Below are 88,852 nucleotides of genomic sequence, written 5' to 3'. Positions count from 1 at the left end.
GGGAGCTGCCCGCCGGCGCGGCCGAGGTGCCGCTGCCGCTCGACGCGCTGGCGCCGGGCGTGTACACCTGCACCCTGCTGGTGGCGGGCCGCGTCGTCGGGACCGGCCAGCGCCTGCTGGTAATGCCCTGAGCGGGTGGCCAGCAGGTTGCCGGCGCCCACTGCCGGAAAGCCCAGCAGCCGCTTGACCGAGCCCCAGTCACCCGACGCCGACGCGGCGGGCGTCCGGCCGGAGGCGTCCCCCGCCGCGTCGGCGTCGGCGGCTCGGCGGCCCTTGCGCGGCGGCCGCCAAATGGCTAAGTTGCTCCGCTGCTCTACGCTTGTCTACCGCCTATTGTCCGTTGTTCCCATTCCTACTTTTTTTCTTTCCTCCCATGTACGAAGCTCCGTACGAAAATCACTTTCTGAACCTGCGCCTCGCCCGGCCGGTGTTTTTGGCCTTCGCCCGCTACACCCACGCGGCCCTGCTCCAGACCGATAACGCCGCCTTGGCAGCCCTGGCGGCCCCCTTCGGGACCCAGCTCACCGCCTTGGAAAGCAGCCTGACGGCGCGCGGCGCCCACGACGGCACCCACCAGCGCCAAGCCCGCGGCGCCAGCGAAGTCACGGCCAGCATCCACGAGTGGCTGCGCGACACCCACGACGTGCACCTCAAGCCCCGGTACCGCAAACAGCCCGCCGTGCTCCTGGACCTGCTGCCCCAGGGCCTGACGGGCCTCACCGGGGCTACCGCCGCCGAGCTGCCGCCCCGCCTCGACGTGCTGCTGGGCAAGCTGGAAGGCCTGGGCCCCGCGCTGCCCGCCGATGTGGCCGCCCAGGGCCGCACCCTGCTGCGCGAGCTGCTGGCCGCCCGCCAGCAGCAGGCCGCCACCAAAAAAGCCGTGGCCGACACCATCGGCGAGCTGGGCACCGACTGGCGTACGGCCTGCGCCAGCCTCTGGCAGGTGCACTGCACGGCCCTGGCCCAGTTCCACGCCGCCCCCCACCTCGCCCGCGCCTTTTTCGATTACGCCGCTCTGCCCAATCACAACGCCAAGCGCGCCGCCCGCCGCGCCGCGTCGGCGCCCGCGACCTGAGCCGGCGCGCCGGCGCGGACGGCGAGGTTTCGCCGGGCATTCGGCGCGGCCCGCAACCGGTTGCCTCTTCTTATTGAACGTTCGGAATGGCATCCCAACCGGTTGCACGCACATACCGAATATTCAATTGAACGTCACAAGCAGCTGCGGCTGCTTTCCGAACGCCTCTCGGAGCGCTGCCACCGGTTGCGACTACCCTTCGAGCGTTCGGACGGGCATTGCTACCTGTTCCGGAGGCTTCCCGAGCGCCCGGCGGGGCCCTGCCACTGGCGGCACCCGCGTTCGGCCTGCTCCTTTCAGCCGGCGCTGGGGCCCGGCTGCCTCACTTACGCCCGACCGGCCGACCGGCCGCGCCAACGTGAGCAGGCCCGCCCTCCGGAACCGGAAGGCGGGCCTGCTGTCGTCTACAGGGGGCAGGCGGGCTGGACGGCTCGGGGCCGCTGCCTCTCCCGGCCGGGTCCCATGCCCCGGGTATCGTTCCACGATAGGGGTGCTAAGGCTTTGGCGTCGTCGTACCACCTCGTACGCGCCGGCCGCGCCGCCGGGGCTTGACCCTGAGATGCAGGAGGTAGTTAGGGCTGCAGCGTGAACGTGCGCGTGACCGTGTTGAACGGCCCCGGCACCACCGTGCCGTTGCCGTCGACCAGCTCCAGCTTGATGGTGTTTTCGCCCATGGGCAGGCCTTCCATCATGTAGGGCGCCCACTGATCCAGCAGGAACTCGGTGCCGTTGACGGTGGCGCGCACCTTGTTGCCCTCCGGCGCCAGGGAGGTGTTCACCAGGTAGAAGTCCAGCATCACGCTCTTCGCGTCGTTGCCGGTGTACACATCCTTGGGCCGGCTGTAGAACAGGTGCGGCGCCTTCAGGTCGAGGGCCAGGGGCTGGGCGGCGGGCTTGCCCACCGTTACCACGCGCAGGTCGTAGGCGGTGCGGTGCTTCAGGCTCTCGTGGTATGAGCGCGAGAGGAACGAGAGCACCACGTGCTGCCCGTCGGGCAGGTCCTTGGTAAATTCGGTGGTGTAGTGCGCCGTGTAGGGCTGGTTGTCCACGATGTTGTGGATGTGCTGGCCCTTGGCCGAGTTGGCCATGTGCTCGGCGTGCGCCCCGCCCGTCATCTTGGTGAGCTGAAAGTTGGTCAGGTCGTAGTCGAAGGCCACGGCGCCGCTGGGCACGGTGGAGCCGTCGGGGGGCGTTTTCAGGCGCAGGGCGGCGGAGGCAAACTTGGGCGAGTCGGTAAACGGGGTGAGGCGGATGCCGTTCTTCTCCTGGGTGGCGGCCGGGCTGCCGCCGGGCGTGGTGGTCACGGTTTCGGCCGTGGTGGCGGCCGTGTCGGCCTGTTGCTTGGCGGTGTCGCAGGCGGCCAGGCTCAGCGCGGCGAGGCCGAGCAGGCAAAAGGAGTGCTTCATGGAGTGGTGGAGGTGGTTTGGAACGCGGTGGAGGCGTGTCCGCGGGCCCGCAGCGGGCCGTTGGCGGCCAACCCGGCAATCGGAATTTGAGTATCTTGCGGGAGTACGCAAGGTTTTCCCAAAAGTATAATTCCCCATTCGCTATGAGCGAAAAATTGTTGGACGAAATCCCCTCGCTGGACCTGGCGGATTTCCGTTCCGGTGACCCGGAGCGCAAGGCGAAATTTGTGCAGCAGCTCGGCGAGGCCTACCAGAACATCGGCTTCATTGCCCTGAAAAACCACGGCCTGAACGACGAGCAGACCCAGAAGCTGTACGCCGATGTGCAAGCCTTCTTCAGCCTCCCCGACGAGGTGAAGCAGCAGTACGAAAACCCGGAGCTGGCCGGCCAGCGCGGCTACATCAGCAAGGGCAAGGAGCACGCCAAGGGCCGCAACACCGGCGACCTGAAGGAGTTCTTCCACGTCGGCCAGGAAGTGGACGACGAGAACGACCCGATCAAGAGCGAGTACCCGGACAACATCTTCCCCCGGGAGATTCCCTCGTTCCGCGCCACGGCCCTGCAGACCTACAAGACGCTGGAAGCCGCCGGCAAGGACGTGCTGCGCGCCATTGCCCTGTACCTGAAGCTGCCGGAGAACTACTTCGACGACAAGGTGCGCAACGGCAACAGCATCCTGCGCCCCATCCACTACTACCCCATCGAAAACCCCGACGCGGTGCCGGCCGACGCCGTGCGCGCCGCCGAGCACGGCGACATCAACCTCATCACGCTGCTGATGGGCGCCTCCGCCGACGGCCTGCAGGTGCTGCGCCGCGACGGGCACTGGATTCCCATCACGGCCCTGCCCGACCAGATTGTGGTGAACGTGGGCGACATGCTCCAGCGCCTCACCAACGGCGTGCTCAAGAGCACCATTCACCGCGTGGTGAACCCGCCCCGCGAGAAAATGAACTCCTCGCGCTACAGCATCCCCTTCTTCATGCACCCGCGCTCCGAAATGAGCCTGGCGGCCCTGGAGAACTGCGTGACGGCCGACAACCCCAAGCAGCAGCCCGACATTACGGCCGGCGAATTCCTCAACGAGCGCCTCATCGAGCTCGGCCTGAAGAAGAAGTCGACGATGTAATAAACCGCGCCGGCGGGCTCCGTTCCTCCGGCCGTGGATGATTGCCCCACGTGGTGCTGCGACTCGCAAAGTCGTGGCACCATTGTTTTTTTACGCCGGCACCAGTGGGCTACGGCTCCGGTAGCCACGCGTGCCGGCGCTGTGGTTCTGCCCCAGCGGCTAAATAAATGCGCTGCTGGCAGCACGGCTTTGAGAAGCAGCCCCTCGCCCGCGCAGTTGGCCGTTCGGACCGGATTGTGCTTCTTTACCTTTGCCACCCAGCATCCCGTCCCGCCCGTGCAGCCGTCCGACCCCGCCGAAGTAAAGCTGGCGCCGCCGCCTCGGCGTCTGCGCACCAAGCGCGTACGCGGCATTATCTTTCTGAAAGATGTTGCCGTGCTCGGCCTCACGTCCTTTGGCGGGCCGCAGGCACACACGGCCATGATGCTGCGGCTACTGGTGGATAAGCGCCGGTACCTCACCTCCGCCGAACTGCTGGAACTGATGGCCCTGTGCCAGGTGCTGCCGGGTCCCGGCTCCACCCAAACCATTACCGCCATCGGCTTCCGCCTGGGCGGCCCCAACCTCGCGTACCTCACGCTGCTGGCCTGGATGCTGCCCTCGGTGCTGCTGATGACGGCCGCCGCGCTCAGCCTGAGCTACCTCGACAAGGACTTGGTCGTGCGGTTGGTGCGCTTCGTGCAGCCCGTGGCCGTAGGCTTCGTAGCATACTCGGCCTTCAAGATTGCCGAAAAGGTCATTCACACCAAGACGTCGGTGGCCCTGCTGGTCATTGCGGCCCTGGTGGCGTACTTTTTCCAGCTGCCCTGGGTGCTGCCCCTGCTGCTCATCGGCGGCGGGCTGATTACCACCTTTCGCTACCGCAAAATGCCACAGGTACACGAGAAGGAACCGCTGCGGGTGGAATGGGCCAACTTCGTGCTCTGGGCGGGCGTGTTCGTGGTGGCCGCTGTGCTGGGCCATTACACCCGCGCGCTGCCGGTGCGCCTGTTCGAGAACTTCTACCGCAACGGCTCCTTGGTGTTCGGCGGCGGCCAGGTACTGGCGCCGTTGCTCTACGCGGAGTTCGTGGAGTTCAAGGAGTACCTGACCGGCCCCGAGTTTCTTTCCGGCTACGGCCTGACGCAGGCGCTGCCGGGGCCCAACTTCTCCATTGCCGCCTACATCGGGGCCCTGGCCATGCGGGAGTACGGCACCACCGGGCAGCTCGTCGGGGCGCTGGTGGGCGCGGTGGGCATCTTCATGCCCGGCACCCTGCTCATCTTCTTCCTGATCCGCTTCTGGGACCAGCTCAAGCAGTACCGCGTGGTCAAGGCGTCGTTGGAAGGCATCAACGCCGTGTCGGCCGGGCTGGTGGTGGCGGCTACGTTTTTGCTGTACCACCCCCTGCCCGATGGCCCGGTGTGGCACATGCCCGGCCGCTACGGCGTCGATCTGCCCCTAAACCCGCTTATCGTTGGCGCCACTTTCCTGGTGCTGCTCTGGGACCGGCTGCCTTCGTACGTGCTGGTCCTGGGTGCCTTGCTGCTCGGCGCCTTGCTGCCGTGAAGAACTAAGGAGGAAGGACGAATGAGGAAAGAAGACCGGATGATCTGGTACTGTGCAGTACCATAGGCAGGCAGTAGTTCGCAGACCTAAAAGCAGAAGGACGAACAAGCGGCTGCCTGTTCGTCCTTCTTCCTTATTCCTTCGAACCGCTAGCCTTCCAGCAGCTGCTGCTCGGGCAGGCGTAGCAGGTAGTCGCCGTAGCCGCTCTTGCGCAGGGGCTCGGCAATCTTGCGCAGCTGCTCGGCATCGATGAAGCCCTGGCGGTAGGCCACTTCCTCAATAGAGCCGACCTTCAGACCCTGGCGCTGCTCGATGACGCGCACGAATTCGCCGGCCTGCATCAGGCTCTCGAACGTGCCGGTATCCAGCCAGGCGGTGCCGCGGCCCAGGATGCCCACTTTCAGCTTGCCGCGGCGCAGGTACTCCTGGTTTACGTCGGTAATCTCGTACTCGCCGCGGGCCGAAGGCTTCAGGTCGCGGGCAATCTGCACCACTTCGTTGTCGTAGAAGTAGAGGCCGGGCACGGCGTAGTTGCTCTTCGGCTGCTTGGGCTTCTCCTCGATGCTCAGGGCCTGGCGGTTGTCGTCGAACTCCACCACGCCGTAACGTTCGGGGTCGTGCACGTGGTAAGCGTACACCACGCCGCCGTCGGGGTTGTTGTTGCTCTTGAGCAGCTCCTCCATGCCGGCACCGTAGAAGATGTTGTCGCCGAGCACCAGGGCCACCTTGTCCTGGCCGATGAAGTCAGCGCCGAGCACGAAGGCCTGGGCCAGGCCGTTGGGCACTTCCTGCACCACGTACTGAAAGTCGCAGCCGAGGTCTTTGCCATCCCCCAGCAGCTTCTTGAACTGGGCCTGGTCGTGGGGCGTGGTGATAATCAGGATTTCACGGATGCCCGCCATCATCAGAATCGACAGCGGATAGTAAATCATCGGCTTGTCGTACACCGGCATGAGCTGCTTGCTGACGGCCAGCGTGAGCGGGTGCAGACGGGTGCCGGAACCGCCGGCGAGGATGATGCCTTTCATTGGTTGGTAGTGGGTAGTGGGTAGTAGGTATTTGGACAGATATGCCCCCAGACCGACCTACCGCAAGGTTTTCATGAAGGTGAAAATCATTTTCTGAACGGACGTCGCACGCTGCACCACAGCGGCACGTAGCTCTGTTGAGCCGAAAGCCAAACGCTCGGCAATTACGGCTTGCGTGATTAGCTCAGAACAGGAGCCACTGGCAAACCCGAGGAATTGAATAAACTCGCCATTAGTGGCTCGTCCAGCGCCTTCCCCGATGTTCGAGCCTACCGAAACGGCGGCCCGATTCATCTGGCTTACCAAGTTGAACTTCTCTTCCGATGGAAACGTGTGAGTAAGCTGGTAGACCTCGACGGCCAGTTCAATGGAGTCCTGCCATACGCGCAGCTTACGATAGTCGTGCATTGGTGCTTCGTCCTAATACCAACTACCTAATTCCTAATACCAATAAACGCTTGGTTGGCCTTAAACCACTCCAGCGTCTTCTTCAGCCCCTCGCGGATGCGCACCTGCGGGTCGTAGCCGAGCAGGTTTTTGGCCTTCGAGATGTCAGCCAGTGAGTCGCGGATGTCGCCGGCGCGGTTCGGGCCGTACTCAGGCGTGATGTCGACACCAGCTTCCTCCTTGAGGATGTTGAACAGGTCGTTGAGCGAGGTGCGGTCGGCCACGGCGATGTTGTACACCTGGTTCACAGCCTCGGGGTTCTGCACCAGGGCGGCGCGGATGTTGGCCTGCACGCAGTTTTCCACGAAGGTGAAGTCGCGCGTCTGGCCCCCGTCGCCGTTGATGCGCGGGGCCTTACCCTGCAGCACCGCGTCGATGAACAGCGGAATGACGGCGGCGTAGGCCCCGTTCGGGTCCTGGCGCGGGCCGAAGATGTTGAAGTAGCGCAGCCCGATGATTTCCATGCCGTACGTCTTGCCAAACACGTCGGCGTACAGCTCGTTGGCGTACTTGGTAACGGCGTAGGGCGAGAGGGGCTTGCCGATGCGGTCCTCGATTTTGGGCAGGTGGGGCGAGTCGCCGTAGGTCGACGACGACGCGGCGTACACGAAGCGCTTCACGCCGGCGTCCTTGGCGGCCACCAGCATGTTCACGAAGCCGCCCACGTTCACGTCGTTCGAGGTAATCGGGTCGTTGATGGAGCGCGGCACCGAGCCCAGCGCGGCCTGGTGCAGCACCACGTCCACGCCCTCGCAGGCCTTGCGGCAGGCTTCCGGGTCGCGGATGTCGCCGTCCAGGATTTCCAGCGCTGGGTGGCCTTCGAACAGCCGCAGGTTTTTGCGGAAGCCGTTGGAGTAGTTGTCGAAGGTGCGCACTTTCTTCACCCCGTACTTCAGCAGGTACTCCACGATGTTGGAGCCAATGAAGCCGGCGCCGCCGGTCACGAGGAAAGTGAGGTTATCGAGCGGCTGCTCGTGAAAGGGGGATTCGTACATGTGAGCGAATGAAGAATGACAAATGAAGAGGGAAGAATAGGGCTGGACGAGAACTAGTGCGGCTCGTCCTTCCTCATTCTTCCCTCTTCATTAACCTTACCGCGCCGCGTATTGCTGGCGGTAGTAGTCCTGGTACTGGCCGCTGGTCACGTGGTCCAGCCACTCCTGGTTTTCCAGGTACCAGTCGACGGTCTGGCGCAGGCCCTGCTCGAAGGTCACGGAGGGCTTCCAGCCCAGCTCGTTCATGATTTTCGAGGAGTCGATGGCGTAGCGCAGGTCGTGGCCGGCGCGGTCGGTGACGAACTTGATGAGCTGGCGCGAGGTGCCTTGCGGCTTGCCGGTCTTCTCGTCCATCACGTCGCAGAGCAAGTGAATCAGGTCGATGTTCTTCCACTCGTTCACGCCGCCGATGTTGTAGGTTTCGCCCACCCGGCCGCGGTGAAACACCGCGTCGATGGCCGTGGCGTGGTCTTTCACGAACAGCCAGTCGCGCACGTTTTCGCCCTTGCCGTACACCGGAATGGCCTCGCCCTGCTGAATGCGGTGCAGGGCCAGCGGGATAAGCTTCTCGGGGAAGTGGTTGGGGCCGTAGTTGTTGGAGCAGTTCGACAGCTTCACCGGCAGGTGGTAGGTGTGGTGCCAGGCCCGCACGAAGTGGTCCGACGACGCCTTCGACGCCGAGTACGGCGAGCGGGGGTCGTAGGGCGTGCTTTCGGTGAACATCTCGGTGCCCATTTCCAGCGAGCCGTACACCTCGTCGGTCGACACGTGGTAGAACACCTTGCCCTCGTAGCCCAGCGGCTGCCACAGGTTGCGGGCCGCGTTGAGCAGGTGCACCGTGCCGAGCACGTTGGTTTTCACGAAAGCCAGCGGGTCGGTGATGCTGCGGTCCACGTGCGACTCGGCCGCGAGGTGAATCACCGCGTCGGGCTCCTCGGTGGCGAACAGTTGGTCGACGAAGGCCTGATCGGTCAGGTCGCCCTTCACGAAGCGGTAGTTCGGCTGGTTTTCGATGTCGCGCAGGTTCTCCAGGTTGCCCGCGTAGGTCAGCGCGTCGAGGTTCAGAATCTGGTACTCAGGGTACTTCGTCACGAACAGGCGCACCACGTGCGACCCGATAAAACCAGCGCCGCCGGTAATGAGGATTTTCATTTTTTGAATGGTTAAATTGTTAAACGGGTAAATGGCCGGACGTTCTGACACCAGAGAACAGGCAACCATTTAGCCATTTAGCCATTTGACAATTGCCCAAGGTTCTGCTGCCAGCGCCAAGCCGTGGCCAGCGCCTCTTCCAGGCCCACTTCGGTGCGGAAGCCCAGCTCCTGCTCGGCCTTGGTGGCGTCGGCGTAGATGGCGGGCACGTCGCCGGCGCGGCGCGGACCGGTGCGGTACTTCAGCGGCTGGCCCGTCACTTTTTCGAAGGTGTTGACGACTTCCAGTACGGTGTTGCCGTGGCCGGTGCCCACATTGAAGGTTTCCACGGCCTCGCTCGACTTGCCATCGAGCTGGCGCTGCACGGCTACCACGTGCGCGCGGGCCAGGTCGCCCACGTAGATGTAGTCGCGGATGCAGGAGCCGTCCGGCGTGTCGTAGTCGACGCCGTACACGGTCAGCTCCTCGCGCCAGCCGGCCGCGGTCTGCGTCACAAAGGGCACCAGGTTGTTGGGAATGCCCAGCGGCAGCTCCCCGATCCGGCCCGAGGGGTGGGCCCCGATGGGGTTGAAGTAGCGCAGCAGGATGCTTTTGACCTCGTTGCCGGGGGCCAGCGCCAGGTCGCGCAAGATGTCTTCGCACATCTGCTTGGTGCGGCCGTAGGGAGAGTTGGCGGGCTTGGTAGGCGTCTGCTCGGTGACAGGCAGCTGGTCGGGCACGCCGTACACGGTGCACGACGAGGAGAAAACCAGGTTCCGAACCTTGAATTCCTGCATCAGCTCCAGCAGCACCAGCAGCGAGCCGACGTTGTTTTGAAAGTACTGCAGCGGCTTCTGCACCGATTCGCCCACGGCCTTGAACGCGGCGAAGTGAATCACGCCGGCAATGTCGCCCTCCGCCTCAAACACCTGCCGGAACGCGGCTTTGTCGTTGCAGTCGGTATGGTGGCACTTCACATCGGCCCCTAGGATGTCGCGCAACCCTTCCAGCACCGACTCCTTGGAGTTGGAGAAGTTATCGACGATAACCGGCTGAAAGCCCGCTTCCTGCAGGGCCACCACCGTATGCGAGCCGATGTAGCCCGCCCCACCCGTAACGAGAATCTTGTTCATAGGTCAAATGGCTAAATGATTGAATGGTTAAATGGCTGGCCGTGCAACGAGCTGTCCGAACGACCAGCCTAACCATTCAACCACTTGACAATTCAGGTTACAGGCTCCAGTAGTGCAGCGCGTCGCCGCTGATTTTCTCGCGGAACAGGCCCTTGATGTCGACCAGCACGGCCTGCTCGGCGGTGATGGACTTGAAGTAGGCCTCGTCCTTCTCGGTGTACGGCTTGTGGCTCACGGCCACAATCACGGCGTCGTAGTCCGAACCGACTTGCTCCTGCGGGGTCAGGCGGAAGCCGTACTCGTGGTGCAGCTCGTCGGAGTCGGCGTGCGGGTCCACAATGTCGATGTTCACGGAGAAATTGCGCAGCTCGTTGATGACGTCGGCCACCTTGGAGTTGCGGATGTCTTCCACGTTTTCCTTGAACGTGGCGCCCATCACCAGCACCTTGCTCTTGGCCACGTCCTTGCCCTGCTTGATCATCATCTGCACGGTTTTGCGCGCGATGTAGGCGCCCATGCCGTCGTTGGTGGTCCGGCCCGAGAGGATAACCTTCGCGTCGTAGCCCAGCTCCTTGGCCTTGTAGGTCAGGTAGTACGGGTCGACGCCGATGCAGTGGCCGCCCACCAGGCCGGGCGAGAACTTCAGGAAGTTCCACTTCGTGCCGGCGGCTTCCAGCACCTCGTAGGTGTTGATGCTCATGCGGTCGAAAATCATCGACAGCTCGTTCATCAGGGCGATGTTCACGTCGCGCTGCGTGTTTTCGATGATCTTGGCGGCCTCGGCCACCTTAATCGACGAGGCGCGGTGCACGCCGGCCGTCACCACCAGCTCGTAGGTTTTGGCAATGACGTCGAGCGACTCGGCGTCGCAGCCGGCTACCACCTTCACGATGGTGGCCAGGGTGTGCTCCTTGTCGCCGGGGTTGATGCGCTCGGGGGAGTAGCCCACCTTGAAGTCGTTGGGGAACTTCAGCCCCGACTCGCGCTCCAGAATCGGAATGCAGTCTTCCTCGGTGCAGCCCGGGTACACGGTCGATTCGTACACCACGTAGTCGCCCTTCTTGAGCACCTTGCCCACCGTGGTCGAAGCGCCGATCAGCGGCTTCAGGTCGGGCATGGCGTGCTCGTCGATGGGCGTGGGCACGGCCACCACGAAGAAGCGGGCCTCGCGCAGCACGTCGAGCGAGTCGGTGAACGTGATGTCGCAGCCTTCAAAGGCTTCGGCTTCCAGCTCCCCGCTGGGGTCCACGTGGTTGCGCATCATCTCCACGCGCTGGGCGTTGATGTCAAAGCCGATGACGCTGATTTTGCGGGCAAATTCGAGGGCGATGGGCAGGCCCACGTAGCCGAGGCCGATGACGGCCAGCTTGGCTTCTTTGTTCAGTAACTGCTCGTACACAGGTCGTTGGTTACGCGTTGGGGTCGGGAGTAATACAAGTAAGGGTGCCGTTGCGGCCGAGGCTGTACACCTCGCCGCTTTCGGGGCAGCTGGCGTAGCCCTGCGCATCGAACTGCAGCGCATGGCCGAGGCGGCTCATCCAGCCACGGCGCCGGGCGGGGTTGCCGTACACGAGGGCGAAGGCGGGCACGTCCTTGGTGACCACGGCGCCCGCGCCCACGAAGGCGTAGTCGCCCAGCGTCACGCCGCAGACGATGGTGGCATTGGCCCCGATGGTGACGCCGCGGCCCAGCCGGGTCGGCTGGTACTCGTGGCGGCGCGACACGGCGGCGCGCGGGTTCAGCACGTTGGTAAACACTACGGAGGGGCCCAAAAACACATCGTCGGCGCATTCTACGCCGGTGTAGAGGCTCACGTTGTTCTGCACCTTCACGTTGTGGCCCAGGCGTACGCCGTCGGCCACAAATACGTTCTGGCCCAGCGTGCAGGCGTCGCCCAGCTCGGCGCCGCTGCTCACGTGGCAGAAATGCCAGATGCGCGTCCCGGCACCAATGCGGCAACCCTCGTCAAGGACGGCGGTGGGGTGCGCAAAGTACGCGGGGACTTTTGTGGGCATGAGGCAGAGGCTTGGGCTGATCTTTTCGGCGGGCAAAGGTAGGCCTTTTCACTTAGACGTCATTCGCTTGCACCGCCGCCTTGCGGCCGGGCCACGTGGCGCGCACCATGCGCGGGCGGCCGCTCAGGTCGGGCCGGGCCTGGGCAGCGGAGTAGCCGCGCGCGGTGAGCAGGGCCTGGGTTTCGGCGGGCAGCGCCTCGTTGATTTCGAAGTAGATGGCGCCGCCCGGCGCCAGCAGCTCGGTGCCCAACTCGGCCAGGCGGCGGTAGAACACCAGCGGGTCGTCGTCGGACACGAACAGGGCCGTGTGCGGCTCGTAGTCGAGCACGTTGGGGCGCATCAGGGCCTGCTCGGAGGCGCGCACGTAGGGCGGGTTGCTCACCAGCACGTCCAGGGTGCCGGGCCCGATACCGGGCGGCGCCGCGCGCAGGATGTCGGCCTGCAGCCACTGCACCTGCGGGGCGTGGCGTAGCCCGTTCTGCCGGGCCACGGCCAGCGCCTCGGCCGATACGTCCAATCCCCACACCTGGCTGGCGGGCAGCACCTGGGCCAGCGCCAGCGGAATGCAGCCCGAGCCGGTGCCTACATCGAGCACGCGCAGCCCGCGGCGCCCGGCCTGCTCCTGCGCAATCAGCTGCACCAGTTCCTCGGTTTCGGGGCGCGGGATGAGCGTGGCGGGCGTCACCAGCAGCTCCATGTCGAGAAAAGGAGCCACGCCCAGCACGTACTGCACCGGCTCGTGGCGCAGCAGACGCGGCAGCAGCGCGGCGGCCTGCGTCTGGGCGGCTTCGGGCACCGGCTCGGCCCCGCGCATGCGGCGCTGCAGCGGGCTGAGCTGCAGCAGGTGCTCCACCACCACGCCGGCCACGCTGGCGGCTTCGGGGACGGCGTACACGGCTTGCAGGCCGAGGGTGAGCTGGTCGGTGAGCTGGCGGATGGTCATGCGCCGGCAAAGGTACGCGCTGCCCGGAGCTGCTCGGCAGGCCCCTCCCCTACATAATGATGGGGTCATACCGGCTCCGGCGCTATCCGGGAACGATGCCGGGCATCCGCGGGGCCTCTCTATATTTGATCTATGCCCGAACCTGCCGATTTCACCGCCCACGACCACTTGCTGATGCGCCGCGCCCTCGACTTGGCGGTACTCGGCGCCCACACTGCCCGGCCCAATCCCATGGTAGGCTGCGTGGTGGCCGATGCCGAGGGCCGCGTGGTGGCCGAAGGCTGGCACGAGCAGTACGGCGGCCCCCACGCCGAAGTCAACGCGCTGGCGGCCGTGCCCGCGGGCGTGGATCTGGCCCAGTGCCGGGTGTACGTCACGCTGGAGCCCTGCTCGCACTTCGGCAAGACGCCGCCCTGCGCCGACCTGCTCATTGCGCGCGGCGTGCGCGACGTGGTGGTGTGCAACGACGACCCGAACCCGCTGGTGGCCGGCCGCGGCTACGCCAAGCTGCGCGAGGCCGGCATCCGGGTGCGTACCGGACTGCTGGCCGCCGAGGGCCGGCAGCTCAACCGCCGCTTTTTTACCGTGCAGGAGCGCAACCGGCCTTACCTGATTCTGAAGTGGGCCGAGTCGCGCGACGGATTTGTGGCCGGCGCGGGCGGGCAGCCGGTACCCATCAGCGGGCCGGCGGCCAAGATGCTGGTGCACCGCTGGCGCACCGAGGAACAAGCCATTATGGTGGGCACCCGCACGGCCCTGAACGACAACCCGCAGCTGAACGTGCGCGAGTGGCCCGGCCCGAACCCGCTGCGCCTGGTCATTGACCGCGGCCTGACGCTGCCCGCTACCCACCACCTGCTCGACGGCACGCAGCCCACGGTGGTGTACACCAACGGGCAGCACGACGACGCGGACAACCTGAGCTTCGTCTCGATTCCGGCGCAGACGGACATGCTGCCCGCCATCCTCGACGACCTGAACGCCCGCCGGGTGCAGTCGGTGCTGGTGGAGGGCGGGCCGGCGCTGCACACGCTGCTGCTGCAGGCCGGGCTCTGGGACGAAATCCGGGTGCTGCGCAGCCGCACCGTGCGCATCGGGGCGGGCGGTGTGGTGGCCCCGCCGCTGAGCCTCACCGGCCTGCGCGAGCACCGCGTCATTGGCAACGACGAGCTGTTCGTATTCTGTTAGGCGACGAGGCCCTGAAAAGGTTAGGTTTGACGGCTCGGCGCTGTTTATCCCGGTCCGGCGCACCTTCTCGCCTAATTTTGTTGTTCTCTGCTCAACACTCCACTCTCTCTGCATTTCTCCCAATGGCCGAAGACCTGCTCATTGACCGCACGCTTTCCAAAGCCCAGCAATACCAGACCCTGCTTCCCCAAATTGAGGCCCTGACCACCGGCGAAGACGACCAGGTGGCCAACCTGGCCAACGCTATGGCCGCGTTGAAGGAAGCCTTCGGCTTTTTCTGGGTGGGCGTGTACGTGGTGAAACACGACGAGCTGGTGCTCGGCCCGTTCCAAGGGCCGGTGGCGTGCACCCGCATCCGCCGCGGCAAGGGCGTGTGCGGCAGCGCTTGGGCCGAAGCGCGTACCTTGCTCGTGCCCGATGTGGAGCAGTTTCCCGGCCACATTGCCTGCAGCTCGCTCTCGAAGTCGGAAATCGTAGTGCCCATCGTGCGGGAAGGCCGCGTGGTGGCGGTGCTCGATGTCGACAGCGACCAGCTCAACGACTTCGACGAAACCGACCAGCAGTACCTGGAAGAGCTGTGCAGCCGCATGGCGCAGTGGTTTTAAGAACCGTTCCGACCGCCTGCCACAGGCGTCCTCCGGTTTTTCGGATTTTGCATCCCCAATCAATGGCAGCCCGGGCCGCTGGGCCGTTTAAGTCAGTAGCAACCTCTCTCACGCGATGAACAAACCCCTCTACCGCCTCGGCGACTGGCGCCGCAACGTGCTGCTGGTAGCCGCCGCTGCCAGCCTGGGCCTGGGCGTGCTGCCCGCCTGCTCCTCCGACAATGGCCGCCAGGACCAGGCCGCCGCCACCGGCGACTGGAGCGGCGACTCCTACAGCCAGGGCGTCATCACCGAAATGACGGAAGTACAGCCCGGCCAGTGGAAAATCACCGCCGAGCGCCCGGCCGGCAAGGAGGAAGTAGCCGCCATCCTGCGCCACTTCGATGGCAAGGTGGATACCCTGCAGGGTCAGGCTCTGCAGCAGCAAATGCAGAACTACAGCCGGCAGAACCCCGAAAACCGCGTGGGCGGCACCAGCATGATGGACGTGCTCATGTGGAGCGGCATCGGCTACATGGCCGGGCGCTTCCTGACGCCCAACCCCGGCTACTACGCCAACCCCGGCCTGCTGCAGCAAAACAACGGCTGGCGCTCCAACATTGCCCGCGAGCGGCAAAACGAAGGCCGGGGCTTCTTCGGCCGGGGCTTCAGCGGCAACCGCAGCTCCCGCAACGCCGGTATCCAGGAAAGTCCCTCTTACTCCCGCAGTACATCGTCCTCGCGCAGCACCTACCGCAGCAGCGCGCCCAGCGGCCGCAGCAGCGGTTTTGGCAGCCGCAGCAGCTCGCGCAGCGGGTTTGGGGGCTGATTGATTAGCGAAGAGGGAAGAATGAGGAGAAAAGCTTGATCGTATCAACTGCTAGGTCACCTTTCCCCGTTCCTTCTTCATTCCTCCTTATTCCTTCCCCGTTACCAGACATGATTCGCCTGCTGCCCCTCACCGGGGATATTGAACCGGCCATCCACCGCCTCGGTTGGGACTGGGCCGTGGAAGACGCCTGCGCCGCCTACCTGGCCCGCGAAGCCGTGGAGCTGACCGAAGCCGAAGCCGAGGAGCTGCTGCAAGCGGCCGACTCGCTCTACGAAATGCTGGTGCAGGCCGTCCCCGAGCCCATTACCGACGATTTCCTGCAGCAGCTGGGCATCCCCGCGAACCTGTGGCAGGCCGTGCGCCACTCCTGGAACGACGAGCGGCACTGGCACCTTTACGGCCGCTTCGACCTGGCCGCCACGCCCGAGGGCCCCAAGCTGGTGGAGTTCAACGCCGATACCGCCACCAGCATCCCGGAAACGGCCGTGGTGCAGTGGGCCAGCCTGATGGCCGCCGGCCGCCCCGAGGACCAGCAGCAGGCCAACGGCCTATTCGAAGGACTGGAATTGCAGCTGCGCGAGTGGCAGCAGCTCAACCCCGACCTCGACCCGAGCCTGCTGCTGGTGCACCTGCCCGGCAGCGCGGAAGACGAAACCAACTGCACGGTGCTGGCGGAAGCGGCCCGCGCCGCCGGCTTCACCAGCGTGCACGTCTGCCCTGTCGATGCCATGCAGGTGTCGGTGGATGGGCAAGACCGCGGAGCCTGGGCCGAGGTGCGCTCGGGGCAGTGGCAGCGTTTCGGCTTCGTGTTCAAGCTGGTACCCTGGGAGCTGCTGGCCGAGGAGGAGCCCGAGCTGACGGAAGACCTGACCCAGCTTTTGCTCAGCCGCGACGTGATTATCGCCAACCCCGCCTACAGCCTGCTGTTCCAGAGCAAGGCCATGCTGGCGCGGCTCTGGGAAGTATTTCCGCACCACCCGCTGCTGGTAGAGGCCCGCATGCAAGACCTAACGGGTCACTTCGTACGCAAGCCCATCTTCGGCCGCGAAGGCCAGAACTTGACCGAAATCGAGCACGGGCAGCAAAAGCACGCCGAAGAAGGCGACTTCGTCGAGCAGCCGCAGGTGCGCCAGCAGTGGCTGGAGTTTCCGCAGGACGCGCAGGGCCGCCGCTACCAAGCCGGTGTGTTTTGGGCCGGCGAAGCCAGCGCCATCAGCTTCCGCCGGGCCGAGGGCATTATCACGAACCTATCGGAGTTCGTGCCGCACATCATCACGGGGTAAACGGATCTGGTAAACGATTGAACGCAGTGGTGCCACGGCTTTGAGCCGTGGCACCACTGCGTTCAATCACCTAGCAAGTCAGTGCTTAAAATAGAGTCGGCGCGGGCGTTTTGAGCTGGGCAATGACGGTCTGTCCACCCTTCACCTTTTCCCCGATCTGCACTTTCACGTCGGTATCCACGGGCACGAACACATCCACGCGGGAGCCGAACTTGATGAAGCCGAACTCCTCGCCCTGGCTGACTTCGTCGCCCTCGTTCACGTACCACACGATGCGGCGGGCCATGGCGCCGGCAATCTGGCGAAACAGCACCTGCGGGCCGGCCTCGGTTTCCACCACCACCGTGGTGCGCTCGTTCTTGGTGCTGCTCTTCGGGTGCCAAGCCACGAGGTACTTGCCGGGGTGGTACTTGAAGTACTTCACCGTGCCCGACACCGGGTTGCGGGTGATGTGCACGTTGATCGGCGACATGAAAATGCTGATCTGCTTGCGCACCCCGTCGAAGAATTCCGGCTCGTGCACGTCCTCAATCACCACCACCTTGCCGTCGGCCGGGGCAATGACAATGTCCTCGTGGGTGAGCAGGTTGCGGAAGGGGCTGCGGAAAAACTGCAGCAGCAATAGAAAGGCGACCACCGACACGCCCGAAAACACGCGGTTGAAACCCACGCCGCGCTCATTGAACTGATACAGCAGCAGGTTGATGGCCAACAGGGCCAACAGCGTGAAAAACAGAATGCGGCGACCTTCTTTGTGGATTTTCATAAATCGCAGATTAGCGCTGATTGATCCGATATAGCTGATTCAGAAATCAATCAGGCAAAACAGACGAGCGGCAAAATGGGAAACGGAGGAACGGGAAGCGGGTGAGTCGTGCGGTTACAAAGATAGCCCGGACCTCGCGGCCCGGGCTATACTCAATACTAAGGCTGCCGGCTCCTGGTTTTCGGCGGGCAGAAAAATCGGTGCCGGCCAGCCGTTAGAAGCTGCCGCGGAACTTGTAGGTCTGGGCGACTTTGTCGATGGCTACCACGTAGGCGGCGATGCGCATCGGAATGTTGTATTTCTGGCTGGTGGCGTACACTTTCTCGAAGGCGTCGGACATGATGCGGTCGGCGCGCTCGGTCACCATCTCCTCGGTCCACTTGAAGCCCTGGCGGTTCTGCACCCACTCGAAGTAGGACACCGTCACGCCGCCGGAGTTGGCCAGGATGTCGGGCACCACCATGATGCCCTTCTCGTTGATGATCGGGTCGGCCGAAGCCGAAGTCGGGCCATTGGCGCCTTCCACGATGAGCTTGGCCTTGATGTCGTGGGCGTTGTGCTCGGTGATGACGTCCTCCACGGCGGCGGGCACCAGCACATCTACGTCCAGGGTCAGCAGGTCGTCGGCGTTGTCCATCAGCGTGGCGCCGGTGTAGCCGTCGAGGCGGCCTTTGTGGGCGTTCTTGTAAGCAATGGCCTCGTCGATGTTGATGCCATTCTCGTTCCAGTACGCGCCCGACACGTCGGACACGGCCTTGATCTTCACGCCCTGCTCGCAGAGCAGCTTGGCGGCCCAGGAACCCACGTTGCCGAAGCCCTGCACGGCGGCCGACGACTGTGCCGGATCCATGCCCAGCTTCTTCATGGCGGCCAGCGCCGACACCATCACGCCGCGGCCGGTGGCCTCGGTGCGGCCCAGCGAGCCGCCCATGACCAGGGGCTTGCCCGTCACGACGGCCGGGGTGGTGGCGCCCACGGTCTTGCTGAATTCATCCATCAGCCAGGCCATTTCGCGCGGACCGGTGCCCATATCAGGCGCCGGAATGTCGCGGTCGGGACCGAACACGTCCTTCATGGCTAGCGTGTAGGCGCGGGTCAGGCGCTCAATCTCGCCGGCCGACATGGTGGTCGGGTCGCAGATGATGCCGCCTTTGGCGCCGCCGTAGGGAATGTCCACCACGGCGCACTTCCACGTCATCCAGGCCGCCAGGGCCTTCACCTCGTCGAGGTGCACGTTCTTATCGTAGCGAATGCCGCCTTTGGAAGGGCCGAGCACGGTGTTGTGCACCACGCGGTAGCCCTCGAACACGCGCACCTGGCCGTTGTCCATCGTCACGGGAATGTGCACGATGACTTGTTTGTCGGCGGCTTTGAGCACGTTGTAGGTCGCGTCGTCGAGGCCGAGAATGTCAGCGGCCACGTTGAAGCGTGACATCATCGACTCGAGCGGGTTTTCGCGGTCCACCTTGGGGGCCGGCTCTTTGTACACCGTAGTAGAAGCCATGCTGTTGGTCGGGTAAAAGGGGGTTGGGAAATGGGGGAATGCAGAAACAGCGCCGCCCGAAGCTAGCCGAGCAGCCAAGCCAGCGGGCGGAAAAAGCGCGTCAAAGGTACTAGGATTCCCCAATACGGATACACGAAGCTTACAGCCGTTAGCCAGCCGGAATAAGCGTCGCCCTTGGGTGGTGCGAGAGCCCCGGTACGCCCCAGCCGAGGCGCACCGCCGCCCGCTTATACGCCCGTCCAGCCTGCGTACCCGTGATTTGGCCGCTGCGGCCCGGCGTCACGGCCCACAGCTACCGGGCCCGGAATTAAAAGGCGCGCTACCCGCCGAAGAGCAGCTGCAGCACCACCAGCACGGGCACCACGAACAGGAAGGCATCGAAGCGGTCCAGCAGGCCGCCGTGCCCGGGCATGATGCGGCCGGAGTCCTTCACGCCCACGTTGCGCTTGAGCATGGACTCGACCAGGTCGCCCAGCGGGCCGAAGACGGCCACCACCAAGGCGGCCACGAGGCGGTGGCTCAGGGGCAGCTCGGGAATGAGGTAGCCCAGGGCCCAGCCGACGGCCAGGGTGAGCAGCGCGCCGCCGGCCCAGCCTTCCCAGGTTTTGCCGGGCGAAATGCCGGGCGCCAGCTTGTGCTTACCGAAGTTCTTGCCGGCAATATAAGCGCCGGTGTCGGCCGACCAGATCAGGAACAGCAAAGCGAAGATGCGGCGGTGGTCGTAGCCCGCGGGCCCGAACGCCAGCACGTTGAGGCCGCTCATGGGCAGGGTCACGTAGAACAAACCCAGCAGGGCCACGCCGACATTGGCGAAGGGCGAGAAAGGCTGCTCGTCGCGGGGCCACCAGTACATTTCGCGCAGCAGCAAGATAATGGGCAACAGCACCGCAACGGCAACGGTGGCCCCCATCAGCAATGGCGCTACGTTACTTAACACCTGCTGATTTGCTGATGGCGTCCCTACACCACCCATCGGATAATGGGCCGCAACGAAAATCGACGCAAAAACCAGCAAGCTTATTCCGCAACCTATAAACGCCGCCGGCTTGAAGCCCTGCTCCTTCATCATGCGGTAGAACTCCCAGAGCATGCGGGCCTGCACCAGGCCGAAGAACAGGCCGAACGTCCACGAGCTAAACCAAATGGAGCCCAGCAGCAGCGCCGCGCCGATACTGGCCGAAATGATGCGCTGCCACATGTTAGACATGCCCGGGGGCTTCTGGGCAGCGGCGGGTTCGGCGGCGGAGGGAGAAGGCGTAGACGAAGTCAAAGCGGGTGGGAAGCGCTGAAGCGGAGTAAAGGAAAAGGGCGGCCGGAGCCTAGGCCGTGGGGCGGTCCGGCGCCGGCGGCGCCTCGATGCCGTGGCCGGTGAGCGTGTGCCCCGCCACGAGCGGCGCGCCGGGCGTGCGCACCTGCACGCCGTGGCCGGTGAGGGTGTGGGCCTCGCCAACGGGCAGCGCGGCGGCCTGCACGCGCTGCTGGTAGAGCCAGTACAGCAGGCTCAGCGTCAGCACGGCCGAGAGCAAGGCCCAGTACCAGGGCAGCGCCTCGTTGCTGTCGGCGTCGAAGGCGATGGTGCCGCGCTGCTGCAGGTACAGCAGCAGCAGTTGCAGGGCATTCTGGGCGAAGTGCGCGGCCATCGACACAAGGACGTTGCCGCTCCAGGCAAACAGGTAGCCGAGCACTACCCCCAGCAGCAAGCGCGGCACAAAGCCGAAAAACTGCACGTGAATGGCGCTGAACACCGCCGCCGACAGCCACACCCCCCAGTGCACCGACTTGGTCCAGCGGGTAAACTGCCGCATCACCACCCCGCGAAAGGTCAGCTCTTCGGCAATGGCGGGCACCACGGCCACCACCAGCAGCGCAATCAGAAAGCGGTTGAAGGACGTAAACTTGGTCAGGAAGGTGGTGAGCACCTGGGCCTGGTCTTCGTAGAGGCGGGCCGCTTTTTCCCACTGGTACAAGGCGGGCGGCAGGTGCAGGCCCGCGTTCCAGGCAATGAGCACCGACATGGCCGGCACGCTCACCACGATGAGCACCACGGCTGCCAGCAGCCAGAACGCGGGCACCGGCCGGCGCGGCTGAAAGTAGGGCAACGGCTTCAGCCCCCGCACGATGGGCAGCAGCAGCGCCCCGCCGCCGAAGCCCAGCAGCAGCGGCACGCCCTGCATGAGCATCAGCACGCCCCAGCCCTCGGGGTGGGCCTGCGGGGCGGCAATGATGGCGGTGGAGCGCATCAGCACATCGGTGCCGTAAAGGGCACCGATGAGGAGCATGGCCACGAAAAAGCCTACGCACATGCCCCCGACCACGAGCAGCACCAGCAGCATCAGGGAGAAGCCGGGGTGCAGGGTGTCTTCGGTGCGCGCGAAACCTTTCATGAGCGTTTAGAATTGAGTACCGAGTAGGTGTACGGAAACGGGCGGCGGGGGAAGCTTCCGGCAAGCCGCTGACGGTCAGTTTCGTTGGCCGAAACACCCGTTGCGCCATCCATCCGGCCCGCTACTTCCTTCTGTCGTAAATTTGCGCAAAATACGCTAACCAGTTCCGCTGTGGTTTACATCCGCGACATTGCCCTGCCCGATTTCCCCTTGCTGCTCGCCCCGATGGAGGACGTGTCGGACCCGCCGTTTCGCGCCGTGTGCAAGCAGGGCGGGGCGGATCTGATGTACACCGAGTTCGTGTCGTCGGAGGGGCTGATCCGCGACGCGGCCAAGAGCCGCAAGAAGCTCGACGTGTTCGACTACGAGCGGCCCATTGGCATTCAGCTCTTTGGCTCCGACGTGCAGACCATGGCCGAGTGCGCCAAGATCAGCACCGTGGCCGGCCCCGACCTCATCGACATCAACTACGGCTGCCCGGTGAAGCAGGTGGCCTGCAAGGGTGCCGGCGCGGCCCTGCTGCGCGATATTCCCAAGATGGTGCAGATGACCGAGGCCGTGGTGAAAGCCACGCACCTGCCCGTGACGGTGAAAACCCGCCTGGGCTGGGACGACTCCACCAAGAACGTGGAGGAAGTGGCCGAGCGCCTGCAGGACATCGGCATCGAGGCGCTGACCGTGCACGGCCGCACCCGCGTGCAGATGTACAAGGGCGAAGCCGACTGGCGCCTGATTGCGGCCATTAAGAACAACCCGCGCATCAAGATTCCCATCTTCGGCAACGGTGATATCGACTCGCCCGAGAAGGCCTTGGAGTACAAGAACCGCTACGGCGTCGACGGCATCATGATCGGCCGCGCCAGCATCGGCTACCCGTGGATCTTCCAGGAAATCAAGCACTACCTGGCCACCGGCGAGAAGCTGGCCCCGCCCACCCTGGAAGAGCGCGTGCGCGCCTGCCAGCTGCACTTTGAGAAGAGCATCGAGTGGAAGGGCCCCAAGGTGGGCATCTTCGAGATGCGCCGCCACTACGCGCACTACTTCAAGGGCCTGGTGGGCGCCAAGCAGTGGCGCACCCAGCTGGTGGAAGCCGCCACGCCCGACGAGGTGCGCGCCATCCTAGCCGAAATTGCCCAGAGCGAGGCGGTGCTGGCCGACTAAGCCGGGAGCTCAACTTTCTGGCTATTCTCCTCCTGCTGACGCCCACAACGCGCAGGCCCTTGCCACACTTGAGCCGACTGTTCGGCGGTGGCAAGGGCCTGCGCGTTGCTTAGAATGGCACGTCTTCGGAAATGCCGCAAGAATCCGGCGCAACTACCTGCCCGGATGTTGCGACCTTTGCGGCCCATGTCACTCAGCTCTACTCCTGCCCCCGCAGCCGCCGCGGCTCCTGCCTCTCCCACCGTGGCCGGTCCGCCCCCGCACCAGCCCACCACGCTGGCCGCCTGGCTGCTGCTCATCGTGCTGGCCTGCATTTGGGGCACCTCGTTTATCCTGATGAAGAAGGGCCTGGTGGTGTTTTCGGCCCTGGAGCTGGGCGCCACCCGCGTGACGGTAGCCGCCCTGCTGCTGTTTCCCTTCTCGCTCAAGTACGTGCGCCGCGTGGAGCGCAGCCGATTTAAGTGGCTGCTGCTGAGCGGCGTAATTGGCACGCTCATTCCGGCTTTCCTGTTTGCCTACGCCGAAACCAAGATTGCCTCGGGCCTGGCCGGGGTACTCAATGCCCTCACTGTGGCCTTCACCCTGCTGATGGGTGCGCTGTTTTTCGGGCAGCGCATCACTTGGCTGCGGGCGGTGGGCATTGCGGCGGGCTTGCTGGGCACGGTGGTGCTCATGGGCCTGGGCGGCAGCGGCGGCGAGGCCACGCCCACGGGTGAGGGCAACGCCTGGTACGGACTCTACATCGTGCTGGCCACGCTGGGCTACGGGGTGAGCATCAACATCATCAAGCACCACTTCCACGGCATTCCCTCGGTGGCGGTTACCGGGTTGCTGCTCATGCTCATCGGCGGGCCGGCGGCGGTGTACCTGCTGCTGGGCACCGATTTTCTATATAAGCTGCAGCACGCGCCCGGCGCCTGGGAGGCCTTCGGCTACATTGCCCTATTGGCTACGCTGAGCACGGCCGTGGCCATGGTGCTGTTCAACAAGCTTATCCAGCAGTCCACGGCCCTGTTCGCCTCGTCCAACACCTACCTGGTGCCCATCGTGGCGCTGGGCTGGGGCGTGCTCGACGGCGAAGTCATCAACGCCTGGCACCTGGTGGGCATGGTCATCATTCTGCTGAGCGTGTTCATCCTGAACCGCGCGAAGTAAAGCGGGCTTACTTGGCGGCCGGGGTGGTGAAGCCAAAGAACCGCTCCCGCTGCACCCGGTCCGCGTCGCCGACGCCGTCGGCCGGGATGTAGTGCAGCTGGTACATCACGCTGCCAATCATGGTGGTGCGCAGGTACTTGGTGCTCGTGGCCCCGGTGACGGTAGGCGCGCGGTACTTCAGGGTAATCACATCGTAGCCTGGCTGCATATCAATGGCCTGCTCCTCCAGGGTGCCGCGGGCCTGCTGCATGGCCAGCGGGATGTAGCGCACGTTGTAGTAATCGGTGCGCACCTGCGGATCGGCCGGCAACTGCGGGGGCTGCCCCAGCGGAATGCGCACGATGATGTAGAGCGCGGCCGCGTCTTCGAGCCGGTAGGCCTGCGTGGTGTGCACCATGGGGTCGTTCTGCCGGGACGAGTTGGCGGCTTTCAACGTCTGCCCCACGTTCTGCTCCTGGGGCTGGGCCGGCAGCCACACGGCCACCTGCTCGTCGACGCGAAAGGTCACGCCCCCGTCCTGGGCCAGGGCCGGTGCCGCGCCTCCCAGCGCCACCAGCATGCACGCGGCGTACTTCATTGCCTCAAAGCTACATCAGTAAGCCGCACGACGGGCGTCTAAAACGCCGTCATGAGCTCCAGCTGCGCCCAGCGGTGGCGCCGACCGCCGCGCATCTCGGGGCTCACCTGCACCGCCGAGGCTTCCAGCCGCAGCCCGGCATAACCCAGGCCCAACGTGCCCGTGCCGCGCAGCACCGTGCGGCGCACGGCGCCGGGGGGCAGTTCGTAGGGGTTGTCGCGCCGCAGCAGGCCGCCTTGTAAAGTAGCGTCGTAGCCCACCAGCCGCCCTTCCGCCCACGCTGCGGCGTAGAGCTGCCAGCGGCGCTGCCCGCCCCGGTTGACTTGTGCCGCTACGCCCAAGTGGTCGAAATACGGCTGGAACAACCCTACGCGCAGGCGGGCATCGGCGGCGGCGTAGGTGCGCAAGGTGCCCAGCACGGCCGTTCCTCCCCCAATCAGCTCGGCGGCGCGGCCCAGCGCGGTCAGCTGCTGCTCCAGCCGTGCGGTATAGCTCAGCACCAAATCGTTGCGAATCTGGTAGTCCCAGCCGCGGGGCGTGGGGGCGCCCAGCGCCCGGTGCAGCTTGGTCTGAAAGCCCTTGGCCCCAGCCGCCGGCCCGATGACGCCCAGGCCGAGCGCGGTGGTCAGGCGCCGGCGGCGCGCCCGGTCGGTAGCGGCGCGCAGTAGCTCCAAATGCAAGTAAGCCGCGTAGGGCCGGTCGCCGCGGCGGATAAACGCGTCCTGAATGCGCAGGGGCGTGAACCCATCGTAGGACAGACGCAGGCCGAAATGCTGAACCAGCGCGGCTCCGCCCAAGCGCAGCAGCCGCGCCCCCGGCAGGTGGCGCAGCGCCGGGTGCACCACCATGCCTAGCATGCCCTGGGTGAAGTAATAGTCGGTTTTGAAGTAGGCGTCGTTAGCCAGCCGGTAGGCCACTAGCCGGTCGGTGCTAACGGTGCTATCGGCGGGAACGTGGCGCTGGGCGGCTGCCCGGCCGCTGAGCAGCAGGAGCAGCCCAAAAAGCAGGCAGCGGTAGGGCATGAAGACAACTGGCGGGAGCCCTACATACGGGGTGGGCACCGCCCTTGGGTTGCCGGTTGCCGTGCGACCTCAGCGGGTCGGCGCCGCGGCGTAGCGGTAGGGCCACTCGTGGTAGCGCGGCGGCAGCTTCAGGCGGGCGGCGTGGCCGAGCAGGTAGGCCTGCACGCGGGTTAGTTCGTCGGCGTCGAGGATGGGCAGCTCGTGGGGGCTGGGGTGCCAGAAGTCGGCCTCGCGGGGCAGCTGGCCGCGCAGGATGCGGCGGGCCTGCTGGGCGGTGCGCTGGTGCAGCAGCTCCAAGGCTTTGTAGAGCGACAGGCTGTGGCCGGCGGGCTGGTGCAGCACGGCATGCACGTGGTTGAAGGTCAGCACGAAGCAGGGCACACGCAGGCCCTGCTCCTCCAGCATCAGCAGCTCCCCGGCTACGGCTTCGGATATCTTCTCTTTTTCCAGGTAGCCGCCCCCGACTTTGGCCGCGTCGAGCAGGGCATCGAAGTCGGCGAAGAAGCGTTTGTCGGCGCGGCGCTGGGCGGCCCGGGCTTCTTCGGCGGTAGCGGCCGTGCGAGCGGCTTCCTGGGCGGCTACGCGCTGCTGCTGCAATTCGCGACCGGCGCGGGCCGGGACGGAGCCGGCCAGGCGCAGGGTGAGCAGGATGGTTTCGCCGGGCAATAAAGCACTCATAGGCCTATAGCAGAAGGATATTGACTAGCGGCAAAGTGGGTTGAATAGTCTTTGTCCCTTGAGCGGAGTCAGTTCCAGTATCAGAATATCCGTTTGCTGCTTATATGCCACCAGCAATTCTTCAAAGCTGGCATAAGCAATGATTTCGTCGCGGAGAAACTGCTCCGCAACCATGTTTGCTTCCAGTATTTCGGACACATAGAGCAGATATTCCCCATCCCAACGCTGAATGCCAACGGAAAACCAGCTGGGCTGACCGTCCCGGTCGTAGCGGATAACTTTCCCCACCTGCTTACCCGCCTCCACCCACGTTTTCACCCGGTCAAGATTACTCATACCTGCTTATCCGGCTGGCTTCAATATCCCATTCATTTCCAGCAGCTCACCTCGCTCTAGCAGTCCGGCCAGCACGGGCTCCAGCTGCTGGCGCATGTCGTCGCTGAGGCGGGCAAAGCCCAGCAGGCGCACGGCGGGCAGAAACACGGCCTCCCTCGGCAGCGCGAAGCTCTGTTCGACCACGGTACGCATGGCCAGGGCCAGCTCTTCGGGCGCTACGAAGGGGAGCTTGCGGGAAATGGCGGGCAACTGGCTCCGGTCGCGCAACGAGGGCTGCTGCATGGCCGGCGCCCACAGAAAGTCGCCCTGCCGGCGCAGGTAGTGCAGGTTATGGGCCAGCAGGGCCGCATCGCGCCCCACTTTCCGCATCCGGGCGCCCACCTGCGTAGCCCCGCTGGCGTGGGCCAGCCGCCGGGTGGCTTCCTCGAGGTGCACGGGGCTTTCCACACCCACTACCACGCTTAGCCACTTTGCCAGCTGGCCCAGCCCGTGCTGGTGCAGCTCCTGCTGCCGGATAGCATCGGGCAGCAGGGCGACTTGATAGGGCTCCACGGCCGGGTTGGCAGTGGGCGCGGCCGGCTCCTCCCGCTCCAGCGTGGCGGGTTCGGGCAGCAGCTCTTCTTCCAGCTCGTCGGGCTCATCCAGCGCGGCCAGGTGACGAGCTTCTTCGATGGCTTGCACGGCGCGCTCGGTTTCGCGCGCCGGGTCGCGGAACCAGTCGGTGCTCCAGATGCGGTGCAGGCGCCAGCCCACGGCCTCCAGCACCTGCTGGCGCAGCCGGTCCCGGTCGCGGGCTGAGCGGGCCGAGTGGTACATGGCCCCGTCGCACTCGATGCCAAGCACGTAGCGGCCCGGCTGGTCGGGGTCGACCACAGCCAGGTCGATGAAGAAGCCCTGGGAACCGATTTGCGGGCGCAGCTGGTAGCCCCGGGCCGTGAGGGCACGGTACACCGCTTCCTCGAAGGGCGACTCCATCTCGCGACCGGTTTCCTCGTTCTGGTTCAGGCAGCCGTGCTGGGCGAAGTTCAGGAAGGTTTTGAGCGCGGCCACGCCCCGGGCGCGGGTCCGGTTCAGGTCAAGGTCGTCGGCCGTGAGGTTGGTGAATACCTCGCAGCGCTGCTTGGCGCGGGTGATGAGCACGTTCAGGCGCCGCTCGCCGCCTTCCCCGTTCAGCGGGCCGAAGCTCATCGAGAGGTAGCCGTCCTTGGTGCGCCCGTACCCGATGCTGATGAGCATCACGTCGCGCTCATCGCCCTGCACGTTTTCCAGGTTCTTGATGAAGAACGGCTCGTGGCGGTGCGCGGCGAAGAAGGCCTCGGTTTCGGGGTGCTGGCGGCGCAGCACCTCCAGCGCATCCTGAATGGCCTGGCGCTGCACGGTGCTGAAGGCCACCACGCCCAGCGTAAGCCGGGGCGTGGTGCGAGCGTGGTGCAGCACGGCTTCGGCCACGGCCTGGGCCTCGCGCGGGTTGGTGCGCGTGGTGCCCCGCTCGTAGTAGGTTTCGGGCAGGTGATGGTACACCAAACCCAGCTGGCCCTGGCCGCCGGGGCTGGGGAAAATCACCAGCTTGTCGTCGTAGAAGAGGTGGTTGGAGGCCGCAATCAGCGACTGGTGCAGCGAGCGGTAGTGCCAGCGCAGCATGCGCTCGGGCATCTGCCGGGCCTTGCACAGCTCCAGGATGCTCTGGATGTCGGCCGTCACGTTTTCCTCGTCGGCGGCCTCGCCGGTGCCGGTCAGGGAGTCGAAGAAGGAGGTGGGCGGCAGCTGCTTGGAGTCGCCCACCACTACCAGCTTCTTGCCCCGGGCCACGGCACCCAGCGCGTCCACGGGCTTCACCTGCGAGGCTTCGTCGAACACCACCAGGTCGAACTCCACCGCGCCGGGCGGCAGAAAACTGGCCACCGACAGCGGCGACATCATGAAAACCGGCTTGATGGCCTGCACTGCTTGCCCGGCCTTCTGCATGAGCTGGCGGATGGGCAGGTGGCGGGTTTTCTTGGCAAACTCATTTTTGAGGATGCCCATCTGTCCGCCGGCCGTAGGCAGCTGCGGGTTGGGCAGGCCGTCGTGGTGGCGCGTCATGGCGCGGGCACGGTTGTGCAGCAGGCTGGCGCGGTCGGCGGCGCGGAAGCGGGCGGCGGTTTCCTCGTGGCTGGCCCGCTCAAACTGGCGCAGCGCCGGATGTTGCTCGTAGGCCTGCTTCTGCAGAAATTCCAGCCAGGTCTGGCGCACGGCGGCCCGCAGGTGCTGCGCCGCGTCGGGCCAGGCTTCGGCCAGCACCAGCAGCTCGGGGCGGTGCTCGGCCTGGGCCGCGGCGGCTACGTTGTTCCATTCCGTGGCCAGGTGCAGCTCGGGCAGGTGGGTTTGCCAGGCAGCCAGCACGGCGCTCTGCTCCGCGAAGGGCTGAAACTGCAGCCGCCCGTCGGGCCCAAAGCGGCGGGCCTCGTTCAGGCGCAGCGCCTCTACCACCGCCTGCACGGCCGCGCGGTGCTGCGCCAGCGCCGCTTCCAGGCTAGCCAGCAGCTTGCTCAGCTCGTCTGGTGACGCGTGTTGATCCGCCGCGTTTTGCTCAGTGCCACTCAGGTAGCCGAGCAGGGCGGCAGGCAGCTCGCCCCGCTGAATGCGCTGGTGGGTCAGGGCGAGGTAGTCGGCGGTGCGGCGTAGGGCAGACCAGTCGGAGCGCAGCTCTTGCCAGGCCGGCCCGAACAGCTGCTGGCCGAGGCTGCGGGCGTCGGCCACGGTTTGGGCGTGGCGGCCGGCGTCGTGCACCGCGTCGATGGCGGCGACCAGGGCGGCGGGCTCGGCGGGCAGGGCCGTGCGCCACAGGCTTTGCAGGCGTTTGCGCGCCCGGCGGAAGTCGCCGCTCAGGAATTTCCACCACTTGTCGCCGTAGGCCAGCACGGCGGCACGCTCCGTCAACAACTGCTGTTGCCAGGCTTCGGGCAGCAGCAGGGCGTCGTATTGCTGATGCAGGGCGTGGTGCGCGGCCCCGGCTTCCATGATTTCGTGCAACGCCCTGGCCTGCTGCGCCCAGGCCGCATCGGCTACGGCCACGCCGGCCAGAGCCGGGGCCAGCTGCGCGTGGCGGGCGGCCGGCAGCAGGGCCTCGGCAGCGGCGCGGGTAGCCGGTACTGACAGCTGCAGGTGCCGGGCCAAGGCCTCCGCCTGCTGTTGCAGCGCGGCCACGGCCGCGGCAGCCTGCTGCAGGTGCCGGGTCAGCTGGTCCTGGTCGGCGGGCAACAGTACGGTCAGCTCGCTACCCCAGAAGCGCAATTGCCGGGGCGCACCGGTTTTGAGCAGCGTGGCCTGCAGGCGGGCCGCCAAGTCTTCAGCGTGGGCGGCGTCGGCATCAGTCCACTCAGGCAGCCCGCCGAACGGAATGCGCGGCAGCTCGACGGCGCCCTGCTCGGCGCGCAGGCGCAGCAGCTCGCCCGCCACTTGCTGGGCCGTGCGGCGGCTGCGGCCGATGGGCGCATTCACGGCTTGGGCGTAGTCGTTGAGGGCGAGGCGGTAGCGTGGCAGCTGAGCGACCTGTTCCTGCGCAGCCGCCGGGGCCGCGGGCCGGCCTAAGGCCAGCGTCGCCTTCAGCTCGTCGTGCAGGCTTTTCTTGTTGGCTTTGTGACTGTGCAGCTCCAGACAGGCCACGCCCAGGTCCAGCGCGTCGAGGCGGCGCTTCACCACTTCCAGCGCGGCCATCTTCTCAGCCACGAACAGCACTTTCTTGCCCGCGCCGATGGCCTCGGCCAGCAGGTTGGCAATGGTCTGTGACTTGCCGGTGCCGGGCGGCCCCTGAATCACGAGGTTGCGGCCTTCCTGCACGGCCAGCAAAGCCAGCAGCTGCGAGGAGTCGGCGTCGAGCACCTGATGCAGCTCGTGGGCCGGGCTTTCGGTGTCCAGAAACGCCTGTTCGCCCACACTCGGCGCGGCATCGTCGAAGCCGGTTTCGTGGTCGAGCAGGGCCCGGATGGCCGGGTGCTCCAGCAGCGCCGAAGTGCCCTCGGCCGTGGCAGGCCAAGTGGCCGGGTCCAGGTCGCGGTACAGCATCAGCTTGCTGAAGGAGAAGAAGCCCAGCGCAATGGCATCGGCCTTGACGCGCCAGCGGCTGCGCCCGTCCAGGGCCTCGCGCACAGCGGCAAAGTATTCGGGCAGCGACTGGTTGTCGAAGTCGGGCAAAGGCATCTGCAGGCCAAAATCGGCTTTCAGGCGGGCCTGCAGCGAGAGGTTGCCCTCCACCTCGGCGCCGGAGTAAGTGAGCTTGAACCGCTCGGCCACGGTGCCGCGCTCCAGCACCACCGGCACCAGCACCAGCGGGGCATGGCGCGGCTCGGAGCTGCTGTCGGCTTCGTACCAGCTGAGCTGGCCCAGGGCCAGGTAGAGGATATTGACGCCGGTTTCCTCCAGGCTGGTGCGGGCCGTGTAATAGGTGTTGAGCAGGCGGGTTTCGAGCCGGGCCAGCGGCTCGGCCGTTTGCAGGCGGTTGTCGGTGAGCAGGGCCTGCTGCGCGGCCCCGGAAAGCTCCGCGGGCGGGTGCTCTTCCAGGTAGTGCTCCAGCGTCGGCACTTCGGCTTCGCCCGGTTCGCCGCCCGACACAGCAAGCTCTTGCGTAGCAACTTCTCCTGCCACAGCCGCCTCACTGGCTTCCGCGCGGGCCTCTACGGGCTTTTTCCGGATGGGCTCGGGGGCAGCGGAGAAATACATGGTTTTGCCCTGGCGCACCAGGATGTCGAGCACCTGCGCTGCTTCTTCCTGCACCACCGTCACGCCCTGGGCTTTCGAGGGGCGGAAGTTGAGCAGCGGATTACGCAAACCCAGGTCGAGCAGCTCCTGGCGGGAGGCGTCGAGGCGGGTGGTGAGGGACACGGGAGTTACAAACGAATCGGTAGCGGATTCCATAAGAGGCACAAACAACTAGGAATGGCACGAACCATCGTCAAGTATAGCAGTCGGTAACCGGGCGTGCAAAAAAAGCCCGGCCCCAACGGCTGATTTGCCGTTGGGGCCGGGCTAGCTGAAGCGGCACTGTGCTACCGCGCCGCGGCCGTCTTGTTCAGCTTGGAATGCTTGAAACCGTAGTTGAAGTAGATGGCTAGGCCGATAATCAGCCAGGCGCCGAACAGCAACCAGTTGCTTATGCCCAGCTGCGTCATCAGGTAAAGGTTGGTGAGCAGGCCGAGCACGGGCAGCAGGGAGAGGTTCTTGCGAAACGATACCACAGCCACCCACACGCAGGCAATCAGGAACACGAGCATCGGAATCTGGTGGCGGAAGCCTTCGTAGCCCTCGGTGAAGCTCACCAGCCGGAAGAACTCGTTGATGTTGTCGCGGTTGTACACGAACACCAGCCCACCGACGATGAGCAGCAGCAGCGGCACCAGCAGGCGCCCGTTGAGGTAGGGCACCTTGAAGCGGGCGTTGCTCGTGCCGTGCGGGTCGATGACGAGGATGCCGCCGCACACCAGCGCGAAGGCGAACAAAGTACCGATGCTCGTCAGGTCAATCACCAGGTCCATGTTCAGCAGCAGGGCCGGCACGCCCACGAAGAAGCCCGTCACGACGGTCGAGAACGAGGGCGTGTGGAACTTGGGGTGCACCCGGGCAAACACCTTGGGCAGCAGCCCGTCGCGGCTCATGGTCATCCAGATGCGGGGCTGCCCGATCTGGAACACCAGCAGCACCGAGGCCATGGCCAGCACCGCCGACACGGCTACCACGCCACCCAGCCACTCCACGCCCACCTTGTTGAACACGTAGGCCAGCGGGTCGCCCACGGCCAGCTCCTTGTAGTTCACCATGCCCGTCAGAATCAGGGTGATGATGACGTAGAGCACCGTGCAGATAATCAGCGAGTAAATCATGGAGCGCGGCAGGTCGCGCTGCGGGTTCTTGCACTCCTCGGCCGTGGTGCTGATGGCGTCGAAGCCGATGTAGGCGAAGAACACGGCCGACACGCCCTTGAGTACGCCGCCAATGCCGTTCGGGGCGAAGGGGCTCCAGTTTTCGGGCTTCACGTAAAAGGCGCCGACCAGGATAACCACGGCCACCACGGCCAGCTTGAGCACCACCAGCAGGTTGGAGGCATTCTTCGACTCTTTAATACCCACGTACACCAACGCGGTAATAGCCAGGGTGATAAGCCCGGCCGGCAGGTCGATAACCAGGCGCAAGCCGCCCGGCAGCTCAGGCGCGGCGGCCCAGGCTTTGTAGCCTTCCAGCTGCGCGGCCGAGGCTTCGGCCAGCGGCTTGCCGGCCTGCATCAGGGCCAGCACCTCGTTGTAGTACTTGTGGGCACTCTGCATGCCCATGGTCAGCCAGATGGGCACGTGCACCCCCACGCCCTCGAGCAGGCCGGTGAAGTAGTCCGACCAGCTGATGGCCACCACGATGTTGCCCACGGCGTACTCCATGATCAGCGCCCAGCCGATAATCCAGGCGGCCAGCTCCCCGAAGGAGGCGTAGGCGTAGGTGTAAGCCGAGCCCGACACCGGAATGGTAGCGGCGAACTGCGCGTAGCACAGCGCCGAAAAGGCGCAGGCAATGGCGGTGAAGACAAACAGCAGCGACACGGCCGGGCCGCCGTCGTGGGAGGCGTTGCCGATGGTGCTGAAGATGCCCGCCCCGATGACGGCCGCAATGCCCAGCGCGGTCAGGTCGCGCACCGTCAGGTGGCGGGCCAGGCTATGCTCGCCGGGGTGCGAGCCGTGCAGGTCTTCGTCGGCCGGGGGGTTGGCCAGCAGGTCGGATAGCGCCTTACGCCGAAACAGGCCGGCGGTGCGCGTGGGAGGAAGCGTAGAGGGAGGCAAAGCGGGGAGAATAGGTTTTGGAGGCCCAAAAGATAGAAAATAATGCGGCGGCGTTGCGCGTTGGGCTTATCGGCCCCTCCGGCTCCGTGCTAGCGTTGGGTTGATTGTCAGCCGCTTATTACATACTTGCCTCCCATGGCTGCGTCCTTATCCGTTCCCCAGCCTTGCCCCGCCAACTGGGAGCAGATGACGCCCGTGGCCGGTGGCCGCTACTGCGGCAGCTGCGAAAAAATGGTGGTCGACTTCACCGGCATGAGTGACCCGGAGCTGCTCGGCTGGTTTGCCCGCCCCACCAACCGGATCTGCGGCCGCTTCCGCCCTGGGCAGCTTGGCCGCCCGCTTTCCGTCCACCCACAGGCCGTGCCACCGCGCTGGCCGGCCTGGCTGGCGGCCGGGGCCTTGCCCTAACGCTGCAGGCACTAACTCCCAGCCACGCCGCGGCCCAGCGCCTAGACCGGCCCTACCAAAAGTTGCAGCCGCTGCTGATCCGGCCACAGGCGCCACGCCCGGCCGCCCCTGCGCCGACCGAGTCAGCTGAAAGCCAGCCCAATGAACTAGAGGTATGGGCACAACCACAGACGCAGCTAACGATACTGGGCGGCGCGGTTTCCGTTGGGGTCCACATCATCCTCCCGGAGCCGCCGCAACGTACCCCCTTGCTGCAACTGGAAGACTGGCTGCGCTGACTGCCGGGCAGCCACGGGACAGGCCGACTACGCGCCGGGCCTAACCGCCCGCGCCCGCATTGCGTACCTTGCGCGCCCTCATTCCCCTTTTATGCGCTTTTTCAATTTATCAGCCCGTAGCAGCCGGGCTTATTTACGTGCTTCTATTACCTGCCTGGCCCTCGGAGCGGCCTGGCTGACCAGCTCGGGCTTCCGCCCCGCTCCTGGTGCCTCGCCGGCTGCTGCCCACTCCGCCCTGCTCCCGGATACAGTGGCCCGGCAGCTGCGCGGGCGCGTGTTCGACGCCTACACCCAGGAGCCCCTACCGACGGCCTCTCTGTGGCTGAAGCGCCTGGCGCTGGCCACCCAGAGCGACGAGCAGGGCTACTTCACCTTCGACCTGACCGCTGAGCAGCTGGCCACGACGCCCGTTGATACCCTGCAAATCCAGGTTCGGGCGTTTCGGCCCCAAGCCTTGCCGGTGGCGTTTCTGGAGCGCCCTGCCGACTCGCTGCTGCGCCTGCTGGTGCAGCGCGACTCCGTGGTAACCCAACCCAAGCCTCTGCCAGCCCTGCCCCGGCGCGAAGTCCGCCGCCTGGGCAAAACCTCCTCCCTGCCCCGGCCCCAGCAGGGCCCGCACTAAATAGCCGGGTGCTTTGATTGGCCCCGCCAGTCGAAACCTTTCGCCCGCGCCGCGGCTTATCCATCCCGATGAACAAGCTGCTCTCGGCCGCCACCGCCCTGCTCCTGCTCACCGGTCCCACCGGATGTATCCTGAAGCCCACCACCCGCCACGACACGTCTGAGGACCGCGCCCAGCTGCCGCGTGAAGAAGCCGTGCACGTGCGCAATTCCGTGGAATGGTGGTACTTCACCGGTCACCTGCGCGACCAGCAGTCGGGCGAGCAGTACGGCATCGAGTACGTGTTTTTTCACTTCAACCCCTCCGGCAAGCGCGACTACCTGATGGTGAACGTGGCCGTGACGGACCCGAAGCAGCAGCGCTTCCACTACGACTACGCCCTGCAGCCGCAACGCCGCATCCTGCCCGATTCGCTGCCCATTCGTCTGCGCCTGCCCAAGGCTGAGCAACTTTGGTCGCTCGACGGCCAGGAAGGCCGCTACCAGCTCAAGGCCGGCCTGACCACTCACCCCGGCACCGGCTTTGAGCTGACCACGACCCCGGCCAAGCCCGTGCTGCTGCACGGCGGCACCGGCTACGAGCAGTACGGGCCCGTGGCCAAGGCCGGCTACTACAGCTACCCCCGCCTCAGTACCACCGGCACGCTGACCCTCGACGGGCAGGCCCGCTCCGTGAGCGGCGAGCTGTGGTATGACCGGCAGTGGAACTGCGGCAGCGTCAACAAGCGCCACATTGCCTGGGACTGGCTCAGCATTCAGCTGCACGAAACGCGCGACGACCTGATGCTCTACACCGTGCACAACAAGAAAACCCAGGAGCGGATCGGCGGCGGTTCACTTTTCGGGCCGCAGGGCGAAAACCAGCACCTGGAAGCCAAGGATTTCCAGCTGGAACCCATCGACCACTGGCAAAGCCCGCGCACCGGCAGCCGCTACCCGGCCCGCTGGCGCGTGCGCGTGCCCGCCAAAGGCTACGACCTCACCGTGGAGCCGCTGGTACCGGAGCAGGAGCTCAGCCTGAAGCTGTTCAAAGCCCTGCCCCCGCTCAACTACTGGGAAGGCATGTGCCGCGTCACAGGCACCCACCACGGCCAGCCCGTGACGGGCAACGCCTACGTGGAAATCACCAATAGATAGAGCTTGGAAGCGAGAACGTAGATCAATGGTGGCTTAGTCGTTCTAAGTATTTGGCTCTCAGCTTCCTGATCTAAGATCTCACCCGTTCAGCAGCACCCGGAACGTGGTGCCCTTGCCCACCTCCGACCAGCGCACGTACAGCCGACCGTTGTGGTAGTTCTCGATGATGCGCTTGGCCAGGGCTAGTCCCAAGCCCCAGCCCCGCTTTTTGGTGGTGAAGCCCGGCTGAAACACCGTTTCGAACTTGCTTTTGGGAATGCCCTTGCCCGTATCGGTGATGTCGAGGGCAATCTGCTTGTTGTGGCGCCCGCCGTGGCGGATGACCATGGTGATGGAGCCGCGGCCGTCCATGGCGTCCACCGCGTTTTTGCAGATGTTTTCAATGACCCATTCCAGCAGCGGCACGTTTACCTTGGCCGTGGCGCCGGGCTCCAGCAGGCTTTCTACTTTGAAAGCCACCTTGCGCGACACGCGCACTTTCAGGTAGTCCACCGCTCGTTCGGCCACATCGCGGATGTCTTCGTCCTTCAGGATGGGCACCGAGCCAATGTTGGAGAAGCGCTCCGTGATGATCTGCAGACGCTTCACATCCTTGGCCAGCTCCTCGACCACCGGTTCGCCCTGGAAGCGCTCCGAGGACTGCATGTAATCCTGCCAGGCCATCAGGCTGCTCAGCGGCGTGCCCAGCTGGTGGGCCGTCTCCTTGGCCAGGCCCACCCACACGCGGTTCTGCTCGGCCCGGCGCGAGGTGCTGAACACCAGGTAGGCAATGACGCCCAGGGAGGCAATAACGGCCAGCTGCACCAACGGGTAGGTGCGTAGCTGGTTCAGAATCAGCGAATCCTTATAATAAATATACTGCCGCACGCCCATCCCGATTTCCACGACGATGGGCGGGTGCTGCTCCTTCATATCGGCTATCTCGCTGCGCAGCAGCGCGTCCTTGCGCAGTTCGTTCAGATTCTCGGGAATCGTCAGGTTGCGGTAGTCGATGATATTGCCGTCGCCATCGGCCAGAATCACCGGAATCGTGCGGTTGGCGTCGATAATCTCGGTTTTCAGGAAGGCCGTGTTCACGTCTTCCACTTCCGTGCTGATCAGAAAGCGGAGCGTGCGGGCGTACAAGTTGATCTGCTGCTGTTCGCGCTCGGAGAGGCGGCGCACCAGCAGGTTGGTATAAATCACGGTGACGGCGCCGATAACCAGCGCCAACACCACGATGAGCAGCTTGATCCGGGATTTTTGGTCGTAAATGGGGAGCACAGACGAAGGAATAGCGCCGCAACGGGCAACCAATCAGCCACCTTGAACGCGTACACGGACTGCGAAAGTACGCAGCCAAGGCCGCCACCGATGCCCAAGCCGCTGGTTCCACCGGCTCAACGCTTCGCGCCGCCTGCTAAAAGCTGCGCCCATCTTTCCTCGTGGCCCCACCCGCCGCTTTTTCTCACATCATTGGGCGATTGACGCCGCGCTCCGGGCGGTCTACCTTTAACCCGCTGCTGCCAAGGCGCTTTGGCAGGGCGCCGCGCAAATGATTTTTGTCAGTTGCCCGAGGCCTTAACCCGGTTTAACCCGCCAAAAACGCAGTTCACCCCGGCATCGAACCTCCGTACATGGTTTGGGGTTTTTACCCTAGCAAAATGCACCGTAATTTTGCATTCCACTTCTACGTCGCCCGTAGCACCAGCTATGACCCACCCGTTTAAGGCCGTAGGGCTATCCTATAAAACCGCACCCCTCGCGATTCGCGAGCTGATTGCGTTGGATGAACTGGCCTGCCGTCGCTTTCTCGACACGCTGCACCAAGAGCTTGGCCTCTCGGACCTGCTCGTGCTGAGCACCTGCAACCGGACCGAAATCTACTACGCCGCCGAACGCGACCAGAGCCCCGCCATCATCGAGGCCCTCGGTCAGCTCAAGGGCGTGGCCGACATTGCCAACTATTACGAGTACTTCACCGTCCGCAACACCTGCGACGACGCGGCGCTGCACCTCTTCGAGGTGGCCATGGGCCTCGACGCGCAGGTAGTGGGCGACCTGCAGATCAGCAACCAGGTCAAGCAGGCCTACCAGTGGTCGGCCGACGCCGACGCGGCCGGCCCCTTCCTGCACCGCCTGCTGCACTCGGTGTTCTTTACCAACAAGCGCGTACAGCAGGAAACCTCGTTCCGCGACGGCGCCGCGTCTACCTCCTACGCCGCCGTGGAGCTGGTGGAAGAGCTGACCGCCGACGTAGCCAACCCGCGCGTGCTGGTGGTGGGCCTGGGCGAAATCGGCGCCGACGTGTGCCGCCACCTCGCCGGCAACAAAAGCTTTGCCGACGTGACCATCTGCAACCGCACCCGCTCCAAGGCCGAAGCCCTGGCCGCCGAGTGCGAAGGCCTGAAGGTCATTGACTTTGAAAACCTGGCCGAAGCCCTGCAGGATTCCGACGTCATCATCTCCTCCGTTGCCCGCGACACGCCCTACTTCACCGTCGACATGGTGGAGCGCCTGGAGGTGCTCAGCTACAAGTTTTTCATCGACCTGGCCGTGCCGCGCAGCATCGAGGCCGACGTGGAGCAGGTGCCGGGCGTACTTCTCTACAACATCGACGCCATCCAGAGCCGCGCCACGGCCGCCGTGGAGCGCCGCCTGGCCGCCGTGCCGCAGGTGCGGGCCATCATCCGCGAAACCCTGGCGGGCCTCGACGAGTGGAGCCGCGAAATGCTGGTGTCGCCGGTGATTCAGAAAATCAAGGGGGCCCTGGAGCAGTTGCGCCAGGAAGAACTGGACCGCTACCAGAAAAAAGTATCGACCGAAGAAGCCAAACGCCTCGACGACATCACCAAGTCCTTGATGCAGAAGATCCTGAAGCAGCACGTGCTGCAGCTCAAGGCCGCCTGCAAGCGCGACGAAGCCGATCAGGTTATCGACGTGCTCAACGACCTCTTCGACCTGGAGCGGCAAGCGGCCACGGCCTAGCTGCTTTCCCTGTCCCCTGTGATGTAGCGCCACCGCCCGCCCGCGGTGGCGCTGTCGTTTGCGGGCTGGGCTATCTGCCGGAAGAACCTGGCAAAGGTAACTCGCCTGAACAAGCACGAAGGCCCTGCTCCGTGGGTAGAAGCAGGGCCTTCGTGCTGGAAAGCCAATGAGGAAGCCTTCTCCTTACATCGTATCGCAACACCCCTCGAGCGTGTCAATCACGTCGAGCAGCTTGGGAATGGATAGGGAGTAGTAGATTTTGGTGCCGACCTTAAACGACGAGAGGATGCCGCGGTCTTTTAAGGTGATAAGGTGCTGAGAAGCTATGGCTTGTGGTAATCCGAGCGTGCGGTAGATTTCCGTCACGGTCATTTTATCTTCTTTACCAAGCAAATCAACGATGGCCAGGCGCTTGGGGTGAGCCAGCACTTTGAGCATCGCGGCAGCCTTATCCACTTTCTTCGATTCTACGCGCGAAAGCAGTGGTTTCATGGAGACGACAAGAGGTGGAATTAGGACTCCGTGGCAATACGGTAAGCGTAATACGTGCTACCTATACTCTAAAGTTCCTATACAACGGCGCTTTTTGACTCATTCCGGGACTACTAGCTTTGCCTGAGGGGTTTGCTGGACCCGGTTTCGGCCTATTGCCGCGGTGGCCGTACCTTTGGCCGCCGGCCACACGGAGCGTCTTCCGGCCTTGGGGCGCGGCATCCCATTCTCCCTCCCACCCCCTTCCTTACCCGCTGAGCATGCGCGACTTACTGGCCACCTTCGAAAACAAGCGTCCCGAAATTGTCTTTGAGTGGAAAGATTCCGAAACCGAGGCCGAAGGCTGGGTCGTCATCAATTCCCTGCGCGGCGGCGCGGCCGGCGGTGGCACCCGCATGCGCAAGGGCCTCGACAAGCGCGAGGTGGAAAGCCTGGCCAAGACCATGGAGGTGAAGTTCACCGTGTCGGGGCCGGCCATCGGCGGGGCCAAGTCGGGCATCAACTTTGACCCGCAGGACCCGCGCAAGCGCGGCGTGCTGGAACGCTGGTACCGCGCCGTGATTCCGCTGCTGAAAAACTACTACGGCACCGGCGGCGACCTGAACGTGGACGAAATCCACGAAGTCATTCCCATCACCGAGGACTACGGCCTGTGGCACCCGCAGGAGGGCATCGTGACGGGCCACTACCGCGCCAGCGAGCCGCAGAAGATCCAGAAAGTGGGCCAGCTGCGCCAGGGCGTCATCAAGGTGGTGGAAGACGAGCAGTACACGCCCGACCGCGCGCGCCGCTACACCGTGGCCGACCTCATCACCGGCTACGGCGTGGCCGAGGCCGTGCGCCACTACTACCAGCTCTGGCCCGGGCAGGACGTGGCCGGCAAGCGGGCCATTATCCAAGGCTGGGGCAACGTGGGCGCCGCCGCCGCTTACTACCTGGCCCAGCAGGGCGCCCGCATCACCGGCATCATCGACCGGGCCGGGGGCCTGCTTAAGCCGGAGGGCTTCGCCTTCGAGGAAATCAAGGACCTGATGCTGAACCGCCAGGGCAACGCGCTGACCGGCGACAACCTCCTCTCCTTCAACGAAGTGAACAAGCATATCTGGTCGTCGGGCGCCGAAATCTTCGTGCCGGCTGCCGCTTCGCGTCTCGTCACGCGGGAGCAGGTGGAGCAATTGCTTGCGGGCGGGCTGGAAGTCATCAGCTGCGGGGCCAACGTGCCCTTCGCCGACCCGGAAATCTTCTTCGGCCCCACCGGCGAGTACGCCGATGCCCACGTGGCCCTGGTGCCCGACTTCATTGCCAACTGCGGCATGGCGCGCGTGTTTGCCTACTTGATGGAAACCAACGCGGAAATCACGGACCAGGCCATTTTCAGCGACATCTCGCGCACCATTCAGCGCGCCCTGGAGCGCACCCACGCGCAGGGGCGCGACTTGCACCTGGCGCGCACTTCGTTTGAGCTGGCACTGCGCCAACTGGTGTAACCCAAACTATATTGGAATAGCCAACCATGAACGTCATGCTGAACTTGTCGAAGCATCTCTCCCGCTTCGTTCGGACGAAATCGTTCGGGAGAGATGCTTCGACAAGTTCAGCATGACGTTCTTTCTACTTCGTTCAACGTCAGCCCGCGAGCTGCTTTGACGGCGCGCAGCATGACGTGCGCTTTGAATCTATCAGCATGAACACCAAACAGCTTTTGAATCAGGAGTTCTTCGGCAACAGCCTGGGCCAGTACATGGTCTGCGGCATTATCCTGCTGCTGGGCTTCGGGTTGCGGCGGCTGCTTTCGCGCATCGTTTCCAAGGTTTTCTACCGCGTCATCAAGCGCTACACGGTGGGGGTGACGGAGCAGGAACTGAACGCGCTGCTGATTCAGCCCCTGTCGGTGGTGCTGTTTCTCTTCACCCTGTTTCTGGCCTTCAACGTCCTCAACTACCCCGTTTCGGTAACGGAAGACCTGGCCCGCAACGAGCCCTGGGTAAAGAAGCTTGCCTTTGCCCTGTACCAGATGGGCGTCATCTGGGCGCTGGCCTGGGTGGTGCTGCGCCTGATCGATTTTGCCGAACTGGTGTACCGCCGCCGGGCCGAGCTGCTGACGGCCGTCAACACCCGCCTCGACGCGCAGTTTATCCCCTTTGCCAAGGACTTCGTGAAGGTGATGATCCTGATTTTCGCCTTCCTGGTGATGCTTGGGCAGGTATTCAACGTCAACGTGACGGCACTGATCGGCGGTTTGGGCATCGGCGGCTTGGCCGTGGCCTTCGCGGCCAAGGAAAGCTTGGAAAACCTGATTGCCTCCTTCACCATTTTCCTCGACCGGCCCTTTCAGGTGGGCGACCTGGTGACCGTGGGCGGCATTACGGGCACCGTGGAAAAGGTAGGCTTTCGCAGCACCCGCCTGCGCACAGCCGAGAAAAGCTACGTCACGGTGCCTAACAAGTCCATGATCGACAAGCCTCTGGACAACCTCTCGCTGCGCACCGCCCGGCGCGTAGGGTTTACCCTCAATTTCGGCCACGAAACCTCCCGCGACCAGCTGCTGGCCATTGCCAATGAGCTGCGCGACTACCTGCGGGGGCACACCTTGGTGATTCCCGAAGAGGTGCAGATCAAGCTGGCCGCCCTCACACAGTCGGGCCGCGACCTGACGGTGCAATATTTCGTGCAAGCCGACAGCTACGAGCAGTACCTCGACGTGAAGGAGCAAGTAAACTACCGCATTCTGGAAATCGTGGAAGCCCACGACGGTATCTTCGCCACCAACACCACCGTCGTGCGCATGATTGCCGACCCGGGCATTACCTCTGGCACTACCCAAAGCGCCGACAGTTCGGTGCTGTAGGCCTGGGCACCGCCGACGCTGTGGCAGGCCGCAACCGGTGCGAAAGAACATTGCCGGCGTTGCCGCCGGAAACCGAAAAGGCCGGCTCCTGGTAGGAAGCCGGCCTTTTTCGTTGTTGTTCGGTCGCAAAAGCCGGTTTAGCGGCCGCCCAGCAGGCCGCCCAGCATCCCACCCAAGCCGCCACTCATCAAGCCGCCGAGCCCGGCGCCACCGTTGCTGCGCGGGCCCATCTGCGGATTGCCGCCCAGGCCGCCGAGCACGCTCATCAGGCCGCCCAGGCCGCCACCGGGCACGCCGTAACCAGCCGGACGTGTGCCCAGGCCGCCGCCCCCTCCCATGGCGCCCATCAGGCCGCCCAGGGCGCCGCTGCCCATCAGGCCACCGAGCAGGCCGCCGAGGCCGCCCATGCCGGCGCCGCCTCCGCCCATCATACCGCCGAGGCCTCCGCCGCTCATCATACCGCCCATGCCACCACGGTTGCCGCCCATCACGCGCGACAGCACCATGGGAGCCGCCACGGCCAGCAGGCCCGTCAGGGCCGCTTGTGGCGGGATGCCCACCGAGCGCAGCTTGTCGCCAAGCGAGTCCATCAGCCCCTGCGGGGCCTGCTCGGGCTGCTGCGCCTGCGCCTGCTGGGTTTGGGCTACCACGTTCTCAATGGTCTGCACCTGCTGTTGGTTGACGCCCAGGTAAGTCGAGATTTTGTTGACCATGGCCTCCTCATCGTTGGCGTACGCCCCGTCGGCGCGGGCAAAGCCGATCAGGTCCGTTACCAGCGAATAGCGCAGGTTGCTGTTGCGCAGCTGGTCGAGGTTGGCTTTGATGGCTTCGTTGGAGGAGTCCTGCGCCGCTTGCATCACCTGTTGGGTGCTTTGCGGCGAAAGGCCCATCACCTGCGCCATTTGCGTGAGAAACTCCCCTTCGGCCTGCGAGGCCTGACGGTCGGCGGTGGCCATGCTGGCAATGACGCTCAGGTAAGCGGTTTTTTCCGGCTCGGAATACTGGCTGAATACTTCTTCGGGCTGCATGAGATGAGGTGTTTGGAGGAAAGGTGGGAAAGTCGCGTTGCGAATGTTGACCTTAACGCAGCCGTGTCCTCAAATGTTGATCCGCTGCTGCTCACCGGGACGAGCCTTCCCGCCCTGCCAGTGGGCAAGCCTCCTGAGTCAGGCGGTGCTTTCGTTTCCGTAAGCGCCATCCATTTCATTCTCCGCAAGCTATTTTTTGGCCCTGATTCTGAAACGCTTGCCCCAAAAACACTCTGAAATGCGCACGGGAAGTTGCGCTTTTCAAAAACACCCGCCATATTTGCACTCACAAACGGGGTTTACCTCGGATGTCAGATGGGGGATTAGCTCAGCTGGTTCAGAGCATCTGCCTTACAAGCAGAGGGTCGGCGGTTCGAACCCGTCATCCCCCACCACTGAAAGACAGCCACTTAGTTACCTAACTGAGTGGCGTTTTTATTCTCGCTTTCACAGCACTGCGGGCTTCGGCTCGTGTTTTCCGGGAGGTTAGCTCAGTTGGTTTAGAGCGCTTGCTTCACACGCAAGAGGTCGAAGGTTCGAATCCTTTACTTCCCACCACGCTCAACAGCCACTCCGTCGCAAGACCGAGTGGCTGTTTTGCTTTTGCGCTACCTCCCGGATTCAGCTTCGGTCAGCCGACTTGAGCTCCGCGCCTGACGCAGCCGCCACCAAGTGACAATAGGAAAGAGTACGAAAGCCGGTTCGGCAAACAGGCGCCAGCGGTAGCCCACGAAGAACAGCAGGCTCAGCAGGAGCACTACGGCGGCCGGCAGCAGTAGCAGGGCATCGTCGGGCTGGAAGCGCAGGCCGCGCCAGCGCAGGGAGGTGGCCAGCAGGCTGAGCAGAAAAGCCAGGTGCACGGCTGCCGTTACGGGGTGGTAGCGGGTGTGAAAGTCGTTGGCCACAAAGTTTTCGGGGCTGAAAAAGGCCCGCAGCTTGCGGCCTAGCAGACGTACTTCGGCGGCGGGATGCGAGGCTACCCAGTGCCGGGCCAGCCGTGCCCGCGCCTGGCTTTCCTGGTACTGATCCAGCGCGGGCAACTGCGGCAACTCGCGCCGCACCCAGCGGGCGAAAGGCCGACCGGGCTCGTCCCAGTCGAACATGAAACGGCCCTGCGTGACAGGATTGTGGCCCTGTAGCAGCTCAAAGCCGGCCTGGGTGCTCAGCACGTAGGCCCCAAACAGCCGGTGGTTCTTAAGCAGGATGGGCAGGTGCAAAGCCAGCGTCAGCCCCAGCGTGAGCAGGGCCGGCCCACCGGCCCGGCGCAGGGCGGCCGGCCCCTGGCGGTAGCTGCGCGCCAGGACCACGGCAAACAGCAGCCCGTACACGGCCAGCAGGTAGCCGCGCAGCAGGCACGACCCAACGACGACGACGGCCAGCAATACGGCCTTACCCGGCGGCAGCGGCCGTCCTCCGAGCAGGCGCAACAGCTGGTACGTAATCCACACCAGCGCCGGCAGGCAGAGGTTTTCGTACCAGAACCAGGCGCCGATGTACCAGAGCACCGACGGATATAGCGCCAGCAGCAGGCCGCCGGCCCAGGCCGGCGCCGGCAGCACACGGTACCAGCGCAGGATGCGCTGCGCGTACAGCCAGGTCACCACGCCGCCAGCGGCCATCAGCAGGTAGAGCGCGGCAGTGAAGTAATGCTGCGGCAGCCCTACCGAAAACCACGCCGCGTACACCCACACCGGAAACGTCGCGTGGAAAGCATCGGGTCGTAGCTCCTGGCGCGCGGCATCGAAGCTCACGTAACCGCGGCCCTGCAGCCAGTTTTGGGCAATGCGGGCGTTGCGCACTTCGTCCCAGTTCCACTCCAGGCCGGGGTTGTTGTGCCACAGCAGGCCGAGCCGCAGCGCAACCAGCAGCAGGGCCAGAACCCAGAAGGCAAGGGGCAAGCGACGAAGCATACCGGCGAAGGTACGGCTGCCGGGCAAAGACCGGCCCGCTCGGCGCCGCTACCTTTGCGCCGCCTCTCCACTGCTTCGCTTGCCTGCCCATGCTCCGCTCCCTGCTTCCCGCCTCCCGCCTTGGCCGCTGGCTGGTGCCCGCCTTTTTCCTGGGCGTGCTGCTGCTGGGTGCGCTGCTGCACGGCGACTACGGCGTGTCGTGGGACGAGCCGGTGGACCGCCTGAACGGGGTCGTCAATGCCAAGTACATTGCCGAGCGCCTCGCGCCCGAGCTGGCCCGGCGGCAGGCCAACTACACCCTCATTCCCGAGTTGGCGACTTACCCCGACCAGGACCACGGCGTGGTGTTCGAGCTGCCGGCCGCGCTGCTGCAAAAGCTCCTGCGCATCGAGGAGCCCCAGCAGATCTACGCGACCCGCCACCTGCTGATCTTTCTGCTGTACGCGGGTGGGCTGCTGGCCTTCTACGGGTTGGCTCGCCTCCGCTTCCGCGACTGGCGGCTGGCCCTGCTGGGCACAGCCGTGCTGCTGCTCACTCCGCGCCTCTTCGCTGATGCGTTCTACAACGCCAAAGACGGGCTGTTCCTCGCGTTTTTCACCGTGGGCATGTACGCCCTGGCACGGCTGCTGCGGCGGCCTTCGCTGGCGCGTGGGGCGTGGCTGGGCGTAGCCATCGGCCTGACCATTGCCTTGCGCGTCAACGGGGTGCTGCTGCTGCCGCTGCTGGGCCTGGGGCTGGCGTTGTGGCTTTGGGCGCGGGGCTGGCGCCATCCCAGCACTGCCCGTCTGCTGCTCGCCGCTGGGCTGGGGCTGGCCGTCTGCGCGGGCGTGACCGTTCTGTTCTGGCCCTACCTCTGGGAGCAGCCTTGGGCACACCTGCTGCAGGCCTTCCAAAACTTCAGCCGCTTCCCGCGCGGGGCCACCAGCGTGCTGTACGGTGGCGGCTGGGTGTCAGCGCTGGAATTGCCGTGGCACTACGTGCCCCGTTGGCTGCTGATTACCACCCCGCTGGCCTACACGGCCGGCTTCGCGCTGGGCGCCCTGGCGTGGCTGGCCCGGTACGTTTCACGTGCACGGCGCGTGCTGCGCAGCTACCCCGGCTGGCTGGATGTGCTGACGGGCGCCTGGCTCCTTGGTCCGCTGGTAGCGGTGGTGGCCTTCCGGTCGGTGCTCTACGATGGCTGGCGGCACCTCTACTTTATTTATCCGGCCTTCGTGCTGGCGGGGCTGCACGGCGTGCAGCTGCTGCTGCGCTGGCGGCGGCAATGGCAGCGGCCCGGCCTGCGTCTTACGGCGGCCGGCATCGGTAGCGTACTGCTGCTCGGCGCCGCCGAGCCGGTGTGGCGCATCATCCGCGACCATCCGCACCAACAGGTGTACTTCAGCCTGCTGGCCCCCGAAACCATCGAGGCTGGCTACGAGCGCGACTACTGGGGCCTCACCTACCGCCACGGGCTGGAGTGGATCCTGCAGCACGACCCGGCGCCGCGGGTAACCATCAACTCGTACCGCCCTGAGCCGGTGTACAATAACATGCAGATGCTGCCGCCAGAACAGCGCCGCCGCGTGGCCCACATCTATGGCGGGCAGGCCGAGTACTTCATTACCAACTACCGCTGGCACCCCGACACCTACGCCGACTCCATGGGCCGGGAGGTATACCAGTTGCGCGTCAACGGGCTGAAGGTCCTGTCGGTGTTTCGGCGGGCGCGGCCGTAGCAGCCAGGGCGAGCAGTTGGACGTGCAGGGCCAGCACCTGCGGCAGCACCAGCTGCGCGTCGTCGTTGCGGATGACGTAGTCGGCGCGCCGCAGCTTTTCTTCCTCGCTGAGCTGTTTGCCAATAATGTTGAGCACGTCCTGCGCGGTGCGGTGCGGGTCGCGCTGAAGCACGCGCTGCTGCCGGATGGCCTGCGGCGCGTACACGGTGATGATGCGGTCCAGCTGCTGCCAGGAGCCCGACTCGTAGAGCAGGGCGGCCTCCTTCAGCACGTAAGCGTGGCCGGCGTGCGCCTGCGCCGTCGCCCAGGCCGTGAAATCGTGGCCGACGCGCGGGTGTACCAGGCCATTGAGCCGGGCCAGCTGTTCGGGGTCGGTAAAAGCACGTTGGGCCAAGTAGGCGCGGTTGAGCCCTTCCGCCGTATAGGTATCGGGGCCAAAGGCTTCCTGCAGGCTGGCGCGCAGCACCGGGTCGTGGTTCATTACCCACTTGGCGCGCGTATCCGCGTCGTACACGGGCACGCCGAGCAGGGCGAAGAGGCGGCAGACCACCGTCTTGCCCGAGCCGATACCGCCGGTGATACCAATTTTGAGCATGGCTTAAGGGTTGGGCTCAGGCTCGGCGGGCAGCACCCGCACCACCGACGCCTCGATGCGGGCGCCGCGCACGGTGTACGGCAGGGGCCGGAACAATAGCTGCACGGTGGAATCCTCGGGGCGCAGCTGCCGATAATCGGCAAATACCTGCACCTGGCTGAAGTCGATGCGCGCCGAGTCTTCGGGGAAATATTCTACGGCGACCCGCACTTGCGCCGGCCGCAGCCGCAGGCTGCTGTCAGGCGGGAAATGGTGCAGCGTGGGCGTCACGAGCACCTTGCGGGTGAGCACCTCGCGCGGCTGCAGCTTCACCCGCACTTGCTGCACGTCGGTTTCCACCAGAGCCGGCCCGCCGATGGGCACCATGATGCTCCCGTCGGAGGAGCCAGCCGGAGCCTTAGGCAGGTGCACTTGGTAGTAGTTGGGCCAGGTATTCAGGGTGCTGGCGGGGCCGCGGAAGGTGACCGTGGCCGGCTCGAAGCGCGCGGCGAAGGGCAGCGCTTTGCCGTCAGGGCCCGGGCTCAGACGCAGAGGTAGCTCCCGCGTCACCAGTTGATCGAACTCGAAGTAGACCGAATCGGTGAGCACGGCGTTGAGCTGCAGCCCGTCCATGGCCCCGATCAGCCCCGGCCGCAGGGCGCCACCGGGTACGGCCCCACTGCCGCCCGGCCGGCGCACGATTACTTCGGCCGGCCGGATGTCCAGCCCGAGCGTGTTGCGCAGCAGCTTCCAGCCGCGGCCGGTCACCTGCACTTCCACCCGCTCGGGCAAGGGCCGCACCGGGATGAAGCGCACTTCATCAAAATACCACTGCAGCGGGTAGCTGATGCGCGTGGTGTAGGTTTTGTTGAGCGCGTTGAGCAGCCACAGCACCACGGCGGCCAGAAAGCACGCCGTTACCACCCGCCAGAAGCTGCGCTCCGGCTCCGACAGCGGCCGGACAAACCAGCGGGCCAGGGAACGGGCAGCTTGCAGGGGCATGGCACGGGGATTAGACGTGTAATATAACGCCTTACGCGGCCGATTCGCCGGCGGGCTTCACCTGCCGGGCCACGGCCGTGCGGTCGAAGGTCAGGCGCGTGCCCTTGTCCACCTCCAGCGTCACTTTGTCGTCGCTCAGCTCCACCACGCGGCCGTGCAGCCCGCCGATGGTCACCACCTGCGCGCCCTTGCTCAGCCCTTCGCGAAGCTTTTTGGCCTCGGCCGAACGCTTCTGCTGCGGGCGGATCATGAAGAAGTAAAAAACGCCCAGCAGCAGCAGCGGAAACAGGTACTGCAGGGGGCTGTTAGAGCCCGCCGGGACTTGGAGAAGAAGCGAAAGGAGCATAAGATGAGGTTGGGAGTTTAAAAACGAATGAGTTAGGAAATTGACGAGCTTACTCAGCAACCCCCTAACTCATTCGCCTTCCGCCGGCGTTTACTGGCGTACCGGGCCGGCCGCGCCATCGAGGATGTTGCCCTTGATGGTAATCTGCGTGGTGCTGGGCTGGGTGTTGGCCGTGATGGTCACCGACTTGTTTTGCATGCCCGACTTGCCGTGCGAGTCGAACTGCACCTGGATGGCGCCCTTCGCGCCGGGGGCCACCGGATCCTTGGGCCACTCCGGTACGGTGCAGCCGCAGGAGGCTTGGGCGTTGTCGATGAGCAGCGGCGTTTTGCCGGTGTTCGTGAATTCGAAGGTGTGCTTCACGATGTCGCCCTGCTTGATGTCACCGAAGTTGTACTCCGGCTCGGCAAAGGTCATCACCGGCGCATTGGGGTTCGGGGCAGCGGTTTCGCCGGCCACATTGGGGTTGTCCACCGTGGGGTTGGCGGCATCGGCAGCCTGGGTAGCGGCGGCGTTCATGCCGGTTTCGCCCACTTCGGTTTTTTCCTGCGAGCAGGCGCCCATCGACAGCAGGCCAACGGCCAGCAGGGCGGAGAACAGAGTGCGTTTCATGGAATCAGCTAATTGGAAAATGCCGCGCCAGCCGGGCCGGTTGTGCGGAGGGTTTCATTGCCAAAGATACGGCAATGGGCAGAACCGACAGAATGCGAAAAGAACGTCCTGCCAAGCACCGCCGCGAACCCCTGCGCGCTGACGCCCAACAGTAAGTCCGATCATCGGGACCTTACCGGCGGGCGGTGGGCGCGGGATTCTTCGGCCGGGCTCGGCAGGACGTTCAGGAGGCTTCTGAGGGTTCTACTTGAGGTTGTTGATGACGTTTTGGGCAAACTGCTGCGTCGAAGCCGGGCCACCCAGGTCGCCGGTGCACTGCTCCTTGTGGCGCAGCGTCTCGTTGAGCGCGGTTTCGATGCGCACGGCGGCTTCCTTTTCGCCCAGGTGCTCCAGCATCAGCAAGGCCGAGCGCAGCAGGGCGGTCGGGTTGGCAATGCCCTTGCCGGCAATGTCGGGGGCCGAGCCGTGCACGGCTTCGAAGATGGCCATGTTGTCGCCGATGTTGGCGCCCGCCACTACTCCAAGGCCGCCCACGAGGCCGGCGCAGAGGTCGGAAAGGATGTCGCCGAACAGGTTGGTCGTCACAATCACGTCGAACTGCTCGGGCTTGGTCACGAGCTGCATGCACATGTTGTCGATGATCTTGTCCTCGTACTGCACCTGCGGAAACTCGCGCGAAGCTTCCTGCGCGGCGTTGATCATCAGCGTGCCGGCCATTTTCAGGATGTTGGCTTTGTGAGCCAACGTTACCTTTTTTCGTCCGTGCTTGGCGGCGTAGGCGAAGGCAGCGCGGCAAATTTTGCGCGAGCCTTCCACCGTGATGCGGTTAAAGGAATCGGCAATGCCGTGCTGCTCGTCGTACACTTCCAGCCCGGAGTAGAGCCCCTCGGTGTTCTCACGGAACAGCACAATGTCCACGTCCGAGTAGCGCGAGGCAATACCCTCGGTGGTTTTGGCGGGGCGCAGGTTCTGGTACAGGTCGTACTTCTGGCGCAGCGACACGTTGATGGAGCGGAAGCCCTTGCCTACCGGGGTGGTGATGGGGCCTTTCAGCGCCACGCGGTTTTTTTCGAGCGAATCGAAGAGAGCCTGCGGCAGCAGCTCCCCCGACTGGTCGAAGGTGGTCTGGCCGGCGTTCTGTTCTTCCCACTGCACGGGAACTTGCGCGGCGGCGAAAATATCCTGCACGGCGCGGGTGATTTCGGGGCCGATGCCGTCGCCGGGGATGAGGGTGATGGTATGCATGACGAGGAGAATGGGCATAAAGGGAATGTGCAGCATGTGGAACATGGGATTACGGTGCTAGTCGGGGAATGAGCACCGTAATCCCACGTTTCACATGCTGCACATTCCAGGTTATAGCGCCGTCCGGCGCGAGTTGATCTGGTTGATGAGCTGGTCCACGTCGCCGAGCAGCTGTTCGGCTTTGTCCTTGGCGTCGCGGATGACGCGCTGGCCTTCGGCCCGGGCCGACGAAGGACCTTCCTCCACCCGGCTGGTCACCAGGCTTTCCGTGAGGTCGGCCAGGATTTCGCGGTAGCGCTCCAGCTGATAGCTCAGCCAGTTACGCGTTTCGCGGCCTTTCTCGGGCGCGTACAAAAGGGCGACGGCGGCACCGGCCAGGGCGCCGGTCGTGAAGCACAGAATGCCGGTAGTGGTTTTGCTAGCCATGGGGCGGAGCGAAAAGAGGGAATGGAATGCGCGGGCAAGGTAAGAAACCTAGCAGCACAACGGTACCCCTGGCATGGGGGTTGCCGCCACGCCGCGGCTTCTTTACTGATTGTCCAGCAGCCCGCGGCCCGATTTGCGGATGGCCCCGCTGGCCATCAGGTCCTGGGCCAGCTTGTCGAGGATGCCGTTGACGAACTGCTTGCTCTTGGGCGTGCTGTAGAGCTTGCTGATTTCGATGTACTCGTTGATGGTCACCTTCACCGGGATGGAGCGGAACAGGTGCATCTCGCAAAGGGCCATCTTCAGGATGATCTTATCGAGCAGGGCCACGCGCTCCACGTCCCAGTTCTGCACGGCCCCGCTGATGAGCTGCTCGTAGCGGGCGTCTTCGGCCAGGGTCTGCTTGTAGAGCGTTTCGGCAAACTCCTTGTCTTCCTGCCAGTTGGCCGACAGCGAAAGCAGCTCCATGTTCTCGTCGGTGCTTTCCTCCAGCATCTTGAGCGTCTTCACCACCAGGTTCTTGACGATGCTGCGGTTTTCCTCCCAGTTCAGGTCCTGCTCCTCCAGCAGGTTCGGAATGGCCTCTCCCTTGAAGATGAAGGTCTTGTAGATGTACTTGAGGATTTCCTGATCGGCGCCATAATCACGAGCACCTTCGTCGCCGGCCGGGGCGGCCAGGTAGCTGCGCAGCTCGGTGTCGTTGCGCATCTCGTTGCGCCAGGCCAGGCGCAGGGCTTCCATCTCGTCTTCGCCGGCCCACTGCAGGGTGCGGCGAATGGTCTGCTCCTGCAGCTGCTTGTTGTCGGCAATTTTCTGCAGCAGCGGGTTTTGTTCCAGCTTGGTGGTGTCTACCTGGTCGGTGGCGGCCGTAAAGCGGCGGGCTTCGCGGCTGCGCTCCTCCTCCAGCACCTGGCGCAGGGCCGCGGGCAGGTTCAGCAGGTGCAGGTACTGGTCATGGATGCTCTCGGTGGCGTGCAGCATCTGGTTCAGGTAGAAGGTAGTTTCCTTCTGCACCTGCTTTTTGTAGTACCCGATGGCGTCGCGCACGGCGTCGTTCACCTCCTTGTTGTCCAGCTGCTCGGGCTCTTCCGTGCCGCCGGCCTTGTGCCACTCGCGGAAGCCCGCTTCCGACATCTTCTGCTGGCCTTGCAGCAGGCGGCGGTCCTGGGGCACCATGGAGTTCAGGTCGGGCTGGAAAGCTTCGCCAATGCGGTCCAGGGCCAATAAGTAGTCTGACGACACGGCCTGGTCGTAGGCGTAAAGGGCCTGCATGACTTTGATGCGAAGCGTACGGCGGTTGAGCATGGGTAGGGGTTGTCAGTTGCGAGTTGTCAGTTGCCAGTGCCCGTCAACGAAGCTGACCGACAACTGACAACCGACAACCGACAACTTAATTAGTACGTCGATTTCACCCGACCGATGGCAGCAATGCGCTGCTCGGCTTGGCGAATGGCGGCCTGCTGGGGGTGCGAACCTTCAGCGGCAGCCTTCTCCAGTACCTGGAGGGTGTAATCGTAAATTTTTTCAGTCTGGTTCAGGGCGCCCTGGCGGCTGGAGCCCACTACTTCGGAGTAGACGTTGATCAGGCCGCCGGCGTTGATGAGGAAGTCCGGGGCGTACACGATGCCGCGCTCCACCAGGGCCGGGCCGTGCACGCTTTCGTCCTTGAGCTGGTTGTTGGCGCAGCCCGCCACCACGGCGCAGCGCAGCCGGTCGATGGTTTCGTCGTTCAGGGTAGCACCCAGCGCGCAGGGCGAGTAGATATCCACGTCCTGGTCGTAGATGTCGTCGAGGCCGACGACCTGGGCGCCGAAGCGGGCACCGGCTTCCTCGGCGCGCTCCTTGTAGTAATCGGTCAGCACGATGTGGGCGCCCTCCTTGGTGAGGTGCTCCAGCAGGTAGGTGCCCACGTGGCCCACGCCCTGCACCGCGATGCGCTTGCCGGCGAGGCTATCCGAGCCGAACGCCTTCTTGGCGGCGGCCTTCATGCCCATGTAGGTGCCGTAGGCCGTCACCGGCGACGGGTCGCCCGAGCCGCCCATGGATTCGGGCAGGCCGGCTACGTGCTTGGTTTCCATGCGGATGTATTCCATGTCCTTGGTGGTCATGTTCACATCCTCGGCGGTGATGTACTTGCCGTTCAGGTTCTGCACGAAGCGGCCGAACTTGCGCAGCAGCGCCTCGTTTTTCTGCGTTTTGGCGTCGCCGATGATGACGGCCTTGCCACCGCCCAGGTTGAGGCCCGAAATAGCCGCCTTGTAGGTCATGCCGCGCGAGAGGCGCAGCACGTCGTTCAGGGCTTCGGCTTCGGAGGCGTAGTGCCACATGCGCGTGCCGCCGAGCGCCGGACCGAGCACCGTGTTGTGGATGCCGATGATGGCGCGCAGGCCGGTCTCGTGGTCGTGGCAGAACACCACCTGCTCGTGCTGATAGTCAGCAATCTGGCCGAAGATGCTGGTCTCGGGCAGGGCTTGAATCTCAACCATGGGAAAAAGTTTGTGGGAATGGGTAGGGAGAAAGATGGGGCGTGTTGGTTATCGACCCGGTGACCCGCAGCATTCCGCACTAATGGGAGTCGTGGCCGGTTTCTGACTACTGACTTCCCACTACGCAGTACCTTTGGCCACCGCTCCGAAACCGGGTGCAAAGGTAACCCGTTTTTCCGACTACGCCCACCGGCAACGTTGCCAAAGCAGGCCCCTCCGGCCCTGGTTTCCCCCGGCTTACCGGCTCTTGGCCGGCCCTGTTTTCCGCCTCTCCCCGCCCCCACGTGAAAGCCCTCCGCGCAACCGACAAGTACCTGATCCGCTACAAATGGCACTTCCTCGGCGGGGTGCTGTTCGTGGCCCTGAGCACGCTGCTGGCCATTTTTCCGGCCCAGGTGGTGCGCTACGCCTTCGACCTGGTGCAGGAGGGCATCGACCTTTACCACCTCTTCGCCGGCACCCGGGCCCAGCAGGAAATCTACTCGCTGTTCGGGCGCAACATCATCCTGTACGGCACCATTATCATTGTGCTGGCCCTGCTGCGCGGCGTGTTTCTCTTCTTCATGCGCCAGACGCTCATCGTGATGTCGCGCCTGATCGAGAACGACCAGAAAAATGAGATTTACCAGCACTACCAGTCGCTGCCGCTGAGCTTCTACCGCCGCCACAGCACCGGCGACCTGATGTCGCGCATCTCCGAGGACGTGGGCCGGGTGCGCATGTACATCGGCCCGGCCATCATGTACTTCATGCAGCTGGTGCTGCTGTTCATCCTCATCGTGCCGCTGATGCTGGTGGTGAACGTGAAGCTGACCCTGCTCACGCTGCTGCCGCTGCCCATCCTGAGCGTGAGCATCTTCTACGTCAACGGCCTGATCGAGAAGAAGTCCGACGAAATTCAGAAGGCGCTGGCCGGCATGACGACCTTCGTGCAGGAGGCGTTTTCCGGCGTGCGCGTCATCAAGTCCTTCGTGCGCGAAGTCGATTCGCACCGCAACTTCACTGCTGCCTCCGACGAGTACCGCAGCAAGTCGCTGAGCCTGAACTTCGTCAACTCCCTGTTCTTTCCGCTTATTCTGTTCCTGGCCGGCGTCAGCACCGTCGTCACCGTCTGGATCGGCGGGCAGGAAGTTATCCGCGGCACCATCACCACCGGCACCATCGCCGAGTTCCTGATCTACGTGAACCTGCTGACCTGGCCGGTCACGGCCCTGGGTTGGACCTCGTCCCTGGTGCAGCGCGCCGAGGCGTCGCAGGCCCGTATCAACGAGTTTCTGAACCAGAAAACCGACATCGTCTCGCGCCAGCACCTGGAGCAGCCCATCCAGGGCGACATCGTATTCGAGCATGTATCCTTCGTGTACCCCGACACGGGCATTCAGGCGCTGCAGGACGTGTCGTTCCGCATCCGGCCGGGCCACACGCTGGCCGTCATCGGCAACACGGGCTCGGGCAAAACCACCGTAGCCAACCTGCTCTGCCGCCTCTACGACGTGACCGAGGGCCGCATCCTCGTCGACGGCGTCGACGTGCGCGACTACACCCTCACGTCGTTGCGCAGCCAGATCGGCTACGTGCCCCAGGATGTGTTCCTGTTCTCCGACACCATTGGCCGCAACATCGCCTTCGGCCTCGACCACAGCACGCAGGCGCAGATTGAGCAGGCGGCCAAGGACGCCGACGTATACGAGAATATTACGCGCTTCCCCGAGGGCTTCGACACGAAGGTGGGCGAACGGGGCATCACCCTTTCCGGCGGGCAAAAGCAGCGCGTGAGCATTGCCCGGGCCCTCATCAAGGAGCCCAGCATCCTGATCCTGGACGACTCGCTCTCGGCCGTGGACACCAAGACCGAAAACGCTATCCTGGCCAGCCTGCAGCGCATCATGCAGAACCGCACCAGCCTCATCATCTCGCACCGCGTGTCGTCGGTGAAGCTGGCCGACCACATCCTGGTGCTCGACGACGGCCGCATCGTGCAGCACGGCACCCACGAGGAGCTGATGGCCGATGCCACTGGCCTGTACCGGGCGCTGTACGAGCGGCAGCTGCAGAGCGAGGAAGCCTGATGAGCAATACGGCTACGCCCGCCTACCAGCAGGGTTGCCCCCAACTGTTCATTGCTCATTGTTAATTGTTCATTGAAAAAGCAGTTCCGCCGCCCGCTGCCCGCTCCGGGCGCCCATGGCCACACCCATACCGTTGCAGCGCAGCGCTCCGTAGATGCCCGGCGCCAGCTCGCCGATAAACGGCTCCAGCTCCTGACCGAAGCCCATCACCCCGCTCCAGCGGTAATCGATGGCCACCGGGCGGCCGGGCAGAATTACTTCGCGTAGCAGCTGTTCCAGCCGCTCCTGCACCAGCGCCGTGAGGCCCGGCTCGGTGGTGGCTTCGGTCGCGAAATCGAGGTGGCGGCCGCCGCCCAGCAGCAGGCGGTTGCCCGCGACGGGCCGGAAGTAATAGTAGCCGTGGTCGTAGTGAAAGGTGCCGGGCAAGTGCAGTCCGGGCACGGGCGCCGTCACCAGCACCTGCCCGCGGCCGGGCACCACGTCGAGCCGCGGGAAGAATTCCCGGCTGAAGGCGTTGGTGGCCAGCAGCACCCTTCCGGCCTCGATGTCGACCAGGGGCGTGCGCAGCGTCGCGCTGGCCGATCGGCTTTCCAGGGCCGTTACGGGCACCCCGTGTAGTACCACCACGCCCTCCTGCCAGGCCAGCCGCAGCAGCGCGTGCATCAGGCAGCCGGTGTCCAGGGCGCCCTCGGCCACGTTTTCGAGCACGCTGTGCACCCCGGCGAAGCCGAACGCTGTCAGCCGCTCATCCCCCACACGGAAGATTTCCGGCTCTCCGATGACGGGCGCCAGCAGCGCATTGTAGTAATCCAAACGGGTCCGGCAATGCTCAGCCAGCCCGGCCTCGGCGTGCCGAAACAGCTCAAAACCGGCCAGCGGCTCGTAGCCTATGGCCGCGTCGCCGAGCAGTTCACGCAGCAGCCGCAGCCCCTCCCAACGGTAGCGCACCACCGCCAGCAGCGCCTCCGTGCCACCCTTCTTTTCCTGCTCAATGAGCTCCGAAACGCTGCCGAAGCAGGCAAAGCCGGCGTTTTTGGTGCTGGCTCCGTTCGGCAGCACGTCGCGCTCCACCACCAATACCCGCGCCGTGGGCCGGCGGCGTTTGGCAAAGATGGCCGCCGTGAGGCCTACCAGGCCGCCGCCGACCACGGCCACGTCGAATCCTTCCAGAAAAGACTGTTTTTCCCAGTACGAGAGCAGCGCGGGCATATAACAGAATCGGCTAAGACGCACAAAAGCCTCCCCGCCGATCCGGCAGGGAGGCCAAAAGTACATCCGGCAAGCCGGCCGCTATTTGCCGACCGAGACGCGGCGCATAAAGGTTTTGTCGGCTACGGTGCAGCGCACCACGTAGCTGCCGCCCGGCAGGTTGCCCAGCGGCACCGACATGGCCACGCCGTTGGCCGACAGGGCCTTGGTCAGCACCGGCCGGCCGTCGGCATCGTTGATTTCCAGCTGCATCGGCCCCTTGGCGTTGGTGCGCACGCGCAGGGTGTTGTTTACCGGGTTGGCCTCGACGCTGAAGGTAATGTTTGGGCCGTCTACTTTCTTCTGCACCGTGTCCGAAGTAATCAGCGCGGGCTTGGGCGTAGGCGTGGTTTGGGCCTGGCTGATCAGCGGCAGGGCCAAAAGAGTAGTTACGTAAAAAAACGCTTTCATATGGTGGAGTCGACGGCGTTTCGGCGGCGCAAGATAAGGCTTTTGCCGCCTTGAGCGGTGGCTATCAGCCCCCAACGCTTCCGAACGTCGACGTAACGCGGCGGGAGCCAAAATTCGTGCCGCGTTACGGGCCTATTCCCGCATAAAATTTTCTGCAACGATTGTTGCACAACTGTCGATTAGCCGTGTACATTTGCACCCACATTGTCTGAAAACGGGGTGTAGCGCAGCCCGGTAGCGCGCTACGTTCGGGACGTAGAGGCCGTAGGTTCGAATCCTGCCACCCCGACTACTAAAAAGCAACAGCCTTCATACCAGGCGGCCGTTGCCGAGGACAATGTACCGGTGCCTTCCCGAAGGGCACCACGCTCGGGGTGTAGCGTAGCCTGGTATCGCGCCAGCATGGGGTGCTGGAGGTCGCAGGTTCGAATCCTGCCACTCCGACGACGGAAAGCCCGCTGAACCTAGGTTCGGCGGGCTTTTTTGCGTCTTGCTCCCAGGTGCTTAGCTGCTAATGACCGCCGGTTCTGCTAGCTGGTGTATAAGCCTATTCCTATTGTGCGTTAATCTGCCGTTCAGACCCGTTTTATCTTAATTCAATGCAAAAAATCCTGCTTTCGGCGTGTTTAATTTTCGGGGCGGCTGCCACGGCTCACGTCCAAACCGCTGCCGGCCAAATCCTGCTGGGCGGCAATGTTGGCTACTACAGCAACCAGCGCACGTCGCAACACCCCACTACCCAAGCCGATGTCAAGAGCATCGACCGGCAGTTTAGCGTATCGCCGCAGGTGGGCTATTTTGTTACCGACCGCCTTGCACTGGGAGCATCTGGGGGCTATACCAACTCCAAACTACGTAACGAGCAGCCCGACGCTCAAGCGCCCAACGCTACCTACAGCTGGGAAAACCGCACTTACTTCAAGAACGTGGGGGCCTTTGCGCGCTATTATTTCATGACCGGCGAGAAGACCGGCTTCTTTGGCCAGGGCGACCTGCGCTACAACTGGCAAAACACGTCTTACACCTCGTCTGAGCCGAGCGCAAACAACTACCGCAGTTGGGACAAGGGCGGCTCCGTGGGACTAATGCCGGGGTTCGTGTACTTCCCGACCGACAAACTGGGTCTGGAGCTGTCGGCCGGCGGCGTTTTGGCCGGCTACGCCAAAGGCCGGGCGGAGAACAACAACGGCAGTACCGCTTCGAAGGCTAAAGCGCAGTACGTCTCGGCCCACTTCGGCCTGACCCAGCTGCGGCTAGGGGCGTCGTTTTACCTCGGCCAGTAACTGCCGGGCCGCAACCGGGGCCGGGTGTTGGCCCCGGCTGCAGCTTGGGTACCGGCGGAGCTGGGCATCGCAGCGGGGCTGTACGGGCTTAGCGTCATAGCTCCCGGGCTGCGGCTTTGCGTCTGAGTTGGTGTGGAACAATGGCGCCGCACGGGGTTGAGCGGGCTGTTTCCACTCGTTCCGCGTATTAGGATTTCCGATGACGACTTACTTCCGCCTCTACCTTTTGCTCACCGGCCTCTCCGCGGGCGCCTGTACTTCTTCCATGCCCAGCAGCACCTCATCGCCCAGCGCTTCTGACCGCGCCATCGTGGCCGCGGACGCCACGCCACGGTTGGTAGCGCGGCAATTCAAGTTTACCGAAGGCCCGGCCGTAGACAAGGCCGGCAACGTGTTCTTCACCGATCAGCCCAACAACCAGATCTGGAAATACGACCTCGAAGGGAAGCTGAGCGTGTTTCTGAGCCCGGCGGGCCGGTCCAATGGCCTGTACTTCGATCCGCAGGGCAACCTGCTGGCCTGCGCCGACGAGCACAACCAGCTCTGGTCCATTGCGCCCGACGGGAAGGTAACGGTGCTGCTGCGCGACGTGCAGGGCCGCCGCCTTAACGGGCCCAACGACCTGTGGGTGCACCCGGGCAGCCAAGCCATCTACTTTACCGACCCTTATTACCAGCGCGACTACTGGACGCGCACCACCCCGGATATCGAGGGCCAGAAGCTGTACCTGCTGCCCAAGGGCCAGACGCAGCCGGTGGTCGTGGACGACCAGCTGAAGCAGCCCAACGGCATCATCGGCACGCCCGACGGCCGACTGCTGTACGTGGCCGACATCGGCGACAACAAGACGTACCGCTACCAGATCGGAGCCGACGGCCGCCTCTCCGACCGGCAGCTGTTCGTGGCGCAGGGCTCCGATGGAATGACCATCGACCACGAGGGCAACGTGTACCTCACCGGCCAAGGCGTGACGGTGTACAACTCGGCCGGCCAGCGCATCCAGCAGATCGATGTGCCCGCCAAGTGGACCGCCAACGTATGCTTCGGCGGCGCCGACCGCCAAACACTTTTCATCACGGCTTCCGAGGCGTTGTTTACGCTGCCCATGCGGGTGCACGGCGTGCAGTAATTGCCGCCAGCCGCGGGGCGGTGGCAACCGACTGTTGCCCAGAGGGGCCGCTCGCGCACATGCGCGGACGGCCCCTCTGGCTTTTTTACGCCAGCTGGTCACGTCAGGCAGCGCAGTCCTAACAACTCCCGTCTAGTCAGTATCTTACCCGTCCTTTCTCAGCTTCGCGGCGCTGCTCACCGGTGGCTTATCACTCAGGGTCTTACATTTGATTTAGCTCATCTTCATCCCCTCGCTACCCGCTTGAAACACCCCTACGCATCCTCTACGGCCCGGCCCCTGCTGAGCGCCCTGGCGCTGCTGCTGAGCCTGGCACCGGCGGTGGCCCAGCTTCGGCCGGCCGCTATCCTGCTTCGCGACCAGCCCGACGCTCCTTCCCTACTGGCGGCGGCTTTGCAGCGGGCGCGCCCCCTGGCCCTTGATGTGGCCGCCGCCCGCGCCGTGCTGGCCGATGCGCCACCCGAAACGCAGGCCGGGGCCCAGCCGCTGGTGCTGGCCCTGCCCCTGCCCGACGGCAGCACCGGCCGCTTCGCGGTGTGGCGCACGGCCGTGCTGGCGCCCGCGCTGGCGGCCCGTTACCCCCAGATGCAGACCTACGCGGGCCGGGGCCTGGACGACGCCACGGCTACCGTGCGCCTCGACCTGACGCCGGCGGGCTTCCACGCCCAGATTCTGTCGGCTACCGACGGCACGGTGTACATCGAGCCGGCCCGCCGCGACGACGTGCGGCACTACCTCAGCTTTTACCGCCGCGACGTGCGCCCCGGCGCGACGACGGGCATGAACTGCGACTTTCAGCCGGCCAAGACGGCGGCGCGCAACGCGGGGCCCGTGGCCGGCACACCGCTGCCCGGGCTGGGCTCGGGTCAGCCGGCGGCCATTGCTGGGGGCAGCCTGCTGCGCACCTACCGGCTGGCGGTAGCTACCACCGGGGAGTACGCCGCCTTTCACGGCGGCACCGTGCCGCAGACGCTGGCAGCGGTGGTGACGAGCGTCAACCGGGTGGTGGGCGTGTACGAGCGGGAGCTGGCCGTGCGCATGGTGCTGGTAGCCAACAACGACGCCGTCATCTACACCAACGCCGCCACCGACCCTTACACCAACAACAACGGCGACGCCATGCTGGACGAGAACCAGGCCAACCTGGACGCGGTTATCGGCACGGCCAACTACGACATCGGGCACGTGTTCAGCACCGGCGGCGGCGGCGTGGCCTACTACGCCTCCGTGTGCGACCCCGACGACAAAGCGCGGGGCGTAACGGGCAGCAACTCGCCGGTGGCCGATGCCTTCGACATCGACTACGTCGCCCACGAAATGGGGCACCAGTTCAGCGGCAGCCACACCTTCAACAGCACCACCGGCAGCTGCAATGGCAACCGCAGCCCCGAGGCGGCCTGGGAGCCCGGCTCGGGCAGCACCATCATGGCTTATGCCGGCATCTGCAGCAACAATAACCTACAGCCGAACTCCGACCCGTTTTTCCACGTGGGCTCCTTCGAGGAGATGCGCGCCTTTATCGTGAGCACGCCCTGCCCGGTGGTGACGGCCACCGGCAACACCCCGCCCGCGGTGAGCGGCCCGGCCAGCGGCAAGACGCTGCCGCGCAGCACCCCCTTTAAGCTGACCGCTACCGGCGCCGATGCCGACGGCGAGGCCCTGACGTACAACTGGGAGCAGATCGACCGGGGCAACAGCGCCTCGGCCACGGCCGCGCAGACGGCCAACAACAACGTGCCGCTGTTCCGCTCCTTCGTGCCCACGGCCTCGCCCACCCGCTACTTTCCGCGGCTGAGCAACCTGGTGGCGGGTACCACGGCCATCGGCGAGCGGCTGCCCACGGTGACGCGCCGCCTTACTTTCCAGGTAACAGCCCGCGACCAGCACAACGGCCCGCTCGGCGTGATAGGCGGCGTGAGCAGCAGCGACTCCGTGAAGCTGCTGGTGACCAGCACGGCCGGCCCCTTCGTGGTAACCAGCCCCAGCACGACCCTGACGTGGACCGGCGGCACCCAGCAAACCGTGACCTGGAACGTGGCGAATACCAACGCGGCCCCGGTAAGCTGCGCGACGGTCAACATCCGGCTGAGCACCGATGGCGGCCTGACCTACCCGACTCTGCTGGCGCTGGGCGTACCCAACAACGGCTCGGCTCTGGTTGCGGTACCCAGCGTGGCCACCACCACGGCGCGCATCATGGTGGAGGCCGCCGACAACTACTTTTTCAACATCTCCGCCGAAGACTTTAGCATCAGTAGCCCCAGCGTTTGCTCAGCGCCCACCATCCTGAGCATCAGCGCCATCAGCAACACCGTGGCCAGCCTGAGCTTTACGCCGGGCGCGGCCACGCAGTACGTGGTGACAACTACGCCCGCTACCACTACCCAAACGGTTACGGCCGGCCCCGTCACGCTCAGCGGGCTGCAGCCCGGTACCACCTACACCGTGCAGGTGGTGGCCGATTGCGGGGGAGGCAGCACCTCGGCCGCTGCTACGGCGACCTTCACCACCACCGCGCCGCCGCTGTGCAACGCGCCCTCGGAGCTAGCCATCAGCAACCGCACCCTCAACTCGGCCACGCTCACCTTCGTGGGCACGGCCAGCAACACCAGCTACACCGTCACGACGGTGCCGGCTACGACCACCCAGACCGTGGCCGGCGGGCCGGTAACCCTGACGGGGCTACAGCCGGCCACGCAATACACGGTGCGCGTGGTGGGCAACTGCGCCGGCGGGGCAACGTCGCTGGTGGCCCAGCTGAACTTCCGCACCCTGTTCCCGGCTCCGGCCAACGACCTCTGCGCCAACGCCCTCCCCCTGACCTGCGGCGTGCGCGTGCAGGGCACCACCAACGGCGCCACGGCCACCGCCGACCCTACCGCCGACTGCAGCGGTACCTCCATTGACCAAGGAGGCGTGTTCTACACCCTCACGGGTACGGGTGGCAGCATCACCATCAGCACCTGCGACGCGGCCACCGATTTCGACACCAAACTGTTCGTGTACCGCGGCAGCTGCGGCAGCTTCACCTGCCTCGACGGCAACGATGACAGCAGCTGCGGCATCGCCTCGACCGTCAGCTTCACCTCGGTTATCGGGGAGACGTACTACGTGTTCGTATCGGGCTGGGACGAGGAAGCCGGCTCCTTTGGTCTGCTGGCTACCTGCGCCCCCCTGGCGGCTAAGCAGACCAATGCCAACGCCTTCACGGTATGGCCGAACCCGGCTGGCGGAGGCGCTGCTTTCCGGGTAGCCCTGCCGGCGCCGGCCGCGGCGGCTACCATCACCCTGTACAATGTGCTGGGCCAGCAAGTGGCGCAGCGCCGGTTTGCCGGCAGCAATGCGGACCTCTCCACTACCGGGCTTGCACCGGGCACCTACCTGCTCACGGTGCAGGTAGCCGACCAGGCTCCGGCCGTGCGCCGCGTGCTGGTGGAGTAGCCCCACTCGCAGAATAAGTAAAAGCCGGCGCCTATTACGGGCGCCGGCTTTTTTGATGGCCTGGTTGGGGCTGGTAAAGGTTCTGGCTGACGCGCCGGCCGCTGGCTAAAACGGCGCGTGGCCAAGCATCAGGCATGCAAGTGGCAGCTTCAATGCGCCTGGCTTACAGCTGACTGGCAACTTTTCAGCTACTCGAATGCAACGAAACAAAAGTGGCCATGCACTATATTTCACCGGCCCGGCAGCGGCCCCAGCCGGCTTGCATCTCACCCCTCAATCCGTACCATTATGTCCAGAAAACTACTCGCGTTGCTCCTGGCCGGCATGCTGTGGAGCCATCAATCGGCCCAGGCCCAGCGTCGGTCTGACTTACCGCGCGTGGGAAGCGGTTCCTCTTCGGTGCGCACTGCCGTCAAGCCCTCACGCGCCCTGTGCCTGCCCCGCCGGACTACCACCTCATTTGTGGGCGTGAGCTACTACCGGCATTACTCCTGGGGCGATACCGTGGCGCGGCAGTTCGAGGCGACCCGCTGGGGTGCGTTCCTGGGCGCTTCGGCCTTTGCCAACCCGCACGCCGTGTTTGGCGGCCTGGAACTGGCCGGTACTTACCGCCTGGCGCCGCAGCTGCAGGCCGAGCTGGCCGGCACCATCGCCATTCCCACCCGCATCCGCTCCAGCCTGGGCGTGGCCGAAACCGCCAAGCCCATGCTCGGCCTCTACAGCATCGCGGCCCGCACCAACATTTTCCTGATTGACAACCCGCGGCTGCGCACGGCCGTCATAGCCGGCGCGGGCCTCGGCGCAGCCACCCTCGCCGACCGCAGCCAGCAGATAGCCGACGACAGCCAGCCGCAGAGCTGCGGCTGCGAGCCTAGCACCCACGCCAAAGTCATGGCGACCAGCGTGGGGCTGGTGGGGCTGGCCGGGGCTTCGGCTACCTTCAAGCTAAGCCCGGATTCGTGGCTGACCACCAAGGCCTACTACCAGCAGTGGGCCGGCGCCACCGGCTTCGGCACCCAGCGCGACCTATCGGCCTGGGTGTTCAGCGTGGGCGTGACGATGCCGGACCGCTGGCGGTAGATGCCCGAAACGCGGCTTTGCCAGGCCCGCCGCCGTACTTCGGCGGCGGGCTTTTTTGGGCCCGCGGAGCATTATGGCGTAGCCCCATCATAAGTTTGCCGCATCTTATTCACCAATTGCTCAGCGGAGCTATCATGAAATATCTTTTTGCGACGGCCCTTTTGGGGGTTGCTACCGCTGCCCAGGCCCAGATCGGGGCGGGTACGCTTTTGCTCGGCGGCCATGCCGGCTACTCCCAATCCACCCAGGAAGCTCCTATTACGTCGAGCAGCACGTCCCAGGAACTGGTGCGCAAGAACATGAGCGTGTCGGTGGCGCCGGTACTGGGCTACTTTGTGGCCGACAACCTGATGCTGGGGCTGCGGGGCGGCTTTCAGCAGACGCGCACCGTCACGCCGCTGTACGCCGTGTCGGTGAACAGTGGCACGATGACCTACCGTAAAATCCGCGACAATGTGGCGCGCGAAGCCAGCTGGACGGTGGGACCGGCAGCGCGCTACTACAAGTTCGTGGGCGAGCAGGCCGCCTTCTACGGGGAGCTGGGCGCCGGCTACGTTCAGGCCGAAACTGAGCAACCCAATAACCAGTCGACCGGTAGCATCGAGGCGGAAGCCAAAGGCTTCTACGGCGGGCTGGCCCCGGGCCTCGTGTTCTTTCCCACGCCCAGCATCGGCCTGGAGCTGAGCCTACGGGGGCTGCTGTACCAGCAGACCAAAACGAACAACAAGGGCTCGGACTACATCAGCACGGCCAAAAATTTCGACGCCGGCGTAAGCTTCCAGGATTTGCGCCTGGGCGTGTCGTTTTACCTGGGCCGGAAGTAATTACCCGCTGCCGTCCATCAACAGCCAGGCCGGCCCTACGCGGGGCCGGCCTGGCTGCTAAGGGGGCCTACTGTACCGTTACGAGCATTTCGGCGGGGGCATTCTCGGGAAACTGTTCCACGAACACGTTGCGCAGCTTGATCTTCTTGGCTTTGGCTTCGTCCTTCAGGGCGGGATAGAGCCGCCCCGGCGCCAGCATAAAGTTGGCTTCGACGCGCGCGCGCAGCACTTTCTGCCCGGCGGCAAAGGTGCGGTAGCGGTAGCCCACCGGCAGCCGTTGCGTGGTGGTATCGGGCACCACCAGCCCGATAAACGCCTCGATTTCTTCGCCTTCGGCCTGGGCATCGTTGTAATAGATGTTGCCCAGAACGCCCTTCAGCGTGCCCTTGCGGTACAGCTCATTGGCTTCGGCGAAGAGCTTGCCGAATTGCTTATCGGGGATGCCCTTGTAGTAGCGGCCGGCCAGGAAAATTGGCTGTTCGGTCCTGACCAGCTCGACTTTGGGCTGGCTGAAGCCCCCGAGCCAGGCATACACGCCGGCAAAACCCAGCAGCAGCACGCCCCCAATAATGAAAAACCAACGAGCCATGAACGGTGAACTAGTGAGGTGGTGAACGGGGGAGGTGGTGTTTGGGAGGCCAGCGCCGCGCATCTAGCGCAAGCAGCACGCCACTCACCCTTCGCCACCTCACGGGTTTATCTACTCGGTTACATACTGCATCTGGTAGAGTTGGGCGTAGTAGCCGCCAAGGCGCAGCAGTTCGTCGTGCTGCCCGCTTTCCTTGATTTCGCCGCGGTCAAGCACGATGATGCGGTCTGCCTTCTGGATGGTGCTCAGGCGGTGGGCAATGACCAGGGACGTACGGCCCAGCATGAGCTTTTCGATGGCGTCCTGAATCATTTCCTCGGTCTCGGAATCGACCGACGACGTGGCCTCGTCCAGGATGATGATGCGCGGGTCGTACACCAGGGCGCGCACGAAGCTGATGAGCTGGCGCTGCCCCACCGAAAGCGTGGAGCCGCGCTCCATGACCTTGTACTGCAGCCCGCCGGGCAGCCGCTCGATAAACCGGTCGGCACCCACGAGCCGGGCCGCGTTCCAGATCTGCTCCTCGGTGATGTCCTCGTTGCCCAGCGTGATGTTATCCTGAATCGTGCCGTTGAAGAGGAACACGTCCTGCAGCACCACCCCGATGTGGCGGCGCAGCGCCTTCAGGTCGTACTCGCGCAGGTTGTGGCCGTCGACGCAGATTTCGCCCTGCTGAATGTCGTAGAAGCGCGAGAGCAGGTTGATGATGCTGGTCTTGCCCGCGCCGGTAGCGCCCACGAAGGCAATGGTCTGCCCGGGCTTGGCTTCGAAGTTGATGTCGCGCAGCACCCAATCCGGCTCGTTGGCTGCGCCTTCCTGACGGTTGGCTTCGCCTTCCTTGCGGTTGTAAGCAAACCACACGTGGCGAAACTGCACCTCGCCGCGCAGGGTGGCGGGGCGGCGCGTGCCCTCGTCGGGGATGAACTCCTTGCTGTCGAGCAACTTCAGCAGGCGCTCGGTGCTCACCAGGCCCAGCTGCAGGGTGTTGAAGCGGTCCGCAATCTGCCGGATGGGCCGGAAAAACAGCGAGTTGTACATGATGAAGGCGATGAGCGCGCCCTTGGATATCGTGCCCTCGATCTGGCCCTGAGCGGCGTACCACACCAGCAGCCCCACGCCGATGGCGCCCAGCACCTCGGCCACCGGGAAGTACACCGAATAGTAGAGCACCGAGCGGATGTTGGCGCGCGTGTGCTCCTGGTTGAGCTTCTCGAACTTGCGGAACTCCCGCTCCTCGTTGTTGAAAATCTGCACGATGCCCATGCCCGTCAGGTGTTCCTGCACGAAGGCGTTCAGGTTGGCCACGGCCGTGCGCACCTCCTGAAACGACTTCTTGACCTTCTCCTTAAACACGTAGGTGCTGAAGAGCAGCGGCGGAATCACCGACAGGCTCACCAGGGTCAGCCGCCAGTCGATGTAGAACATAAAGGCCATGATGAACACCAGCTGCAGGATGTCGCCGATCATGGCCGCCAGTCCTTCGCTGAACACATCCGAGAGGGTTTCCACGTCGGAGATGTTGCGCGTGACGAGCACCCCGATGGGCGTGCGGTCGAAGAACTGCAGCCGCAGGTTCAGGATGTGCTGGTAGAGGTCCACGCGGATGTCGCGCACGATGTACTGGCCCAGCCAGCCGCCGTAGTACGTCTGCAGGTAGCTCACGCCGGTGTGGGCCACCAGCAGGCCCAGCAGCAGGGCAAACATGCGGTTCAGCCCCGGCCAGTCGCCGTTGCTGATCTGCACGTCTACCATGCGCTGAATCAGAAAGGGGCGCACCGTGCCAAGGATGGCCGTGGCCACCGTCAGCACGATGAGCAGCGCAAACACGCCGCGGTAGGGCCGGATATAGACCATCAGGCGCCGCAGCACCTGCCAGTCGAAGATGTTGCCGGCTTTGGCGGAGGTGGCGGCAGGTGCAGCAGATTCCACGGGCAGCGGATTAGGTCGGGAGAGAAGACGTACGGGGGCTAAACCGTCCGAACGCCCGGCAAGTTACAAGCAGACCCGTGGGCGACGGGCAAGCATCCATAAGAACGTCGTCCGGAGCGCCGCAATAGACCTTGCTCAAGCCCTGCCTAAGGGTACTGTGATGGGGCTGCGGACGCCGCGGTGCAAAGGCGCCGATGACTGCGCTTGTCAGTTGAAGCGGCCGAGTAAAAAAGAATTTTAACTGCGCCGGCCTCCGGTTCGGCGGCGCCTCAGCCTGACGTTCTACTTCCCCTGCTCCGGCTGCTTCCAGTAAAACGGCTGCAGCTCGGCATCCGTCACGAAAAACGGCTTGGCGACCGGCTCCTGGCCCGGCAGCAGGATTTCCGGCGGATACTCCACGCGGCTCAGAAACAGGCCGTGCGCCGCCGCCGCGCCGCTGGCCGCAATGCGCTGCTGCCGGTGCAGCACCTCGGCAAACGCGGCGGGCGTGAGCTTGCCGCGGCCTACGTCGAGCAACGTGCCTACCACCAGCCGCACCATGCCGCGCACGAAGCGGTTGGCCCGGATGCGGAACACAAGCCCGTGCGGCGTGGGGTGCCAGCCGGCTTCGTGTACCCAGCATACGTAGTGCGTTTCGGCCCCTTTCACCTTGGAAAACGCCGTGAAGTCGCGTTGGCCAACCAGGTCCTGCGCCGCCTCGTTCATGGCCTGCACGTCGGGGACTTTGTCGAGCCACAGGGCCTGGTCGCGCCGAAACGGGTCGCGGCGCAGCGTCACGTGGTACTCGTAGGAGCGCGCCACCGCTCCGAAACGCGCGTGCGCATCGGGCTGCACCGGGGTGAGGGCGTAGGCGCCGATGTCGGGCGGCAGGGCGCGGTTGAGGCGGTACAGCAGCTGCTCCAGACTCAGGCCGGCGGGCAGTTCCGCATCGAAATGCGCCACCTGGTGGGTGGCGTGCACGCCCGAATCGGTGCGGCCGCTGCCGAGGCAATACACCGGCTGCCGCAGAATCTGCGTGAGGCGGCGGTCCAGCTCCTGCTGCACGCTTGGCGCGCTGGGCTGCATCTGCCAGCCGCAGTAGGCCGTGCCGTCGTAGGCGAGTTCGAGGAAGTAGCGCATTAGGAGTGAAGAAGCAAGAATGAGAAAGGAGGAATGGGCGTTTTGCAGCCCGTTCTATTCAGGCAGCAGAAGAGTGAGGCAAGTCTTCCTTCTTCACTCCTCATTCTTCCTTAATCAACGCGTACAGCAGGCCGTCCACGGTCTGCCCATCCTTGGTGATGCTGCGGCGTAGCCGGCCCTCGCAGGCAAAACCAGCCTTTTCCAGCACCCGCGCCGAGGCCGTGTTGTACTCGAAGATTGTCGCGTAGAGTCGGCACACGTCGAAATGCGCGAAGGTGTGCGCTGCCAGTGCCTGCACCGCCGCCGTCGCGAGGCCGCGGCCCCAGTAGGCCCGGCCCAGCCAATAGCCGATTTCGGCCTCGCGGCGATTAATGTCGTGCTGGAACAGCACGCTGATGCTGCCGGCGGCTTCGCCGTCTACTTCGAGGCAGAGGTGCAGGTCCTGGCCGCCTTCCGCGTGCACGAAGCGCACGTACCACTCGGCATCGGCCAGGGCATACGGGTGCGGAAACCGGTCGCGCAGGTTCCGCCAGATGCCCCGGTCGTTGGCGTGGCGGGCCAGCGCCGGCGCATCGGCTGGCGCGAAGGGCCGCAGGCGCGCGGCCTCCTCCGGCAGAGGCAGCACGGGCCGCCGCGGGTCGGGAGCCGGCGCGGCGGGCATCAGATCTTTTCGTAGATCACCGCGGCCCCCTGCCCCACTCCCACGCACATCGTGGCCAGGCCGTACCGTACGCCCTCGCGGCGCTGCATCTCGTGGAGCAGCGTGGCCGTGATGCGGGCCCCGGAAGCGCCCAGCGGGTGGCCGATGGCAATGGAGCCGCCGTTGACGTTGATGCGGGCCGGGTCGAGCTCCAAATCGCGCACGCAGGCCAGCACCTGGGCCGCGAAGGCCTCGTTCAGCTCAATCAAGTCGATGTCGTGGATGGTCAGGCCGGCCCGCTGCAGGACTTTACGCGTCGCCGGTATCGGGCCGAGGCCCATCAGCGCTGGTTCCACGCCGGCCACGGCCGAGGCCACCACGCGGGCCAGCGGCCTGAGGTTGAAGCGCTTCAGCATTTCCTCGTTCACCACCATGGTGGCGGCGGCGCCGTCGTTGATGCCCGCCGAATTGCCGGCCGTCACGGTTCCGTTCGGGATAAAGGCCGGCTTGAGCAGCGCGAGCTTCTCCAGGGCCGTGGCGCGCGGGTGCTCGTCGGTGTCGAACATGACGGCCTCCGTCTTCGGTTGTGCCACGAACACGGGCACGATTTCGCGGCGGAAGCGGCCCCGCTCGAAGGCGCGCTGGTACTTGCGCTGCGAATCAAACGACCACTGATCCTGCTCCTCACGGCTGATGCCGTACTTCTTGGCTACGTTTTCGGCTGTTTCGCCCATGCTGTACGGGTGGTGCAGCTTGGCCAGCTTCGGGTTGACGAAGCGCCAGCCCAGGGTCGTGTCGTGGGCGGTGAAGTCGCGCCCGAAGGCCGTTTCCGACTTGGCCATGACGAACGGGGCGCGGGTCATGCTTTCGGCCCCACCGGCCAGAAACACTTCGCCTTCCCCCGCCCGCACGGCGCGCGTGGAATCGATGATGCTTTGCAGGCCCGAGGCGCAGAGGCGGTTGACGGTCACGCCGGCCACCGACAGCGGTAGGCCGGCCAGCAGCGCCGCCATGCGGGCCACGTTGCGGTTGTCTTCGCCGGCCTGGTTGGCGGCCCCGATGATAACGTCTTCGATCAATTGCGGGTCCACGCTCGGGTTGCGGCGCAGCAATTCGCGCAGCACGACGGCGGCCAAGTCGTCGGGGCGCACGGCGCTGAGGGCGCCGCCGAACTTGCCGACGGGTGTACGCACCGCGTCGACGATGTATGCTTCAGGCATTGGGTAAATGCGGGTTAGCGGAGTCTTTTGGCTACTTTTGCCGGCCGTAACAGGCCAGCCATTCGCTCATAACAACAAAGATGATACAAAGAATTCAAAGCGTTTTTCTGCTTCTGCTAGCCATCAGCATGGCCTGCGTGCTGTTTTTGCCTATCTGGACGAAGACCGACCCGATCAGTAACCAGAGCCTGACGATGACGGCTACGCAACTCTCGTCGTCGAACCCAGCGCAGGCCCCGGTGGCTACTTACGCCATTGCCGTGCTGGCGGCGGCTTCCGCGCTGGTGGCGCTGGCCGAAATCTTCCAGTACAAAAAGCGCATGACGCAGCTCATCCTCGGCTCGGTGAACATGCTGCTCATTTCGGCTACCATTGGTGCCAGCTTCTATTATTCCTCCGTAGGCGAGCAGATGCTCAACGTGAAAATGCACGGCGACTTCGAAGCCGGCTTCTACCTGCCGACGCTGGCCCTGCTGCTCAACCTGCTGGCCAACCGCTTCATCCGCCGCGACGAAAGGCTGGTGCGCTCCATGGACCGCCTGCGCTAAGCGCCCCTGCCGCTACGAACCGAAAAGGCCCCGACGCGCCGCGCCGGGGCCTTTTTGTGTGCCATGAGTAGCCGCGCTAGGCGCCGCGGCTTTGCTCGATAAATTGCTGCATTTCCCGCACGCTCGCGTCGAAGGTAAACACCTCGTATACCCGGTAGAAGTTTTGGCGGTCGGCCACGTGGGCGTAGGCAAACTTGGCCAGCTCCAGCCGCCCGCGGTCGAAGTCGATGCCGCCGAGCAGGCGCCGCAGGTCCTCGCTGCGGATGTCGCTTTCGGCCAGGGCCTGCTTGGCCAGCAACACCTTTTGGTCATCGAAAGAACGGCCGCGCACGGCCTGCAGCAGCTGGTCGGTTTCCTGGGCGTTCATCAGGTGACGGTAATAGTTGCCGCCGTTGTTGGAGCCCCCGTTGCCGTAGCTGCCCTGCGGCGGGTAGCCCGCCTCTGCGTTGCCGTGGTTACCGGTGGGCGGCTGGGGCGTATTGTACTGGCCCGGCCCGCCCTGGGTGTACGGCTCCCGGTCGTCGTCGTACCAGTCGTCGCGGGTGCCCGGCACCGGCCAGCTGCTGGGTCCGTTGAAAGGTATCGGCTGACTTTGGTAGCCGTAGTCGTCGGGGCGGCCGGGGCCGCGGCCGCCGGCCCAGCCGGGCAGCGGCACCTCCGATACGCGCTGCAGCACCGGCGGGTAGCCGCGGCGCGTCACGAGCACGAACCGGGTTTCGCGACCCGGAATCAGCGGCACGCGGGTGCGGTAGCTCAATACGCCGCCGTTGGCCGGCACCTGAAACTCGGCCCAGTGCTGCCCTGGGGCCAACCGGTTGAAGCGGACTTCCGTCATGCCGCCGCGCCCTCCGATGCGGTAGCCGTCGAGGCGCAGGCGGAAAGGCAGGCCACGCTCGGAGCGCACCGCCATGCCCGCCGGAATGGCCAGGGCCACCTGCACCGTCAGCAGCAGGCTCAGGCCTAGAAGTAGCATGTTTTTCATAGCTGTAAGAGAGCAGAAGCAAGGTTCCGGCGTGGAGCCTGCTGCTGCCGCGTAAGCCAACTTCTGTGCCAAACCGCCCGACTTCGCGACCAGCCGCCAAGTGTCCAACCCGGCGTCGAAGCAGCCAGGCGTTGTGCATAAAAAAAGCCTCCGCATCAATGATGCGGAGGCTTTTTCACTCTTCGGCTCGTGCTTAGTTCGTCGTCGAAGGCGTAGCGTTGATCTTGGTCACCTTGAACTCCGTGCGACGGTTCTTCTGGTGCTCCTCTTCGGTCTTGGCGGTCTTGATTACCGGGGCAGTTTCGCCGTAGCCTTTCGCCGTGATGCGCGACTGCGGAATGCCCTTCGAAATGATGTAGTCAACGGCCGACTGCGCGCGCTTCTGCGAGAGCGTCTGGTTGAAGGCATCCTTACCGCGGGCGTCGGTGTGCGAGCTGAGTTCGATGCTGATTTCTGGGTTGTCCACCAGGGTCTGCACCAGCTTATCCAGCTCCGTAGCCGCGTCCGGACGAATGTCCCACTTGTTGTAGTCGTAGAAGATGTTCTCCACCACGATGGCCTTGTTCTTCACGATCTTGTCGAGCGTGAGCGTCACCGGGATGGTGATGTCGTTCATCTCGTTCGGCAGCTGATCCTGCGCCGGAGCCTTGCCCACGGTGCTCACGTTCTGGCGAGCCGTGAAGTAGCCCCCACGGTCGGCTACAAAGGAATACGTGGCGGAGGTGTCCAGCTTCACTTTGAACGAGCCATCGGCCCCGGCCTGTACGTCCTGCTTCTGGCCGTTGGCACCGATAATGGTTACGGTTTCGTTGGCCAACGGCTCCGTAGCGCCCGTTTTGGCGTCCTTGCCGAGCACTTTGCCCTCGGCGTAGAAGGTCACCAGCTTGAGCGGCTTCTTGCGGAACATGTACAGGTCGTCGGAGCCTTTGCCACCGGCGCGGTTCGAGGAGAACACGCCCACGTCGTTGCCCGTCAGGAACGGCGCAAAGTCGTCGCCGGTGCTGTTGATTGGGGTGCCCAGGTTCACCACTTTGCCTTTCTCCACGCGAAACAGGTCGAGCTTGCCCAGACCGGGGTGTCCATCGGAGGAGAAGTACAGCGTGCCGTCCGGCGCCAAGGCCGGGAAGTTGTCGTTGCCGGGGGTGTTGATCTGGTCGCCCAGGTTCTCCGGCGTCGAGAAGCGGTTGTTGGCGCCCAGCGTCGACTTGTAGATGTCGTTGCCGCCCTGCCCGCCGGGGCGCGACGAGGCGAAGTACAGCGTCTGCCCGTCGGGCGAGAGCACCGGCGCGAAGTCGTCGGCCTTGCTGTTGTTGATGCCGCGAATCAGCTCGGGCTCCGTCCAAGTGCCGCCGCGGAAGTACGAGGCGTACAGGTCCACGCTCAGGAAGCCTTTCTTCGAGCCGTCGTTCGAGCGGGCGAAAACCATCATCTTGCCATCGGGCGAGAAGGTGGCCGAGGCCTCGTGGGTGCCAGGCTTGTTGAAGATGGGCTTACCGGCGTCCTTGGCCGGGGCAGCGGCCGGCGCCGGCGTAGTGCCCGTAGCACCCGCAGCCGGGGCCGCTGGCCCGCCGCCACCGATGGCGACCGACTCGTACGACACCACCGTGCCGCCGGTCATCTTGCTCAGGTCATCAAACTTGATGGCGTACAGGTCGTTGAACCCTTCACCGTTGCCGCGGTAGGTTTTTCCGTCGCGGCCCGAGGCAAAAATCAGCTCTTTGGTGTCGGGTTTGATGGTGGCGCTGAAGTCGGAGGAAGCCGAGTTGATCTGGTCCAGCGGCATCACCTCGTTGTTGTTGCGCGAGGCCAGCAGGGTGGTTGCGGCCTGGGCATTCTGGGCTTCGCGCTCGGCTCGGGCTACCAGGGCGCGGTTGGTGCCGCTGGTTGCGTACTGCTGAAACTGCGTGGCCGCCTCCTCGTACTTCCCGTTCGCCTTCAGGGCCAGAGCGTAGTAGAAGGGAGCATCGGCGTTTTTCACCCCACCGTCTAGGGCAGCCTTGTAGTACTGCTCCGCCAGCTCGATGCGGTTCGAGACGCGGTACGCCTCGCCGATTTTGTAGTTGGCCGTAGCAATATCCTTGCCCTTGGCCACATCGGCTTTGTACAGCTCAATGGCGGTTTCGTATTCGCCACGCGCAAAGCGTTTGTCGGCCTTGCTCAGGCCGCCCGACGCGGCGCAGCCGCCGAGCACGGCTACCGAGCCAGCCGCTGCGCAAGCAACGATGAGGTTCTTCATAAGGTGGTAGAAAGAGAGAAGGTGGGGTGGTGGGTGTGGGGCGGTCCGGGTAGACCAATTGCGCCCAAATTGGGGCTAGCAATAATACTAAGTTTACATAGTATTCCGCCGTTGCTTCGGATTTTTTCCTAGCTGCCAGTGAAATAACGAGCCAGCCACGTCGTTGCGGCTGGCGCCGGCCAGTTGCGCTCCAGTTCCGCCCGCTGGGCCACGGTGTTGTCGAAGTAAGGCGAATCGGGACGCAGCACTCCGGTTAGCACGGCTTGCTTCAACTCCCGGCGCGGCACCAGCAGCACCTCCCCTTCGGGGCTTAGGAAAGCCATGTCTTCCTTGGCCAGCAGTTGCAAGCCAAGCCGCTCTTCCAGCTCGCGCACGAAGCGCACGGAAGCGTCGATGGAGCAGCCACTGGCATCGGCCACGGCTTCATCCAAGCCAATGACGAGAAACTGCCGGTGCCGAACCTCGGCCGAAGCGCGCAGGGTGCGGCCGTGACTGGTCCAGGCTTCGGAAAACTGCTGCAGGGCGGGCTGCACGGCCGTCAGCTCGGCATCGGTGAGCGGGCGGCTGGCCTGGTAGATCCAGACACGCGCCGTAGCGGGGAGTTCGTGAAAAGCGACGAACATAAAAGCGAAGGAAAAACTGACGACCGTTAACCATACCTAAGTTTCGGGCGGCCGTCGGTACAAGGAAAAGGCCCGCGCCCCGGACGAAAGTTCCGGCGGCGCGGGCCTGAAATTAAGCAGCTTCCGCTACTCCAAAAGCCTAGGCATTGAGGCCTTCGGCCGAAGCCACCAGCTCGGCCAGGTCGAACACCTGCACGGAGCTTTCCCGCTCCTTGTTTTTCACCCCGTCGCTCATCATGGTCATGCAGAAGGGGCAGCCCACGGCGATGATGCTGTTGTCGGTGTTGCGCGGGGCGGGCGTGGCGCCGGCGTTGCCGCTTTCCACGCCGTACAGCGCGTCTAGAGCCGCTGCATTACCGTCGAGGGTAGCCAGGGCCTCCTCGGTACGCTCCACGTTGATGTCCTTTTTGCCGGGCTCCGGCTCCTTCCACATCTGCGCGCCGCCGGCGCCGCAGCACAGGCCGTTGGCTTTGCTGCGCTTCATTTCCACCAGGTCGGCATCGAGGGCGGCCAGCACCTCGCGCGGGGCTTCGTAGATGTCGTTGGCGCGGCCCAGGTAGCAGGAGTCGTGGAAGGTGATGCGGCGGCCCTTGAACGATTCGCCGCCCTGCACCTTCACGCGGCCTTCGTTGATGAGCTGCTGCAGGAAGGTGCTGTGGTGAATCACCTCGTAGTTGCCGCCCAGCGCGGGATACTCGTTCTTGATGGTGTTGAAACAGTGCGGGCAGGCCGTCACGATCTTCTTGATGCCGTAGCCGTCGAAGGCGGTGATGTTCTGCATGGCCTGCATCTGAAACAGGAACTCGTTGCCGGCCCGCTTGGCCGGGTCGCCGGTGCAGGTTTCTTCCATGCCCAGCACGGCGTACTTCACCCCCACGTGCTCCAGAATGCGCACGAAGGCGCGGGTCACGCGCTTGTACCGGTCATCGAAGGCGCCGGCGCAGCCCACCCAGAACAGCACCTCGGGCGTTTCGCCCCGGGCCGCGAGGTCGGCCATCAACGGGACGTTTACTTGTCGCTTGGCTACTTGCTCAGCCATTGTATCTAGTTGACAGTTGTCAGTTATTAGTTGTCAGGAGGGTCGTCAGCACCGGTTGTTATTGCCTATTCACTGACAACGGACAACCCGCCACTGACAACTCATTTATGCTTTCTCGGCCACGTACAACTCGTCGGCCCAGTTGAAACGGTCGGAGGGCGAGAAGGCCCAGGGCGCGCCGTTGTTTTCGATGTTCGAGAACATCACGTTGAGCGAGTTCGGCGCAGCCGACTCCTCCAGCACCAGGTAGCGGCGCATCTCGATGATGCTGTCGAGCGGGTTGATGTTTACCGGGCAGGCTTCCACGCAGGCGTTGCAGGTGGTGCAGGCCCACAGCTCTTCGGGCGTCACCTTGCCGCGCACCAGGGCGCCTTCTTCGTCCACGTGCACGCGCTCCTCGCCCTGGTACTTGTTCGGCTCGAAAATCAGCGGCGAGTTGTATTTCTCCTCAATCCGGTCGCGCGTGTCCATGATGATCTTGCGCGGGGAGAGTAGCTTGCCGGTAATGTTGGCCGGGCATACCGAGGTGCAACGGCCGCACTCGGTGCAGGAATAGGCGTTGAGCAGGTTCAGCCACGACAGGTCGTCGGCGTCCTTGGCTCCGAAGCGCTGCACCACCGGCTGCCCCTCGGCATCGACGGGCGGGGCGGGCACCTGGTAGCTCGGGTCCATCATGGCTTTCACTTCATGGGTGATGCTGTCCACGTTGGAGAACTGGCCCTGGGGGACCAAACGCGTGTAGTACACGTTCGGGAAGGCCATGATGATGTGGAAGTGCTTCGAGGAGGGCAGGTAGTTTAGGAAGGCCAGAATGCCCAGGATATGCAGCCACCAGCCCACGCGCTCCAGCACGTGCAAGGCCGCTACGCTATCCGGAAACAGGCCCACCAGCAACGAGCTGATGGGGAACGAGCCGGGCAGATCGACGCCCTCCAGTTGATGCAACTTCAGATCGGCGGTGTTCATGGTGAACAAGGCCGCCATCAGAATGATTTCCACGTAGAGAATCACGTTGGCATCGAGGCGGGGCCAGGCGCGCATTTCCACGCCGGTCAGGCGGCGCACCGGTTGGGCGCGGTTGCGGCGCCACCAGAAAGCAATAACGGCCACTATGACCAGCGCCCCGAGGATTTCGTTGGTAGCCATCAGCACGTCGTACAGCGGCCCCAGAAAGCTCAGGGCCCGGTGGGTGCCGAAGATGCCGTCGATCATGATTTCGACTACCTCGATGTTGATGACCAAGAAGCCCACGTACACGACGAGGTGAAGCAAGGCCGGCGTGATGCGCTTGAACATCTTCTGCTGGCCGAAAGCCACGAGCAGCGTTTTGTTGATCCGCTCACTGACGGGCCCGCCCATCACGCGGTCCTTGCCCTTGAGAATGTTGGCGCGAATCTTTCGCACCTGCCACGCGAACAGCCCAATGCCCAGGGCTGCGACGAGCAGAAAGATAATTTGTTGTACCACGGTCGGAGGGGAATGGTGGGCCGGCAAGATAGTAGGCATGCCGAATACTTTTGCTACGCACACAAAAGTATTCCGTTTTCGCAGCAAGATTTTTTTTGTTCGAATTCTTGCTTTGTGAATCCTAGTGTGTAGTTTTGCGCTCCATTCAGCCACCAAGGCTACTTGGTGATGTAGCTCAGCTGGTAGAGCAAAGGACTGAAAATCCTTGTGTCGGCGGTTCGATTCCGTCCATCACCACAAAAACCCCTCTTTGCATCGCGCAAAGAGGGGTTTTGCTTTTACTAGCCTTTGGGTGGAGCAGACGCCCTTGATCGAAATGCTGAAAGCTTTAGCCGGCTAATCAACAAGCAAAACCACTAGCTTGTTGATTACCAACTCGCTCAGCTACCAAGTGGCAACACTCGCACCGCGGCGTTATCCTAGCGCTTAGTCCTGACGAACAACGGTTGGCAACGGGTGCCTTGTAAGGCGCGCAAGCCGCGGCTAACGCGGTTGGTGGGCGTTCATCACCCGGTCAATGTCTAAGGTCGGCCATCCCCAAGGCACCCTACGGGCCGGAACTGATACGGAGTTCGTCTTTCAGACTTTCCTGATCTTGTTGCTTCCGGGTCCTGGCGCAATGCTGTTCAAAAACCCGTTTCAAGGCTACTTAATCTGGTAGCGTATACTTGATTAGCCGGCCTTTTTTATTAGCCGGCCTTTTTTGCCGGCCGCCTTACTTCCAGCATTACCTGCTCATTTACACTGCGCAAGGGGCCGAGGACCACCTCACGCGTGTCTTGAAGTAAGTGTTGCCCTGGGACCTGAAGCCGAGCGATGAAGCAACCGGACGGAAGTCCCAAGCTATGACGCTGCAGGATACTTTCTGCACCTACCGGTGGCTAGACTTTCGTATGCACCTGTGTGCCCTCTTTATCGACATAAAGGGCCAACCGAAGTCCGTCTCTGTGCTTTTCTCTACCTGCATCAGTCCCATGTACCATTTCACATCCTTGTTCACTGCTCTGTACGCGGCTTCTCTGCTGCTCAGCGGCTGCAGCGGCGACCAGTCAACTAATTCGGGCGCCGCCAACGCCGAAGCTCCCTCCACTGCCCCACTTGGCCCGGGCGATACGGCCGGCATGGACCATTCAGCCATGGGTCACGGCGGGACTGCCCTAGCGGGCAATGATTCGCCGCAACTCGCTGCTATGAACGAAATGATGCAAAAGATGCACGCCCTACCGATGCAGGGTAATTCCGACCTCGACTTTGCACGCCATATGCTGGCTCATCACCAAGGAGCCGTGGTGATGGCTGAAATAGAACTGCGCGATGGTCAAGACGCTATCATGCGCCAGATGGCCCAGAAAATCAAAGCGGATCAGCAAAAGGAAATTACTGACTTGGAGGCTGTGGCCGCACGCCTCGCTAACGCCCCCGCCAATTACCAGCCGCAGAATCCCAACGACCCTTTTGCCAGCAAGATGAAAGCGTCGATGGATGTCATGATGCAGGACATGCCCGAACCTACCGCCGATCCGGACCTGAGCTTCAACCGGCTCATGACCGTGCACCACCAAAGTGCTGTGGACATGGCCCGGGCCGAACTAGCCCATGGCCAGGACGCACGGCTCAAGCAGATGGCGCAGCAGATGGTTGACGCGCAGCAAAAAGAAATCGAGCAGTTCAAGGCCTGGCATAAGCAGCACGCGGACAAGATGTAGCCACCCGCTACTTCCTCGCGTTGGGTTTACGACATGCCATTGCTGGCTGCTCTGCAGCCGACGCGGATCAACCGTCAATAAAAAGGGGCTAACTGTGTTTTGACCGGCCCGCAGCACTATTTATTCGAGGCCAGTGACAGCGAAATAGTTTAGACCTTAGATTGCAGACTCCAACTACCTCTTCCATGAAGCCTGCATTATTCGGCCTGGGACTAGTTGCTTTGCTTTCCGCTTGCGGCTTACGGTCGACTTCTAGCACGGCGAGCGAGGCAGCCGACATGGCTTCTTCCGTTAGGGAAGGCAAGCGGGCCCTGGCGCGCAATGCCGGGTCGCCGACCCGAACGACCGTTACCAACCTATTTCCGACGGCGGGGGTAGAAGCCGTTTTTGCGGGGCGCGTGGGCCGTTGGGAGGCTACCTTTCTGCTTACACGGGACTCGGGTGGGGGCATTAGTGGCACCTACCAATATTACAAAAGGCCCAATGTCACCTACGACCTGTTGGGGGTCGTAAACCCCGACAATTCGCTTACCCTAACCGAGCTTACGAACGGACAAGTCTCCGCCACCTGCTTGCTCAAGCCTGCGGGCGGCTGCCTGGAGGGCATGATGAACAACACCGACGGCCGCCAGCTCATGATGAGCTTATGTCCGGCTTCACCAGAAACTGGCAAATAGCTTTCTGTTGGCAATGCCTCCGGGGCTGCTTGCGCCTGTCTGCTCGGGTGCTGCGGGAAACTGGCTGCCCCGGGGCTTACGCTCACCCGGTACGCTCGCTGCCGCAAGCCACGCGCCGCGCTTCCTCGGCGGGCAAATACCCCAGCTTTGCTCCCCTGCGAAAAAATTCGCACGCTGCGCCGTGCCGGCCTTGCTTCTGCGCTACTCGGCCTAACAGAAAGTGAATCTGTCCGCTGCGGGGCCGGAGCAGCAACACCTGCTGGTAGTCGGCCAAGGCGGAGCCGTAGTCGCCGGCTTTGAAATAAGCCAGGCCGCGGTACGTCAGCCACTTCACCGACGGGGCGCTTTGCCCGGCCCGTTGGCGCAAACCCGCGCTCAGGTCGTGAGCGGCGGACAGAAACAGACGCTGCTCAAATAGGCGTACCTCGCCGCGGGCCAGCCAAGCCCCGCTCAATGTTGAATCGAGGGTCAGCGCGTGGGAGAAGTGGTCGAGGGCAGCACGATGGCACTGCTGTGCCACTTGGCATTGCCCCAAACGGTACAGCAGCTCGGCGGTACCGCGGCGGTCCTGGGTTTCGCGCAGCGCGGCGGTGTAATCGGCCGCGGCGCGGCGGTAATTGCCGTACACCAGTTGCTCGATTTCAGCCCGGCGCCGCAGCGCGCGGGCGTGGTGCGGCTTGAAATGAATGGTTTCGCTAAAATACCCGTGGGCCGTGCCCCACTGCCGCTGCGCGTAGGCCCGCAACCCATTCTGGTAGTTGCGGGCCGCCGCTATCCGGTCCATCACTACCCTCACCCCCAAGCCCAGCAACAGCAACCCCAGCAGCAGGCTTAGCACCAGCGTCCAATCGCGGCGGGTAAAGCGGGCCGACGCGTGGCGCACGTAATGCCGTTCGGCCGAAGAGGCGGGCCGGCGGGTACGCAAGGGCTCGGGCGGTGGCATGGGCACGCCGTAGACGTGCTGGTTCTGAGCGCGGTAGGCCTGCGCGCGGCGGGCTTCCTCGGCCCGCTGCCGGGCCTGCAGCAGCTGGTGGTCGTAGTGGGCCCGGCGCGCGGCGTCCGACAGCACCTCGTAAGCAGCCGCTACGGCTTTGAACTGATCCTCGTAGAGCCGGCTACCGCCGTGGCGGTCGGGGTGGTAGCGCAGGGCCAGCTGTTTGTAGGCCTGCTTGATGTCGGCCAGCGGGGCCGTGGGCGCGACGCCCAGCACCTGGTAAAGAGTTTGGCTCACGTTGGCTGACGGGGTGAGAGTAAAAGTACGGCGAAGTTCAGACGCCGGCGGTCCTTTTCCGTAGAAACCTTCGGCTTGCTGAACACGCTCCCCCGGGCCTGGGTTCGGCGGTTTACCGCGCTTCTGTTTCTTTCTCCTTTTCCAAACTCAATTTCCGCCGCTGCATGGCTACCGAAGATCCAACGCCCCGCAACGACTCGTTGATGAAGAATCTGATGGGCTACATCGACACGCGCATCGATCTGGTGCGCTTGGAGGTGCAGGAAAAAGTCAAGACCATCTTCGTTGGCGTGGCGCAGGGTGCTACCCTTGGCTTATTGGCCCTGATGTTTCTCATCTTCGTCAGCATATTCGCTGGCCTGGCCCTGAACGACGCGCTCGATAGCCCTTACTGGGGTTTCGGTATCGTTGCCGGCTTTTATTTGCTGCTGCTTATCATCTTTGTGGTCGGCGTCGGCAAGAAGCTTTACCAGACGCTGGCGGATAAGGTTCTGACGGACACCATCTACAAATCGGACAAGCGCCAATAGTCCCCATACTTTTTAGCGCGATGAGCGAACTACACAACCCGCTGTTCGACGACGAACGGGAGTTTCTGGAGCGTCAGAAGCTGGAGTACGAACGTGCCCTGCTGGGCGACGTGGACCACCTCAAAGAACAAACCACCCGCGTAGGCAAGTACGTGGCCATTGGGGCGGCCCTGTTGGGCGGCTTCTGGCTCGTGAGCAAGGTGCTCAGCCGCCACGACGAGGATGAGGACGACGATACGCCCTACCCGCCGCGTAAGCTCAAGAGCAAGAAAGGCAAGCGCAAAGCCCGCCTGGTGGCCCAGTCCGAAGATTACGAGTTCGGTTCCGGCCGCACCGATTCGCACCCGCGCGCCCACTTGGCGCCGCCAGTATATCACGCCACGGCCGCAGCCGACTCCGACCCGTTTCCGGCTTTCGACTCCTCCGCGGAGCCGGCCGCCCCCGCGAACCTGATGCCGGCCGCACCGCGCGGCAACTACCGCTCGTCGTACCGCGCTGCACCCCAGCCCGAACCGCAAAGCTCCCTGGTCTGGGACGCCGTGCAGATGTTTGCCGCCTCCGACACCGGCAAAATGATTATTGGGCAGGTTTCAGGCGTTCTGATTGCTCTTGTCACGCGCAAGCTCAACGAGGTGATGGATCTAAGCAAAAATTCGGACCTTGCAGCTTCGGCCCCTGAGCCGGAAACCAAGGATATCGACTTTGTCATCCACCACGACGACGCGCATGCGCCCGACGCCACTGCACGATGACCTGTGCCTCCGCCGCCACCACGGCCAGAAGTCGCTGGCCGTGCTGCTCGACCCCGACGACCTCGATGAGGCCGGTACGCGGCGCATCCTGGCGCTGAGCGAAGCGCATCCCGTTGATTTCTTTTTCGTGGGGGGCAGCCTGGTGACTTCGCAGCACCAAGCTGCCCTTCTGCGTTTGCTCAAGGCTCACAGCCCGGTGCCGGTGGTGCTGTTCCCCAGCAACAGCCTGCACATCGACGCGCAAGCTGACGCTATTCTGCTGCTTTCGCTTATCTCGGGCCGCAACCCCGACTTTCTGATCGGTCAGCACGTGGTGGCGGCGCCGCTGTTGCGCGCCAGCCAGCTCGAAATCCTGCCCACCGGCTACATGCTCGTCGATTCGGGGCGGCAGACCACGGCCAGCTACATGAGCGGCACCACGCCCCTCCCCCACGACAAGCCGACCATTGCCGCCTGTACCGCCCTGGCCGGCGAGCAGCTCGGCTTGCGCCTGATCTACCTCGATGGGGGCAGCGGCGCGCAGCATCCCGTGTCGGCGGCCATGATCCGCGCCGTGCGGCAGGCCGTGGAAGCGCCCGTCATCGTAGGGGGCGGCATCAATACGGCCGAGAAAGCCCGAACGGCCCTCTCCGCCGGCGCCGACGTCATTGTAGTAGGCAACCAGATCGAAAAAGATCCGCAGTTTCTGGGCGACGTTTCCCGCGTAGTGCAAGCTTTCAATACGGTCAGCAGCGCAGCCCTGAATTAACAGTCAGCTTTCAGGCATAAAGCCAAAAGCCCGGACCATTGCTGGCCCGGGCTTTTGCGTTGTTCGTGCGGCGCGGTTAGATGTTCATAGCCGATTCGCGGCGGCGCATCTTGCCGGCCGGAATGCCGAACATCATCTTAAAGCGGCGGCAGAAGTACGCCGTGTCTTTGTAGCCTACTTCCTTGCCGATGTCGCGGATGCTCTTCTTGGTGGTACGCAGCAGGAACACGGCGCGTTCCATGCGCTGGTATTCGATGTAGTCCTGCGGGTTGATGCCCGTCAGCATCTTGAAGTACTGACCCACGTAGTCTTCCGACACGTTGGCCACGCCCGACAGCACCTTGTTCGACAAGTCGCCGCCCAGGTTCTCCTTGATGTAGTTGAACAGGTCGATGAGGCGCGGGTCCTTGAAGTAAGTACTATTCGTGGCCAGCTGTTCCACGAACATCTTGTTCTTCAAAATGTAGCGAATGATTTCCACGACGATGTTCTCCGTGTAAATCGAAATCAGACGCTCCCGGCCCGGGAGTTCCTGCAGGCTCTCCTCTACCACTTTGATGACCAAGTTGGCCAGCTTGGAGTTGCCGCTGATCAAAAAAGCCGGCACGTCGAGCGAGGCGAAGAAGTTCACCGAGTCGAACACCTTAGCTTCGAACGAGACAAAGGAATGGCTTTCTTCCGCGTCCGAAATCAGGTCGAGGTCGGCGTTGGAGTGGAAGAACTTGTCCTTGTTGCTGATCAGGTCGTCGTTGGTAATCGTCTTGCCGCCGTTCTCACCGTAGCTCACGCGGGTGGCGCGGCCACCGGGGATGAACAGCATGTCGCCCTCTTCCACCACCTGGTCCTCTTCCCCGAAGGAAATCCGGCCCTTGTGCAGCAGAATGATGTTGTTGCCAACATCGTAGTAGTTGCGCACCGTAAACGGCTGCTGCAACACCAGATTTTTGGCTTTGATGTATCGAACCCCAAGGGATTCTATCACTTTATTGTAATCCTCCATATTCCGGTACTGAGTTGGGTGGCTCACTATCAGCGGACTATCCCACATCCGCCGTCTAGACAATGCAAATTAAGATATAAAAATTCACAAAAACGAAAACCCAGCCAAAAAATTGGCTGGGTTAAGTGCAAGCTTTCTGACTTTAAGGCAATTCCGTTTTTACTTCAGGATTTCCCGTGAGATTACAATTTTCTGAATCTCAGAAGTTCCTTCGTAAATCTGGGTGATTTTGGCGTCGCGCATCATACGCTCTACGTGGAATTCTTTCACGAAACCGTAGCCGCCGTGCACCTGCACCGCCTCCACGGCCGTGTCCATGGCTACCTTGGAAGCGAACAGCTTAGCCATAGCGCCCGACTTGGCGTAGTCCTGATGCGCATCCTTATCGTGAGCGGCCTGCAGGCACAGCAGGCGCGCTGCGTCGATGTTGGTGGCCATGTCGGCCAGTTTGAACTGGATAGCTTGGTGCTGCGAAATCGGCACCCCAAAGGCTTTACGCTCCTTCGAGTACTTCACGGCCAGCTCGTAGGCGCCCGAGGCAATACCCAAAGCCTGCGCCGCAATACCGATGCGGCCGCCGGCCAACACCTGCATGGCGAACTTGAAGCCGAAGCCGTCCTCGCCGATGCGGTTCTCCTTGGGCACCTTCACGTCGGTGAACATCAGGGAGTGGGTATCGGAGCCACGGATGCCCAATTTGTTTTCCTTCGGGCCGATAACGAAGCCCGGGGTGTCCTTCTCCACGATCAGGGCGTTGATGCCGCGGTGCTTCAGCTCGGGGTTGGTTTGGGCAATAACCAAGTATACCGAAGCCGAGGAACCGTTGGTAATCCAGTTCTTGGTACCGTTGAGCAGGTAATGGTCGCCTTTGTCTTCAGCCGTGGTGCTCTGCGAGGTGGCATCCGAGCCAGCTTCGGGCTCCGACAGACAGAATGCGCCGATGATTTCGCCAGTGGCCAGTTTGGTTAGGTACTTCTGCTTCTGCTCCTCGGTGCCGTACTTCTCCAAGCCCCAGCACACCAGTGAGTTGTTCACCGACATGATAACCGAGCAGGAGGCATCCACCTTGCTGATTTCCTCCATGGCCAGCACGTACGACACAGTGTCCATGCCGCCGCCGCCGTATTCGGGGCTGACCATCATGCCCAAGAAGCCCAGCTCACCCATTTTCTTCACCTGCTCAGCAGGGAATTTCTGGTGCTCGTCGCGCTCGATGACGCCGGCCCACAGTTCGTTCTGGGCAAAGTCGCGGGCCGCAGCTTGTACGGCGAGTTGTTCTTCGGTGAGCTGAAAGTTCATGTGGGAATGGAAGTTGGAAGGCTGGTGAACGTTCGTTAGCCTGGTAATGATAACGCGAAAGTAGGCACTTGCCCGGTGGTTATCAACCGACAGCGGGTAATATACCCGGCAGCCGCCGCGAAGTTATGCGCTGCATGCCTAACAATTTGGAGCAGGAAAATGATTTCCGCCGTCCAAACCCGCCGCGCCCCAAACGACAAACGCCCGGCGAGACCGGGCGTTTGGGTATCCGCGGCAAGCGGTAGCTTATTCGCGGCTGCGGCCGCCGAACAGCATGCCGCCGTAGTACAGCAGCGTGGCCAGTGAACTGACGGCGGCTACTACGTAAGTCATTGCAGCCCATTTCAGCCCATCCTTGGCAATGGCATGCTCCTGCGACGTCACTACTTGGCACTGCTCCATCCAGGCCAAGGCGCGCTTGGAAGCATCAAACTCTACCGGCAGGGTGATGAAGCTGAACAGCGTGGCCAGGGCGAACATGGCTACCCCGATGGTCAGCGGAATGGGCGTGGTGCGCAGCATAAACACCCCGGCCAGCAGCAGCAGCGGCATAAAGCGTGACACCGCGCTCAGGGCCGGTACCATGGCCGACCGGAACTTCAGCATGCTGTAAGCGGTGGCGTGCTGCACGGCGTGGCCACACTCGTGGGCTGCTACGGCCGCCGACATGGCCGAGCGGCCGTTGTACACCTCGTCGCTGAGGTTGACGGTCTTGTCCGTGGGGTTGTAGTGGTCCGACAGCTGCCCTTCGGTGGAAATGACGCGCACGTCGTGGATGCGGTTGTCGGCTAGCATCATTTCGGCCACCTGCTTGCCGGACAGGCCCGACTGCAGGGCAATGTGGGAGTATTCAGAGAACTTGCTCCGCAAGCGCCACTGGATGAGGAAGCTGACCAAAGTCAGCGCTATCAGCAAGATTACCATGGGTGTCGAAGAGAGGTTTGAGGTGAGTGGATTCTTTGCGCCCGCCGCAGGGAGCTAAGGGGTCCGGTCGTCTCCTCAACTCTCCGCTACCCGGCCGAAGGGCCGGTCAGCGTTTGGCGCACGCGTTCCACAATGCGCGTAGTGCTGTAGCCGCTCACGAGGGGTACGGTGAGTACCTGCCCGCCGTTACTTAACACAAACTCGTGGCCTACGATTCCGCTGAGGGCGTAGTCATCGCCTTTTACCAGCACATCGGGCCGCACGAGGTGGATAAGCTCCAGCGGGGTGGGTTCGCCGAACAGCACCACGGCATCCACAAACAAAAGGGACGCCAATACCCGTGCGCGTGACACTTCGTCCTGAAGCGGCCGGCCGGGCTTCAACCGACTGACAGATTGATCGGTATTGAGCCCTACCACCAATGCACCTCCCAGAGCCCGGGCTTTTTCCAGGTAGTCGACGTGGCCCAAGTGCAGCAGGTCGAAGCAGCCGTTGGTAAACACGATGCGGCGCCCCTCTTGGCGCCAGGCGTCGAGTACAGCAGGCAGCTGCTCGCGGGTCAGGATCTTGTCTTTACTCCACATCGGCGGGCACGGGTTCGATAAGCGGTTCGGCCGCCAGCTCGCGCAGGCTCCGGCCGGTTTTGAGCATGCTAGCCACGAAGCTGATGCCTCCCATGAGCACTACCAGCAGCGTCTGGGCCCCGTGTACCACCAGCGCGTAGGCAATGCCGGCCTCGGGCGAGACGCCGAACACCAGCAGCGTGCTTTGGACCAGCAGGTGGAAGGTGCCGATGCCGCCCGATACCGGCGCGGCCATGCCCACGGCCCCAAAGGTGAGCGTGGCAATGCCGGCGCGCCAGCCCAGGTTGTAGGTTTCCGGGAAGGCAAAGAAGGCCAGGTAATCCATCAGGAAGTACACCAGCCAAGTAAAGAACGTGTGGAAAAGGAAGGCCCCCTTGTGCTCGAGGCGTCGGATGCTGAACACGCCGGCCAACAGCCCCTGCACAAACACGACCAGGCGGTTAAACAGCGCGTTCTGGCGCAGCCGTTCCAAGTTGCGCACCAGCGCATAAGTCACGATGAGCAGCAGCACCAGGGCAATACCCGCGGCAATCAGCAGGGGCGTGCGGTTGCGGGCTAGGGCATCGACCTGCGAGCCGCCGTCGAAGATCTTGTCGACCATAAAGGCCCAGAACTTGTGAAAATCCAGCAACAAGGTGGAGCCCAGCAACAGGGCCAGTACCAGCACGTCGATGACGCGCTCGGTCACCACCGTTCCCAACGCCACCTGCACGGGCACCGCGCTGCTCCGGCGCAGCACCGAGCAGCGAATCACCTCGCCCATGCGCGGCAGCACCAAGTTGGCCAGGTTGCCGACCATGCTGGCGTGGTACACATCCCAAAACGTGGCTTTCTGGCCGGCCGCGTCCAGCTGCATCTTCCAACGGTAGCTACGGCTGAAATAGCCCAGCGCCGAGGCGAACATGGTCAGGCCCAGCCAGAAATAATTGGCCTCGCGCAGGTACTGGCCGATGCGGCTCAGATCCTGGCCTCGCAAGGCGTACACCATCAGCGCCCCCGAAAAGGCGAGCAGCAGGGCGTATTTCAGGATGTTCAGTAGTTTCTTGCCCATCGACGCAGGATAACAGTCAAAGAGAGAATTTCATAAGAAAGCCAGCGGCCGGGGCCGCTGGCTCAGTAGGGTAAAGGCGCTCAGACCAAGCGGTTGTGCTGATCCGGAAACACCACCGTGGGCTTATGCTCCCGGGCCACCGCGAAGTCGATGAGGGCGTAGGAGAAAATGATGACGATGTCGCCCACGGCCACCCGGCGCGCGGCGGGACCGTTCAGGCAAATCATGCCCGAGCCCCGCTCGCCCTTGATGGTGTAGGTTTCGAGCCGCTCGCCGTTGTTCACGTTCACCACCGTCACTTTCTCGTTTTCCACCATGCCGGCGGCGTCGAGCAGGTCCTCGTCAATAGTGATGCTGCCCACGTAGTGCAGCTCCGCCTGGGTGACCTTGGCGCGGTGAATTTTCGATTTGAGAACCTCGATATGCATGGAAGAAGCGGGCGGGTGATTTTGGCCGGCAAAGATACGAACGGGGAATAAGTGATTGAGTGAACGGGCGAAGAGCTTCGGCTGCCCTTTGGTTCGCGCCAAAAACCTGCCCAGTCGGCTTCCGGCGTGTTGTTCCGGCTTGGTTCAGCTGCTTCCCGGGCTCCATCACGGCATCACGTATGTGCTTCTTCCCTGCCGACGAGCACGTTGTCGATCAGGCGCACGCCGCCCAGCCAGGCGGCCAGGCACAGCACCAGCGGCCGCTCCGCCGAAGGGGCCGCCCAGGCCGGCTGCAAGGTAGCCGCGTCGGCTACCTCCAGGTATTCCACCTCAATGTCGGGGAACTGCCGCAGCCACTGCAGGGCCTGCTGCTGGGCTTGAGCCGGCGACTGCCCCTGGCGCAACGCCTCAGCGGCCTGCTGCAAGGCTTCGTAAAGGCGCGGGGCCACGGCGCGGGCCTCGGCCGAAAGGCGGCGGTTGCGCGAGGACATGGCCAGCCCGTCGGTTTCGCGCACGGTGGGGCAGCTCACCAGCTCCAAATCGAAGCTCAGATCGGCAATCAGCTGCCGCACCACGGCCACCTGCTGCCAATCCTTCTGCCCAAAATAGGCCCGGTGCGGGCGGCTCAGGTGAAACAGCTTGCTTACCACCGTGGCCACGCCGTTGAAGTGCCCGGGACGGTGGGCCCCTTCCATCACCCGCTCCAGCGGCCCGAAATCGAAGCGTACGACGGCGGGCTGCGGGTACATCTGCTCCACGGCGGGCGCAAACAGCACGGTAGCCCCCGTGCCGCTGAGCAGCTCCGCGTCGGCGTCGGGCACCCGCG

79 protein-coding genes and 5 tRNA genes (1 of these 84 only partly in view) are annotated in these 88,852 nt (G+C 63.9%); 33 read left to right on the top strand and 51 right to left on the bottom strand.

Going from position 1 to position 88,852, the window contains the following annotated elements:
- Positions 1–373 precede the first annotated feature (373 nt).
- Positions 374–1,075 carry a hypothetical protein gene (locus tag ACYVKQ_RS04560; RefSeq protein WP_460576062.1) on the top strand — a complete coding sequence of 234 codons (702 nt, stop codon included), beginning with the start codon at positions 374–376 and terminating at the stop codon, positions 1,073–1,075.
- A 572-nt stretch (positions 1,076–1,647) separates the two neighbouring features.
- Here ACYVKQ_RS04560 and ACYVKQ_RS04555 read toward each other — a convergent pair.
- The gene (locus tag ACYVKQ_RS04555) at positions 1,648–2,481 is read right to left on the bottom strand and encodes a hypothetical protein (RefSeq protein ID WP_460576060.1); all 834 of its coding nucleotides are present in this window, start codon (positions 2,479–2,481) and stop codon (positions 1,648–1,650) included.
- Between the two features lie 143 nt (positions 2,482–2,624).
- Here ACYVKQ_RS04555 and ACYVKQ_RS04550 point away from each other — a divergent pair, with 143 nt between their 5' ends.
- On the top strand, positions 2,625–3,611 hold the full coding sequence (locus ACYVKQ_RS04550) for an isopenicillin N synthase family dioxygenase (RefSeq protein ID WP_460576058.1): 987 nt from the start codon (positions 2,625–2,627) through the stop codon (positions 3,609–3,611).
- Between the two features lie 276 nt (positions 3,612–3,887).
- Positions 3,888–5,159, top strand: a complete 1,272-nt coding sequence (chrA, locus tag ACYVKQ_RS04545; protein WP_460576056.1) for a chromate efflux transporter — start codon at positions 3,888–3,890, stop codon at positions 5,157–5,159.
- 149 nt (positions 5,160–5,308) lie between these two features.
- Here the strand turns inward: chrA and rfbA are convergent, their stop codons facing one another.
- The 8 genes from rfbA to prmC form a co-directional block, all read right to left on the bottom strand.
- Complete coding sequence (gene rfbA / locus ACYVKQ_RS04540) at positions 5,309–6,187, bottom strand: sugar nucleotidyltransferase (RefSeq protein WP_460576054.1); 879 nt, start codon at positions 6,185–6,187, stop codon at positions 5,309–5,311.
- Between the two features lie 57 nt (positions 6,188–6,244).
- Positions 6,245–6,595, bottom strand: a complete 351-nt coding sequence (locus tag ACYVKQ_RS04535; protein ID WP_460576052.1) for a four helix bundle protein — start codon at positions 6,593–6,595, stop codon at positions 6,245–6,247.
- A gap of 26 nt (positions 6,596–6,621) precedes the next feature.
- Positions 6,622–7,629 carry an SDR family oxidoreductase gene (locus tag ACYVKQ_RS04530; protein ID WP_460576050.1) on the bottom strand — a complete coding sequence of 336 codons (1,008 nt, stop codon included), beginning with the start codon at positions 7,627–7,629 and terminating at the stop codon, positions 6,622–6,624.
- Positions 7,630–7,725: 96 nt separating this feature from the next.
- Positions 7,726–8,781 (bottom strand): dTDP-glucose 4,6-dehydratase, encoded by a 1,056-nt coding sequence (gene rfbB, locus ACYVKQ_RS04525; protein ID WP_460576048.1) that lies wholly within the window; start codon positions 8,779–8,781, stop codon positions 7,726–7,728.
- 77 nt (positions 8,782–8,858) lie between these two features.
- On the bottom strand, positions 8,859–9,893 hold the full coding sequence (gene galE, locus ACYVKQ_RS04520) for an NAD-dependent epimerase/dehydratase family protein (RefSeq protein ID WP_460576046.1): 1,035 nt from the start codon (positions 9,891–9,893) through the stop codon (positions 8,859–8,861).
- A 97-nt stretch (positions 9,894–9,990) separates the two neighbouring features.
- A complete protein-coding gene (locus tag ACYVKQ_RS04515) occupies positions 9,991–11,292 on the bottom strand; it encodes a nucleotide sugar dehydrogenase (protein WP_460576044.1) in 1,302 nt (433 codons plus the stop codon).
- Between the two features lie 10 nt (positions 11,293–11,302).
- Complete coding sequence (locus tag ACYVKQ_RS04510; RefSeq protein WP_460576043.1) at positions 11,303–11,908, bottom strand: acyltransferase; 606 nt, start codon at positions 11,906–11,908, stop codon at positions 11,303–11,305.
- Between the two features lie 52 nt (positions 11,909–11,960).
- On the bottom strand, positions 11,961–12,851 hold the full coding sequence (prmC, locus tag ACYVKQ_RS04505; RefSeq protein ID WP_460576041.1) for a N5-glutamine methyltransferase family protein: 891 nt from the start codon (positions 12,849–12,851) through the stop codon (positions 11,961–11,963).
- Positions 12,852–12,983: 132 nt separating this feature from the next.
- Between prmC and ribD the strand changes: the two genes are divergently transcribed.
- The 4 genes from ribD to ACYVKQ_RS04485 all read left to right on the top strand — a co-directional run bounded on the left by ribD (position 12,984) and on the right by ACYVKQ_RS04485 (position 16,738).
- Positions 12,984–14,039, top strand: coding sequence for a bifunctional diaminohydroxyphosphoribosylaminopyrimidine deaminase/5-amino-6-(5-phosphoribosylamino)uracil reductase RibD (gene ribD, locus ACYVKQ_RS04500; RefSeq protein ID WP_460576039.1), 1,056 nt, complete (start codon positions 12,984–12,986; stop codon positions 14,037–14,039).
- Positions 14,040–14,161: 122 nt separating this feature from the next.
- On the top strand, positions 14,162–14,644 hold the full coding sequence (locus ACYVKQ_RS04495) for a GAF domain-containing protein (RefSeq protein ID WP_460576037.1): 483 nt from the start codon (positions 14,162–14,164) through the stop codon (positions 14,642–14,644).
- 115 nt (positions 14,645–14,759) lie between these two features.
- Positions 14,760–15,452 carry a hypothetical protein gene (locus ACYVKQ_RS04490; protein WP_460576035.1) on the top strand — a complete coding sequence of 231 codons (693 nt, stop codon included), beginning with the start codon at positions 14,760–14,762 and terminating at the stop codon, positions 15,450–15,452.
- 110 nt (positions 15,453–15,562) lie between these two features.
- The gene (locus ACYVKQ_RS04485; protein ID WP_460576033.1) at positions 15,563–16,738 is read left to right on the top strand and encodes a glutathionylspermidine synthase family protein; all 1,176 of its coding nucleotides are present in this window, start codon (positions 15,563–15,565) and stop codon (positions 16,736–16,738) included.
- Between the two features lie 85 nt (positions 16,739–16,823).
- Here the strand turns inward: ACYVKQ_RS04485 and ACYVKQ_RS04480 are convergent, their stop codons facing one another.
- The 4 genes from ACYVKQ_RS04480 to ACYVKQ_RS04465 all read right to left on the bottom strand — a co-directional run bounded on the left by ACYVKQ_RS04480 (position 16,824) and on the right by ACYVKQ_RS04465 (position 21,392).
- Complete coding sequence (locus tag ACYVKQ_RS04480) at positions 16,824–17,504, bottom strand: phosphatidylserine decarboxylase (protein ID WP_460576031.1); 681 nt, start codon at positions 17,502–17,504, stop codon at positions 16,824–16,826.
- A gap of 214 nt (positions 17,505–17,718) precedes the next feature.
- Positions 17,719–19,008 (bottom strand): Glu/Leu/Phe/Val family dehydrogenase, encoded by a 1,290-nt coding sequence (locus ACYVKQ_RS04475; RefSeq protein ID WP_460576029.1) that lies wholly within the window; start codon positions 19,006–19,008, stop codon positions 17,719–17,721.
- A gap of 319 nt (positions 19,009–19,327) precedes the next feature.
- On the bottom strand, positions 19,328–20,278 hold the full coding sequence (locus ACYVKQ_RS04470) for a phosphatidate cytidylyltransferase (protein ID WP_460576027.1): 951 nt from the start codon (positions 20,276–20,278) through the stop codon (positions 19,328–19,330).
- Between the two features lie 49 nt (positions 20,279–20,327).
- A complete protein-coding gene (locus tag ACYVKQ_RS04465; RefSeq protein WP_460576025.1) occupies positions 20,328–21,392 on the bottom strand; it encodes a CPBP family intramembrane glutamic endopeptidase in 1,065 nt (354 codons plus the stop codon).
- 171 nt (positions 21,393–21,563) lie between these two features.
- Here ACYVKQ_RS04465 and dusB point away from each other — a divergent pair, with 171 nt between their 5' ends.
- The gene (gene dusB, locus ACYVKQ_RS04460) at positions 21,564–22,553 is read left to right on the top strand and encodes a tRNA dihydrouridine synthase (RefSeq protein ID WP_460576023.1); all 990 of its coding nucleotides are present in this window, start codon (positions 21,564–21,566) and stop codon (positions 22,551–22,553) included.
- A gap of 186 nt (positions 22,554–22,739) precedes the next feature.
- Entirely contained in the window at positions 22,740–23,708 is a 969-nt protein-coding gene (locus ACYVKQ_RS04455; RefSeq protein ID WP_460576021.1) for a DMT family transporter, read from the top strand.
- Positions 23,709–23,715: 7 nt separating this feature from the next.
- On the opposite strand, the gene ACYVKQ_RS04450 is transcribed toward ACYVKQ_RS04455, so the two are convergent.
- From ACYVKQ_RS04450 to ACYVKQ_RS04425, 6 genes are all read right to left on the bottom strand, one after another.
- Positions 23,716–24,285, bottom strand: coding sequence for a hypothetical protein (locus ACYVKQ_RS04450; protein WP_460576019.1), 570 nt, complete (start codon positions 24,283–24,285; stop codon positions 23,716–23,718).
- 38 nt (positions 24,286–24,323) lie between these two features.
- Positions 24,324–25,307 carry a lipid A-modifier LpxR family protein gene (locus ACYVKQ_RS04445; protein ID WP_460576017.1) on the bottom strand — a complete coding sequence of 328 codons (984 nt, stop codon included), beginning with the start codon at positions 25,305–25,307 and terminating at the stop codon, positions 24,324–24,326.
- A 69-nt stretch (positions 25,308–25,376) separates the two neighbouring features.
- Positions 25,377–25,985 (bottom strand): transposase, encoded by a 609-nt coding sequence (locus tag ACYVKQ_RS04440; protein ID WP_460576015.1) that lies wholly within the window; start codon positions 25,983–25,985, stop codon positions 25,377–25,379.
- Positions 25,986–26,009: 24 nt separating this feature from the next.
- Positions 26,010–26,321: a hypothetical protein gene (locus tag ACYVKQ_RS04435; protein ID WP_460576014.1), complete on the bottom strand. Its 312-nt coding sequence runs from the start codon at positions 26,319–26,321 to the stop codon at positions 26,010–26,012.
- A 6-nt stretch (positions 26,322–26,327) separates the two neighbouring features.
- Positions 26,328–31,214, bottom strand: coding sequence for a DUF3320 domain-containing protein (locus tag ACYVKQ_RS04430; RefSeq protein WP_460576012.1), 4,887 nt, complete (start codon positions 31,212–31,214; stop codon positions 26,328–26,330).
- Between the two features lie 131 nt (positions 31,215–31,345).
- Positions 31,346–33,121: an amino acid permease gene (locus ACYVKQ_RS04425; RefSeq protein WP_460576010.1), complete on the bottom strand. Its 1,776-nt coding sequence runs from the start codon at positions 33,119–33,121 to the stop codon at positions 31,346–31,348.
- Between the two features lie 135 nt (positions 33,122–33,256).
- Here ACYVKQ_RS04425 and ACYVKQ_RS04420 point away from each other — a divergent pair, with 135 nt between their 5' ends.
- From ACYVKQ_RS04420 to ACYVKQ_RS04410, 3 genes are all read left to right on the top strand, one after another.
- Positions 33,257–33,529 carry a hypothetical protein gene (locus ACYVKQ_RS04420; RefSeq protein ID WP_460576008.1) on the top strand — a complete coding sequence of 91 codons (273 nt, stop codon included), beginning with the start codon at positions 33,257–33,259 and terminating at the stop codon, positions 33,527–33,529.
- A gap of 369 nt (positions 33,530–33,898) precedes the next feature.
- On the top strand, positions 33,899–34,429 hold the full coding sequence (locus tag ACYVKQ_RS04415) for a peptidase associated/transthyretin-like domain-containing protein (RefSeq protein WP_460576006.1): 531 nt from the start codon (positions 33,899–33,901) through the stop codon (positions 34,427–34,429).
- Positions 34,430–34,497: 68 nt separating this feature from the next.
- A complete protein-coding gene (locus tag ACYVKQ_RS04410; RefSeq protein WP_460576004.1) occupies positions 34,498–35,565 on the top strand; it encodes a lipocalin family protein in 1,068 nt (355 codons plus the stop codon).
- Positions 35,566–35,643: 78 nt separating this feature from the next.
- Here ACYVKQ_RS04410 and ACYVKQ_RS04405 read toward each other — a convergent pair whose 3' ends face one another.
- Entirely contained in the window at positions 35,644–36,828 is a 1,185-nt protein-coding gene (locus ACYVKQ_RS04405; protein ID WP_460576002.1) for a sensor histidine kinase, read from the bottom strand.
- Between the two features lie 429 nt (positions 36,829–37,257).
- Between ACYVKQ_RS04405 and hemA the strand changes: the two genes are divergently transcribed.
- Entirely contained in the window at positions 37,258–38,532 is a 1,275-nt protein-coding gene (hemA, locus tag ACYVKQ_RS04400; RefSeq protein ID WP_460576000.1) for a glutamyl-tRNA reductase, read from the top strand.
- A 183-nt stretch (positions 38,533–38,715) separates the two neighbouring features.
- On the opposite strand, the gene ACYVKQ_RS04395 is transcribed toward hemA, so the two are convergent.
- A complete protein-coding gene (locus ACYVKQ_RS04395; protein ID WP_059071745.1) occupies positions 38,716–39,024 on the bottom strand; it encodes an ArsR/SmtB family transcription factor in 309 nt (102 codons plus the stop codon).
- A 260-nt stretch (positions 39,025–39,284) separates the two neighbouring features.
- Between ACYVKQ_RS04395 and ACYVKQ_RS04390 the strand changes: the two genes are divergently transcribed.
- Entirely contained in the window at positions 39,285–40,511 is a 1,227-nt protein-coding gene (locus ACYVKQ_RS04390; RefSeq protein ID WP_460575998.1) for a Glu/Leu/Phe/Val dehydrogenase dimerization domain-containing protein, read from the top strand.
- Positions 40,512–40,708: 197 nt separating this feature from the next.
- Complete coding sequence (locus tag ACYVKQ_RS04385) at positions 40,709–41,872, top strand: mechanosensitive ion channel family protein (RefSeq protein WP_460575996.1); 1,164 nt, start codon at positions 40,709–40,711, stop codon at positions 41,870–41,872.
- Positions 41,873–42,009: 137 nt separating this feature from the next.
- Here ACYVKQ_RS04385 and ACYVKQ_RS04380 read toward each other — a convergent pair whose 3' ends face one another.
- The gene (locus tag ACYVKQ_RS04380) at positions 42,010–42,900 is read right to left on the bottom strand and encodes a TerB family tellurite resistance protein (RefSeq protein ID WP_460575994.1); all 891 of its coding nucleotides are present in this window, start codon (positions 42,898–42,900) and stop codon (positions 42,010–42,012) included.
- A 317-nt stretch (positions 42,901–43,217) separates the two neighbouring features.
- On the opposite strand from ACYVKQ_RS04380, the gene ACYVKQ_RS04375 reads away from it, so the two are divergent.
- Positions 43,218–43,295 (top strand) — tRNA-Val (locus tag ACYVKQ_RS04375).
- Between the two features lie 85 nt (positions 43,296–43,380).
- A tRNA-Val gene (locus ACYVKQ_RS04370) sits at positions 43,381–43,458 on the top strand.
- A 50-nt stretch (positions 43,459–43,508) separates the two neighbouring features.
- Here ACYVKQ_RS04370 and ACYVKQ_RS04365 read toward each other — a convergent pair.
- Positions 43,509–44,810, bottom strand: coding sequence for a hypothetical protein (locus ACYVKQ_RS04365; protein ID WP_460575992.1), 1,302 nt, complete (start codon positions 44,808–44,810; stop codon positions 43,509–43,511).
- A gap of 89 nt (positions 44,811–44,899) precedes the next feature.
- Here ACYVKQ_RS04365 and ACYVKQ_RS04360 point away from each other — a divergent pair, with 89 nt between their 5' ends.
- On the top strand, positions 44,900–46,528 hold the full coding sequence (locus ACYVKQ_RS04360; protein ID WP_460575990.1) for an ArnT family glycosyltransferase: 1,629 nt from the start codon (positions 44,900–44,902) through the stop codon (positions 46,526–46,528).
- Here the strand turns inward: ACYVKQ_RS04360 and coaE are convergent.
- From coaE to ACYVKQ_RS04320, 8 genes are all read right to left on the bottom strand, one after another.
- Positions 46,482–47,123, bottom strand: coding sequence for a dephospho-CoA kinase (gene coaE, locus ACYVKQ_RS04355; protein ID WP_460575989.1), 642 nt, complete (start codon positions 47,121–47,123; stop codon positions 46,482–46,484). The genes ACYVKQ_RS04360 and coaE overlap by 47 nt on opposite strands.
- A gap of 3 nt (positions 47,124–47,126) precedes the next feature.
- The gene (locus ACYVKQ_RS04350; RefSeq protein WP_460575986.1) at positions 47,127–48,104 is read right to left on the bottom strand and encodes a YbbR-like domain-containing protein; all 978 of its coding nucleotides are present in this window, start codon (positions 48,102–48,104) and stop codon (positions 47,127–47,129) included.
- Between the two features lie 31 nt (positions 48,105–48,135).
- The gene (gene yajC / locus ACYVKQ_RS04345) at positions 48,136–48,450 is read right to left on the bottom strand and encodes a preprotein translocase subunit YajC (RefSeq protein WP_460575984.1); all 315 of its coding nucleotides are present in this window, start codon (positions 48,448–48,450) and stop codon (positions 48,136–48,138) included.
- A 90-nt stretch (positions 48,451–48,540) separates the two neighbouring features.
- The gene (locus ACYVKQ_RS04340) at positions 48,541–49,062 is read right to left on the bottom strand and encodes a DUF1573 domain-containing protein (protein ID WP_460575982.1); all 522 of its coding nucleotides are present in this window, start codon (positions 49,060–49,062) and stop codon (positions 48,541–48,543) included.
- Positions 49,063–49,305: 243 nt separating this feature from the next.
- Positions 49,306–50,352, bottom strand: a complete 1,047-nt coding sequence (locus tag ACYVKQ_RS04335) for an isocitrate/isopropylmalate dehydrogenase family protein (RefSeq protein ID WP_460575980.1) — start codon at positions 50,350–50,352, stop codon at positions 49,306–49,308.
- Between the two features lie 66 nt (positions 50,353–50,418).
- Positions 50,419–50,733 carry a YtxH domain-containing protein gene (locus ACYVKQ_RS04330; RefSeq protein WP_460575978.1) on the bottom strand — a complete coding sequence of 105 codons (315 nt, stop codon included), beginning with the start codon at positions 50,731–50,733 and terminating at the stop codon, positions 50,419–50,421.
- A gap of 102 nt (positions 50,734–50,835) precedes the next feature.
- Positions 50,836–52,038 carry a transcription antitermination protein NusB gene (nusB, locus tag ACYVKQ_RS04325; protein WP_460575976.1) on the bottom strand — a complete coding sequence of 401 codons (1,203 nt, stop codon included), beginning with the start codon at positions 52,036–52,038 and terminating at the stop codon, positions 50,836–50,838.
- Positions 52,039–52,127: 89 nt separating this feature from the next.
- A complete protein-coding gene (locus ACYVKQ_RS04320; protein ID WP_460575974.1) occupies positions 52,128–53,219 on the bottom strand; it encodes a Glu/Leu/Phe/Val dehydrogenase dimerization domain-containing protein in 1,092 nt (363 codons plus the stop codon).
- Between the two features lie 284 nt (positions 53,220–53,503).
- On the opposite strand from ACYVKQ_RS04320, the gene ACYVKQ_RS04315 reads away from it, so the two are divergent.
- Positions 53,504–55,288, top strand: coding sequence for an ABC transporter ATP-binding protein (locus ACYVKQ_RS04315; protein ID WP_460575972.1), 1,785 nt, complete (start codon positions 53,504–53,506; stop codon positions 55,286–55,288).
- 69 nt (positions 55,289–55,357) lie between these two features.
- Here the strand turns inward: ACYVKQ_RS04315 and ACYVKQ_RS04310 are convergent, their stop codons facing one another.
- Both ACYVKQ_RS04310 and ACYVKQ_RS04305 read right to left on the bottom strand, forming a co-directional pair.
- The gene (locus ACYVKQ_RS04310; protein WP_460575970.1) at positions 55,358–56,497 is read right to left on the bottom strand and encodes an NAD(P)/FAD-dependent oxidoreductase; all 1,140 of its coding nucleotides are present in this window, start codon (positions 56,495–56,497) and stop codon (positions 55,358–55,360) included.
- 81 nt (positions 56,498–56,578) lie between these two features.
- Positions 56,579–56,947, bottom strand: a complete 369-nt coding sequence (locus tag ACYVKQ_RS04305) for a T9SS type A sorting domain-containing protein (protein ID WP_460575969.1) — start codon at positions 56,945–56,947, stop codon at positions 56,579–56,581.
- A gap of 215 nt (positions 56,948–57,162) precedes the next feature.
- Between ACYVKQ_RS04305 and ACYVKQ_RS04300 the strand changes: the two genes are divergently transcribed.
- The 7 genes from ACYVKQ_RS04300 to ACYVKQ_RS04270 all read left to right on the top strand — a co-directional run bounded on the left by ACYVKQ_RS04300 (position 57,163) and on the right by ACYVKQ_RS04270 (position 64,704).
- Positions 57,163–57,236, top strand: a tRNA-Pro gene (locus tag ACYVKQ_RS04300).
- Positions 57,237–57,317: 81 nt separating this feature from the next.
- Positions 57,318–57,391 (top strand) — tRNA-Pro (locus ACYVKQ_RS04295).
- Positions 57,392–57,546: 155 nt separating this feature from the next.
- Positions 57,547–58,230, top strand: a complete 684-nt coding sequence (locus ACYVKQ_RS04290; RefSeq protein ID WP_460575967.1) for a hypothetical protein — start codon at positions 57,547–57,549, stop codon at positions 58,228–58,230.
- 199 nt (positions 58,231–58,429) lie between these two features.
- Positions 58,430–59,359 (top strand): SMP-30/gluconolactonase/LRE family protein, encoded by a 930-nt coding sequence (locus ACYVKQ_RS04285; RefSeq protein WP_460575965.1) that lies wholly within the window; start codon positions 58,430–58,432, stop codon positions 59,357–59,359.
- Between the two features lie 243 nt (positions 59,360–59,602).
- A complete protein-coding gene (locus tag ACYVKQ_RS04280; RefSeq protein WP_460575963.1) occupies positions 59,603–62,800 on the top strand; it encodes a reprolysin-like metallopeptidase in 3,198 nt (1,065 codons plus the stop codon).
- 288 nt (positions 62,801–63,088) lie between these two features.
- On the top strand, positions 63,089–63,880 hold the full coding sequence (locus ACYVKQ_RS04275) for a hypothetical protein (protein WP_460575961.1): 792 nt from the start codon (positions 63,089–63,091) through the stop codon (positions 63,878–63,880).
- Positions 63,881–64,014: 134 nt separating this feature from the next.
- Positions 64,015–64,704: an outer membrane beta-barrel protein gene (locus ACYVKQ_RS04270; RefSeq protein WP_460575959.1), complete on the top strand. Its 690-nt coding sequence runs from the start codon at positions 64,015–64,017 to the stop codon at positions 64,702–64,704.
- 67 nt (positions 64,705–64,771) lie between these two features.
- On the opposite strand, the gene ACYVKQ_RS04265 is transcribed toward ACYVKQ_RS04270, so the two are convergent.
- From ACYVKQ_RS04265 to ACYVKQ_RS04245, 5 genes are all read right to left on the bottom strand, one after another.
- Complete coding sequence (locus ACYVKQ_RS04265; RefSeq protein ID WP_460575957.1) at positions 64,772–65,293, bottom strand: porin family protein; 522 nt, start codon at positions 65,291–65,293, stop codon at positions 64,772–64,774.
- Between the two features lie 111 nt (positions 65,294–65,404).
- Positions 65,405–67,147 carry an ABC transporter ATP-binding protein gene (locus ACYVKQ_RS04260; protein ID WP_460576070.1) on the bottom strand — a complete coding sequence of 581 codons (1,743 nt, stop codon included), beginning with the start codon at positions 67,145–67,147 and terminating at the stop codon, positions 65,405–65,407.
- Positions 67,148–67,504: 357 nt separating this feature from the next.
- A complete protein-coding gene (truA, locus tag ACYVKQ_RS04255; protein ID WP_460575955.1) occupies positions 67,505–68,341 on the bottom strand; it encodes a tRNA pseudouridine synthase A in 837 nt (278 codons plus the stop codon).
- Between the two features lie 100 nt (positions 68,342–68,441).
- Complete coding sequence (locus ACYVKQ_RS04250) at positions 68,442–69,002, bottom strand: GNAT family N-acetyltransferase (RefSeq protein ID WP_460575953.1); 561 nt, start codon at positions 69,000–69,002, stop codon at positions 68,442–68,444.
- On the bottom strand, positions 69,002–70,201 hold the full coding sequence (locus ACYVKQ_RS04245) for a thiolase family protein (protein WP_460575951.1): 1,200 nt from the start codon (positions 70,199–70,201) through the stop codon (positions 69,002–69,004). The genes ACYVKQ_RS04250 and ACYVKQ_RS04245 overlap by 1 nt, the downstream gene beginning before the upstream one ends.
- A gap of 80 nt (positions 70,202–70,281) precedes the next feature.
- On the opposite strand from ACYVKQ_RS04245, the gene ACYVKQ_RS04240 reads away from it, so the two are divergent.
- Positions 70,282–70,749 carry a DUF4293 domain-containing protein gene (locus ACYVKQ_RS04240; protein ID WP_460575949.1) on the top strand — a complete coding sequence of 156 codons (468 nt, stop codon included), beginning with the start codon at positions 70,282–70,284 and terminating at the stop codon, positions 70,747–70,749.
- A gap of 76 nt (positions 70,750–70,825) precedes the next feature.
- Here ACYVKQ_RS04240 and ACYVKQ_RS04235 read toward each other — a convergent pair whose 3' ends face one another.
- The 5 genes from ACYVKQ_RS04235 to ACYVKQ_RS04215 all read right to left on the bottom strand — a co-directional run bounded on the left by ACYVKQ_RS04235 (position 70,826) and on the right by ACYVKQ_RS04215 (position 77,135).
- Positions 70,826–71,731: a DUF4476 domain-containing protein gene (locus ACYVKQ_RS04235; protein ID WP_460575947.1), complete on the bottom strand. Its 906-nt coding sequence runs from the start codon at positions 71,729–71,731 to the stop codon at positions 70,826–70,828.
- Positions 71,732–71,924: 193 nt separating this feature from the next.
- Positions 71,925–73,967 (bottom strand): OmpA family protein, encoded by a 2,043-nt coding sequence (locus ACYVKQ_RS04230; protein ID WP_460575945.1) that lies wholly within the window; start codon positions 73,965–73,967, stop codon positions 71,925–71,927.
- A 128-nt stretch (positions 73,968–74,095) separates the two neighbouring features.
- Positions 74,096–74,590 carry a hypothetical protein gene (locus ACYVKQ_RS04225; protein WP_460575944.1) on the bottom strand — a complete coding sequence of 165 codons (495 nt, stop codon included), beginning with the start codon at positions 74,588–74,590 and terminating at the stop codon, positions 74,096–74,098.
- Positions 74,591–74,729: 139 nt separating this feature from the next.
- Entirely contained in the window at positions 74,730–75,587 is an 858-nt protein-coding gene (locus ACYVKQ_RS04220) for a (Fe-S)-binding protein (RefSeq protein ID WP_460576069.1), read from the bottom strand.
- Positions 75,588–75,734: 147 nt separating this feature from the next.
- Positions 75,735–77,135 (bottom strand): 4Fe-4S dicluster domain-containing protein, encoded by a 1,401-nt coding sequence (locus ACYVKQ_RS04215; RefSeq protein WP_460575942.1) that lies wholly within the window; start codon positions 77,133–77,135, stop codon positions 75,735–75,737.
- A 125-nt stretch (positions 77,136–77,260) separates the two neighbouring features.
- Between ACYVKQ_RS04215 and ACYVKQ_RS04210 the strand changes: the two genes are divergently transcribed.
- The 3 genes from ACYVKQ_RS04210 to ACYVKQ_RS04200 all read left to right on the top strand — a co-directional run bounded on the left by ACYVKQ_RS04210 (position 77,261) and on the right by ACYVKQ_RS04200 (position 79,479).
- Positions 77,261–77,333, top strand: a tRNA-Phe gene (locus ACYVKQ_RS04210).
- Between the two features lie 755 nt (positions 77,334–78,088).
- Positions 78,089–78,802 carry a DUF305 domain-containing protein gene (locus tag ACYVKQ_RS04205; protein ID WP_460575940.1) on the top strand — a complete coding sequence of 238 codons (714 nt, stop codon included), beginning with the start codon at positions 78,089–78,091 and terminating at the stop codon, positions 78,800–78,802.
- 185 nt (positions 78,803–78,987) lie between these two features.
- Positions 78,988–79,479 (top strand): hypothetical protein, encoded by a 492-nt coding sequence (locus ACYVKQ_RS04200; protein ID WP_460575938.1) that lies wholly within the window; start codon positions 78,988–78,990, stop codon positions 79,477–79,479.
- 82 nt (positions 79,480–79,561) lie between these two features.
- Here ACYVKQ_RS04200 and ACYVKQ_RS04195 read toward each other — a convergent pair whose 3' ends face one another.
- The gene (locus ACYVKQ_RS04195) at positions 79,562–80,710 is read right to left on the bottom strand and encodes a J domain-containing protein (RefSeq protein ID WP_460575936.1); all 1,149 of its coding nucleotides are present in this window, start codon (positions 80,708–80,710) and stop codon (positions 79,562–79,564) included.
- Between the two features lie 164 nt (positions 80,711–80,874).
- Here ACYVKQ_RS04195 and ACYVKQ_RS04190 point away from each other — a divergent pair, with 164 nt between their 5' ends.
- The 3 genes from ACYVKQ_RS04190 to ACYVKQ_RS04180 are packed head-to-tail and all read left to right on the top strand — an operon-like array spanning position 80,875 to position 82,740.
- A complete protein-coding gene (locus ACYVKQ_RS04190; protein WP_460575934.1) occupies positions 80,875–81,240 on the top strand; it encodes a phage holin family protein in 366 nt (121 codons plus the stop codon).
- 20 nt (positions 81,241–81,260) lie between these two features.
- Positions 81,261–81,992 carry a hypothetical protein gene (locus ACYVKQ_RS04185; protein WP_460575932.1) on the top strand — a complete coding sequence of 244 codons (732 nt, stop codon included), beginning with the start codon at positions 81,261–81,263 and terminating at the stop codon, positions 81,990–81,992.
- Positions 81,967–82,740 (top strand): geranylgeranylglyceryl/heptaprenylglyceryl phosphate synthase, encoded by a 774-nt coding sequence (locus tag ACYVKQ_RS04180; RefSeq protein WP_460575930.1) that lies wholly within the window; start codon positions 81,967–81,969, stop codon positions 82,738–82,740. The genes ACYVKQ_RS04185 and ACYVKQ_RS04180 overlap by 26 nt, the downstream gene beginning before the upstream one ends.
- A gap of 76 nt (positions 82,741–82,816) precedes the next feature.
- Here the strand turns inward: ACYVKQ_RS04180 and ACYVKQ_RS04175 are convergent, their stop codons facing one another.
- The 7 genes from ACYVKQ_RS04175 to panC form a co-directional block, all read right to left on the bottom strand.
- Positions 82,817–83,740, bottom strand: a complete 924-nt coding sequence (locus tag ACYVKQ_RS04175; protein ID WP_460575928.1) for a helix-turn-helix domain-containing protein — start codon at positions 83,738–83,740, stop codon at positions 82,817–82,819.
- Between the two features lie 159 nt (positions 83,741–83,899).
- Positions 83,900–85,039: an acyl-CoA dehydrogenase gene (locus ACYVKQ_RS04170; protein ID WP_460575926.1), complete on the bottom strand. Its 1,140-nt coding sequence runs from the start codon at positions 85,037–85,039 to the stop codon at positions 83,900–83,902.
- Positions 85,040–85,285: 246 nt separating this feature from the next.
- The gene (locus ACYVKQ_RS04165; protein ID WP_460575924.1) at positions 85,286–85,963 is read right to left on the bottom strand and encodes a zinc metallopeptidase; all 678 of its coding nucleotides are present in this window, start codon (positions 85,961–85,963) and stop codon (positions 85,286–85,288) included.
- Positions 85,964–86,049: 86 nt separating this feature from the next.
- Positions 86,050–86,547, bottom strand: coding sequence for a nucleotidyl transferase family protein (rfaE2, locus tag ACYVKQ_RS04160; protein WP_460575922.1), 498 nt, complete (start codon positions 86,545–86,547; stop codon positions 86,050–86,052).
- Positions 86,537–87,598, bottom strand: coding sequence for a lysylphosphatidylglycerol synthase transmembrane domain-containing protein (locus tag ACYVKQ_RS04155; protein ID WP_460575920.1), 1,062 nt, complete (start codon positions 87,596–87,598; stop codon positions 86,537–86,539). Before ACYVKQ_RS04155 ends, rfaE2 begins: the two co-directional genes overlap by 11 nt.
- An 80-nt stretch (positions 87,599–87,678) precedes the next feature.
- On the bottom strand, positions 87,679–88,026 hold the full coding sequence (panD, locus tag ACYVKQ_RS04150) for an aspartate 1-decarboxylase (protein ID WP_078010637.1): 348 nt from the start codon (positions 88,024–88,026) through the stop codon (positions 87,679–87,681).
- A 173-nt stretch (positions 88,027–88,199) separates the two neighbouring features.
- Positions 88,200–88,852, bottom strand: partial view of a 4-phosphopantoate--beta-alanine ligase gene (panC, locus tag ACYVKQ_RS04145; protein WP_460575916.1) — the 3' portion only. 214 nt of this gene lie beyond the right edge of the window; the window shows 653 of its 867 coding nt (coding positions 215–867); its start codon lies beyond the right edge, outside the window; the stop codon is at positions 88,200–88,202.

The organism is Hymenobacter coalescens (genome assembly GCF_054783195.1).
Note: the sequence above shows the minus strand (reverse complement) of the source record. Positions and strands in the feature narration are given on the sequence as shown.

Coding starts and splice junctions, on each gene's coding strand:
- ACYVKQ_RS04560 (WP_460576062.1), top strand. CDS start 374: ATGTACGAAGCTCCGTACGAAAATCACTTTCTGAACCTGCGCCTCGCC.
- ACYVKQ_RS04555 (WP_460576060.1), bottom strand. CDS start 2,481: ATGAAGCACTCCTTTTGCCTGCTCGGCCTCGCCGCGCTGAGCCTGGCC.
- ACYVKQ_RS04550 (WP_460576058.1), top strand. CDS start 2,625: ATGAGCGAAAAATTGTTGGACGAAATCCCCTCGCTGGACCTGGCGGAT.
- rfbA (WP_460576054.1), bottom strand. CDS start 6,187: ATGAAAGGCATCATCCTCGCCGGCGGTTCCGGCACCCGTCTGCACCCG.
- ACYVKQ_RS04535 (WP_460576052.1), bottom strand. CDS start 6,595: ATGCACGACTATCGTAAGCTGCGCGTATGGCAGGACTCCATTGAACTG.
- ACYVKQ_RS04530 (WP_460576050.1), bottom strand. CDS start 7,629: ATGTACGAATCCCCCTTTCACGAGCAGCCGCTCGATAACCTCACTTTC.
- rfbB (WP_460576048.1), bottom strand. CDS start 8,781: ATGAAAATCCTCATTACCGGCGGCGCTGGTTTTATCGGGTCGCACGTG.
- galE (WP_460576046.1), bottom strand. CDS start 9,893: ATGAACAAGATTCTCGTTACGGGTGGGGCGGGCTACATCGGCTCGCAT.
- ACYVKQ_RS04510 (WP_460576043.1), bottom strand. CDS start 11,908: ATGCCCACAAAAGTCCCCGCGTACTTTGCGCACCCCACCGCCGTCCTT.
- prmC (WP_460576041.1), bottom strand. CDS start 12,851: ATGACCATCCGCCAGCTCACCGACCAGCTCACCCTCGGCCTGCAAGCC.
- ribD (WP_460576039.1), top strand. CDS start 12,984: ATGCCCGAACCTGCCGATTTCACCGCCCACGACCACTTGCTGATGCGC.
- ACYVKQ_RS04495 (WP_460576037.1), top strand. CDS start 14,162: ATGGCCGAAGACCTGCTCATTGACCGCACGCTTTCCAAAGCCCAGCAA.
- ACYVKQ_RS04490 (WP_460576035.1), top strand. CDS start 14,760: ATGAACAAACCCCTCTACCGCCTCGGCGACTGGCGCCGCAACGTGCTG.
- ACYVKQ_RS04485 (WP_460576033.1), top strand. CDS start 15,563: ATGATTCGCCTGCTGCCCCTCACCGGGGATATTGAACCGGCCATCCAC.
- ACYVKQ_RS04480 (WP_460576031.1), bottom strand. CDS start 17,504: ATGAAAATCCACAAAGAAGGTCGCCGCATTCTGTTTTTCACGCTGTTG.
- ACYVKQ_RS04475 (WP_460576029.1), bottom strand. CDS start 19,008: ATGGCTTCTACTACGGTGTACAAAGAGCCGGCCCCCAAGGTGGACCGC.
- ACYVKQ_RS04465 (WP_460576025.1), bottom strand. CDS start 21,392: ATGAAAGGTTTCGCGCGCACCGAAGACACCCTGCACCCCGGCTTCTCC.
- ACYVKQ_RS04455 (WP_460576021.1), top strand. CDS start 22,740: ATGTCACTCAGCTCTACTCCTGCCCCCGCAGCCGCCGCGGCTCCTGCC.
- ACYVKQ_RS04450 (WP_460576019.1), bottom strand. CDS start 24,285: ATGAAGTACGCCGCGTGCATGCTGGTGGCGCTGGGAGGCGCGGCACCG.
- ACYVKQ_RS04445 (WP_460576017.1), bottom strand. CDS start 25,307: ATGCCCTACCGCTGCCTGCTTTTTGGGCTGCTCCTGCTGCTCAGCGGC.
- ACYVKQ_RS04440 (WP_460576015.1), bottom strand. CDS start 25,985: ATGAGTGCTTTATTGCCCGGCGAAACCATCCTGCTCACCCTGCGCCTG.
- ACYVKQ_RS04435 (WP_460576014.1), bottom strand. CDS start 26,321: ATGAGTAATCTTGACCGGGTGAAAACGTGGGTGGAGGCGGGTAAGCAG.
- ACYVKQ_RS04430 (WP_460576012.1), bottom strand. CDS start 31,214: ATGGAATCCGCTACCGATTCGTTTGTAACTCCCGTGTCCCTCACCACC.
- ACYVKQ_RS04420 (WP_460576008.1), top strand. CDS start 33,257: ATGGCTGCGTCCTTATCCGTTCCCCAGCCTTGCCCCGCCAACTGGGAG.
- ACYVKQ_RS04415 (WP_460576006.1), top strand. CDS start 33,899: ATGCGCTTTTTCAATTTATCAGCCCGTAGCAGCCGGGCTTATTTACGT.
- ACYVKQ_RS04410 (WP_460576004.1), top strand. CDS start 34,498: ATGAACAAGCTGCTCTCGGCCGCCACCGCCCTGCTCCTGCTCACCGGT.
- hemA (WP_460576000.1), top strand. CDS start 37,258: ATGACCCACCCGTTTAAGGCCGTAGGGCTATCCTATAAAACCGCACCC.
- ACYVKQ_RS04395 (WP_059071745.1), bottom strand. CDS start 39,024: ATGAAACCACTGCTTTCGCGCGTAGAATCGAAGAAAGTGGATAAGGCT.
- ACYVKQ_RS04390 (WP_460575998.1), top strand. CDS start 39,285: ATGCGCGACTTACTGGCCACCTTCGAAAACAAGCGTCCCGAAATTGTC.
- ACYVKQ_RS04385 (WP_460575996.1), top strand. CDS start 40,709: ATGAACACCAAACAGCTTTTGAATCAGGAGTTCTTCGGCAACAGCCTG.
- ACYVKQ_RS04380 (WP_460575994.1), bottom strand. CDS start 42,900: ATGCAGCCCGAAGAAGTATTCAGCCAGTATTCCGAGCCGGAAAAAACC.
- ACYVKQ_RS04365 (WP_460575992.1), bottom strand. CDS start 44,810: ATGCTTCGTCGCTTGCCCCTTGCCTTCTGGGTTCTGGCCCTGCTGCTG.
- ACYVKQ_RS04360 (WP_460575990.1), top strand. CDS start 44,900: ATGCTCCGCTCCCTGCTTCCCGCCTCCCGCCTTGGCCGCTGGCTGGTG.
- coaE (WP_460575989.1), bottom strand. CDS start 47,123: ATGCTCAAAATTGGTATCACCGGCGGTATCGGCTCGGGCAAGACGGTG.
- ACYVKQ_RS04350 (WP_460575986.1), bottom strand. CDS start 48,104: ATGCCCCTGCAAGCTGCCCGTTCCCTGGCCCGCTGGTTTGTCCGGCCG.
- yajC (WP_460575984.1), bottom strand. CDS start 48,450: ATGCTCCTTTCGCTTCTTCTCCAAGTCCCGGCGGGCTCTAACAGCCCC.
- ACYVKQ_RS04340 (WP_460575982.1), bottom strand. CDS start 49,062: ATGAAACGCACTCTGTTCTCCGCCCTGCTGGCCGTTGGCCTGCTGTCG.
- ACYVKQ_RS04335 (WP_460575980.1), bottom strand. CDS start 50,352: ATGTTCCACATGCTGCACATTCCCTTTATGCCCATTCTCCTCGTCATG.
- ACYVKQ_RS04330 (WP_460575978.1), bottom strand. CDS start 50,733: ATGGCTAGCAAAACCACTACCGGCATTCTGTGCTTCACGACCGGCGCC.
- nusB (WP_460575976.1), bottom strand. CDS start 52,038: ATGCTCAACCGCCGTACGCTTCGCATCAAAGTCATGCAGGCCCTTTAC.
- ACYVKQ_RS04320 (WP_460575974.1), bottom strand. CDS start 53,219: ATGGTTGAGATTCAAGCCCTGCCCGAGACCAGCATCTTCGGCCAGATT.
- ACYVKQ_RS04310 (WP_460575970.1), bottom strand. CDS start 56,497: ATGCCCGCGCTGCTCTCGTACTGGGAAAAACAGTCTTTTCTGGAAGGA.
- ACYVKQ_RS04305 (WP_460575969.1), bottom strand. CDS start 56,947: ATGAAAGCGTTTTTTTACGTAACTACTCTTTTGGCCCTGCCGCTGATC.
- ACYVKQ_RS04290 (WP_460575967.1), top strand. CDS start 57,547: ATGCAAAAAATCCTGCTTTCGGCGTGTTTAATTTTCGGGGCGGCTGCC.
- ACYVKQ_RS04285 (WP_460575965.1), top strand. CDS start 58,430: ATGACGACTTACTTCCGCCTCTACCTTTTGCTCACCGGCCTCTCCGCG.
- ACYVKQ_RS04275 (WP_460575961.1), top strand. CDS start 63,089: ATGTCCAGAAAACTACTCGCGTTGCTCCTGGCCGGCATGCTGTGGAGC.
- ACYVKQ_RS04270 (WP_460575959.1), top strand. CDS start 64,015: ATGAAATATCTTTTTGCGACGGCCCTTTTGGGGGTTGCTACCGCTGCC.
- ACYVKQ_RS04265 (WP_460575957.1), bottom strand. CDS start 65,293: ATGGCTCGTTGGTTTTTCATTATTGGGGGCGTGCTGCTGCTGGGTTTT.
- ACYVKQ_RS04260 (WP_460576070.1), bottom strand. CDS start 67,147: ATGGTCTATATCCGGCCCTACCGCGGCGTGTTTGCGCTGCTCATCGTG.
- truA (WP_460575955.1), bottom strand. CDS start 68,341: ATGCGCTACTTCCTCGAACTCGCCTACGACGGCACGGCCTACTGCGGC.
- ACYVKQ_RS04250 (WP_460575953.1), bottom strand. CDS start 69,002: ATGCCCGCCGCGCCGGCTCCCGACCCGCGGCGGCCCGTGCTGCCTCTG.
- ACYVKQ_RS04245 (WP_460575951.1), bottom strand. CDS start 70,201: ATGCCTGAAGCATACATCGTCGACGCGGTGCGTACACCCGTCGGCAAG.
- ACYVKQ_RS04240 (WP_460575949.1), top strand. CDS start 70,282: ATGATACAAAGAATTCAAAGCGTTTTTCTGCTTCTGCTAGCCATCAGC.
- ACYVKQ_RS04235 (WP_460575947.1), bottom strand. CDS start 71,731: ATGAAAAACATGCTACTTCTAGGCCTGAGCCTGCTGCTGACGGTGCAG.
- ACYVKQ_RS04230 (WP_460575945.1), bottom strand. CDS start 73,967: ATGAAGAACCTCATCGTTGCTTGCGCAGCGGCTGGCTCGGTAGCCGTG.
- ACYVKQ_RS04225 (WP_460575944.1), bottom strand. CDS start 74,590: ATGTTCGTCGCTTTTCACGAACTCCCCGCTACGGCGCGTGTCTGGATC.
- ACYVKQ_RS04220 (WP_460576069.1), bottom strand. CDS start 75,587: ATGGCCGACCTCGCGGCCCGGGGCGAAACGCCCGAGGTGCTGTTCTGG.
- ACYVKQ_RS04215 (WP_460575942.1), bottom strand. CDS start 77,135: ATGCCTACTATCTTGCCGGCCCACCATTCCCCTCCGACCGTGGTACAA.
- ACYVKQ_RS04200 (WP_460575938.1), top strand. CDS start 78,988: ATGAAGCCTGCATTATTCGGCCTGGGACTAGTTGCTTTGCTTTCCGCT.
- ACYVKQ_RS04190 (WP_460575934.1), top strand. CDS start 80,875: ATGGCTACCGAAGATCCAACGCCCCGCAACGACTCGTTGATGAAGAAT.
- ACYVKQ_RS04185 (WP_460575932.1), top strand. CDS start 81,261: ATGAGCGAACTACACAACCCGCTGTTCGACGACGAACGGGAGTTTCTG.
- ACYVKQ_RS04180 (WP_460575930.1), top strand. CDS start 81,967: ATGCGCCCGACGCCACTGCACGATGACCTGTGCCTCCGCCGCCACCAC.
- ACYVKQ_RS04175 (WP_460575928.1), bottom strand. CDS start 83,740: ATGGAGGATTACAATAAAGTGATAGAATCCCTTGGGGTTCGATACATC.
- ACYVKQ_RS04170 (WP_460575926.1), bottom strand. CDS start 85,039: ATGAACTTTCAGCTCACCGAAGAACAACTCGCCGTACAAGCTGCGGCC.
- ACYVKQ_RS04165 (WP_460575924.1), bottom strand. CDS start 85,963: ATGGTAATCTTGCTGATAGCGCTGACTTTGGTCAGCTTCCTCATCCAG.
- rfaE2 (WP_460575922.1), bottom strand. CDS start 86,547: ATGTGGAGTAAAGACAAGATCCTGACCCGCGAGCAGCTGCCTGCTGTA.
- ACYVKQ_RS04155 (WP_460575920.1), bottom strand. CDS start 87,598: ATGGGCAAGAAACTACTGAACATCCTGAAATACGCCCTGCTGCTCGCC.
- panD (WP_078010637.1), bottom strand. CDS start 88,026: ATGCATATCGAGGTTCTCAAATCGAAAATTCACCGCGCCAAGGTCACC.